Raw genomic sequence first — 115,343 nt, forward strand, 5'->3', positions numbered from 1 at the left:
AAGAACACACCCACACCATCACCCACGACAAACCAACGCCGTGAAGCTCCGGGGAGCATTTCCCTCTGTCTTGTCGGGCGCGCCCAATCTACCACTCGATCGTGGGAGCTCGGTTCGCGACCCCGCCAGGCCCGTTCCGGATCTCTCCGGCCCGTGTCGCGCTGACGGGGAATACTTTACAGACCCCCGAACACCCCATGAACACCACCCCCCCTTGAAGGTCATCGTCGCAGGTCAGCGGTGATCTCCCGGGCTCAGCGCCGTAGCGCGTCCGCGGTGTGCGCGCCAGCCCTGTCCCTGTCCCCGTTCGTGTGGTCCTGCTTCGTCGCCAGGCCCGGTCCCGATCACGCAGGTAGCCTCCCAGGCGACCGTCAGAACGGGGGTACGCAGTGGACTCGACGCCGATCTACACCGAGCTGCGAAAGACTCTGATGGACCCGGAGGACCGCAACTGGGGCCCGAGCGCCCCTCCGGAGTTCGCCGCCGCCCTGACGGACCGCGCCGACCGGAACAAGGCCGAGTCGAAGAAGTCGGCGCGCGCCACCAGCCAGCGCACCCGGTCCCGGCGCCACCGCGCCGAGGACTGACCCCGCGTCACCCCACCAGCCGGCGTGCGCGCTGCCGCTCCGGGTCCGGCACCGGAGCCGCTGCCAGCAACCGCTGCGTGTACGCGTGCTGCGGGTCGCCGAGCACCTGCGCCCGGTCGCCCTGCTCCACGACCTTCCCGCGGTGCATGACGGCCACCCGGCGCGCGAGCAGGTTCACCACGGCCAGGTCGTGGCTGATGAACAAGCAGCTGAAGCGCAACCGGGCCTGCAACGACTGGAACAGCTCCAGCACCGCGTCCTGCACCGAGACGTCCAGCGCGCTGGTCGGTTCGTCGGCGATCAGCAGTTCCGGCTCCAGCGCCAACGCCCGCGCGATGCTCACGCGCTGCCGCTGACCACCGGAGAGTTCGTGCGGGTAGCGCCGGCGCATCGCGGCCCCCAGCTCGACCGCCTCCAGCAGGGCGTCGACGCGGTCGTCGAGTTCCCGTCCCCGGGCGACGCGGTGCAGGCGCAGCGGCTCGGCGATGCTGTCCGCGATGGTCATCCGCGGGTCCAGCGACGAGCCCGGGTCCTGGAAGACGATGCCGATGCCACGCCGCAGCGGGCGCAGCCGACGGGCCGACAGGTGGCTGATGTCCTGGCCGTTCAGCACGATCCGGCCCTCGGTCGGGGTGAGCAGGCGGGCGACGCACTTGCCCACGGTGGACTTGCCCGACCCGGACTCGCCGACCAGCGCCAGGACCTCCCCGCGGCCGATGGTCAGCGACACGCCGTCCACCGCGCGGTGGCTGCCGTAGCTGACCACCAGGTCCTCCACGGCCAGCACCGGTTCGGCGGGTTCGGTCTCCTCGCGCCGCCCGACCTCCAGCTTGGGCACGGCCGCGAGCAGCGCTTCGGTGTACTCGTGCTGCGGGGCGCGGAACAGGTCGCCGACCGCGGCCTGCTCGACCACCTCGCCGCGGTACATCACCACGACCCGGTCGGCGAGGTCGGCGACCACGCCCATGTCGTGGGTGATCAGCAGGATCGTGGTGCCCAACCGCTCCCGCAGGTCGCGCAGCAGCGCGAGGATCTCGGCCTGCACCGTCACGTCCAGCGCGGTGGTGGGCTCGTCGGCGATGAGCACCTTGGGCTCGCAGGCCAGCGCCATCGCGATCACCACGCGCTGCCGCTGCCCGCCGGAGAGCTGGTGCGGGTAGTGCTTGAGCCGCCGCTCCGGGTCCGGGATGCCGACCAGCTCGAGCAGCTCCACCGCGCGCTCCCGGGCCTGCGCGGCGGAGGTGTCCCGGTGCAGGCGGATGGCCTCGACGAGCTGCCAACCGATGGTGAACACCGGGTTCAGCGAGGTCATCGGCTCCTGGAACACCATCGCGACGTCCTTGCCGCGGACCCGGCGCAGGTCCTGCTCGCCCAGCGCGACACCGTCGAGCTCGATGCGTCCGGTGACCTCGGCGGTGGGCGGGAGCAGGCCGAGCGCGGACATCGCGGTGACGCTCTTGCCGGAGCCGGACTCGCCGACCACGGCCAGCACCTCGCCGGGTGCGACGCCGAAGCTGACACCCCGGACGGCCTCGGTGACCCCCTCCTCGGTGTGGAAGCGCACCCGCAGGTCGGTGAAGGACAGCACGTCGGTCATCGGTTCCCCTTCGGGTCCAGGGCGTCCCGCAGGCCGTCGCCGAGCAGGTTGAAGCCGAGGGTGGCGAGCACCACCGCGATGCCCGGGAAGACCACCAGCCACGGGGCCTGCGCGAAGTAGGTCTGCGCGGCGGAGAGCATCACGCCCAGCGACGGGGTGGGCGGTTGCACGCCGAGGCCGAGGAAGGACAGCAGCGCCTCGCCGATGATCGCCTGCGGGACGGCCACCGTGACCTGCACCAGCAGCGCGTTCACCGAGTTCGGCAGGATGTGCCGGAACATCGCCGTGGTGCCGCGCGCCCCGGCTGCGACGCTGGCGGCCACGTAGTCCTCGCCGGCCAGCCGCAGCGCCTCCCCGCGGACGACCCGGACCAGGTTCGGCACCTGGGACAGGCCGATCGCGATGGCGGCGTTCACCATCGACGCGCCGAGCACCGCCGCCAGCCCGACCGCCAGCACCAGGAACGGGAAGGCCAGCAGGGTGTCGGTGATGCGGGAGACGACGGAGTCGACGACACCGCGGTAGTACCCGGCGACCAGGCCCAGCGGCACGGCCACCACCACCGCGAGCAGCACCGACAGCACGCCCACCACGATCGAGGCGCGGATGCCGTGGAAGACGCGGGAGAGCTGGTCCCGGCCCAGCTCGTCGCTGCCCAGCGGGGCGGCCAGCGACGGCTGCTGCAGCACGTCGTCGAAGTTCACCGCGGCCGGGTCGCTCGGCGCGATCAGCGGAGCGGTCAGCGCCACCAGCACGAACAGCACGGAGAGGACGAGACCGGCGACGCCGGTGCGGTGCCGCAGCAGGCGGCGCAGCACGCGGCGGGACCCGCTCGTGCGGGGCAGATCGGCCACCGGCAGGGTCATGCCGCACCTCCACGGACTCGAATGCGCGGGTCCACGACCGAGTAGAGCAGGTCGACGAGCAGGTTGACCACGATGTAGCCGACCGCGCTGACCAGCACCGCGGCCTGGATGACCGGGTAGTCGCGGGTGAACACGGCATCGACCATCAACTTGCCGAAGCCGGGGAGCACGAAGATCTGCTCGGTGACCACCGCACCGGAGACGAGGGTGCCGAGCTGCAGGCCGAGGATGGTGAGCACGGTGATCAGGCTGTTGCGCAGGCCGTGCACGGCGACCACCCGCCACTCCCCCGCGCCCTTGGCGCGCGCGGTGCGCACGTAGTCGGAGCTCAGCGCGTCCAGCATGGACGATCGCACCTGCCGCATCAGCACCGCGGCGAGCCCGCTGCCGAGCACGAACGCCGGCATGACCAGCCGCGCGAGGTTGCCCAGCGGTGATGCGGTGAACGGCACGAAGCCCGAGGCGGGCAGCCAGCCGAGGCCGACGGCGAAGACCAGCACGCACATCAGGCCGAGCCAGAAGTTCGGGATGGACAGCCCGAACAGCGAGATCCCGTTGCCCAGCCAGTCCAGCACCCCGCCGCGGCGGACCGCCGCGAGCACGCCGGTGGTCAGGCCGATCAGCGCGGCGAACAGCAGGCTCAGCACGGCGAGTTCGAGGGTGACCGGCAGCCGGCTGAGGATGATCTCGCCGATCGGCAGCCCGGTCTGCGCCGACTCGCCGAGGTCGCCCTGCAGGGCCCGGCCGACCCAGTTCAGGTACTGCACGTGGACCGGCTGGTCGAGCAGGTAGGCGCGGCGGATCTCCTCGATGGCGGCGTCGTCGGCTTCGGCACCGGCCAGCGCGACGGCCGGGTCACCGGGCAGCGCGCGCAGGCCCGCGAACACGACGAGCGAGACCAGCACCAGCGTCACCAGCGACTGCAGGACGCGGTTGAGCGCGTAGCTGCGCAGCATCTCAACTCCCGGACTCGACGAAACCGGCGGTCTTCAGCCGCATGATCCCGTCGGGGTAGACCTCGACACCGGCCATGTCGGCGGTGTGCGCGGTGTAGTACTGCTGGCGGTACAGGTAGATGACGTTGTTCCGCTGCTGGAGCTGCTGGACCACCTGCTCGTAGAGCCGCCGGCGGCGGTCGGTGTCCTGCTCGGCGGCGGCCTGCGCGAGCAGCGCGTCGACCTCCGGCGTCGCGGCGCCGCTGTAGTTCTGCGCCGCGCCCGAGGCGTGCATGCCGGTGATGTTGCCGTCCGGGTCGGGACGACCGGACCAGCCGATCAGGAAGGTCTGGAAGCGGCCCTTCTTGCCCGCGGAGATCGCGCTGGTGGACTCGCTCGGGCGCAGCACCACGTCGAAGCCGGCCTCGGCGGCCATGGCCTGGATGACCTGGCCGACGCGGCTGGTCGAGGAGTCGTTCTGCAGCAGCAGTTCCACGCGCAGCGGGGTGCGCACGCCGGCCTCGGCGAGCAGCTGCCGGGCGCGGGCGACGTCGTGCGGCGGGCAGGCCTGCGTCACCGGGGTGGCGAACTCGCTGGTCGGCGGGATCGGCCCGCAGGCGGGCTGGTAGAGGCCGTTGAAGGCGATGCGGTTGAGCGTCTCGCGGTCGATGGCCAGCGACAACGCCTCCCGCACCCGCGGGTCGTCGGCCAGCGGACCGTCCACGTGGCCGTGCTCGCCGTCGACGTTGCCGACGTTGACGGTGATGCCCATGTACTGGATGGACGGTTGGTTGAGCAGCACCAGGTCGCGCTCGCGGGAGACCACCGGCACGTCCGGCGGGCCGACCTCCCAGACCACGTCGAACTCGCCGGAGCGCAGGTTGGCGATGCGGATGTTGTCGTCCGGGACCGCCTTGTAGACCAGCCGGTCCAGGCGCACCGCGTCGCGGTCGTAGTAGAACTCGCTGCGCTCCAGCACGATCCGGTCCTGGGCGACGCGTTCGACGAACTTGAAGGGGCCGACGCAGACCGGGTCGTCGGAGAAGTCCTCGCCGAGCTCGTCCAGCTTCGCCGGGGACATGACCATGCCGGCGCGGTCGGCGAGCACGGTGGTCAGCGGGGCGGACGGCTGCGCGAGCCGCAGCCGCACGGTGGTCGGGTCGACGACCTCGACGGACTCGACCGCGGTGAGCTCGGAGCGGCGGCCCGAGGACGGCAGCTCGCGGTGCCGGTCCAGGCTCTTCTTCACCGCGGCGGCGTCGAACGGGGTGCCGTCGTTGAACAGCACGCCGGTGCGCAGCGGGATGGTGAGCTCCCGGCCGTCCGGGGAGGTGCGCGGGAGCTCGGCGGCGAGCTGCGGCACCGGGCGGCCGGCCGGGTCGACGTCGTAGAGCTTCTCGCACATGCTGCTGAAGACCTGCCGCCCGGCCAGCGTGGTGGCCAGGGTCGGGTCCAGCTTGTCCGGCTCCTGGTCCAGCGCGATCACGGCTTCGCCGCCGCGCACGGTGGGGGCCTGCACCGAGGCGCGCAGCTGACCGGCGGTCTGCTCGACGTCGACCAGCGGGCTGCACCCGGTCGCGGCCACTGCCAGGGTCAGCAGTGCTGCTGCCGGTGCGGTACGTCTGACTCGCGTCGCCACCCGGGCCTCCCGCCAGCACGAGGGGTAGGAACGCGAAAACCGTAAGCGTCCGCGATCACGAAGTCCACACTCGTGATCGTTCCGCCACCGGCCCGGGACGCGGGCGTGGAGCGGGTCAGTCGACCGCGGAGGAGAACAGCGGCAGCGAGACCGCCGAGACCTGGGGCGGCTCCTTCTTCTTCGCCGGCTGCTGCGCCGCGGGCGGGTCGAAGCGCGGTTCGGGTTCGGCGACCTCGGGCTTCGGCTCGGGCTGCTCGGCGGCCTTCTTGCTGAGCTTCTCGCGGGTGCGCTGGGCGGCGCCGCGGATCTGCTCGGTGAGCTGCTTGTTGGCGCGCCGGGCCTGCTCCTCCTCGCGCGCGGTGCGGGCAGCGGCCGGCTTCGGCGTGCGGGCGGCCTCGATGTAGCGGCCGAGGGTGGCGCGGAGGTGTCGTTCGTGCTCGTCGTTCAGGTCGATTTCGTACGTCACACCGTCCAACGCGAAGGTGACGGTGTGGTTGGCTGGGGACCCGTCGATGTCGTCGACGAGTTCGACCTGAATCCGCTCGGCCATGATCACCTGTCTCGGGAACGTGCCCCGCCTCGATCTGCGACACCCGCAGGCGAGACTACTGCGAGTCCCGCCCACGTTGTAGCACGTGGCATCTCAGTTGTCTCGCACCCAACCATAGAACAGCGTCCCCACCTGCTGTTGACCGCCAGGCGGGTCAGTGCTGCGGCCGGGCGGGCGACACCCCTGCCGGAAACGCTCAGTAACCGCGACGGACCGATCGGCGGAAAGTAATGCAGGGCACATCCGGAAAGACTCCGACGGCGGGTGGAACATTCTTCGCGCCATCGTTTATCGTTCGCTCGCTCTTCTCCGCACGCGTGGCGCGGAGAAGGAGGGGAATCGAGCCTGAATCGAGGGTTACCGTGGCGCAGAAAGTCACCGTTCAGCTCGTCGACGATGTCGACGGCACACCAGCCGACACCACCGTCGAGTTCGCCTTGGACGGGGTGAGCTACGTAATTGACTTGTCCGCGGAGAATGCCGCGAAACTGCGCGACTCCTTGGCGTCTTTCGTGGCGCACGCTCGGCGTACGGGCGGGCGCAAGCGGACCGGCGGCAAGGCGGGCAAGTCGTCGAGCACTCCCACGGCGGCCGACCGGGAACGCAACCAGGCGATTCGGGAATGGGCCCGGAAACAGGGCATGCAGGTTTCCGACCGGGGGCGCATTCCGGCCGAGATCGTCGAGGCTTACGACAACGCACAGTGAGTGCGGAGCGGACGGCCGGTGAGCTACCGGCGGCGCACCGGCCGCCCGCGGAAGTGGTTCACGACTCCTCGTGGTCGCGCGGTCACCGATCGGCAATTGCCCCGCGCGGCTGTCCGGCCAGGAAGTCGGTGATTTCCTGACGGGTCGGCATCGAACTGCTGGCACCGGTGCGCTGCACGGACACCGCCGAGCCCGCGGAGGCCAGGCGCATCGCCTCGGGCACGTCGGCGCCCTCGCCGAGCGCGGCGCTGAGCACGCCGACGTAGGTGTCCCCGGCGGCCGTGGTGTCGACCGCCTCGACCGGGAAGCTCGGCACCTCCACCCGTGCCCCGTCCCGGTTGCCGTACAGCGAGCCGCGCGCGCCGAGGGTGATCACCACCTCGGGGACCAGCTCGAGCAGCTCGGCCAGCGCCCGGTCCGGGTCCTCCGCACCGGCCAGCACCGCCGCCTCGTGCTCGTTGGGCACCAGCAGGTCCACGTTCGACAGGACCTCGGGCGGCAGCTCGGCGGCGGGGGCCGGGGTGAGCACCACGCGCACCCCGTTGCGACGTCCGGCCGCAGCGGCCGCGGCCACGCCCGGCAACGGGATCTCCAGCTGCAGCAACAGGCTCTGCGACCCGGCGATGAGCTCCTCGTCGCCCTCGACCAGCCCGTCGACGGTGCCGTTGGCGGCCGGGACCACGACGATCGAGTTGCCGCCCTGGTCGTCCACCACGATGTGCGCGGTCCCGCTGCGTCCCGGCACCGTCCGCAGGCCGGAGACGTCCACATCGGACTCCGTCAGCACGCGGCGGATCTCGGCGCCGAACTCGTCCGCACCGACCGCGCCGATCATGCGGACCGCCGCGCCCGCCTTCGCCGCGGCGAGCGCCTGGTTCGCCCCCTTCCCGCCGGGCACGGTGTGGAACTCCCGCCCGAGGACGGTCTCGCCGCGCTTCGGGGCGGTGCCCACGTAGGCGACCAGGTCCATGTTGCAGCTGCCGAACACGGCCACAGATGTCGTCACGGGGTTCATCATGGCTGATGAGCACCCCCGGAACGGTGGACGGGTCCAGGGACGCCCGAGGACGTACCATGCCGACCAACCGGCGAGGAGGGCGAGACGCGGTGGACTATGCGGTGACAGCGGAGCTCGTGCCGCCGAGCAGCGTGGTCGAGCTCGACCTGCTCCAGCAGGAGGGGATCGCGGCCGTGCTGGACCGCCAACTCGCCGTGGTCGAGGGCGTCACCGGGTCGGGGGATACCGACATCGACGTCCTGGACTACCGCATCACCGTGCACCCGGCCGGCGCCAGCGTGGTGCTGGCGCTCGACGCGCCCTCGCTGCTGGCCGCCGAGGACGCCGCCGCGTCGGTGCTGCACGAGCTGATCAGCGAGAGCGACGTGCTGGCCGGCTGGTCGGTCGCGCACTCGGAGGTGCAGATCACCGAGGACGAGTTCAACCGGCTGGCGGCCAGCGACGCCACGGACGCCGTCGACGAGCTGGAGGCGGCCGTCGAGGAGGCGCTGGAGACCTCGTCGGAGCCCTCCATGGACGCCGGGCAGTGGCGGACCCGGTTCCGCGAGCTGGCTCCGCGGCTGCGGGCGTTCGGGCCGGAGGTGTTCGGCGGCCCGGGCGAGCAGGCCACGCTGGCCGCCGGGGCGCTGGTGCACGCGGTTCGGGTGGTCACCGACGAGATCTTCTACGACGAGCTGGCGCTGGCGGTGAACAACGCGACCGTCGCCGACGCGGTCGGCCTGCTGGTGCTGGAGGAGCTGCCGCCCTGCTACGACCACCGCTACGACGCGTTCTTCGCCCGCGCGTTCGCGCTGGCCTCGGCGCCGGTGGCGGAGCGGCTGACCGAGCCGTCGTGGACGCCGCCGCGGTCGGTCGCCGAGGCGCTGGCGCTGAAGCTGTTCGTCAACGAGGCGCGGGTGGCGCTGGAGGCCGCCGAGCTGATGAGCTGGACCGACAGCGAGCTGGTGTTCCAGAGCTTCGCCGGCCGGGCTTTCCGCACGGTCGAGCACGACGAGCTGTACGAGATCGACCTCCCGCTGGCCGGCGACGTCGAGCCGGAGACCGCGGCGCAGGCCGCGAAGGTGGAGGCCGAGCTGCACTCGCGCGGCCTGGCGTTCGACCAGTGGTTCACCCCGCTCGACGGCAACCCGCGGCAGCACCCCTACCTGGACTCGCTGTAGCCCCGGCGCACGGTTCCGCACAGCCCCGCGAGGGGTGTTCCTGTACCGCTCGGTGCTAACGTGCGGTATAGGAATACCGCTACTGCGACTCGCGCGAGGTACCCGTGATCGAGCTCAAGACGCCTGCCGAAGTCGAGCGCATGCACGTCACCGGACGGTTCGTGGCCGAGGTCCTCACCGAGGTCGGACGGGTCGCCGACGTGGGCGTCAACCTGCTCGACGTCGAGCACCACGTGCGCGGCATGATCGCGCAGCGCGGCGCGGAGTCCTGCTACTGGGACTACGCCCCGTCCTTCGGCAAGGGACCGTTCCGCAACGTCATCTGCCTGTCGGTCAACGACGCGGTGCTGCACGGCCTGCCGCACGACCGGGTGCTCCGGGACGGTGACGTGCTCTCCGCGGACATCGCGGTGAGCATCGACGGCTGGGCCGCCGACTCCGCGCGCACGGTGGTCGTCGGCACGGCCGCCGAGGAGGACCTGCGGCTCGTCCGCGCCACCGAGGAGGCGCTGGAGGCGGCGATCGCGGCGGCGCGCCCGGGCAACCGGCTCGGCGACGTCTCGGCGGCGATCGGGGCGGTGGCCCGCGAGCACGGGTACCCGGTGAACACCGAGTTCGGCGGCCACGGCATCGGCCGCACCATGCACGAGGAACCGCACGTGCCGAACCGGGGCCAGCCGGGGCGCGGCATCGTGCTGCGGCCGGGCATGACCCTCGCGCTCGAACCCTGGTTCGCCCGCACCACCGACCGGATCGTCCACGACCCCGACGGCTGGACGATCCGCTCGGCCGACGGCTCGCGCACCGCCCACTCCGAGCACACCGTGGCCATCACCGAGGACGAGCCGCTGGTGCTCACCCGGCGCGCCGCCGAGGCCCCCTGAACGCAGCAGCGCCCCGGCCGGTCGAGCCGGCCGGGGCGCTCGCGCGTCGGGCTCAGCCCTGGTTGCGGACCGAGTACGGGGGCACCGTGGCGCCGATGAGGGTGGCGTCGTCGATCGTCTGCGGGCGGTACGACGACTTGGGCAGCGCCTCGAGCATCACGTTCGTCGGGTCGTCGATCTGCTCCACCCGGCCGAACAGGAACGCCCACTCGTGCTCGTCGGAGCCGAAGTAGGTCACCGTGTCGAACACCGACCGGAAGCGGTTGTAGGCGCGGATCAGCGTCTCGTTGCGCCACAGCGTCGGGCAGCCCGCCTGGTACGCGACCACGCCGCCCGCGGCCAGCACCGACTGGCAGCGCTGGAGGAACTCCAGGCCGTAGAGCCGGTTGTGCTGCCCGTCGGAGTCGTCGGCCCGCTCGTCCGGCAGGTCGACGACCACGATGTCGTAGCCCTCCGGGGGCGCCTGGTCCAGGAAGCTCCAGCCGTCGGCGAAGTGGAGCTTGATCGGGCCGTCGCCCTGCTCAGCGCGGGCGAGGTCCTCGGGGGTGTAGCCGTAGGGCAGCAGCTCGGCGCACTTGCGCACGCACAGCTCGTCGATGTCCACGTGGTCCACCCGGCTCGCCCCGGCGGCCACCGACATCTGGCTGGCCACGCCCTCGCTGGAGCCGATGACCAACACCCGCTCGACCTGCGCGGCCAGCAGGAACGCCGGCACCATCATGGCCTCGTGGTAGACCAGCTGGGAGAACTCCGTGCTCTGCCGGTCGTTGTCGCAGAACAGCGACACGCCCTGGCCGGTGCGGCCGATCACCACGTGCTGGTAGGGGGTGTCACCCTCCCACAGCACCTCGTCGACCCGCCACAGGCGCTGCAGGTCGGCGCCCATGGGCTCCTTGATCCACCGGTGCCCGTCGATCTCGATCAACGGCGCTCCTCCTCTGTGTGGGGTGTTCCAGGCTCGTTCTTCGTAGCGGTGCGAGCGGCGGACGCTCGGCGTCCGCCTGGGCCGCGGGTGCCGTGGCCGCTGCGTGCCAGTGCACAGCGCCAGGGCCGTCTTCGCCAGGCGGACGTGGAGAACCCGCGGCGGTGCGTGCCGCGCGCCGGCCAGGGGCGCACCCTCGCCACCGCCGACGGGTTCGCTGCTCGCTCCGTGGTGGCGCCGTCCAGTCGTCGCGCCCGCGGGTTCGGATCGTTCAGGCCAGGTGGTCGTAGTCCCGACCGCGCCGGATGGTCTGCACGTTCTGCGTGGTGGGGCGCAGCGCGTCCGCGAGCAGGCTGACCGCCAGCTCCGGCTTCGCGGTGTGCCCGCAGGTGAAGACGTCGATGAAGATCGAGCCGTCCTCCGGGTAGGTGTGCAGCGACGCGTGGGACTCCGACAGCAGCGCCAACACGGTGACCCCCTGCGGCTCGAACCGCTTGGCGATCATCTGGCACACCGTCGCGTGGGACCTGCTCAACGCGTCGTGCAGGGTCTCACGCAGGAACTGCTCGTCGTCCAGCAGTTCCGGGTCCACGCCCTCCAGCTCGGCGAGGACGTGCTGGCCGGTGAACAACCCGACCGGCGGCGTCCCGGTGTCAACGGACATCTATCGACCTCCCATCATTTCGCGCACATCCGGGTACTTCGCGGCAGATCCGGGCGGCACCGCCCGGTGCCCGGCGATCACGACTGCTGATCGCCGTCGACGCAGTACGTGGGCAGCGGGGTGAACCCGTTGAAGCCCACGGAGGAATAGCTCGCGGTGTAGGCGCCCGCGCTGAGCAGGTCCACCCAGTCGCCGCCGCGCAGCGTGCGCGGCAGCTCGTAGCGGGTCCGCTGGTAGAGCACGTCGTCGCCGTCGCAGGTCGGGCCGGCCAGCACGACCGGACCGACCTCGTCGCCGTCGCGGGAGGTGCGCAGCCGGTAGGTGATGGCCTCGCCCTCGGTCTCGGCCAGCCCGTTGTAGCGCCCGATGTCGAGGTAGACCCACCGGCGCTCGCCGTCGCAGGAGTCGGTGACCAGCACCACCTCGCTGCGCAGCACCCCCGCGTCACCGACGAGGAAGCGTCCCGGTTCGACGAGCAGTTCCGGGCGCGCGGACGGGAAGCAGCGGTCCAGCGCCTCCTCGATGCGCTGCACGTAGTCGGCCAGCGGCGGCGCGGACTCCGTGTAGGACGCGGGCAGCCCGCCGCCCAGGTTCACCATCCGCAGCGCGAGGCCGCGCTCGGCGCAGCCGGCGAAAACCCGTTGCGCGGCACTGATCCCGTGCTCCCACGCCGAGGGCTCCAGCTGCTGCGATCCACTGTGGAACGACACGCCGACGGGGTCCAGGCCGAGCTCCCGCGCGCGCACCAGCAGCTCGACGGCGGTCTCGGGCAGGCAGCCGAACTTGCGCCCGAACGGGGTCCGGGAGCCGGTGTTGTCCACCAGCACGCGGCAGAAGACCTGCGCCCCCGGCGCGACCTCGGCGATGTTGGCCAGGTCGGCGGCGCTGTCGGTGGCGAACAGCCGGACGCCCTGCTCGTACGCACGCGCGACGTCGCGGCGCTTCTTGATCGTGTTGCCGTAGGAGATCGACTCCGGGGCAGCGCCCTTGGCCAGGCACAGGTCGATCTCACCGGGGCTGGCCACGTCGAACGAGGAACCGAGACCGACCAGTTCGCCGACCACGTCGGGGGTGGGATTGGCCTTGACCGCGTAGCAGATGCGCGCGTCCGGCAGAGCGGTCCGCAACTGCCGGTAGCGGTTGCGCACCTGCGCCAGATCCATCACCAGGCAAGGGGTTTCCGGCCGTTGCTGGTCGAGGAACTGCTGGATCGCATCCGGAGCTGCGCCGGTCTGCTGCGCGGTGCCGCTGGGGCGGTCCGTCACACCGGTGGTGGCGGACAGATCGGTCAATCCCGGTACCTCCGTCTCGGGTGGTGGGGTGGGGTTTTGGTCGGGCAGAACCAGCCGGCGGCGGGCGCCCGTGGAGCTCGACTGCGACCAAGCACGGTACCCCCCTCACGGAGAGATTTCGAACCGCGTCCACCCGATCCCCCGGAAAGTCCAACGCGGTGTGAGCACACCCACGGATCAGCGCCGTCCACGTCGCGGTGCGTGTCCGGTCGCCGACGTCGCGTGATCTGTCCCGAGCGGGTCCGCGACCGTGCCGGAGGGCGCCCGCGCGCGCCCCGCGACCGCGCGGGAGAGCAGGCGGATCCCCTGACCCCACTTGGGAATCCGTCGCACCGCGGACAGCGGTGCCACGCGGATCCCTGACGCCACACCGGGAACGGGCGGCAGCGCCCTCGCCGGGTCGCGGAAAGCCGTTGCCGCGCCGGAGGAACCGGGGTCGCCGCGAGGTCCGGCGAGCGGTCAGCGCTGACCGGAGCCCGGCGCGGGAGCGCCGTGGTCGAGCGACAGCGCGAGGTAGAAGTCCACTCGGGTCGCGAACTCCGAGAGGTCCCGGCCGGTGATCTCCTCCACTCGCCGGATCCGGTAACGCAGCGTGTTCACGTGCACGTGCAGCACCTCGGCGCAGCGCGACCACGAGCCCGAGCAGTCCAGGAAGGTCCGCAGGGTGCGCACCAGCTCCGAGTGGTGCGCCTCGTCGTAGGCGAGGAGGTCGGCCAGCAGGCGCTCGCGGTACGAGCGGCGCAGCTCGTCCGGCGTCGAGGCGAGCAGCACCTCGTGCGTGGCCAGCTCCGCCGCCCCGACCACCTCCGCCCGGCCGCGGCGGCGCTGCGCGAGGCGCCGCGCGTAACCTGCCTCCTCCAGCGCGCCGCGCAGCGCGGTCGCCGGCGTGACGTCGCTGACACCGACCGCCAGACCGCGCCCCTCGAGGCACTGCTGGACGTCGGCCACGATCCGCCCGATCCGGTCGTCCAGCTGCGCCAGGTGCGCCTCGTCGTCGACGAACAGCGCGACGGCGCCGTCGCCCAGCGGTGCGGTGACCGAGGCCATGCCGGTGGCCGCGGCGACCTCGCGCAGCAGCGTCGTGGACTCGGTCACGTCCCCGACGTCCAGCGCCACCGCGCGCAGCGGCTCGTCGGTGGGCAGCCCGGCGGTCTCCAGGCGGGCGGCGACCTCGGCCGGGGTGGACGCGCCGTCCAGCGAGCGGCGCAGCGCCGCCTCCACCGAGCGCCCGGCGATCCGGCGCGCCTCGTCCACCCGCGCGCGCAGCAGCGCCACCACGGTGCCCAGGTCGGTGGCGATGGCCGCCTGCTCGGCGCCCCAGTCCTCGAACGCACCGGCGATGAGCACGAACCAGCGGGCGGCGCGCGGCGCGGTGTCGGACTCCACCGGCCACAGCACGTGCGCGTCGCCGTCGCCGGAGCGGACGGTGCCCGGTGTCCCGCCGCGGGCGAAGTCGCGCAGCGCGGCGCGGTGGGCGTCCCCGGGCAGCTCCGCGGTCCCGCCGACGACCCACCCGGCCGCGGACAGCACCCAGCAGTCCGCGCCCAGCTCGTCGGCCGCCATGCGCAGCGCCTCGTCCAGGTCCGCGCCCGCGGCCACCGCGGCGACCAGCTCCCGGCGCGGCGCCGCCCGGCGCTGCACGCGCTCGGCGAGCGCGTTGAAGCTGACCCGCACCGGGACCTCGACCACGGGCAGGTCGTGCCGGCGGCAGGCCTCGACCAGGTCCGGCGGGGCGTGCCCGAGCCGCGCCGTCCCGGCGGCCAGCGCGGACACCCCCGCGTCGACCAGCGCGGCGACGAACCGCTCGGAGTCCGCCGGCCCGCTGTGCCACATCAGGCCGCTGAGCACGAGCTCGCCGCCGGTGAGGTAGCGGCGCGGGTCGATCAGGTCGGTGATGTAGACGCCCCGGACCGGGCGGTCCGCCTGGTCGGCGCCGTGCAGCGGCACCAGCCCGAGCTCCGGGTCGGAGAGGAGATCGCCCAGCTGCACCCGTCCACCTCCCGCCCCTGCGCGTCACGGCGACGAGATCCGGGGAAACCTCGTTCGTAGGAACATACAACTCCCGTCCGGCGCCGGGAAGGCATTTCCGTGGTTTCCGCCGCTAGCGGGCCCGAGCTCGCGGCTGTGTACTGACTCACACCTACCGGCCGTGACGAGGAGTACTTCGTGGATTTCCTCCGCCCCGCCACGTGGCGGGAGGCGCTCGAGGCCAAGGCCGCGCATCCCGACGCGACACCCATCGCCGGCGGGACCGACGTGATGGTCGAGATCAACTTCGACCGCCGGCGCCCGGACGTGCTGCTGGACCTCACCCGCGTCCCCGAGCTGACCACCTGGTCGGAGACCGACGGCGTGCTGCGCATCGGCGCCGGGGTGCCCTACGCGCGGCTGATCGACGAGCTCGGCGACCGGCTCCCCGGCCTGGCCATCGCCAGCCGGACGGTCGGCTCGCCGCAGATCCGCAACCGCGGCACGCTCGGCGGCAACCTCGGCTCGGCCTCACCCGCCGGGGACGCCCACCCGCCGCTGCTGGCCTCCGACGCGCGGATCGAGGTCGAGTCGGTGCGCGGCACCCGGACGGTCCCGGTGGCGGAGTTCTTCACCGGGGTCAAGCGGAACGCGCTGGCCGAGGACGAGCTCATCGCCGCGGTGCACGTCGCCCCGGCGAGCGGGCCGCAGCAGTTCTCCAAGGTCGGCACCCGCAACGCGATGGTCATCGCGGTGTGCACGTTCGCCATCGCCCTGCACCCCGAGCAGCAGCGGGTCGGCACCGGGCTCGGCTCGGCCGCCCCGACCCCGCGGCGGGCGCGGGACGCCGAGGAGTTCCTGTCCGCGGAGCTCGACTGGGCCGGGCGCCGCCCGCTGGCGGAGTCCGTGGCGCAGCGCTTCGGCGAGCTCGTCGCGCAGGCCTCCTCACCCATCGACGACGTGCGCGGCACCGCCGACTACCGCCGCCACGCGCTGGCCGTGATGGCCCGCCGGACCCTGTCCTGGGTCTGGGAGGAACACCGATCCGGGAGGCAGGAATGCGCCTGAGGTTCACCGTCAACGGGCAGCCGCACGAGGCCGACGACGTGTGGGAGGGCGAGAGCCTGCTGTACGTGCTGCGCGAGCGGCTCGGGCTGCCCGGGTCGAAGAACGCCTGCGAGCAGGGCGAGTGCGGCTCCTGCACCGTCTACCTCGACGGCGTGCCCGTCTGCGCGTGCCTGGTGGCGGCCGGGCAGGCCGAGGGCCGCGAGGTGCGGACCGTGGAGGGCCTGGCCGACGGCGAGCGGCTGGACCCGGTCCAGGAGGCGTTCGTCGAGGCCGGCGCCGTGCAGTGCGGGTTCTGCACGCCGGGGCTGCTGGTGCAGACCCACGACCTGCTCGCTCGCCGGCCGCGACCGAGCGACGCGGAGATCCGCGAGGCGCTGGCCGGGAACCTGTGCCGCTGCACCGGCTACGAGAAGATCATGGACGCGGTCCGGCTCGCCGCGCAGCGCACGGCCGAGGCCCGGACATGACGGGCGCGACCGTCGTCATCGAGGGCGGCGCGGTGGTGACCGTGGACGACGCGGGCACCGAGTTCGCCGAGGGCCACGTCGTGGTGGCGGGCGACCGCGTCGTCGCGGTCGGCCCCGGCTCCGCCCCGCCGCAGGACGGCCCGGTGCGGCGCGTCGACGCCTCCGGCTGCCTGGTGACTCCGGGGCTGGTCAACACCCACCACCACCTCTACCAGTGGGCGACCCGGGGGTACGCGGCGGACGCGACGCTGTTCGAGTGGCTCACCGAGCTGTACCCGGTGTGGGCTGGGATCGACGAGGAGACCACCCACGCCGCGGCGTCGGCGGGCCTGGCCCGGCTGGCGCTGTCCGGGTGCACCACCGCCGCCGACCACCACTACGTCTTCCCCCGCGGCGGTGGGGACGTGTTCGGCGCGGTGGTCTCGGCCGCGGAGCGGGTCGGGGTGCGGTTGCACGCGGTGCGCGGCTCGATGGACCGCGGCCGCTCGCACGGCGGGCTGCCGCCGGACTCCGTGGTCGAGGACCTCGACGAGGCGCTGGCGGGCACCCAGCGCGCCGTCGACCGGTTCCACGACCCCTCGCCCGGGGCCCGGGTGCGGGTCGCGGTCGGCCCCTGCTCGCCGTTCTCGGTGAGCACCGAGCTGATGCGCGAGGCCGCGGACCTGGCTCGCCGCAACGGGGTCCGGCTGCACACCCACCTGGCCGAGACCGTCGACGAGGAGCAGCGGTGCCGGGCCGAGTTCGGCCGGACGCCCGTGGAGCACGCCGAGGACCTGGGCTGGCTCGGCCCGGACGTGTGGCTGGCGCACACCGTGCACCTGTCCGACGCGGGCGTCGCGCGGCTCGGGGGGACCGGCACCGGGGTGGCGCACTGCCCGAGCTCGAACGGCCGGCTCGGCGCCGGGACCGCCCCGGTCCGCCCGCTGCTGGACGCCGGTTCCCCCGTCGGTCTGGGGGTCGACGGTGTGGCGTCCAACGAGGCGGGCGGGCTCGGCGAGGAGATGCGGCAGGCGCTGCTCACGGCGCGCGCCCGCTCCGGCCCGCGGGCGCTGTCGGTCCGGGACGCGCTGTGGCTGGCCACCCGGGGCGGGGCGCGGTGCCTCGGCCGGGACGACGAGCTGGGGTCGCTGGAGCCCGGCAAGCTCGCCGACGTCGCCGTCTGGCGGCTCGACGGACTGGACCACGCGGGGATCGCCGACCCGGTGGCCGCGCTGGTGCTCGGCCGGCTGCCGACGCTGGCGCGGCTGCTGTGCGGGGGCGCGGTGGTCGTCGAGGACGGCCGGCTGGTGTCGGTCCCCGACCTGACCGGCGACCTGGCCCGAGCCAGCGCCCGCCTGCGGGAGGTGCCATGACGACCCCCGCTGTCCGCGTCGGGGCGAGCCCCAGCACCGGGGTCCGCTCCGGCCTCGAGCCCCGACCCGGGATCGGTGACTCCGGCCCCGGTCCCGCGACCCCCACCGACGGTGGAGGTGCGATCCCCGTGGAGACCGGACGTCCGATCCCCCTCGGGAGCGCGAACGACCCCCACAGGCCGGGTGACCTGTCCCCGTCCGCCGGTGCGCCGGGTGCCCGACGCGCCGGGAGGCCGCAGCCGCCATCGAAGCCCCCTGCCGCCGGACCTGCGGCGAGGGGTCGAGGAACACCGGAGGTGTCCGCATGAGCAGCCCTGCTCGCAGCCCGCAGGAGTTGGACGACGCCATCGGCGGCGGCATCGGCGAGTCGCCGCTGCGCCCCGACGGCACCATCAAGGTGCGCGGGGAGTTCGCCTACGCGTCGGACCTGTGGGCCGAGGACATGCTGTGGGGTGCCACCCTGCGCAGCCCGCACCCGCACGCGCGGATCAAGTCGATCGACATCGGCCCGGCGATGGCCATGGCCGGGGTGCACACCGTGCTCACCGCCGAGGACGTGCCCGGCGAGAACCGCTACGGCCTCAAGCACGCCGACCAGCCGGTGCTGGCCTCCGACGTGGTCCGCTACGTCGGCGAGGCGGTCGCGCTGGTGGCCGCCGACCACCCGGAGACGGCACGGCGCGCGCTGGAGCGGATCGTCGTCGACTACGAGGTGCTGGAGCCGGTGCTCGACGCCGAGCGCGTCGCCCACGACGACACGCTGCCGGAGCTGCACGACGGCGGCAACGTGGTGCGGCACCAGCGGATCGTCAAGGGCGACCCGCACGCCGAGGCCGACGTGGTGGTCTCCGGCGTCTACACCGTCGGCATGCAGGACCAGGCGTTCCTCGGCCCGGAGTCCGGCCTGGCCGTCCCCGCCGAGGACGGCGGCGTGGACCTCTACCTGGCCACCCAGGACCTGCACTCCGACCTGCGGCAGACCGCGCGGGCGCTCGGGCTGCCGCCGGAGATGGTTCGGATGACCATGTCCGGCGTCGGCGGTGCGTTCGGCGGCCGCGAGGACCTGTCCGTGCAGGTGCACGTCTGCATGCTGGCGCTGCACGTGGGCAAGCCGGTGAAGATGGTCTACAGCCGCGAGGAGTCGTTCTACGGCCACGTGCACCGGCACCCGGCGAAGATGTACTACGAGCACGGCGCCACCCGCGACGGCGAGCTGGTCTACGTCAAGGCGCGGCAGTACTTCGACGGTGGCGCGTACGCCTCGAAGACGCCGGTCGTGGTCGGCAACGGCACCACGCTCGGCGCCGGGCCGTACAAGGTGCCCAACGTCGACATCGAGGCCTGGGGCGTCTACACCAACAACCCGCCGTGCGGGGCGATGCGCGGGTTGGGTGCGGTGCAACCGACGTTCGCCTACGAGTCCCAGATGGACAAGCTCGCCGCCGCGCTCGGCATGGACCCGGTCGACCTGCGCATCCGCAACGCCATCGAGCAGGGCGACTCGATCACCACCGGGCAGGTGCTGGACTACCCGGCGCCGGTGGCCGAACTGCTGGAGCGGGTGCGGGCGCTGCCCATGCCCGAGGAGCACGACGGGCCGGTGGACATCCGCGACCTGCCGGGCGGCGCGTCGAACACCACGCACGGCGAGGGCGTGGTGCGCGGCGTCGGCTACGGCGTGACGATCAAGAACATCTGCTACGCCGAGGGCGCCGACGACTTCTCCACCGCGCGGGTCCGGCTGCAGGTCATCGGGGGCGAACCGGCCGCGATGGTGCACACCGCGGCGGCCGAGGTCGGCCAGGGCCTGGTGACCGTGCAGCAGCAGATCGCCCGCACCGAGCTCGGCGTCGAGCGCGTCACCATCCACCCGAACGACACCCGCGTCGGGCCGGCCGGGTCCAGCTCCGCCTCCCGGCAGACGCTGGTGACCGGCAGCGCGGTCAAGGCCGCGTGCGAGGCGGTGCGCGACGAGCTGTTCGCCCGCGCCGCGGAGCGCTACGACGTCGACCCGGCGGAGCTGTCGCTGCACGGCGGCAAGATCTCGTCGGACACCCGCGGGGTGCTGGCCGACCTGGTGGAGCTGCTCGGGGACGACGTCATCGAGCAGACCCGCGAGTACCACCACCGCGAGACGTTCCCGATGGACGAGCGGGGCCACAGCGACCGGGTGCACGTCCAGCACGCGTTCTCGGCGCACCGCGCGGTGGTCGACGTCGACCTGGAGCTCGGCCTGGTCAAGGTGGTGCAGCTGGCCTGCGCCCAGGACGTCGGCAAGGCGATCAACCCGGACGCCGTGATCGGGCAGATCCAGGGCGGCTCCGCGCAGGGCATGGGCCTGGCGGTGATGGAGGAGATCAAGGTCGTCGACGGGCACATCCGCAACCCGTCCTTCACCGACTACCTGGTCCCGACCATCCTCGACACCCCGCCGATGGAGATCGACGTCATCGAGCGCGGCGACCCGAACGCGGCCTACGGGGTCCGCGGCGTCGGCGAGCCGCCGACGATCTCCGCCACCCCGGCCGTGGTCGCCGCGATCCGGGCGGCCACCGGCAAGGAGCTCACCCACACGCCGGTGGCGCCCGAGCACATCGTGTGACCCGCTGCGGCGGCGGAGCCGGGCCGCCGCCGCAGCACCCCTTCCACCACGACCGACGACCGAGGAGTACGACGATGTCCGTGGACGCCGCGACGAGCGTCGAGCAGGCCTGGGTGGCGCGGGCCATCGAGCTGGCCACCGAGAACGTGGCCGCAGGTGGCGGGCCGTTCGGCGCGCTGGTGGTGCGGGACGGCGAGGTCATCGCGACCGGCACCAACAGGGTGACCGTCGACCTCGACCCGACCGCGCACGCCGAGGTCACCGCGATCCGCGCGGCCTGCCGCGCCCTGGGCACCTTCAAGCTGGACGGCTGCGTGCTGGTGACCTCGTGCGAACCGTGCCCGATGTGCCTGGCCTCCGCGCTGTGGGCGCGGGTGGACCGGGTGCTGTTCGCCGCCGACCGCGACGACGCCGCCGACGCGGGCTTCGACGACCGGGCGTTCTACGACGTGTTCGAGGACCCGCGGACCGAGTCGCCGACGCCGGTCGAGCGGGTGGCGGTGCCCAACCGCAACCAGGCCTTCGACGCGTGGCGGGCCAAGCCCGACCGGGTCGAGTACTGACCCCCTCGCGCCGCGCGGGTCCGCGAGTCCCCTCGGGACCGCACCCGCGATCCCCACTGGAGTTGCGGGTCCTCAGACCGCAGGGGGACGAGGTCCGCACGGTCCACTGAACTCGTGCACTGGAGTCGCGTCGCTGCGGGCGCCGGAGCGAAGCCGCGCTGGGGACTCGACGTGGGCTCCGGGCGCGGCACCACCAGACCTCCGGAGCCCGCGGGGACGGTCCCGGCGACTCCCCCAGCTCACGAACCCCCAGTCCTGCACCCGGGTTCCGGTCGCGACGACCGGGTCGTGCCGGAGCCCCGCGGGTGGGCCACTGATCGCCTCCGCATCGCGGAACCATGTCCCGCCCGCCTCCCGGGAACCACACCGGGACCGCACACATCGACCAAGTGCCCCACCACGGGTTCGGCGCCCCTCCGCCGGGCCCTCCCCTGCCCGGCAGACCGCCCGCAGGGGGCAGTCCGGGCGGTGCCCGCAGCACCGCCCCGGGGCGCCCACCGGCATGGGAGGACGCATGACCCAGCAGCTGCGACCGGACCGGGCGGGACCCTCCGCGGTGGACCGCTTCTTCCGCATCACCAGCCGCGGCTCCACCGTCGCCCGCGAACTGCGCGGCGGCCTGACCACGTTCGTCGCGATGGCCTACATCGTGATGCTCAACCCGCTCATCCTCGGCTCCTCGCGGGACGCCACCGGCGCGCAGCTCAGCCCCGAGCAGCTGACCACCGCCACCGCGGCCACCGCCGGGGTGATGACCATCGCGATGGGCCTGGTCGGCAACGCGCCGCTGGCGCTGGCCGCCGGGCTCGGCGTCAACGCCGTGGTCGCCTTCACCATCGCCCCGGCGATGACCTGGGCGCAGGCGTTCGGCCTGGTGGTGCTGGAGGGCGTCGTCATCGTCGTGCTGGCCGTCAGCGGGGTGCGGGAGAAGGTCATCAACGCCATCCCGGCGCCGCTGAAGACCGCGCTGACCGTCGGCATCGGCCTCTACATCGCGCTGATCGGCCTGGTCAGCGCCGGGTTCGTGACCCGCAAGCCGGACGCGGCCGGCACCACGGTGCCGGTGCAGATGGGCCAGGGCCCCGAAGGGCACCTGGTCGGCGCGCCGATCGCGGTCTTCTGCCTGAGCCTGCTGCTCGTGCTCGTGCTGCTGGCGCGGAAGGTGCCCGGCGCGATGCTCATCGGCATCGCGGTGAGCACCGTCGTCGCGATCGTGGTCCACTCCGCCTTCGGCGTGCCGCCCGAGCAGTGGGGCACGATCGTGCCGGAACTGCCCGACCGCGTGGTCGGCAGCCCGGACTTCAGCACGTTCGGCCAGGTGGACCTGTTCGGCGGGTTCGCCGCGGCGGGCGGCATCACGGCCACCGTGTTCCTGTTCACCCTGGTGCTGTCCGGGTTCTTCGACGCGATGGGCACCATCACCAGCGTCTCCACGGAGGCCGGGCTGGTGCGCGGCGGCCGGGTCGAGGGCATGGGCCGGATCCTGGCCGTGGACGGGGTCGCCGCCGCGGCGGGCGGGCTGACCGGGGCCTCGCCGAACACCGTGTTCCTGGAGTCGGCCACCGGGGTCGCCGAGGGCGCGCGCACCGGGCTGGCCAGCGTGGTCACCGGGCTGCTGTTCTGCGCGACGCTGCTGTTCACGCCGCTGGCCGCGGTGGTGCCCGCGCAGGCCGCCGCGCCCGCGCTGGTGGTCGTGGGCGCGCTGATGATGGCGCAGGTCCGCCACGTCCCGTGGGACGACCCCGAGCACGTGGTCCCGGCGTTCCTCACCATCGCGGTGATCCCGTTCACCTACATGATCACCAACGGCATCGGGGCCGGGCTGATCGCCTACGCGGTGATCAAGGTGGCGCGCGGCAAGGCCCGCGAGATCGGCTGGCTGGTGGGCGTCCTCGCGGTGGTGTTCGCCGCCTACTTCGGCATCGAGGCCGTGGAAGCCCTGGTCGAGTGAGTTCCCCCCGGGGACCCCGGTCGGCTCGTCCGGGTGGGTAGCGTGGCCGTCGTGGAGGTCGCGGGAGTGGTGCTGGCCGCCGGGGCCGGCCGCCGGTTCGGGATGCCCAAGGCGCTCGTCGAGCACCAGGGGTCCCTGCTGGTGGAACGGGCCGCGCGGGTGCTCGCCGCGGGCGGGTGTGCCCCGGTCGTGGTGGTGCTCGGCGCCGCCGCCGAGGAGGTCCGCGAGCGGGCCGACCTGGCCGGGGCGACGGTGGTGGTCAACCCCGATTGGGAGACCGGGATGGGGTCCTCGCTGCGCACCGCCCTCGACGCGCTGACCAGCACCGACGCCGACGCCGCGGTGGTGCTGCCGGTCGACATGCCCGGCGTCGGGGCCGAGGCCGTGCGCCGCGTCGCCGCGCTGGCCGCCCCGGACGCGCTGGCCGCCGCCGCGCACGACGGCCGGCGCAGCCACCCGGTGCTGCTCGGTCGCGAGCACTGGGCCGGGGCCCGGGCCGCGGCCACCGGGGACGCCGGCGCGCGCGGCTACCTGCGCGACCGCGAGGTGGCGCTGGTGCCCTGCGACGACGTCTCCGCCGGGTTCGACGTCGACCGCCCCGAGGACCTGCCCGCGGACGGCACGTAGGGTCGACGGCCACGCGTGGCCGGTCCGCGCACGCCGTCATCGCTCCCGGACCGCGACACCACACCAGTGCCCGAGCAAGAGAGCGGGAGGCGTCCATGGCACACATCACCGCGAACTACACGCGCGACGGGGACGACTGGCTGGTCACCGTCACCACCGACACCGACGAGCGCAGCGCCCGGGCCCCGGGGTTGATCGCCGCGCGCGACCAGGCCGACCAGCTCATCGAGGAGCTCGCGCCCAGCTCGGTGGGCCGCATCGTGATCCACCTGCTCGACGGGGACGGCTTCGCCTTCACCACGGCCTACCTGCACGCCCGGCACGGGCTGTCGGCCCGGTCGGCGGGGTGACCGCGCGGCGCGCACCGGCAGCGTGGACAGTGGACCGATGACCGGTTCGTGCGGTTCGCCGGCGCCCCGGGACGAGGCCCGGCGCTTAGGATGTCCGTCGTGAACGCGCCGACGAGCAGGGCACGCGAGGAGGAGACCGTGACCAGCGCCGAGCAGACCCGGCCGGTCGGTCGGGGACGGCCGCGGGACGCCTCCCGCGACGCCGCGCTGCGGCAGGCGGCGATGGAGGTGCTGGCCCAGGTCGGCTACCGCGCGCTGACCATGGACGCGGTCGCCGCGCACGCCCGCGCCGGCAAGGCCACCATCTACCGGCGCTGGGACTCCAAGCTGGACCTGGTCATCGACACCTGCAACCAGCTGGTGCAGCGCAGCATCCCGGAGCCGGACCGCGGTTCCATCGAGGCCGACCTCGGCGACTTCCTGCGCAGCTTCGCCTCGTTCCTCACCGGCCCGGTCGGCAAGGCCGCGCAGGCGCTGGTCGGCGAGCTGCCGCACGAGCCCGAGCTGGCCGCCGCGTTCCGCGAGTCCTTCCTGCTGCCGCAGCGCGACGTGCTGCGCAGGCTCATCGAGCGCGGGGTGCAGCGCGGCGAGATCCGCGCGGACGCCCCCGTCGACACCGTCGTCGAGATCACCGGGGCGTGCCTGATCTACCGGCTCATGCTCACCGACGAGCCGCTCGACACCGGTTTCGTGGACCGGCTGGTCCACGAGGCGCTGCTGCCGCTGCTGCACGGCTGATCCCCCGCCGTCGCGCGCTAGGGTGGGGCTCCGACTCGAGGACGGAGGAGCGCGTGGCAGGGGGAACGGTCTCGGAGCTCACCAGGTGGCCGGTGAAGTCGCTGCGCGGCGAGTCCGTCCCGGCGGCCCGGTTCGACCACCGCGGCATGGCGGGCGACCGCGCGTACGCGCTGCGCGACAGGCGCCCGACCCGCGAGGGGAACACGCTGACGGTCCGGCAGAACCCGGCGATGCTGAGCTGGGGCGCCGCCTACGGCCCGGTGGCCGACCCGGCGCGACCGCCGCAGCTGCACGCCCCGGACGGGACCACGTGGGAGTGGGACGACCCGACGCTCGTCGACGCGCTCACCGGGTCGCTGGGGCTGCCGCTGAGCCTGCACGCGGCGGACGGCCAGCAGGACCGCGGGCCGACGGTGCTGGTCACCTTCGAGGCGTCGCGCGTGGCGCTGGGCGAGGAACTGGGCGCGGAGGTCGACCTGCGGCGGTTCCGCACGAACCTGCACCTCGACACCGACCTGCCGGCCTTCGCCGAGGAGCGGTGGGAGCCGGGCGCGACGCTCACCGTGGGCGAGGTGGAGCTGGAGGTCACCGGCGAGAACGCCGGACCGTGCATCCGCTGCGCGGTGCCGAGCTGGGACGCCGAGGGGCGGGAGCGCTGGCCAGCGCTGCAGGCTCACTTGATCGAACGGCACGAGAACAAGTTCGGCGTCATCGTGCGCGTCACCGGACCCGGCGACGTGCGCCGGGGAGACCCGGTCGCGGTGCGGTAGGACCGCGGCGGGAAGCCGCGGGCCCCGGAAGGCCCGCGGGCTTCACCGGAACAGCTTGCGCACCACCACGACCGCGACCAGGGCACCGACCCCGATCAGCACGTAGCGCACGCGCGGATCGTTGAGCTTCTCCTGCACGCTGGCCTTGCCGGCGTCGACGAACTTCTGCGGGTTCGCCTTCTCGCTCAGCTGGTCCAAAGTGGCGGCCAGCGCTTCGCGCGCCTGCTCGATGTCGCGCTCGATGGCGTCCGGATCACGAGCCACGTGTCCTCCTCACCCTTCACCTGGCTGTTGCCCACCGTAGAGCACCCGCGAACCGGCCACGCACCAGCGGTTGGCGTGTCGCGCGCAGCGCCCGGCCGGACACGTTGCGGACCAAGATCGCACCACCCGCTACCCTGGGGCCACCTGGGGGCCGTAGCCCAACCGGCAGAGGCACTAGGTTTAGGTCCTAGCCAGTGAGGGTTCGACTCCCTCCGGCCCCACCGATTCAGTCATTGTGCGAACCACTCCGTTCGGGGCCGTTTTCGCTGGTAGGGCGGGGGCGGCCCCGTCGTTGTTGCGGGGCTGAGGGATGCGGAAGACCGGGATGAGCCGGTCGGGGCCGGTGACGGTGACCTTGGCGACCAAGGCTTCCACGAGGCCCTTGATCTGGTTGTGGCTGCCGCTGGTGATGATCTCGACGATCTGATCGGCCACCGCCGCCAGGGTAGCGGGCTCGGGCACGGTGGGTGCGTCGTCAAGGGCGAGGGTGAGTTCGTCGCGGCGGACGCTGGGTTGGCGTCTCGTACCGCGTCTGGGTCAGCGCAGCCTCGGCGTTCTGAATCCGCTGACCCACACGCCGAAGCCGCTGTTACTAAATCCGCTGGTCAGCGATGGGTTCGGCGGGAACGGCCCCAAAATCCTGGTCCGTTACCCAAACGTGACCAAAAGCCGAACATTGTGACCGTGGAGTGATCTCGCCGTGACTGGCGCGTTGTGATCGGCGATATCGCCGCCTTCGGTGGATGGTGACCATGATCAGCCGTTCCTTCCAGTGCGCCAGGAAACCCCTGCACTACTGAAGGCCGATCTTGGACACCAACACGACCGACTGAGACCAGGCCGTTACCTCAGTCCGCCTGCCGCCGCACGGGCCGTAACGAGCCTCAGGACCGCCGTGCGCCGCCATCGCGCTCACGACGCGCTCGACCCGCCAACAGGGCCGCCGAACTGCGGAAACAGTGAACCATGCGCAGTCGGTGGCCGGGCCAATCACAGGTGACCTGCTCACTGGCCGACCGACTGGCTCGCTACCGGCTCAGACAAGCAGAACCTTGCGATTGCTCCAGGCAAGGTGCAACGCCGCCGCTGCACCGGGAGAGAGGCGCTTGGACTCGTGGAGCCACGTCAGGGTGTTCTCCTCGAACGGAAATGCCCGCGCGGGCATGGAACCCTCCGAGTTGGTCTCAACGGCGTTGGCGAACAGTTCGTCGTAGGTGTCCGGGGCGATGATCGCGACGGTGAGGATGTCGCCGGCGAGCGTGAGTGCGTCGAGAGTGACACCGAGGCAGAACACGCGAATGTGACCGTCGCGCAGTGCCTCGTCCATCGTGGTGAACGGTTCCAGCTTGTCGTACCGGATCGGCTTACCGGAGCCGTCGTACTCGTCATGGCCCAGCAGTTCTTCGGCGTACTCGCGCTGGATGTTGCGCCAGATCGAGAAGTCGGCGGCGACGGCGGCGGGGATGACGGAGGAGGGCTGGAAGATGCCCGCGGGCAGCAGGTGTGCCATCCCGCCGCCGCCTGAGACGCGGGCGGAGTCACGCTGGTGAAGGACGACACTGGGGCTGTCGCCGCCCCTGATGGTCAGGGTGCCGATCGCGCCCATGAGCGGTCGGCGGCCGAGATCGAACGGGTCTGCGATCAGCTTGCGAAATGTCAGCCGCCGCATGGAGGCACGTGGCACGACGGTTTCCCGGTCGCTGTCGATCGAGAGGTGGTGAGCGGCGAATTCGTGGGCGAGCGCCTCATTGGTGTCGACTGCGTCGAAGAAACACATCTGCCCGAAGTGCATGCTCGGCTGGGTCCAGTCGAGTTCGAGCAGACGGAAGCACAGCCGGTTCTCGAACAAGCGGGGCGCGGCCAGGTCGCGGATGGCGTCGTGGTAGCGGCGGTATCGAGCGTCGATGGTGGCCAGCGGGCGAACCAGGGCGCTCTCGGGTTCTGCTCCGGTGATCGTGGGCTCGGCGACCACGGAGTCCAGCGTCAGCGCGATCTCGTCCAGCGGGACGGGCTCGGCAGGAATCCAGTTGGGCGCGCTGATGACGCCTGTGTTCTTCAGCCCCGGCACGCGATGGTCGCGGTACAGCGCCTCGGCGAGCACCGCGAGATCGCGGCGATGCTTGCCCAAGGCCGACCGGACCTGGCGCCACTCCTCCTGGTCGCGCTCGACATGCGGCTCGGCAGTTGTGGGCGCGGTGGCGAACGTGAGCGGCGCGGGAAGAGGCTCGGTCTGGTCTTGCTCGGGTCGGACAGAGCGCGGCCTGCGGAAACCGAGTTCGTCGCCCGCACAACCGAAGAACTCGGCGAGCAGTCGGCGATAGAAGGGCTGTGGCCACACGACTTCGCCCCGTTCCCATCGGCCGATGGTCTTGCGTGTGATTTGCGGGTGCTTGCCGTACCGGGCGGCGAGGTTCGTCAACTCGTCAGCCAGGTCCTGCTGGGACAGCCCGCCCCGCTCGCGCAGGGCGATCAGCACGGTGTTCGGTACGCGAGGCTCATCGGGCGACACAGGATCAACGGTAGGGCGTGCCACACCCGCAGATCAGGAATGTCCCCCCCATGTCCCCGATCTGGCCCAACTGTGGGCACTCGCTGTGGTCGTGTTCGTCCCTGCTGCCTGGTGAACTCGTAGACGCAGTTACACCACGTCAGCCGGAGGCGACTACCAGTGAGTGATCGTGTTGACGCCGCTCGGCGACCGACGAGCGCACCCCTGGTACCGGAAATTCCGGGACTGGCCTGGGCCGACACGCGTGCCGCCGCCGTCGACCTGGCGCAGCACGGCTGGCCCGTGCTGCCGGGAACCTACCAACTTGCCGAACACGGGGCCTGGCTGGGCAGGCGCGGCGCGGCAGGGCTGGAACCGGTCGCTCCGCTCTGGCAACTGGGCACGACGACCAACCCGGACGTGGCGATGGAGTGGTGGACACGGCGGCCGTACTCGGTGCTGCTGGCGTGCGGAGCCGGGGTCGACGGGATTGAAGTACCCGCCGCCCACGGTCAACGCGCGCTGGCGCAGCTCTCGCCGGCCCGGCGTGGTCCGGTCGCCGTCGCGCCCTTCGGTTCGTGGTTGTTCTTCGTGCGCAGCGACGACGAACCGCTGCGGCCCGAGCTGGCCGCGAACGGACATGCGCAGTTGCACGCGAGCGGGGCGCGGTTGCCCATCCCTCCAACGGCGCGTGATGGCCTGCCGTATCGCTGGCAGGTGTCCCCGTCCACCGCCGGCTGGGCGCTACCCGCCTCGGCCGAGGTTCAGCGAGTGCTGGTCGCGTCGCTGAGCCGTCGAACCGGCGGCGCACGACCCAGCCTCGCCTGAGTAAGCCGCGCCTGCGCCGAGGATGCCCCGACCGCCCTCGGCGCAGGCGCCCCATGCCCACATCGATCGAAGGGGAGGTGCCGATCATGGCTGACGACGGTGAACAGGCCACACAGCACGTGATGCGAGTGCGGGAGATCCTGCCCCGATCCGCGTCGATCATCGAGGCGTTCCGCGACACCAGCAGCAGAGACCATCCCGGCCAGCTCGTCCTCGACACGGCGAACGAGCTGGCGGCCCAACACGAGCAGCAGTGGCAGGCCGAGGATGCCAGCCGCGCTTCCGGCGCGTCCGCCGACGCCATCGCCGAAAGCAAGCGGCTTGTCGACGACCTCAACGCCCGACGGGTCGCCCTGGTGGAACGGATCGACGAGTGGGTGTCGACCCAGGTTCACAGCCGCGCGGACGCCTCGCTGCACACCGAGACCCTCGGTTCGGTCGTCGACCGGCTGGCGATCGCGTGGGTCCGCGCGAACAGCCTGATCAACACCAACGACGCCCGCGATCGAGCCCGCTTGGCTCTGCGGCAGCTCGCCGAGCTGGCCGACGCCTACGACGACCTGATTTGTGATGTCGCCACCGGCCACCGACGGCTCCCGGCGTGGCGGCCCCTGAAGACCTACCGGAGCGCATCGTGACCGCAGAGACGCACCAACACCTGTCGGTGTCGCTCAACGGCGTCGACAACGTCGGAAAGACCAAGCAACTCGCCTGGCTCCACCGTGGGATGCCCGACGCCCACCTGGTGGGCACTGTGGATGCCTGGGATTCCCGATGGCGCGAGGTCGCGGCGGGCGACTTCGCCCATTGGTGGTTCGTCGGCTCCACCACGGCCGAGCACGTCGGTCTGATGCTGGGCAGCCACGTCGCCCGCCGCGACGCGAGCGGACCACTGGCCCTGGAAGACCGCGGCTTACCCATGCTCCGGGCGACCTGCGCCGCCACCGCCGCGCTCAAGGATGGCTGACCCCGACAAAGGCACTCCGGCTGGTGGACCGCCTCGCGGCCGATCTCCCGGCCGCCGCATCTCGGCGGGAAGTCCACGTGCTGTTACGCCGGTCCCGCGAGCGCACCACCGAGCCGGTCTCGTCGCCGGTCTCGCCCGTCTCGGTGGTCTCGGTGCCGGTCTCGCCCGCGGTCTCGGCGCGGTGCCGTTTGAGCGCGCGGTTGAGCAACTCGACCGCCAGCAGCAGCGCCAGCGGCGGGTACGCCGCCACCGCCACGGCGAACACGCTCAGCTCTGGAGCCGCCGCCACGTTCGCGCACAGCGAGAGGCAGGTCCCGAATACGAAGGACAACCATGCGGCCCATCGGCCACCGGCACGGTGGCCGTGGCTGGTTTTCCACAGCTCGACCGTGGCCGTGGTCAGGATGCCGTCCACGATCAACGGCCAGATCGCCGCCGTGACCTCGTCGGCACCGAACCGCAACGCGAACTCCCGCCCATGGCGGTAAGAGGCGTACGCCGCGCCCAGCGCGACCAGCGCGGTACAGGCGCACTGCCCCCACAGCGCGCGGTCCCGCCGAGGGGTTGCCGTGGCACTCACCGCAGCACACCTCCCGCTGCGTGGCGCGCGTCGTCCGGGCAGCAGCCGACGCAGGCGAACACCTGCGAGCCAGTCACCGACCTGCCTAACGGCACATGCGGAATCCGGACGCGCAGGTAGTCAGCTCCGCACACCACGCAGGCCAGCCCATCGGCCTGCGGCGCGGTCAGCCCGGTGATGATCGTGTCGCCGCTCATCGGGAACCACCCGCCACCAGACGACGGGTGCCCACCGGGCGGATCGTGATCTCAGGGCCTTCGACCAACACTTCGCGATTCGTATGCTGAAGCGTCAAGGTCCACCCAGCCCCAGCGCGCTCCCCGGTGCCGGACACCGCGGGGCGCCGTCACCGTGTTCGGTAACGTGCGCGGGGTGCGGACCCGGGAACGGCGTGCGGCCGAAGCGATCACCGCCTACCTGGCGCGGGACGGGCGGGATCCCGACCCCCGCGAGCTCGCCCAGGTGGTCGGCACCGCGCTCGGCGCGTCCGGGTGCGCGCTCGTCGTCGGGGACCAGCGGTTCCAGTGGGGCACTGGCGACTCCTGGGCGGAGCAGGACGTCGAGCACGGCGGCGCGGTGTGCGGGGTGCTCGCCCTCGCGCCGGAGTCCCTCGGACCAGCGCCCGCCGTCGCCGCGGTGCTCGGCGCCCCGGTCGCGGTGGTCCGGTTGGCGTTGGAGACCGACCAGCTGCGGCGCGCCGGGGACGCGGCGGCCCGCGCGCTGGTGGACGAGCGGTGGCGGGCGGCCGCCGAGATGGAGGCCGAGCGCCGCGGGCTGGAACGCGACCTGCACGACGGCGCCCAGCACCAGCTGGTGGCGCTGCGGATGTCGCTGGCGCTCGCCGCGCACCGGGTCAGCGCCGGTGGCGGGCGGCAGCACGTCGAGGAGCTGGTGGCGCGGCTGGACGACGCGGAGAAGGTGCTGGTCGAGACCGCCGCCGGGATCCTGCCCGAGGTGCTCGCCACCGCCGGGCTCGCGGCCGCGCTGCGCACCGAGCTGGACCGGCACGACGTCGTCGCGCTCGACCTCGCCGGCCTGCGCCGCCGCTACCCGACCCCGGTCGAGTCGGCCGTCTACTACATCGTGCTCGAAGCGGTGAACAACGCGCGCAAGCACGCGCCGGGCGCGCGGATCACCGTCACCGCGTGGGACAGCTACGAGGGCCTGGCGTTCTCCGTGGCCGACGACGGGCCGGGCTTCGCGGCGGCCGCACCGCACGCGGGCCTGCCCAACCTGACCGCGCGCGCCGCGTCGGTGGGCGGGGTGGTGCAGGTCCGCTCCGCCCCGGGCGAGGGCACCACCGTGAGCGGCGTCGTGCCGTTCTGAGTCAGCCCTGCTCGAGGGTCGGGGCGAGCAGGCCCTCCGCGGTGCGCACGAGCACGTCGCAGGCGGCGCGGTCCCGGCCGCTGGTCGCCGGGTGCCCGGCGTGCGCGCGCCAGCGCGCCACCGCCTCCCGGGCCGCCTCCACCACCTCCGCGTCGGGCGCCGACGGCGGCAGGCCGAGGCGGCTGCGCGGGTCGATGCCGTCCGCACCGAGCAGCCGGGCCGCCTCGGTGGTCGCGCCGCGCAGCACCCGTCCCCGCTCCAGGGCGTCGAGCAGGTCCAGCTCGGCGAACTCGTGCGCGTCGGCGCCCACCCGCTCGACCGCCCAGCGCAGCTCGTGCTCCGGGGGCAGCGCGCGGACCAGGTCGCGCATCGCCACCACCGCCCGGCGCGCCGCGATCACCGGAGCGTGCGCGGCGAGCTTCGCCGCCACCGACTCGACCGACCCGACCTCGGCCAGCACCACCCGGTGGGGCCCGGCCACCAGCGCGTCCCGGAACCCGGGCCCGGGTTCGACCCGGCACAGCACGGCGTCCACGCCGCTGCGCGGGTCGTCGTCGCCGCGCAGCTCCGCCGCCAGCGCCTCGTCCGCGGGGGCGTCCACCACGACGACGGCGACGCGGGTCGCCTCCGCGGCGTCCGGTGCGGGCCCCACCACGGCGAGCCGCGGCGGCATGGCCAGCCGCTCGGCGACCGCGTCCCAGCCCGCGCGGTCCGGCCCGTCGCCGGTGGCGGCCTGCCCGCGGCGCACCAGGTCGCGCACCTTCCGGTAGACGGCGCTGCGCTCCAGCTCAGCCGGGTCGAGGGCGGACGGGACCTGCTCGACGCGCTCCGGGAGCCGCACCGCGACGACCGCCGCGCCGTCGCCGACCGAGCACTCCACCTCGCCGCCGAGCACCGCGAGCCGCTCGATGTCCTGGGCGAGCGCGCGCTCCAGCTCCGCCGGGGCGCCGGGGGCGTGCACCTTGGCGCGCAGCGCGTCGTCGCGGCCGAACGTCACCGTCACCGGCTGCGCGGCGGGCTCGCCCGCGACGAGGTTCAGCGTCGCCGCGACCGCGTGGTAGAAGCCGGACTCCAGCTGCCAGCCGACGCGGCGGCCGAGGTCGCCGGTGAAGGTCACCGGGCGCGGCAGGGTCGCCGCCAGCTCCTCCAGGGCCGCGCGCGGCCCGCGTTCGGGCAGCATCGCCGGGAACACCCCGCGCACCACCGCCCGGAAGTCGTCGATGAGGTCCTCGAGCCGTTGCTCGGCCACGGCGAGCCCGGCGCCCTCCTCGGTGACGGCGCGCAGCGCGGTCCGCACCGCGTCGAGGTCGCGCAGCGTCGTGGCGGTGATCGCCTGGACCAGCCGGTGCCGCTCCAGGTCCCGGACCCGCGCGAGCCGGGCGCGGGCGTCGCCGAGCTCCGCGCCGAGCCGGCGGGCTCGCTGGTCGGCCGCGGCGTGGTCGACGTGCAGCCGGGCCAGGCGGGCCGCCACGCCGAGCCAGGCGGCCGTGTCGCGCAGCAGGTCGCGCGCGCTGTCGTCCCACCGCTTCGGCGCGACGGCGAACAGCGCGCCGCCCGTGGTGCCGACCGGTTCCGAGGCGACCGCGTCGGCGACCCCGGTCAGCCCGGGCGGCCAGGACTCGACGACGACGTGGCTGCGCTCGGTCGGCATCGCGTACGCGGCCTTGCCGCGGACGCCTTCGGCGAGGTTGCGGACCAGGGCGGCGGCCAGCCGCTCGGGCGGTTCGGTGGCGGCGATCTCGTGCGGCTGGCGGCAGGCGGTGGAGCGCCAGCGCCGGACCAGCCCTCCGCTCACCGGACCGACCCGTCGATGCGTTGCGCCTGCAGGTAGGCCAGCACGGCGAGCACGCGGCGGTGGTGGACGGTCGCGTCGCCGGGCAGGCCGAGCTTGGTGAAGATCGACGCGATGTTCTTCTCCACGGCCTTGGGCGAGATGTAGAGCTCCTTGGCGATCGCGTTGTTGGCGCGGCCTTCGGCCATCAGCCGCAGCACGTCGGTCTCGCGCTCGCTGAGCCCGCTGAGCGGGCTGTCGCTCTGGGAACCGCCTTGCACCAGGCGGCGGGCGAGCACCGGTTCGATGACGATCTCCCCGGCGACGATGCGGTCCAGCGTGTCACCGAGGACCTGCACCCCGGCGACGCGTTCCTTGAGCCGGTAGCCGATCCGCTCCGCACCGATCTCGAGAACCCGCATCAGGTAGTGGGTTTCGGCGTAGTGCGACAGCAGCAGCAGCCCGACCCCCGGGCGCAGCGCGCGCACGCGTTCGGCGGCGACGAGTCCGCCGTTCGGACCCGGTGGCATGCGGATGTCCAGGATCGCGACGTCGACCGGGTCGGTGGCCACCGCGGCGACCAGCGACTCGCCGTCCTCGAAGCAGCCCGCGACCTCGTGCCCGGCGGCTTCCAGCAGCAGCACCAGGCCTTCCCGGAACAGAGCGCCGTCCTCGGCGATCGCTACCCGCACCGCAGCACCGCCCGGTGGCTCCGGCGGGGCATCCCGCCCGGCTGTTGGTCGATGATGCTCACCCGCACGATCCGACGTCCCCGCACCCGCACGCGGACCAGACTACCGGGCCGCAGGGTGTGGAAGTGGTCCGCGATGAGCAGCCCGGTGCGCGACCGCGCCGCCTGGCCGAGCTCGACGCGCGGCAGGTCGAGCCGCAGCCGCAGGTCGAGCTTCTCGGCGACCGCGCGCAGACCGGGGCCGAGTCCGGCGCTGGCCAGCACCGGCGGGTAGATGCACGCCCCCACGCAGCGCAGGCCGTCCAGGATGCCGGTGACCCGGTGCTGCACCGCCTCGACCCGCGCGGCCACGCCCTCGTCGGCGGTGCTGTCGGAGATCATGCCGAGTTCGAGGGCCAGCGCGGAGATCTCCGCGACCGCGCCGTCGTGCAGCGTCCGCTCCAGCTGGTAGCGCAGCCGGACGGTGCCGGGATCGGGCGGTCGGATCGGGATCGGCACGGCTGCCGCTGACCGGCGGAGCCAACGAACCAGGCGGTGCATCAGGAACAGCGTTCTCGCCGCGCGCCGCGTGGGCAAGGGTGCCTCCCCTCGGACCGGGTGGGGACAACCCCCTTGCGGGAGTTCCCCGAATCGCTACCGAGTTGCCGCTCGCGACTCGACCCACAGCGGTGCTGGGCAACTACATTGGCACCGATCGTCTCAACTGTGTGGTTGGTTGGGCAGGCACGGGGTTCACAGGAGGTGGCGTGTCGTACGCGATGGGGATCGACCTGGGCACAACGTTCACATCCGCTGCCGTCGGCGACGCCGCTGGGACGCGCATGGTTCCGCTGTCGAAGGACATCGTCGTCCCGTCGCTGGCCTACCACGCACCGGACGGCACGTTGCTGACCGGCACCGCGGCTGCGGAGGCCGACGTCGACCCGGCGCGGCTCGGTCGCGGTTTCAAGCGACGGCTGGGTGATCCGACGCCCCTGGTGCTCGGCGGCGCCACCTACTCGCCGAGCGCCCTGATGGCGGCGCAGCTGCGCGCCGTCGTCGACGAGGTCCGCGCTCAGATGAGCGGTCCGCCCGCGTCGGTGGTCCTGACCTGCCCGGCGATCTGGGGCCCCTACCGGCGGGAGCAGTTCGCCGAGGTGCCGCGGCTCGCCGACCTCGAGGACGTCCAGGTGATCACCGAGCCGGAGGCGGCGGCCACGCACTACAGCCGGGAACGCGCGCTCGGCGAGGGCGAGGTCGTGGCGGTGTTCGACCTGGGCGGCGGCACCTTGGACACCACCGTGCTGCGGATCCGGGGCGAGGGCATGGAGATCCTCGGCACCCCGGAGGGCGTCGAGCACCTCGGCGGCATGGACTTCGACGACGCCCTGGTGGCCCGCCTGGACGAGCGCCTCGACGGCGCGGTCTCCCGCCTCGACCCGACCGATCCCCTCGCGGCGGACGCGCTCTCCCGCATCCGGGAGCTGTGCGTGCGCAGCAAGATCGAGCTGTCCACCGAGCAGGAGTCGCAGCTGCTGGTCCCGTTGCCGTCGGGGCCGCGGGAGCTGACGATCTCGCGCCAGGAGTTCAACGCGGCGATCCGGCCGTCGGTGGAGGTGGCCGTCGACGCGCTGCGGCGCACCGTCGCCTCGGCCGGGCTGCGCGAGGACGACCTGTCGGCCGTGCTGCTGGCGGGCGGTTCGTCGCGGGTCCCGCTGGTCACCGAGATGGTCTTCGAGCAGTTCGGCAAGCCGGTGCGGACGGCCCACCACCCGAAGTTCACCGTGGCGCTCGGCGCGGCCGCGATCGGCACGCGCGCGCTCACCGCGCCGCCGGCGCCGGCACCGGCCCAGGTCCCGGCGCCGGTCGCCGAACCGGCGAGCCCGCGGCGCCGCCGCTGGCTGGTGCCCGCGGTCGCGGCGGGGATCGCGGCGATCGCGGCGCTGGTGACCGGACTGGTGCTGCTCGGCGGCGGCCGGGACGCCGGCACCGCGGCCAGCGCCGAGCACCCCGCGCCGCCCGAGGGCTCCCCAGGTCCGTCCACTTCGGACGACGCGTCCGCGCCGGCCGTGGGCACGCCCGAGCCGCTGCTGACCTTCGACGACGACACCGTCGAACCGTACCGGGCCTACATCGCCTCGCAGGACAAGTGGGACGGCACCGAGGTCCTCGGGCACCGGGCGATGCACAGCGCGATCACCGCGACCACCGGGAACGGCTTGCACGTGGTGTGGAACAGCGTCGCCCCGGCCCAGGTCTACGTGCAGACCGGCAACGACACCCGCGACCTGTCGTCCTACGTGGACCACCAGGGCGCGCTGGTCTTCGACGTGGTGGTGGACCGGCCGCTGGAGGGCTCGGCGGCGATCGCCGTGCACTGCGGCTACCCGTGCGGCGGGGAGCAGGACAGCAGCGGGTTCTTCCGCAGCCTGCCGGTCGGGCAGCCGACGAGGGTCACCATCCCGCTGAGCTGCTTCACCGAGCGGGGCCTGGACCCGACGCGGGTCAACACCCCGTTCCTGGTGTACGCGCAGGGCCCGTTCGAGGCGACGTTCCGCGACATCCGCTGGGTGGCGGGCGCGGCCGCGGGACCCGGTGTCACGCCGTGCACGAACCTGCCGTAGCGGCGGGGGATATCCCTACCCGAGAACGCGGGACAACCCCTCGACGTGGAGGGACAGACCCAGCGACTGCTCGGCTCGCTGCCGCGAGGCTTGCTGGCGTAGGCGACAAGCGACGCGGCGGGAGCAGAGATGCCCAGTGTTCAGCTCGAGGACGTGGTGCGCGCCCACGGTGACGCCCTGCACGCATACGTCACACGTCTCACCGGTGGCGACCGGTTCGCCGCCGAGGACGTCGTGCAGGAGACCTGGGTGCGGGCGTGGCGCAACCTCGACCGGCTCACCGAGGACCTGGGTTCGGTGCGGGGCTGGCTGCTGCGGGTCGCCCACAACCTCGCCGTCGACCTGCACCGGAGCCGTCGCGCCCGCCCGACCGAGGTGGGGCTGCCCGAGCAGGGCCTGGAGAGCGCGGCGATCGCGCCCAACGCCCACGACCAGGTCGAGAACCGGATCGTGGTCCGCGCGCTGCTCGAAGCCCTCTCCCCCGCGCACCGCGCGACCGTGCTGGAGGTCTACTACGCCGACCGCACCGCCGCGTCGGCCGCCCAGGCCCTCGGCGTGCCGCCGGGGACGGTGAAGAGCCGGCTGCACAACGCCATCCGCACGCTCCGGGAAGCGCTCCCGGCGCAGCCGCTCGCCGCCTGACCCGCGGCAGCCCCGGGGGTGGTCACACGACCCCCGGTCGGCCCGGCGGGGGCGGGACGTCCTCCGGCAGCAGCAGGCACAGGTCGTCCATCGTGGGCTCGCTCAGCGAGCGGGTGCGGCGGGCGTGGTTGGCGATCGTCTCGTCCAGGACCTGGCGGGCGTAGCGGCCGTTGCCGAACGACTCCCCGCGGTGCATGGTCGCGAAGTGGGTCCGCAGGGCCGCCACCGTCGGCCCGGTGCACTCGTAGCCGTACTCCGTGGCGTGCTGGTTGACGATCGTGACCAGCTCGTCGGGCGTGTAGTCGGCGAAGCGCACCCGGTGCGAGAAGCGGGACGACAGGCCCGGGTTCGCCGCGAGGAAGCCCTCCATCTCCCGCTCGTAGCCCGCCGCGATGACCACCACCTCGTCACGGTGGTCCTCCATCAGCTTCACCAGCGTGTCGATCGCCTCGCGGCCGAAGTCGGGACCGTTCCCGCCGCTCGACGACAGGGTGTAGGCCTCGTCGATGAACAGCACCCCGCCGCGCGCTCGGTCGAACGCCTCGGTGGTGCGGCGCGCGGTGTGGCCGATGTACTCGCCGACCAGGTCCGCGCGCGCCACCTCGGTGACCTGCCCCTGCGCCAGCACGCCGAGCGCGGCGAGCAGCGAGCCGTACAGGCGAGCCACCGTCGTCTTGCCGGTGCCGGGCGGGCCCGCGAAGATCAGGTGCCTGCTCACCGAGGGCACCGGCAGCCCCGCCGCCTGCCTGCGGCGCGCCGAGGTGAGCAGGTCGACCATGGCCGAGACCTCGGCCTTGACCTCCTCCAGGCCGACCAGGCCGTGCAGGGTGCCGAGCAGCTGCTCGATGCGCTCCTCGTCCACCCGGCCCGCACCGGCGCCCACCGAGGAACCGGGCAGCGGGCCGAGGTCCTGCGGCAGCAGCCGGGTCAGCGCGACGTGCCCGGCGTCCGGGTCGTCGGCCAGCCGGTAGGCCTGGCGGCCGAGCATCTCCTCGAACACCTTCCGCGCCGTGCGGCCGTTGCCGAACGACGCGTCGCGCGGCAGGTTCGTGAAGTAGGTGTGCAGCGCCGCCTTGGTCTCGAACTCCAGCCGGTAGTCGTGGCTGCGGCACAGCCCCTCGACGATGGTGACCAGCTCGGCCGAGGAGTAGTCGGCGAACTCGATGGTGCGGGAGAACCGCGACGCCAGCCCGGGGTTGGCGGCGAGGAACGAGCGCATGTCGTTGGTGTAGCCGGCGACGATCACCACCACCTCGTCGCGGTGGTCCTCCATCAGCTTCACCAGCGTGTCGATCGCCTCCTGCCCGAAGTCCGGGCCGCCACCGCCGCCGTTGCCCGCGGACAGCGTGTAGGCCTCGTCGATGAACAGCACGCCGCCGAGGGCCTTGTTGAACATCTCGGTGGTCTTGATCGCGGTGCCGCCCACCACCGAGGCGACCAGGTCCGGCCGCGCCACCTCGACCAGCTGGCCGGTGCGCAGCACGCCGAGCGCGGCCAGGATCCGGCCGTAGAGCCGGGCCACCGTGGTCTTGCCGGTGCCGGGCGACCCGGTGAACACCAGGTGCCGGGACAGCGGCGGCGACGGCAGGCCCGCGGCCGCGCGCCGCTCGGACATCTGGTGCAGCCGCACCAGCGTCTCCACCTCGCGCTTGACGCCGTCCAGGCCGACGAGCCCGTTCAGCTCCGCGAGCAGGTCCTCCAGCTCCTCGTCGCCGCGGGCCGGGGCCGGGCGAGGTTGGTCCGCAGTGGACGGTTCGCCGCCGAGCTGCCGTGCCTCCCCGCCGGGCAGCCGGACGTCCGTGCCGAGGTTGCGCTCGGCGGTGCAGCCGGTCACCTCCACCGGCTGGTCGGAGGTGACGGTGATGCCGTCGCCGAGGTTGTCCCGCACCGCGCACCCGGTGATGGACCCGTCGGCGTGGTCGCGCCACACCACACCGGTCTGGCACTCCCGCACCTCGCCGCCGTCCACCACCAGCCGGGCCTGCTCGTGCGCGAGCAGCCCGGTCCCGGCGGTGCCCACCACCTGGCTGTCCCGCACCGTCACCACGGCCTGCCGCTCGGCCAGCACGCCGCCGCCGGAGCCGCCGGTGACCTCGCAGGCGACCAGCCGGACCGTGCCGTCGGCGCCGGCCACCACGGCGTCGTGCTCGGTCCCGGTGAGCACGCACTCGGACAGGTCGGCGCTCGAGCCCTCCAGCACCTGCACCGCGTGCCCGCGCGCGTCCTCGACGGTGACCCGGTCCAGCTCGACGCCGGACTCCTGGACCACCACGACGGCCTGCGCGGTGGTCCCGCGCAGGCGGCAGTCGCGCAGCACCGGCCGGGACCCGCTCGCCGACAGCACCCCCACCCCGTCCACATCGGACACCTCGGTGCCGGTGACGGTGAGCTCGCTGCGCTCCTCCGCCACGATCGCGGTGCCGGTGATCCCGCTGATCCGGCACCCGCGCAGCTCGCCGCGGCCCCCGTCGGCGGCGAGCACCGCGCCCGCCGCCCCGGTCAGCGCGCAGTCCACCAGCACCGGGTTCCCACCGGAGCGGGCGACCACCGCGGTGGTGCCCACCGACGTGACGGTGCAGCCGGTCAGCTGCGCCGCTCCCCCGTCGAACACCAGCACCCCGGCGCCGCGGGGGTTGCGCACGGTGGTGCTCTCGGCCCGCAGCTGCGCGTCGCGGCGGGCCACGACCGCCACCTCCGAGTCGGCCGCGACCACGCACTCGTCCAGGTGCAGCGCGCCCGCCTGCAGGTCGACCGCCACCTCGCCGCCGGAGTGCGCGAACTCGATGCCGGACACCTCGGCGTGCTCGGCGGTCACCCGCAGCACCGGCTGGCCCGCCGCCTCGATCCGGACGTCGCCCGGCGAGCCGACCCCGGAGAGCGTGACGTCCCGGTCCAGCACGATCGGCTCCGGGTACACGCCGGGGCGGATCGAGATCACGTCACCGTCCCGCGCCGAGCTGATCGCGTCGCCGACGGTGCGGTAGCAGTCGGGCTCGGTCGGCGACACGCCGAGCACCGAGCGGACTCCGGTCATCCTGGTCGTCACGATGGGCCCTCCTGTGGGATCAGCGCCGCGCGCACCCGGTGGCGGGCGAGCGGGCTCAGGCGGCCGGCCGGCGGGTGGGCCAGCGCGTGCTCGGCCAGCTCCGGGTCGGGCGCCAGCCGGTAGCGGTCGAGGTAGTACTGGGTGGCCTCCGACCACACCCACGTGCCGTCGGAGCGCAGGCTCGCCGGGACCGCCGTGGTGCCGGTGAACACGTCCGGCAGCAGCGCGTCGGCGGTGAGCACGACGTCGCCGGCGGCGAGGAAGTCCAGCAGGCGCCTGCGCTCGGCCGGGTCCACCACCAGCTCGTGGCCGGGGTCGAACCACGGGCCGGACGCGGTGGCGCCGTCGAACGCCCGCGCCACCCGGACCTGCGGCCCCGGCGTCGCCGACCACAGCAGCGTCGCGGCCAGCAGCGCGCGCTCGTGGTAGGCGGGCAGCACCTGGTCGGGGGTGAAGACCTCCACCCGCGGCGAGTCCACCAGGCCCGACAGCGCGCGGTGGGCGGTGGCGGTCACGGCGGGCAGGTCGGCGTCGGCCTGCACCAGGTGGACCCGGTCGGTGCCGCCCCGCGTGGTCGCCCAGCACGCCTGCACCCCGGGCTCGGCCTGGAGCGCGGCGAGCACCGCGCGGTCGGCCTCCTCGTGGCCGTCCCCGTCCGGTGCGAAGTGGTGCGGCCCCGCCTGCGGTGCCGTGCCGTCGAGCGTGGCGATCAGCCCGGCGAGGCGGTCGGTGTCGCCGGCGGCGAGCGCCTCGCGGGCGATCGCCAGCCAGCCGTCCGGCACCCGACCGGCCAGCGCGAGCAGCTCCTGGTGCTTGTCCACCGGTCCTCCTCTCACGCCACGGGCAGCGGGCCGAACCACCGGCCGCCGGTGGGCCGGCGGGCGGGCACGTCGGCGCGCGCGGCGGCCGCGGCCCGCAGCCGGGTCAGCGCGGCCTCGCGAGCGGCACCGTCCTCGGCGAGGAGGACCCGGTGCACCGGCTCGGACTCCACGGCCAGCACCCGCAGCCGGGTGTGCCCGGTGAGCACCACGTCGTCGCGGTGCTCGGACGGCTCGTCGAGCAGCCCGTCCAGGCGGCGGCCGGTGGTCGTCCAGATCAGCGCCTCGGCGGGGCCGACCGGCTCGGTGGTCCCGGCCGGGGCCGCGACCACCGGTGCGCGCAGCCGGAGGACCGTCTCCGGCCGGACCGCGGTGTCCGCCGGGATGCCGCGGACCACGACGGTGCGCACCGTCGGCAGCCGCCGCAGCCCGTCGGCCAGGCAGACGTGGAAGTCGGCGTCGTACTCGCCGGTGGGGTCGTCGGCGAACACCCGCACCACGGCGAGCTCGGCCAGCAGCGCCGCCCGGTCCTCGGCGGCGAACCGCATGCCCGGGCGCTCGGAGAGCAGGCGGGTGACCGCCCGGGTGGCCACGTCGTAGCGGGTGCCGAGCACGGTGCGCATGGCCTGCCGCTGCTCCGGCGTGCTGCGCGCGTCCTCGGGCACCTCGACCACCTCCGCCGCGACCGGCGCGGGGTCGGGCTCCGGCAGGAGCTCGGTGCGCGACCCGACCCGGTCATCCACTGTGGACCGAGCGGCGGGTTCGGCCGGGGTGCCGGCCGCGGTGCTGGAGGCCACGGTGGATGGGAGGCTGCCCGTCGCGGGACGAGCCGGTTCCGCTCCGCGTTCGCTGGTCGGCGTGGTCCGTGCGGTGGTGCCGGACTCCGCGCTCGGGCTCGCCTTCGGTGTGGTGCCGGGTTCCGCCGTGGTGCTGGTCCCCGCGCTGGTGCGGGGGTTCGCGGCGGTGTCGGTGCTCGCCTGCGCGGTGGTGGCCCCCGCGGTGGCTGCCTCACCGCGCACCGGGGGGACCGCGGTCGTCGGGCCGGTCGAGCGGAGAGCTCCCGCCAGCCCGCCGTTCGGCTCCGGTGGCGACGCTGGGGCGGCTGCCCCGACGGTCCGCTCCTCGGCCTGGTGCGCCGGGGTGCTCGGCACCGCGGGCAGGGGCGTGGTCACCTCGACCTCGCGCACCGGCACCGGGGCGGCGGCCACCGCCTGCGCGGCGAGCGCGGACGCCCCGCGCGGCGCGTCCCGCTGGGCGATCCACGGCGGCCGGCCGCCCGGCGGGGCCGAGCGCGGGTGCCCCCACAGCGGCGCGTCGACCGGCGGTGCCGGGAGCGGTGGCGCGGGAGGGGCCGGCTGCGCGTGCGGCGGTGCCGCCGCGGCTGCCGCCTGCACCGGGCTCGGCAGGGACACCGCTGCCGGGGCTTGCGGGGCCGGCGGGGTCTGCCGCACGGGAGCGGGCGCTGGAGCCGACGGCGCGGGGCGCAGCGACGGCGGGAGCGAGGTCTGCGGCGCCGGGGCCGAGGACACCGGCTGAGCCGGTGGGAGCGGTGCGCTCCCGGCTCCGGTGCCGGGCGTGCGCGGCCCCGGTGTCGCGAGGATCGGGGCGGCGGGCAGCACCCGACCGTCGGGCAGCACCACCACCGCGCCGCGGGGCGGGGGCACCGCTTCCCGCGCACCGCTCGGGGGTTCCGCGGGTGCGGGGAGCGGCACGACGCGGTCCGCCGCCTCGATGCCCGCCAGCGCCGACGGGTCGCACTGCGCGAGGATCCGCAGGCCCTCCCGCGCCTCGGCGGGCAGGTCGCGCACGAGCTGGTCGAACGCGGTGACCACCTCCGGCGGCACCGCGCTGTCGGCCGCGAACACGACCTCGGCCGCCGGCCCCGGGTCCGCGGCGGCGACCGCGTCGTCCACCCGCACCGCCTCGGGCCGCACGACGAGCCCGCGCGGCACCACGTCGACGCGCCAGCCCTCGACGAGCTGGTACGAGCCCGGCTCCACCATCGCCAGGGACGCCGGCGCGACCCAGCGGTCCAGCACCGGTGCCCCGTCGCGCCGGTACACCGTCTCCAGCGCGAACGGCCGCCAGCGGGCCTCGCCCGCCTCGTCGACCTGCACGAGCCCGCCGTCACCGGGCACGCCGTGCGCCACCCGCACCGGGGCGCCCAGCTCACCGGACACCGCGCGGACCAGCTCGCCACCGCCGAACCCGTAGCAGGCCAGGACCGCGCGGCCCCGGTTCTCGTCGGGCAGCCCCCGCAGCACCTCGGCCACGGTGGCCGCCGCGGGCGGTTCCTCCCCCGGCGCCCCGAGCACCACGTACATCCGGTCCGGGTCCGGCACCTGCCGCAGCAGCCGGTCGTCGCCCCGGTCCGGACCGCCGGGGCGGCGCACCCACAGCCCCGAGGGCACGTGGACGAGGTGGTCGGACGCGGCGGGCAAGCCGTCCTGCCACCACGGCGCGGGCAGCCGCGCGCCGACGCGGATGCGCCGGCCGTCCGGCCGGTAGGACACCCAGCCCGCGCCGGGCCCGGCGACGAACAGGCTCCCGTCGGCGAGCGCGGTCGGGTCCCCGTCGGGGGCGGTGACCTCGACGCCGAGGCGTTCCGCGAGCAGCTTCGCGGGCGGCAGCGCCCCGTCGCGGCCCATCGAGCCGAACCTCGGTGCCACCACGCAGAGATCGCCGTGCACCGCGTCGGCGAGGTCCGCGGTCACCCACGGGTCGAGCCGCCCCACCGCGTCGAGCGCGGAGCTGCCGACCACCACGTAGGTGCGGTCCCGCTTGGGCGGCAGGTTCGCCGCCAGCAGGACCGCTGCGCCGTCCGCGTCGAGCCGCCCCACGACCAGTGCGTGCCGGACGCGCTCCACGGTGATCGACTCGTCCACTCCGCCTCCTCCGCTCTGCGGGGGACACGGCTCCCGCGCCCGGCGGAGTTCACGGCGAGGCCGCCCGGACCACTCACTCGTCCACCGGTTCCGGGCGCCCGCGCGGTGGGAACCGCAGCTGCTCCAGGCTCGCGGGCGGTTCGCGGTCGCGCTCGTCGTCCTGGGCGTCCGCGCCGACGACGAGGGCGATCACGTCGCGCTGGGACAGTGAGGCCAGGTCGGCCGCGAGCTCCGCGGTCACCGCCGCACCGACCAGCCGCAGTCCGCCGAGGCTCGGCACGAGCCGGCCGGTGGTGCCCGGCACCGGGATCTCCTCGCCCGCGGCCGCGGCCCGCCGCACCTCGTGGGCCCGCTGCGCCCGCTCGTGCTCGGCGCGGGCGTAGGCGTCGGCGGGGTCCGCGGGTGCTCGCGGTGCCGGCGCCGTGTCGTCGACGTAGCGGCCCTCCGCGTCCACCGGGATCGCGTAGACCCGGTCCAGCCAGCCGAACCCGTCGGTGCCGGCCGGTCGGACCGTGCCCGCTTGGGCGTCCACGATGGACACCGTGCCGTGGTGGTTGACCACGTTCCACGCGTGTCCCCCGCCGCCGCGCCGGAACCCGATCACCAGCGCGTCGGCGCCGTGCCCGGCCCTGGTGACCCGGTCGATCACCTCGGCGAGCCCCGCCGGGCCGCGGCTGAACATCTCCGGCGCGTAGCCGAGCCCCTCCGCCGCGGCGGTGCCCGCGCCGCGGGGGACGCCGTCCGGCGCGGAGCCCGCGACGCGCGGCCGCCCGTGGTAGGTCTCGTGGAACGCCAGCGCCGCGTCGACGCAGTTGACGTCGCGCCCCTGCTCGGACCGGGTGCCGTTGACGAGGCCCGCGAAGCTCGCCGGGTCGGCGAACCGGGTCCCCGGCGGCACCGCGGCGAGCAGCGCGTCGGTGTCCCCCGGCGCGGGCGGCACCAGCCGCTCCGGCACCGGCCGCGCGTGCGCGGGCTCGTAGTGGGTGGCGGGGCCCTCGTCGGACTCGAACTCCTCGCGCGAGCGCTTCCGCGGCCCGCGAGGCGGGTCTTCCACAGTGGACGGATCAGCGGTCGGGCCGGCGGGCTCGGCCGTGTCCTGCGGTGCCGCGCCGATGGCGTCGGTGGGCTGGGTGAGCGCGAGGGACGCGGCCAGCGCCTGCGCCGCGGGGTAGCCGTCCTCGGCGGCGTGGTGCGCGAGCACGTCGACCACCTGGTCCCCGAGGTCCTGCGGCAACCCGGCGTGGTAGGTCTCGGCGAGCGTCGTCGCGACCGCCCGGGCCTGCGCGGAGTCGTCCTCGGAGAGCCCGGCCAGCTGGACCCGCGCCGTCGCCACCCGGTTGTTCCACGGCGGCAGCAGGTCGCTGGTGCTGCTCCCCGGGTCGGCGAGCCGACCGGCGAGCGCCGCGCGGTCGGCCGGGCCCATGGTGCGGAACCAGTCGTGGAACTCCCGCAGCGCGGCGCCGCCGAACTGGGCGTCCAGCGCGTTGAACCGCTGCCGGGCGTGCGGCGGCAGCGACTCGTGCCACTCCGTGAACTCGGCGCGGTGGGCCACCTCCACGCTGTGCTGGTACGCGGTGTCCAAGAAGGACTCCACCACCAGGTCCGCTTGCTGGAACGAGCCGGGTGCCGGCACGTCCCACGGCGGCCCGACCACGTGCGCGTCGGTGATCCGGATCCGCACCTCACCCGGGGCGATCGGCCCCTCGCCCTCGTGCCACGGCCGCGGCTCGTACAGGTCGGCCTCCGGGAAGCCCCCGTGGATGCCCGCGGCCCGCACCCACTCACGGACCGGCACGAACCCCCGGAAGAGTCCCGCACCGGGCGCGTCGACGGCGCCGGAGAAGTCGTAGGACATCGCCGGGTCGAACACCATCTCCACCGGCGGGAGCCCGTTGCCCAGGTCCACGCTCAGCACCGGCGCGACGTGGTAGCCCCAGGTGACCAGGCGCGGGTGGTCCGCGGTCGCGCCGTAGGCGTTGTGGGACAGCGTGGACAGCACGTCACCGCCGCGGCTCATGAACACCTTGCGGACGTCGAAGCCCAGTGCGCGCAGCTTCGCCGCCCACAGGTGGGCGCGGATGTAGCAGCCGTCCTCCGGGTGCGCGCTCGGCATGGTCACGGTGCCGTGCTGCGGGTGCTCGAACGTGTCGACGGCCATCAGGTCGTAGAGCAGACGCGCCTGCTCGTAGCTGACGGTGCCCGGCTGGGGCGGCGGGGCGTGCTCGTCGGGGACGAAGCGGCCCTCGGCGTCCAGCGGGATCGCGAAGACCTCGCCCAGACCGTGGAACGACTCGGGACTCGCCGGCACGACCGTGCCGAAGTGGGCGTCCACGAGAGACACCGTGCCGCCGTGGTTGACCACGTTCCACGCGCTCGCCTGGCCGTCCGTGCCGAAGCTGAACACCAGCGCGTCGGCACCGTGCCCGGCCCGCTCGACCCGGCGGACCACCTCGGCCAGCCCGTCCTCGCCGCGGCCGACCGCCACCGGCGCGGCCCCGACCGCCTGGGAGGCGCCCACCATGGTGCTCCGGGCGTCGCCGGCCGTGCCGTGCGCGACCTGCGGACGACCGTGGTAGGTCTCGTGGAAGGCCAGCGCGGCGTGCACCGGCGCGAGGCCCGGCGACCAGCCGTCGTTGATCAGGCCGACGAAGCTCGCCGGGTCGGCGAACCGGGTGCCCGGCGGCACCACCGCGGCCAGGTCGGGCCCACTGACCAGCGACGGCGCCCCGACCGCGTCGGTGTGCGGCACGGACCGCGCCGGTCCGGGCCGCTCCGTGCCGCGTTCGGCCTGCTCCACCGCTGTGTCGCTGGAGCCCTCCGTGGCCGGCCTGGCCTGCTCCTCCGTCGGCGCAGGCGGTTCCGCGGCCGTCGTGCCCGCCGCCTCGGTCTCCACTGTGGACGACCCGCCGGGCGGTGTCGTCGACTCCGTCCCCGGTTCCGGCAGGCCCGCCACCGCGTCCTGGACGTCGGCCGCGGTGAAGCCCTGGCCGGGCGCGACCGTGTAGGCCGACGGCCGCATGTCCGACGGGAGCGTGCCGACGAACGCCGTCACGTCCGACAGCGACACCCCCGGTGCGACGTGCAGGGTCCGGCCGCGCGGGGCGCCGGGCGCGGGCTGCCCGGCGGGCGGGACGGGCCGTCCCGCCGGGTGGATCGTCGCGCCGCGGGGATCGCCGCTCACCGCGTAGGACCGCTGGTCCGCGGGCAGCCGACCGGCGTGCCGCCACACGTCGTGCAGGGTGAGCAGGCCCTTGTCGAGCGCGGTGCTCTCCCAGACGCGGACGTGCACGTCGTCGTGCGAGGTGATCTTCACCGTGCTGTCCTGCGGGTGGCCGTGCTCGCGGAACGCGCTCTTGATCGCGCCGAGCGGCTTGTGCGTCCAGTTCGACCCGTGGACGTGCACCCGGGAGTAGATCTCGGCGCTGTCGGCGCGGAACAGGTAGGACCGGCCCTCGTGCTTGACCCCGGAGGTCTCCCCGGCCTTCGAGCTCTCGGACGTCGTGCGCTCGTCGCTGACCGTGGTGGACGCCGGTGGCGCGACGATCACCGAGGTCGGCGAGGGCCCGGCCGCCTGGTGGGTGTCCGCGCCGTACCCCGACGCGCCGGCCGAGAGGCCCGTGGTGACCGTCGTGGTGGTGCCGGCCGGGGTGGAGCTCTCGACCTCGCGGGTGAGGCTCATCGACGTGCCCTCGGGCAGCGCCGCGACGAACGTCAGGTCCTGCGGGCGGAGGTTCCCGGTGAGCTGCAGGTCGAACAGCGAGTCGTAGAGCGGGTGCTTGGTGCCGAGGACGCTGCCCGCCTGGTAGCCCCCGCCGGTGAACAGGGCGTTCGCCGCGTGGTGCAGCGAGGTGCCCTTGGCCGTGCTGTGCACGACGTGCTCGGAGCTGCTGCCGGGCCTGGTGAACTCCGAGGGGCGCTGCGCCGACGCGGCGACCTCCTCGCCGGTCATGGTCTGGCCGGGAGGCGGCATCCGGGTCGACAGCTGGGCGTACACGGCGTCGCGCACGGCCTTGGCGGTGTCCTGCCCGATGGCCTCGACGCGGACCGCGTCCTCCGGGCTGAACCCGGGCCGCTGGTCCGGTGGTGCGTCGACCAGCTCGAACTCGGGCGGCCGCGGGGGCTTGGCCAGCGGCGGCGAGGCCTTGCTGCTCGGCGACACCAGGTCGACCTCGCCGTCCAGGCGGACCGGTGCCGCGCCCACCCCCTTGTCCAGGTCCAGCAGGTGCTTCGGGACGCCGAGGGCCGTCGTGTCGAGCGCCGGCATGGGCGCCCGGCGGCGGGTGATGTCCAGCTCGTAGCGGACCGGCCGAGTGCCGGAGCCGACCTTGTCGGTGTCGACCCGGGTGGTCGTCTTCGTGCCGCCGCTGCCGTCCAGGACGCGCTCGGTCTTGGAGCTCTTCGCGCCGCCGAACAGCTGCGGGGTGAACCCGCCCCCGGCCGCGCCCGGTTCCGGCGGCGACTGCTGGACCTCGCCGTCCGGCCCCGGCCTCCCCGGCGGGACGGGCGGGGTCTCCGCGTAGCGCACCCCGGCGTTGAGGGAGGCGTTGACCGACCACGCGGTGGTGCTCTTGTGCTGCTCGGACGTGGACACGTAAGCGGACCGGGTCACCTTGTCCGGGTTCACCGCGTCGGTCTGCGTCGTGGCCCGGTCCCCGTCGAAGACCTCCCGGACGCGCACGTCGACGACGTCCTCGAACAGCGGACCGGACAGCGGCACCGAGATGAGCCCCTGCTGACCGGCGAGCACGTCGGGCAGCCACAGGCGCCCGGTCGGGCTGTTCAGCAGGGCGTCGACCTGGTCGGTGACCTGGCGCTGCTGCGCCGCGTCGGTGACGCCGAGCTCGGTGAGCCGCTGCCGGACCGGGGCCATCGGGTCGTCGCCGGCCAGCCGTGCGTCGCGCACCGCGGTGTCGCTGTAGGAGGCGTACTCCCCGGGTCCGGGCGCCAGCGTGTGCGCCGGGTCGTCGACCCCCGGCTTCGGCGTGGGCCGCAGCGCGGAGAGCTCCGGCGGCACGTCCAGGCCGAGCGCGGTGAACATGTCGATGGCCTGCTGGACCGGCACCTCCACCACCGCGCCGCCCGGCTCGTCGACGGTCACCTCGACCGGGTCGAACCGTCCGGTGTGGACGGCGTTGCGCAGCGCCATGTCGGCCCAGTACCGGTAGCGGACGTCCACGCTGACCAGCGCGGTCGGCCCCGTGTACTCGAAGTCCTGGGTGCCGCCGGTGGTCAGCTCGGCCGCGTGGCTGCGGCCGTGCTTGGCCCCGCCGCCGAGGACCCCGCTGACCATCGCGCCGGTGCGCCCGTCCTGCCTCGGTATCGCGTTGGCGTTGACCTCGGCGTCGACCGCGGCGCCCCACGAGCTGGTGGTGCTGGTGGTCTGGTCGCCCGCCTGGTTGCGCTTGAGGGTGCTCTCCGCGCGGACGTCGACCAGCCGCGGCGAGTGGTAGGTGGCCTCGCCGTGGAGCGTGCCGGTGAAGTCGGTGAGCCTGCCCTCGCGCATCATCCCGCCGGTGCTGTTCGACAGGCCGCTGAGGCCCTGGCTGGCCGTGCCGAGGCTGCCGACCCGGCCCTGGAACTCGCGCACCGCCTCGGCCGAGGTGGTGCCCGGCCGGGTCAGCTCGGAGCTCTTGTAGACGTACTCGGTGGTGTGCTCGACACCGTCCGCGTCGACGCGCCGCTCGGTGAAGGTCTTCTGCGCCCACGTCGACCAGAACCCGCTGCCCTTCGGCGGGGTGCGGACCGCACCGCCCCCGACGGGCTCGATGCGCTTGGCCAGCGCGAGGTCGAGGGCCTCGGTGCTGTTCGGGCTGGTCGTGACGTGCTCGACGGTGGCGAACTCGCCGAAGTGCTCCGGTCCGAGCACCGTGGTCGACGGCAGCGGCGGTGGGGCGCCGAGGTAGGTGCCGGGCCGCGTCCCGCTCGGCGGCAGCGGCCTGCTCGCCCAGTCCAGCTTGTCGGCGGGGGTGGCCACCCGGATCGCGTCGTCCACCCGGCCGCGGTGGACGTGCTGGTCGGTCGGTCCGTCGCCGGCCAGCACCCGGTCGAGGTCGGTCCGGGACGGCCCGGTGTAGCGGGCGTCGGCGCTCTGCGACAGCTTGCCGCCGAGGAAGAACCGCTGCGCCCAGTTCGGGTCCTTGGTCGAGCCGTGCACGACGACGAGGTCCAGCGCGCCTCGGTAGTCGCGCATGTCCCCGCTGTACTTGGCGGACCGGCCGTCCTTGCCGCTGTAGCCGGACTTGGTGGAGAGACCCTTGTCGTAGGTCGCGGACAGGGCCACGCGCGGACCGGCGGTGGACTGGGTCGGGCCGCCCTGGTAGGGGTTCGGCAGGCCGTCTTCCGGCGTGGCCTTCGGCGGGTTCGGGTCGGGGCTGTCGGTGCCCTTCGGCAGGAACGCGCCACCCGCGCCGATGCGCGCGGTGCGCGACGAGCCGTACGAGCGCTGGAACTTCTCGGTGTGCTTGACCTCCGTGGTGGTGTCCTGCTGCCCGGACGGCTCGGTCCTGTCCGGGGGCGCCGGGATCGCGTGGACGTCGACGAAGTGGGTCCGGCCTCCCTCGGTCCACACCGCCCGCGCGCCGCCGTGCATCGCGTTGTGGAGGGTGTGCTTGGCGATGTCCGGGGTGCGGAACTGCGCCTCGATCGCGGCCCGCCCGTTCGCGCTCAGGCCACTGTCGGTGTCGCGGACCCGGCTGGTGATGAACTCGGTGACCTTGTCGCGGTCGACGAACTTGATGTCGTCCCGGCCGAACAGGTAGGTCTGGCCGGTCGCCTCGCGCGCGCTCTCCCCCTGCAGGTGCGGGGGCAGCGGCAGGCCCAGCTCGCGGGCCCGCCACACCGGCACCTGCACCAGGGTGCGGACGGTGCTCTGCGGCGCGTCCTCGCCGGGCTCGGTCGTGCCGGTGCCGACCCGCATGTCACGGGAGACCTCGTAGACCAGGTGGTGCTCGCCGCTGGACTGCGTGACGGAGTCGTCCGTGCTCAGCGCGCCGCCGTCGGTGAGGCCGCTGCTGAAGTCCAGGAAGCCCCCGACGTAGTGGGCCTTCCCACCGCCGTAGAGCCCGAGGCCGACGTTGGCGTCGCTGCCCCGGGTGGTGGTCGCGCCGCGGGTGTGGCTCACCGCGCTCGAGCTGTCCACCCGGGTGGTGCCGACGTAGCTGACCTGCGCGTCGGTGAGCGGCAGGAAGGTGACCGGCCCGCCGTCGACGGTGGTGGTGTGCGGGGTCGTGGTCGGGGCGAGCAGGTGGTCGGCGAGGCCGGCCGCGGCCTCGCGGGACGTGCCGAGGACGTCCTCGAACGCCTGCGGCACGGTCGCCGGGAGCGCTTTGACGTCGCGGAAGTCGCCGTCCGGCAGCGTTCCCGCCACCGCCTCGCCCCGGGTGATCTCGGGGAGCCGCAGCCCGGCGTCGAGCGAGGCGGTCGCCCGCGGCCCGCCCGGGACCGACAGCTCCAGGCTCATCGTGGCGGGCACGTGGCTGCGCGAGGTCGAGGTCGAGCCGCTGAAGGTCACCGAGGAGTCGTACCGGTGCGCGGTCTTCACCGTGCCGCCGACGTAGACCATCGGGCGGACCACCGTGCCCACGAGGTCCAGCGGCGAGACGAAGGACAGCGGGATGCGGATCGGGACGCTGGTGGAGGTCGCCTCGGCCAGCGGGACGGTCTGCTCGGTCGCCGCGTCGCTGCTGGTGCTGCTCGGCTGCTGGTGCGGCGGGGCGGTCCGGGTGTCGGCGGGGCGGTGCAGCTCCGGCCGCACGGTGACGTCCACGTCGCCGACCCGGATCCGGCCGTCGCGGATCGCCGCCAGCAGCTCGTCGTCGCCCAGCGCGCTGACCTGCTCCTCGACGCGGGCGCGGTCCATCCCGGTCAGGCCGGTGAGCGCGTCGACCAGCCCGGTGCGCGGCCCGAGCACCTCGAACTCGAGCTGCGAGTCGTGGGTCGGGAAGGACAGCTGGGTGAGCCCGCGCTCGTGCTCGCCCTGCGCGGCGGCCTGCTCGGCCTCCTCCTTGGCGTCGTGGGCCTGTTCGGCCGCGGTGTCGGCGGAGCGCTGGGCGGCGGCGGCCTCGGCTGCGGCGGTGCGCGCCTGGTTCCGGAGGTCGTCGAGCCGGGCGCGGAGCCGTTCGGCCTCGGCGACGGCGTCGCGGTGCCGGCGTTCGGCGTTCTCCGCCTCGGCGCGCAGCTCCTCCGCCTGCGCCCGCGCGTCGGCGTGGGTGCCGGCCCGGGTGGCGGCGCGGTCGGCGTCCGACCGAGCGGCGTCGGCCCGGGTCGCGGCGTCGCGGAGCGCGCCCAGCGTCGCGTCGGACCTGCTCGCCGCGTCGTTGGCGGTGCGCAGCGCGTCCGCGACCGTGCTGCGGCCCTCGGTGGTCGTGGTGAGCGCGCGGATGGCCTGCTGCAGCGCGGAGGTGGCCTTGTCGTGGGCCGCGCGCGCGGCCGTGGCGGACGCCTCGACGGCGCGGGCCTGGTCCAGGTCCCGCTGCGCGGTCTCGGCGTCGGCGACAGCCTGGGCGTGGGCCAGGTCGACCTCGCTGATCCGGCGGTCGAGGGACGCGGTGGTGTCGCGCGCGCTGGACACCGCGTCCTCCGCCCGCCGGACCGCGTCCGGACCCGCCCCGCCCCGCTGCGCGCGGGCGAGCGCGTCGCGCGCGGCCGCCAGCCGCTCGGCGGCCTCGGCGCGCTCCGCCCGGAGCTCGTAGCGCAGGGCCACGAGCCCGTCCCGGGCCTGCACGGCGTCGTCGAGGCGCTGCTGCGCCTGCGCGGTCTGCTGCGCCGGGTCGAGCCCGATGGCGAGCACCGCGCCCTGCGCCGTCCGCGTCGACCGCTCGATCGCCCCGAGGTCGTGCCGCACCTTGATCTCGGCCGCCTTGACCGCACCGAGCGCCGACGCGACCGCGTCCCGCGCCGACGCCGCGTCCTCCGCGGCGCGCTCCGCCTCGGCGACGACCTGCGAAAACGGGTCCGACGGCTGGTGGTTCTGGTCGGTGCCGTCCTCGTGCGAGCCGCTCTGGTCCGCGGTCCGCCCGTCGGCGTCCTGGCGCGCGGTGCCCTGGTCGGACGGGTGCGGGGCCGGGTCGCTGCTCCGCAGCGTCGTCATCTCGTGGTCCTCCGGCGACCGCGACGACACCGCGCGCTCGGTGAGGCCGAGGCTCGCCGCGGCCCCTGCCGCCGTCGGGGTGGTGGTCCGGTCACGCGCCATGCCGGGCGCCGCGGTCGACGGTGACGTCTTCAGCGGTGTGGTCGAGCCGTCCGGCGCGGTCGAGGTCCGGGGCGGCGGAGTGGTGGCCGGCGCGGTCGTGGAGGACGACGGCGCGTGGGAGGAGGACTGCGCAGCGGGCCGGGACCGCGTGGTGGCGGAGGTCGGCGGCAGCTGCACCGGACCACCCGGTCGCTGCGCCGGGTTCGCGCTCTGCGGCGCCGTGTTCGCGCTCTGCTGCACGGGACTCGCCGCCTGCTGTGCGGGACTCGCCGACTGCTGGACGGGACTCGCCGACTGCTGGACGGGACTCGCCGACTGCTGGACGGGACTCGCCGACTGCTGGACGGGACTCGCCGACTGCTGGACGGGACTCGCCGACTGCTGGACGGGACTCGCCGACTGCTGGACGGGACTCGCCGACTGCTGGACGGGACTCGCCGACTGCTGGACGGGACTCGCCGACTGCTGGACGGGACTCGCCGACTGCTGGACGGGATTCGACGTCCGCTGGTCCGAGACCGACGCCTGGTGACCGTGCTCCACCGTCTGCGGCACGGAGCTCGACTCGGACGCAGAGCTCGACGTCTGCGACGCCGAACCCGACGTCGGCGGCGCAGTCGGCTGCGCAGCGGCGCTCGGCTGCTGGGGCGAGTCCTGCTGCCCGACGACAGGCGAATCCTGCGGCGCGGTCGTCGACTGGTAACCCGTCTCGGGCTGGTGCGTGGTGGTCGCCGGTGGTGGCGACACCTGGTCCGGCTGCGGCACGTCCGGCTGGTGCGGCGCTCGCTGGTCGTCCGACCGCGACGGTGGCGCGGTGGTGCTGTCCTGGCCCTGCGGCTGCCGGTTCGACTGCTGCGTCGCCGCGTCGTCGGTGCTGTTCTGGTACGCGTCCTGCTGGAGGTGCGGTGAGCCTGCGGGGTCGCCGTCGTGCGGCCGTCCGCTCAGACCCGGTCCGTCCTCGCGCGACACCGACTGCGGGCCCGGGTCGCTGGTGCCCGCCGTCCCGCCGTGCCCCGTCTGGTCCGGGGACTGCGGTGCGGCCTGGTTCGGCTCGACCGGCTGGTGGCCGGTCGGCGGTGCCGAGGTCTGCTCGGGGCTCTGCCCGGTGCCGTGGGCGGGCGCCGTCGGGTCCGGCGGCTGGCCCTGCACCGCAGGAGGGTTCTGGCCGTCGGTGCGCGACTCGACCACCGGTACGTCGTGCTGCCCGCCCGGTGGGGTCGACGGGGCCTGCTGCCCGGAGGTCTCACCTGGCTGGTCGACTGCCGGGACGTCGTGCCCACCGGCCATCGGCGGACCCTGCTGGGCCACCGGCTCCGGGTTCGCGGTGCCCGTCCCCGCAGTCCCGGAGTCTCCCGCCACCGGGCCGGAGGAGGGCGGCGTGGTGCCGCTCGGCGCAGCGGGCTGCTGCCCGCCCGTCCCCTGCGTCACAGGTCCGTGCTGGGGGCTGACGTCGTCGCGCGACGGCACCGGGGTGTGGGGCTGGGGGCCGGCACCGTCGGGGGGCCGCTGGTCGACGTTCGGCTGGTCCTGCTCGCCACTCGCCTGGCTCTGCGCGGACGACTGCTGCCGGCCACCGGGTCCCTGCGCCGACGTCCCGGACTGACCGGACGAGTCACCGCTCGACGCGGTCGAGGCCGTGCTGCCGGGCGACGCGCTCGGTGCCTCACCGCCCAGCGGCTGCGCGGCCGGCGGCTGGTGCCCGCCCTGCCCCGCGGTGGGGCCCTGCGGTCCGGGCACCGGGGTGCCCGGCCGGGTCGCGGGCACGTCCTGCGGAGTGGTGGTCGACGACTGCTGGCCGATGCCGTCCGTCGTGTCCTGAGTGGACACGCCCGAGTCGCTGAGGCCGCGGTCCGCCGTCGAAGGCTGCGGCCCCGAACTGCCGGTGCCGCCGCCGTGGCCGCCTCCCGAGAGGCCCGCGAGCCGGTGGCCGAGGGCGGCACCGCCCGCGCTGCCGATGCCGGAGGACGCGCCCGCGGTCGCCGCGTACGGGTTCAGCTCGAACTCGCCCTCGGTGGCGTACTTGTACACCGCCTCGGTGAGCATCTCGTGGAACGCCTCGGTGCCGACGTGCTCGAGCACCTCCGTGCCGCGCTTCGCCCAGTCCTTGCCGAACTTCGTCGACAGCACCGAGTTGAGCACGGTGTTGAGCCCCTTGCCGGCCAGCTTGCCGAGACCGCCGAGCGGCAGCGCCAGCGCGGCGCCCATCGCGCCGACGCCCGCGGCGTTCTTGGTGTGGTCGGTGTTCCACTCCTCCCGGGTGCCCATGGCGAACTGCGCGGTCTGCGCGACGACGTCGATGAGCAGCTGGAACGCGATGCTGAACACCGCCGTGGAGAGCACCTTCACCAGCACCCGGCCGAGCAGGTTCTGGATGAGGAACCGCACGACGGCCATCCGGGCGGCCAGCCACGACATCGTCGCGCCCCCGGTGAACGGCGCCATGGCGGTGGCCCACGCGATCTCGGCCAGCAGCGCGACCAGCGAAGCGATGGTGACGATCTTCATGTACTCGACGTCGAGGGCGAGGTCGAGCAGCGTCTGGGCCAGGTCGTTGAACAGCTGGGCGGCGGCGGAGACCAGGTCGTCGCCCTCGACGAACGGCGCCACCCGCTCGGCGAAGGCCTGGGCCGCCTCGCCGGCGAAGTCCGACCTGATGGCCTGCACGGCGCTGCGCAGCCCCGGGCCGAGCTGCGCGAGGGTCTGCGCCGCCGCTGTCCACTCGCCCGCGAGCGCGCGCAGCTCGTCCTCGTTGGCGTCCGGCCACTCCTCGCCGGTGAGCACCTGGAAGAGCTTCGCCACTTCCGGGCTGACCACCATCGCCATGCCGGCCGCCTAGTCCTTCGGGACGGCGCCGTCGGCTTCCTCGGCGGTGTCGCTGAAGTTCCGCGCCGCCCGGAGGGTGCTGTCCGAGCAACCGCCGACGGCCTCCTCGAGCAGGGACAGGAACTCCATGGCCTTCTCCGCGCCCGGCCGGTAGTTCGTGTCGAACTGCTCGCCCATCTCGCCGGTGCCGCCCGCGTGCCGGTAGGCGGCGGTGACCGAACGCATGTGCTCGGCGAGCTGCCGGGCCATCGTCGACCACTGGTCGAGGTTGGTGCCGCCCCGGGCCAGCGCGGCCACGTCCACCTGGAGCCGGTCGGTCACCGCGACCACCGCCCGACCTCACCGATCGCGGAGTCGATCACGGCCGCCACGTCGGGCCCGTTCTCGCGGAGCTCCTGCAGGTCGACGCCCGCCGGGGTGAGCCCGCCCATCACCTCGTCGACCGCCGCGGCCGCCTGCCGCTGGGCGTCGGCGACCACCTCCACGATCTTCGCGCCGAGCTCCTTCGGCGCCATGTCCCGCCAGCGCCGGCCCTGGAAGGCCAGGTCGGTGAGCCGACCGCGACCGTCCACAGTGGCCTTGACCGTGCGGTCGGCGGAGGTGGCGCTCGCGGTGACCTCGTCGAGCTCGCGGAAGGCGGTGGCGAGCTGGTCCTGCTTGGCCCGCAGCTCCTGGAGCGCCTCGGTCATGTCGTTGTGCATCGAGGAGAACATCCCGGCCTCCTATCCGGTCGCGCTCTGCTCGGCCGGTGCCGTCGTGGTCTGCTCCGGCCGGGTCTCGGTCCGGCGCGCGGCGGACGAGCTGACGTGGACGTGGGTGGGGGCGAGCGGCTCGTCGGTCTCCTGGGGCAGGTCGCTCGGGAGCCCGATGACGCCGGTGCCGCCGACGTCGTGGGTGCCCCACACCTTCTCGTCCTCGGACAGCCAGGTCTGCCGCTCGCGCTCCTTCGCGCTGTTCTGCCCACCGGCCATCGGCGGCACCATGGGCGGCATCATCGGCATCCCGCCGCGCTGGTCGGCGACCGGCCTGCTGGGCGACGGCCCGCCTTCCTGGGTCGTCTGGTCCTGCCCGGACCAGTCCGACCACCCCTCGCCGGCGAAGCCACCGGAGCCCCCGCCGGGCAGGCTCGAGAAGTCGCCGCCGACCGACCCCGACCCGCCACCGGGGAGGTTCGCGGTGCCACCGGGCGGGTCGAAGGCCCCACCAGGCAGGTTCGCCGTGCCACCGGGCGGATCGAAGCTCCCACCAGGCAGATTCGCGGTCCCACCCGGCGGGTCGAAAGCCCCGCCCGGCACGTTCCCCGTGCCACCGGGCGGATCGAAGCTCCCACCAGGCAGATTCGCCGTGCCACCCGGCGGGTCGAAAGCCCCGCCCGGCACGTTCCCCGTGCCACCGGGCGGATCGAAGCTCCCACCAGGCAGATTCGCCGTGCCACCCGGCGGGTCGAAAGCCCCACCAGGCACGTCCGCGGTCCCACCCGGCGGATCGAAAGCCCCACCCGGCAGGTTCGCCGGATCCCCAGCACCGGACACGTGCGACGTACCACCGGGCACGTCGAAGCCCGCCCCCGGCAGCTCGGACGAGCCACCGGGCGGGTCGAAGCCCCCCACCGGGAGGTTAGCGGTCCCACCCGGCGGGTCGAAGGCCCCACCAGGCAGGTTCGCAGTCCCACCCGGCGGGTCGAAAGCCCCACCAGGCAGGTTCGCGGAGCCGCCCGGCGGGTCGAAAGCACCGCCCGGCACGTTCGCCGAGCCGCCCGGCGACGCCGGGTCGAACGGGTCGTTGCCGGTCCCGGTCACCTGGCGGGGCAGCCGGGTCCCGCTGGAGCCGCCACCCGGTCCGGAGGTGCCCGGCAGGCCCGCCATCCCGTTCGGCGGGACCACCGGCACCCCACCACCGCTCGGCGGCGACGGGATGTCGATCGGCCCACCGGTCGAGGAACCACCCGGGCCCCCGAGCGCCGGTGTGCCACCGCCCCCGGGCGACTGGCCTCCCCCAGCACCGAGCGAAGGCAGCTCACCGCCGCCAGCGGCGGGCGGGACGTCCAGTCCGCCGCCACCGGCGGACGGCAGGTTCGCACCACCGCCGACGGGCGGCGGCAGGTTCACGCTCCCACCGCCGTTCGCGGGCGGCGAGTCCAGGTTCCCCCCACCACCGGGCAGGTCGACGTTCCCACCGCCGTTCCCCGACGGGAGGTCCACGTTCCCGCCGCCGTTGCCGGGCGGCGGCAGGTTCACGTCCCCGCCCCCGTTCCCGGGTGGCAGGTTCAGGTCGCCACCGCCGTTCCCCGGCGGCGGGACGTTCATGCTCCCGAACGGGGGTGGGGTGGTGGTGCCCCCGCCGGCGCCGCCACCGGGCGTGCTGGTCGGGGTCTCCAGCTCCTCGAGCGAGGACTTCGTCTGCTCGTAGCCCTCCCGCAGCGCGTCGAGCTGCTGGCGCGCGAACTCGTCGAGCGGCTCCATCTGCTTGCGGACGTGGTCGCTGATCTTGGCGTTGAAGTCGTTCCACGTCGACTGGCTGCCCAGCGGACCGGACAGCACCGGGAAGCCCTCGGGGAGCGGGTGGGGCGTGAACGGCACCGCGTTGGGCTCCACGCTCGCGTCGGGCATGTAGAACACCAGGTGTTCCGGCAGCATCCCGACCGCGCCCTCGGGGACAGCGGGCCCGAGGTTGTCGTCGGAGCGGTAGCTGTTGACGACGCTGGTGATGTACTCCTCGGCCTTCTCCCGGCCCCGCATCGCGAGGACGTCGAGTGCGTAGTTCGGCGTGCCGTGGAAGAGGCCCTTGCCCCGCATGTACGTGGCCACGTTGGTGCGCACCGCGTTCACGGTGTCCTGCACCACCGTCTTCAGGTAGTCGCTGAAGTTCGACCACGCGGCCGCCATGCCCTTGCCGAAGTTCGCGGCGGCCTCCGCGGCCTTCTGCAGCCCCGCGGAGGTCTGGCGCTCCTCGGCGATCTGCTCGTGCAGGCTGTCGACGGTGTCCAGCAGGCTGGAGACGTTCTGCTTGAGCGCGTACGCCGCCTTGCCCTTGAACGCCGAGTCGTCACTGGTGAGCTTGGTGACCCACTGCTGGAGCGTGTCGCGCTGGGTGGCCAGCCACTCGACGTAGTGGTCGACGGACTCCTTCGCCTCCCGCAGCCGGTTGACGTTCATCAGGCCGAGGTTGGCGGCCTCCAGCGCATCGGTCAGCTCGTCCATCTCGGAGACGGCCTTGGACCAGTTGCCCAGCGCGGTCTGGTTGATGTCCACCGAGACGTACCACTTGTCCCAGGCGTGGTAGCTGTACCCGGTGCCGCCCGCCTGGCTGTCGTCGGTCATCTCGCTGCCCGGCTTCGCGCTGCCGGACTCGGTGAACCAGCCCTGCTCTGCCCCGCCCCCGGCGTCGAGGACGCCCTGGAGGTCGGTGCCCTCGCCGGTGACGGTGAACAGCACCTGGTCGAACGTCGCGCGGGAGGTGTCGTCGCCCTTGATCGGCTCCGGTTCGCCGATGGGATCCGTCATCGCTGGCTCCAGTCAGACCGTGCCGGGGAAGCCGGACGTGCCGCCGCCGCTGAACCCGGGGTACTCGGAGGTGAACTTCGTGGCGTCGTAGGCCGCGAGGTCGTCGGTCTCCTTGAAGACCTCCTTGGCCTTCTCCAGCGCGTCCTCGAACTGGGACAGCGCCTTCCGCAGGTTCTTGTTCTCGGTCTCGACCGTGCCGCCGAAGGCCGAGCCCCACTTGACCAGCTTCGTCGCGGGCTCCCAGGTCTGGCCGTTCGGCTGCAGCTGCAGCTCGGAGTCCAGGTAGGTGCCGCCGTGCGAGGTCGCCCCGCGGGCACTGCTCCTGATCTCCGCGATCACCGCGATGAGCTGGTTGTACTGGCCCTCGTCGAACTGGATGTTCGGGTCGGGCCCGACGTCCCCGTTCGTGCTCGGCACGCCGGTCGGACCCGACACGCCGGGGAAGGAGTACCCACCGCCGGTCCCCTGCGTCCCCGGCGGGTACTGCGTCCCCGGCGGGTACTGCGTGCCGGGCGGGTACTGGCCGCCCGCGTAGGACTGCGTGATCGGCACCGACGAGGTCTGCTGGTCCTGGGGGGTGGCCAGGCGCTCCTCCGGCGCGTGGCGCGCTCGCTGCTCGGGCGAGAGCACCTGCTCCCCGGACGGCTGCACGACCGGGAGCGCGACCGTCCTCGGGAGACGCTCCTGGGGGACGGAGACCGGGTCCTCCACCACCTCGCCGAACGGTGCCCGGACCGACTGCGCCACGACCGGCTCGGTCCTGGTGCCCTCGGTCGCGGGCACCGACACGTCCTCCGCGTAGCCGGGCTCGACCGGGACGCCCTCGGTCGCCGGCACCGACACGTCCTCCGCGTAGCCCGGCTCGCGCGGGAGCAGCGGGGCCACCAGGGGCGCCCTCGGCGCGTGGACGGTCTCCGCCGGCGTGCCCCGTTCCACGGGCTCCACACCGGGGTCGGTGGTCCGCGACACCGTCTCCTCGCGCCGGACCACCACGCCCGCCGGGCCGGAGACCACGGTGACCGGCTGCTCGGTGGTCGGCTCCGTCGGCGGCAACCCGGAGTCGGTCGGAGCGTGCTCGGTCGTCTCGCCCCGCGGCCCGCCGGGGGAGCCGTGCCCCGGCGCCCCCGGCACCAGCCGTCGTCGTTCCACCGGCAGCGACACCGACACGGCCGTCACCTCGACCACGGTCCCGGTCTCGGGCTGCTCCGTCTCCTTCACCGAGATCTCCTCCACGAATCGCTCGGCCGGTCAGGCCGTCAACAGGGGTGCCGATGCCGCTGCGCGGGTCACTGGGCGAAGATCCGTGCCCCGGTGTTGTCGCCGTTCTGGAAGATCTCGTGGATGTTGATCGACGACACCGAGGTGAGGTTGATCCGCTCGGTCATCGCCTGGTAGGAGCGGTTCCAGTTGTTCTGGTGCTCCAACCAGATGGGCTGCGCCTCGCCCCACGAGGCCTCGGGGATGTTCTTCAGCGACTTGTTGAGGTCGTCGAGGACGGTGCCGAGGGTCTGCACGGCCTGGACGAGCTGCTGGTTGACGTCGCTGTAGCCGGCGTGGTTGACGTTGAACGCGGTCATCCGCTTTCCTTTCGCTCCGGGTTCCTGGAGGGGACTACTGGGCCGCGCCGCCGGTCTCGGTCTCGACGTTGCGGTTGGTCTGCAGCAGGGCCTGGGCCTTGGCGTTGAGGTTCTCCAGCTCCCCGACGATCCGGTTGTAGTCGGTGCTCCACTCACCGAGCAGCTGCGCGAGCTTCATGCCGGACGTGGAGTTGTTGACCGTGGGCAGCTGGCCGCCGATCCCCTGGACCGCGCTGTTGAGGTTGCGCATCTGGCCGAGCGCGGTGTCGGTGGCGCTGATGACCTGCACCAGCATTCCGTCGTCGTACCCGTACTGGCTCATCGGGATCCTTCCTCCGTTGCGTTCTGCGACGTGCCGATCAGGTCGAGCACCGGTCCGGTCGGCAGCAGGGCGAGCAGGTCCGCGGGAACCGGTTCCGCGGTGTCCACCGAGTAGCCGAGGGCCTCGGCTGCTCTCTCGTTGGCGACCGGGTACTTCGCCCCGGCCTCGGTGATCAGGTAGACGCCGGCCCCGGGGACGCCGGGTGCCGGGCGGGTGCGGGCGATGAACCCGGCACCGGGGCGGACGTCGACGAGGTCGGCGACCCGCCCGTCGCGGGTGACGCCCGCCATGCGACTGTCCACTGTGGCCCCGGTGAGGTCCGGTGCGGACACCACCTCCACCTCGTCCGCGGTCCACCGCACGCACGGCACGCGGCGGTCGAGGTCGATCGGGGTCGGCGGCTGGGGCGGGAGCTCGGCCTGCCACACCGGAGCGGGCAGCACGTCCTGCGCGGCCAGCTGCGCCGGGGTGATGGTGAGGGTCGGCGGCAGCGCCAGGCCGGGGTCCGCGCCGATCAGCGCGGCGACGGTGCGCGAGACCGGCACCAGGCCGCCCGGGTCCACCACGAAGGTGGTGTCGCCGACCGCCTCGGGTGCGGTCACGAGCTGGCCGACCACGGTCGGCTGACCGGCGACGGTGGGCCCGGCGCCACCGTGCGGCACCGGCGGTGCGCCGAGGTCGGGCCCGGCGGGCAGCGTGTTCAGCCACGCCGAGTCGACCTCGACGGCGTCGCTCGGGTCCAGCCCGAGCGCCCGGGGCACCCACGGAGCGGTGATCCGCAGCCGGGTGCCCGCCCACACGAGGTGGTGCTGGTCCCCCACGCGGACCAGCACCGCCTCGTCCGCACCCAGCGGGGTCGCCCCGGGCAGCGGTCCGACGGTCGCCGCCACCCGCGGTGCGTCGGGCCGCACCCCCGCGCACACGGTCCACGGCTGGCCGCCCGCGGTCGGCGAGGGCAGCGCGTCCGGGGCGCCCGGGATGCCGATCGGCGCTCCCTTCGGGAAGTCCGCCAGCTCCGCGCCGTCGACCTTCGCGACCGGCGGTTCCCCCTCCGCCAGCAGCCGGGCCGACGCGTAGTTGAGCACCGGGCGCAGCCGCCCGTCGACGAGCATGTACCGGTTGCCGGAACCGGTGTCCACGACGAGGAAACCGGGCTCCTCCCGCCAGGCGCCGCTGCCCATCCCGGTGAGCAGGCTGACGACGAGCACGATGCCCATCACCAGCACGGCGACCCCGACGCCGCCCGCCATCCCGACGGTGGTGCGCCGCAGCGGCCGGTTCGGGTCGTCCGGGTCGGTGCGCAGCACCGCCGCGAGGATCCGGCCGACCAGGAACGAGTGGGCCTCGACCTGCTCACGCCTGCCGTACATGCACGCCCTCCCTTCTGCACCGAACACGGCTCCCGCGACCGGCGGGGTTCACAGCCACGTGGCCACAGCGCCGTAGAAACCGGTCACCGTGAGCACCAGCGCCAGCACGGCCAGCGCGCAGACCCAGTGCACGACGTCGCCGATGCGGCCCCAGCGCGGCACGAGCCGCCTGCCGGGCAGCACCTGGGCCCCGGCCAGCGCGTTCCCGGCCAGGCCGAGCAGTCCGACCAGGACGCACACCTGGCCGAGCAGCGGCAGGTCGACGACCCAGCGCAGCAGCACCGAGACCAGGGCCGCGGCGGCAGGCACCAGCGCGGCCGCCCGGTGCCAGGTGCCGCGCAGCTCGCGCGCCTGCAGCAGCAGCAGCGTCGCCACGACGATCCCGAGCGCGGCGGTGTCCCACGCCAGGTGCGAGGTGAGCACCAGCAGCGCCCCCGAGCTCACCGCGCCGAGCACCACCAGGAACGCGGTGAGGTGCGCGTCCGCCACCGCCGCCCGGTCCAGGACGTCCTTGCTGGGCAGGGGATCCAGTCCCTGCTGGAACTCCTCGGGGGTGGTCGGCACCGGTTCGGCGACGAGCCCGGCGAGCCAGGTGGCCAGCTGCGGCACGGCCCGGGTCACCGCGAGCACCATCGCGACGACGACCGCGGCGGTCTCGTGCGGTCGGAGTCCGAACAGGAGCCCGACGAGGCAGCCGAGCGCGGTGAGCGCGGCCCCGCAGGCGACGGCGAGGAACCCCGCCCGGGCCAGACCGAGCGCGGCCCGCGCGAGCACGGCGGCCGCGGCCACGACCGCGGACGCGGCGAGCGCCCCGGCGACGGTGAACCACGCGGCGGGTGGCGCGGACCCGGCCGGCACCGCCAGACCCGCGACACCGAGGGAGGTCACGCCCACCACGCCGAGCGTGAGCGCACCGCTGCGCTCGTCGAGCAGCCGCACCAGGGCCGCACCGCCCCCGATCAGCACCAGCCCGACCGCCGCGCCGCTGACCGCGGTCACCGTGCCGCTGCCGGCGAACGTGGTGACCAGCACCGCGAGCAACCCGCACAGCGCGGCGAGCCCGAGGCACACCCGGCGGGTCAGCGCCGGGCGCCAGCTGTCGGTGCGGGTGGACAGTCCGGTGTGGATCCCGTCGACCAGGTCGTCGAAGGCGGCCAGCGGCAGCTGGTCGTCGCGCGGCCGCAGGTACAGCACGTCGCCGTCGTACAACCCGGCCGCGGCGGTGCCGTGGTCCTCGTCCAGCGGCGGTTCACCGAGCCGCTGCAGCACCCAGCCGCCGTGCGCCAGCCCGGACGTGGCCAACGCGGGGTCGAGGTGCCCGAGGACGGTCGGCATCAGGTCGGAGATCGGCACGTGCGCGGGCACGGCCAGTTCCACCCGCGAGGTCGGCCCGCAGATGGTCAACCGGCACATCTCCCCGGAACCGCCGGAGGAGTGCGCGGACCGGGCCGACGGGGCCGAGTGCGCGGTGGTCGCGCCGTTCGAGTTCGTCGCCGCCATGCCCCCACCACGGCCGCGCACCGCCCCGCGGTTCAAGCGCCCGCGACTGAACGTCCCGGCGGGGTCGGGACGTGTGGCAGGTGCACCGCGCACCGTCCAGCGAGGAGCCGACCGCGATGACCACGACCCTGTTCCGCCGGCCGAACCGGGAGCAGCCGCCGGAGATGCCGAGCGGGGAGCTGTCCCTGCAGGAACCCCCGGCGCTGCCGGAGACGGTCGGCCGGGACTGGTTGTCCTCGCTGATGGTGCTGCCGATGATGCTCGGCAGCGGCGTGTTCATGCTGATCTACATCGGACCGCGCAACCCCGTGCTGGGCATGGGCATGTTCGGCCTGATGATGGCGATGGCGCTGCTGGTGTTCCTGGTGCAGCTGGCCCGCGGCGGGGCCGAGCGGCGGCAGAAGATGCGCGGCGAGCGGCGCGACTACCTGCGCTACCTCGGGCAGGTGCGCGCCCAGGTGCGGGCGGCGGCGGCCAAGCAGCGCGAGTCGCTGGCCTGGCGGCACCCGGACCCGAACGCGCTGTGGTCGGTGGCGATGACCGGCCGGCTGTGGGAGCGACGGGCCGCGCACGGCGACTTCGCCGAGGTGCGCATCGGCACCGGACCGCAGCGGCTGGCGGTCCGGATGACCCCGTTGCACACCAAGCCGATCTCGGACCTGGAGCCGCTGTCGGCGCGGGCGCTGCGCCGGTTCATCAACGCGCACAGCACGGTCCCGGGCCTGCCGACCTCGGTGTTCCTGCGCGGTTTCGCCAAGGTGCGGTTCAACGGCGACCAGGAGGCGATCCGCGGGGTCACCCGCGCGCTGCTGGCCCAGCTGGTCACCTTCCACTCCCCCGAGGACCTGCGGGTGGTGGTGTGCGCCGCGCCCGACCGGATCCCGCTGTGGGACTGGGTGAAGTGGCTGCCGCACGCGCAGCACCCGGTCGAGCAGGACGGCGCGGGCCAGGTCCGGCTGCTGGCCGACGGGGTGGACGCGCTGACCGAGCTGCTCGACGCCGAGCTCGGCGAGCGCGGCCGGTTCGAGGCGGCGTCCTCGCCCAGCCCCGAGGAGCCCTACGTGGTGGTCGTGCTGGACGGCGTCCACGTGCCGTCGGAGTCGCGGCTGGCCGGCACCGGCTACCACAACTCCGTGGTCCTCGACGTCTCCGACGCGCTCGGCGGCGGAGCCGGGCGCACCACGCTGCGGCTGGACGTCACAGCCGAGCAGGTGGACATGGTGCGCACCGACCGCACCGGCCAGGAGGTGCGCACGACGCTGTGCACCCCGGACCTGCTGTCCACCACGAAGGCCGCGACGCTGGCGCGGACCATCTCGCCGTACCGGCTGGGCGGCACCGCCGACGTGGCCGAGCCGATGGTGGCGAACTTCGAACTGCCGCAGCTGCTGGGCGTCTCGGACCTGGACAGCTGGGACCCGGCGTCGATCACGCGCACCGGGCTGACCCGCGACCGGCTGCGGATCCCCATCGGCATCTCGGAGAGCGGTGCGCCGGTGGAGCTGGACATCAAGGAGTCGGCGCAGGGCGGGATGGGACCGCACGGGTTGCTCATCGGCGCCACCGGTTCCGGCAAGAGCGAGCTGCTGCGCACCCTGGTGCTGGGCATGGCGATGACGCACTCGTCGGAGACGCTGAACTTCGTGCTGGTCGACTTCAAGGGCGGCGCCACGTTCCTCGGCCTGGACCGGCTCCCGCACGTCTCCGCCGTGATCACCAACCTCGCCGACGAGGCGCCGCTGGTGACCCGCATGCAGGACGCGCTGCACGGCGAGATGGTGCGGCGCCAGGAGTTCCTGCGCGCGGCCGGGAACTACTCCTCGCTGCTGGAGTACGAGAAGGCGCGGTTGTCCGGTGCGCCGCTGGACCCGCTGCCGACGCTGTTCGTGATCGTCGACGAGTTCTCCGAGCTGCTGGCGGCCAACCCGGACTTCGGCGAGCTGTTCGTCATGATCGGCCGGCTGGGCCGGTCGCTGGGCGTGCACCTGCTGCTGGCCAGCCAGCGCATCGAGGACGGGCGGATGCACAAGCTGGAGAGCCACCTGTCCTACCGCATCGGCCTGCGCACGTTCTCCGCGATGGAGAGCCGCTCGGTGATCGGCGTGCCCGACGCCTACCAGCTGCCGAGCGCGCCCGGCAACGGCTACCTGCGCAGCGACGTGGCGACGCTGGTGCGGTTCAAGGCCGCCTACGTGTCCGGCCCGCACCGCAGGCGCACCCGCGAGCAGCGGCAGGAGGAGGTGCGGCGACAGGTCGTGCCGTTCGGGGTGGGCAAGCTGCCCGTCCCCGCCGAACCCGAGCCGGCGCCCGAACCCGCGCCGCAGGACACCGAGACCGGCGAGTCGGTGCTGTCCGTGGCGGTGGACAAGCTGGTCGAGCACGGCGGTCCGCCCGCGCACCAGGTGTGGTTGCCGCCGCTGGCCGACCCGCCGTCGCTGGACCAGCTGCTGCCGCCGCTGCTGCCCGACCCGGAGCGCGGGCTGACCGCGTCCGGCTGGCCGGGCTGCGGTCGGCTGGTGGTGCCGGTCGGGGTGGTGGACAAGCCCTTCGAGCAGAGCCGCGACCTGCACGTGGTGGACCTCTCCGGCGCGGGCGGGCACGTCGGCATCGCGGGCGGTCCGCAGTCCGGCAAGAGCAACCTGCTGCGCGCCCTGATCACGTCGATCGCGCTCACCCACACCCCGGCCGAGGCGCAGTTCTACTGCCTGGACTTCGGCGGCGGGACGCTGTCGGCGCTGGACGGCCTGCCGCACGTCGGCGGCGTGGCCGGGCGGCTGCAGACCGAGCGGGTGGCGCGCACCATCGCCGAGGTGCAGACCCTGCTGGCGGAGCGGGAGAAGGTCTTCGCCGAGCACGAGGTGGAGAGCATGGCCGCCTACCGCGAGCGGCGCGCGAAGGGCGAGTTCGCCGACGACCCGCACGGCGACGTGTTCCTGGTCGTGGACGGGTGGGGCGCGCTGCGCTCGGAGTTCGAGCAGCACGACCTGGCGCTGCGCGCGCTCGCCGCCCGCGGCCTCGCCTACGGGGTGCACCTGGTGCTGACCACGAACCGGTGGTCGGACGTCCACAGTGCACTGCGCGACCAGCTCGGCACGCGGCTGGAGCTGCGGCTCGGCGACTCGATCGACTCGATGATCAACATGCGCAAGGCGGCGGAGGTGCCGCAGGTCCCGGGCCGGGGCATGACCGCCGACCACAGGCACTTCCTGGCCGGGGTGCCGCGCATCGACGGGGTGGCCGGCACCGACGGCCTCGCCGAGGCGACCAAGGAGCTGTGCGCGGCGGTCGCCGAGCACTGGCCGGGCCGCCGGGCGCCGGTGGTGCGGATGCTGCCCGCCGTGCTGCCCGCGGCGGACCTGCCCGCCCCGCAGCCGGGCCCGAAGGTGGCGCTGGGCGCGGGCGAGCTCGACCTGCAGCCGGTGTGGCACGACTTCGCCGAACGCCCGCACCTGACGATCGTCGGCGACAGCGGCAGCGGCAAGACGGCGGCGCTGCGCCTCATCGCGCGGGCCATCACCGCCGCGCACTCCCCGGAGGAGGCGCAGGTCCTGGTCGTCGACCCGCGCCGCACCCTGCTGGAGTCGGTGCCCGACGCCTACCGGCGCGCCGCCGCGGTGTCCGCACCGGCGGCCGAGGCCGCGGTCCGGCAGCTGGCCGAGGAGATGAAGCAGCGGGTGCCCGGCACCGACATCACCCCGGCGCAGCTGCGCCGTCGCGACTGGTGGAGCGGGCCGGAGGTGTTCGTGCTGGTCGACGACTACGACCTGCTGCTGGGTCCGATGGGCGGGCCGTTCGACCCGCTCGTGGAGCTGGTGCCGCAGGCCGGGGACATCGGCCTGCACCTGGTGATGGCCCGCGCCGCCGCCGGGTCGAGCCGGACCTCGATGGAGCCGGTGACCCGCCGGTTGCAGGAGTCGAACACCCCGGAGCTGGCGCTGTCGATGCCGGCCAACGAGCTGCCGCTGCTCAACGGGGCCCGGGGCCGGCAGCTGCCGCCGGGCCGCGGCGTGCTGGTGACCCGCCGCGACGGGATCGGGCTGCAGATCGGCTGGACGGAGGAACCGGCATGAGGGCTCGGCTGCGGACCACCGTGCTGGGGGCGGTCCTGGGCGTCCTGGCGACCGCGGTGGGCGCGCCGCACGCGGCCGCGCAGCCCCCGGTCGGGCAGTGCACGCCACCGTCGGAGACCCCGGTGACGACGATGTCGTGGGCGCAGCAGCGGATGGCCGCGGACCGGGCGTGGTCGCTGACGCGCGGTGAGGTGGTCGTCGGCGTGGTCGACACCGGGGTGAGCGCGGCCGCGCCCGCGCTGGCCGGGGCGGTGCTGCCGGGCACCGACCTGCGGGGCGGTCCCGGCGACGACGACTGCTTCGGGCGGGGCACGTTCCTCGCCTCGCTGATCGCGGCCCGGCCGAGCAGCGACCCGCACGTCCCGTTCGCCGGGGTGGCGCCGGGCGCCACGATCTTCCCGGTCCGGGTCAACGACGACCCGCCGAAGGTCCTCGACCACGCGGCACTGGCCCGGGACATCGCGCGCGGCATCCGGGCCGCGGTCGACGGCGGTGCCCGGGTGGTCGCGGTCGGCCTGGTGGCCACGTTGGACGTCCCGGAGCTGCGCGCCGCCGTCGCGCACGCCGCCCAGCGGGACGTGCTGGTGGTGGCGCCCGCCGCGGTGCCGAAGCGGGGCCAGCTCGCGTTCCCGGCGCGGATCCCCGGCGTGCTGGCGGTGGCCCCGGTCGGGCCGGACGGGCCGGTGCGGTCGGCGTCGTACGGCGCGGACCCGGCGATCGCCGCCCCGGCGCAGCAACTGGTGGGCGTCGCCCCGCGCGGGGCCGGGCACCGCGTCTCGTCCGGCAGCGAGCTGGCCGTGGGGTACGTGGCGGGTGCGGCGGCGCTGGTGCGCGCCTACCACCCGGCGCTGTCCGCGCCCGAGGTCGCCGCCCGGCTGATCGGCGCCGCGGACCACCCGTCGACGCCGCTGCCGAACGAGCTGGTCGGCTACGGCGTGGTCGACCCGTTCGCCGCGGTCACCACGATCCCCAACACCGACCCGCCGGCGACGCCCCCGCCGGAGGACCTGGCCGTGCCGAAGCCCGCCGCGGCGGACCCGGCCCCGGCGACCCGAGCGCTCTGGCTCGTCGGCGGCATCGGCGCCGCCGCCCTCCTCCTCGCCGGCCCCACCATCGCCGTCGCAGCCCGCCACCGCCGCCCCCACTGACCCCCAGTCGGTCGTGAGCGCGAAAACCGGCCCCAACCGGCTTGCGCACTCACGACCCCCAACCAGCACCCATGCGGTCGTGAGCGGCAAAACCGCCCCCAACCGGCTCCCGCACTCACGACCCCCAACCAGCATCCATGCGGTCGTGAGCGGCAAAACCGGCCCCAGGCGGCTTGCGCGCTCACGACCGTTAAGCAGCGCCGATACGGTCGTGAGCGGGCAAGACCGCCCCCAGACGGCATGCGCACTCACGACCGTTGGGCAGCGCCGATACCGTCGTGAGCGCGAAAACCGCCCCCAGGCGGCTCCCGCACTCACGACCCCTGACCAGCGCCCATACCGTCGTGAGTGGCAAGACCGCCCCCAGGCGGCATTTGCACTCACGAGCCCTGACCAGCGCCGATACGGTCGTGAGCGGCAAAACCGGCCCCAGGCGGCTTGCGCGCTCACGACCCCCAACCTGCGCCGATGCCGTCGTGAGTGGGGAGACCGGCTCCAGGCGGCTTGCGCGCTCACGACCGTTGGGCTGCGCTTCTGGGGGTGGGGAGTGGACGGGCCGCGAGAGGCGTTCGTAGCGTCGGCGCATGGACAACGCACGGGAACGACACCTGATCCGCTACTCGGGCGGCGGTTCCTTCAGCCCCGACACCATCGCGCGCGCCTCCGGGAGCACGATCGTCACCGAGGACGGCCGCGAGCTGCTCGACTTCACCTCGGGGCAGATGAGCGCGATCCTCGGCCACGCGCACCCGGAGATCGTCGCGACCATCCGGGAGCAGGCCGAGCGCCTCGACCACCTCTACAGCGGGATGCTCAGCCGCCCGGTGCTCGACCTCGCCGAGCGGCTGACCGGGACGCTGCCCGCGCCGCTGGACAAGGCCGTGTTCCTCACCACCGGGGCCGAGGCCAACGAGGCCGCGCTGCGGATGGCCAAGCTGGTCACCGGCGGGTACGAGGTCGTGTCGTTCGCGCGGTCCTGGCACGGCATGACGCAGGCCGCCGCGGGCGCCACCTACAGCGCGGGGCGCACCGGCTACGGCCCCACCGCCCCCGGCAACTTCGCGCTGCCGGTCCCGGACCGCTTCCGCCCCGACATCACCGACGCCGACGGGAACCTGGACTGGCGCCGCCAGCTCGACCTCGGCTTCGACCTCATCGACGCCCAGTCGACCGGCAACCTGGCGGCCTGCCTGGTCGAGCCGGTCCTGAGCAGCGGCGGCGTCATCGACCTGCCGCCGGGCTACCTGGCCGCGCTGCGGGACAAGTGCCACGAGCGGGGCATGCTGCTGGTCCTCGACGAGGCCCAGACCGGGTTGTGCCGCACCGGCACCTGGTACGCCTTCGAGCGCGACGGCGTCGTCCCGGACATCCTCACCCTGTCCAAGACGCTCGGCGCCGGGCTGCCGCTGGCGGCCGTGCTGACCAGCGCCGAGATCGAGCAGGAGGCGCACGACCGCGGGTTCCTGTTCTTCACCACGCACGTCAACGACCCGCTCCCGGCCGCCGTCGGCGGCACCGTGCTGGACGTGCTGGTCCGCGACCGCCTCGACCAGCGCGCCCGCGAGCTGGGCGACCGGCTGCGCGCCGGGCTGGACGAGCTCGCCCGGGAGCACGCGGTGGTCGGCGACGTCCGAGGCCGCGGCCTGCTGCTGGGGCTGGAGCTGGTCGACGAGGAGCGCGGGGCCGACGAGCTGGGTGCCGCCGTCACCCGCCGGTGCGCCGAGCTCGGCCTGCACATGAACATCGTGCAGCTGCCGGGCATGGGCGGCACGTTCCGCATCGCCCCGCCGCTGACCGCCTCGGACGCCGAGATCGACCGCGGCCTGGAGATCCTCGACAAGGCCCTGGCCGACCGCGCCTGACGCGCCGAGGTGCTCGCCGGTGGGGTGGCGGCGAGCACGGCCGGGGCGCCGCACCCGACCGCCGTCGTGGCCCCGGGGCCGAGGCCGACGCCCCGGTCCGCGTGCGCGACCACCCCGTCGGCGTGCGCAGCACGGGGACCGGGCCCGTGGTCAGGTCGACGCCGTCGACCTGACCACTCCCCCGCGCAGCTCGGCGGACTCGCGGACCGGCGTGCCCGGGTCACCCGCACGGTCGGGCGCCGCACCCGCACGGGCCGCGGTCAGCGGCTGTCGAGCCAGGCGAGGGCCGCGGTGGTCATCGCGGTGACCCCGGTGGTGAGGGTCGGTTCGACCACCGGGGCGAAGAACGGCGAGTGGTTGGAGGGGACGTCGCGGCTCAGCGTGCCCGCTTCGCGGGCCGCGAGGTACTTGCCGCGCTCGACGCCGCCGAAGAACCAGTAGCAGGTCGGCACCCCGGCGGCCTCGCCGAACAGGCCGACGTCCTCGCTGCCGGTCACCGGCTCGAGCGCCAGCACCCGGTCGGCGCCGAGCTGCTCGCGCAGCGCCTGCGCCGTCCGCTCGGTCGCCTGCTCGTCGTTGACCAGCAGCGGGAAGCTGTGCAGCGGCTCGAACTCCGGTTCCCGCTCGGCGCCGGAGGCGGCCGCCTCGGCGCGCACGATGCGCTTGACCGCCTCGATCACCCGCTCGCGGACCCGTCCGTCGAAGGTGCGGATGTTGACCCGCAGCTCGGCCTGGTCGGGGATGATGTTGTCCTTCGTGCCCGCCCGGATGGACCCGACCGTGACCACCGCCGTGTCCCGGCCGGAGACCTCGCGGGAGACCACGGTCTGCAGCCGCAGCACGGTCGCCGAGGCCATCACCACCGGGTCGACGGCGTTCTCCGGCTGCGACCCGTGCGCGCCGCGCCCGAACATGGTGACCTTCAGCCCGTCGGCCGCGGCCATGCTGGGCCCGCCGACCAGGCCCACGGTGCCCGCCGGGAACGGGAAGACGTGCTGGCCGAGGCACACGTCCGGGCGCGGGAAGCGGTCCAGGAAGCCGTCGTCGAGCATCGCCCGCGCGCCCGCGCCGATCTCCTCCGCGGGCTGGAACACCGCGACCACCGTGCCGGACCACTGCTCGCGCGCGGTGACCAGCAGGTCGAGCGCGCCGAGCTGGCAGGTGACGTGCATGTCGTGCCCGCAGGCGTGCATCACCGGGACGTCGTTGCCGTCCGGGTCGGTGCCGCGCTGGGTGCTGGCGTAGTCCAGGCCGGTCTGCTCCTGCACCGGCAGCGCGTCGAAGTCCGCGCGCAGCAGCACGGTCGGCCCGTCGCCGTTGCGCAGCACGCCCACGACGCCCGTGCCGCCCACCCCGGTGGTGACCTCCAGGCCGAGCGCGTCGAGCCGCCGCGCGACCTCGGCGGCGGTGCGGTGCTCGGCGAAGGACAGCTCCGGGTGGGCGTGCAGGTCCTGGTAGAGCGCGGTGAGGTCGTCCCGGATGTCGTCGACCCGCCTCAGCACAGCACCCAGATCGCCCACGTGGCCCTCCCGTTCGTCGTCACCGCGATGCTCGCACGCCTCCCCGGCCGGTGCACCGGCCGGGGAGGTGGTCTTCGCGAGCCGTCAGCGGGGCCGGTGCGCGGGGAACTCCACCACCTGCTGGTACGTCGGGCGGTTCTGCCAGCTCACCGTGTCCTGCGCGATGCCGCCGATCTTGCTGTGCACCAGCGCGTCCGCGCACCACTGGTCACCGGCCGCGCAGTCCGCGTCACCCGGGTAGGTCTCCTCCAGCGGGACCTCCGCCGCCTGGCGCAGGGTGTCCAGCAGCACCTGGCGGCACGCGGTCGGGTCCCCGCCGCCGCACAGCGGTGCGCCGAACCCGCCCGGCACCTCCTCGCCGAGCACCGCCCGGACGTCCTTGGACACCTGGCCGAACCAGCCGAACTGGAACGCCGAGCCCTGGTGGCCCTGCCCCACGTGCAGGCCCGGTTCGCCGTTCTGCCAGCCGGAGGGCGACTCGTTGACCTGCATGACGTCGGTCAGCGCCTCGTAGGCGGGCGTGCCGAGCGCGGGCTCGAACTCGCCGCGCACCAGCAGCGGCCACCACGCGTCCATCAGCGCGATCGCCTCGGCGTGCTCGTAGCGGTGGCTGCCCGGTTCGGTCTCGACCCGCCGGCCGCCGTCGGCCAGCCAGGCGCGGAGCCGGGTGAGGAGTTCCTCGGTCCGCGGGTCGGTGACCGGTTCGCGGTCGATCAGCCGCAGCAGGTCCGGCAGCACGCGCTCCGCCCGCAGGTCGGTGACCCCCGCGTCGGCCATCGCCTGCACCAGGCTCGCGCGGTCGAACGTCCCGCCGTGCTCGATGCGCTCGCGGACGCGGGTGTCGAGCAGGTCCCCGCGCTGCACGGCGCCCTTCTCCGCGCGGTCGCCCGCGGTCCCCGGCGCCTGCTTGTTGTTCCAGTTGACGTAGTAGTCCTGGTCGATCGAGTTCGGGTGCTCCTCGAACGGGGCGTAGGCGGCGGTGTTGTCGACCGGGTCCCAGTCCTGCCACTCGTAGGCCGGGTCGGCGGCGATCGGCATGCTCGGGTCGACCACCGGCTTGCGGACCACGTTGGCGCCGGAGTTGAAGTAGGCGGTGTGGTCGGCGTCGACGTAGAACCAGTTGAAGGTGAAGTTGATGTCGTGCGCCGCCCGCTGGAAGGCTTCCGGCGAGGTGATCGCGGCCGGGTCGTTGAACTCCTGGAACCCGATGATCGAGTCGACTTCGTGCAGGAACGTCGAGCGGGCCAGGGCGAACGCGACCGGCTTGCCGTCGACGGTGCCGCGGTGGGTCACTGGGCCGTAGCTGGTGCGGAACACCGCCAGCCGGTAGGAGCCGGCGGGGGTGTCGTCACCGAGGTTGGGCTCCCAGGCGTTCTCCCGCTCCACCACCTGCATCGGCACGCACTCACCGCGGAAGAGGTACGCGTTGGATTCCACAGTGGCCGGACTGCCGTCCGGCTCGCACAGCTCCACGGCGTAGGTGTCGATCATGTCCTGGGACGCGGTGGTGGCGCTCCAGGCGTAGTCCTGACCGCGGCCGAGCAGCGTGTAGAAGCTCAGCCCGGCGAACGAGGCGCCCTTGGACGAGATGCCGGGGCCCTGCAGCTCCTGCAGGGTCAGCAGCTGCGGCGAGAAGTAGCCGGTCTGCGGCCCGAACACGGCCACCGGGTGGCCGCTCTCGGTGTGCGCGCCGGAGACGACGAGCGCGTTGGACATCCCGCGCGGCTCGCCCATCCCCTCCGGGAACAGGCCGTCGTCGAAGAGGCCGCGCAGGCTCTCCACCGGGTCGTCGGTGGCCGGTCGCGGGTTCCGGCTCTCCGGCTGGGCGGACTGGTCCGCGGGTTCCGTGGCCGAGCCGGTGGGGTCGAAGACGAGCTGCTGCTCGACCACCGAGCCGGGGTCCGGCAGCACCACGCCCTCCGGGTGCTCCGGTGCCACGCCGTACGGGAACGACCGCCCGTCGTGGATCGTGCTGATCGCCTCCGGGTCGTCCTCCGCGCGGAAGGCGGCCCAGACCTGCTCGCCGCGCTCCGGGCCGAACCGCTCGTGCAGCGACATCCGGGCGATGGCGTTCTGCACCTCGCCGCCGCCACCGCCGCCGAACTGGGCGCCGACCAGGGAGGCCAGCACGACGAGGTCGGTCAGCTCGAACGGCTCGATGGTGCCCTCGTTGGTGATCGGGTCGACGTGCCCGGTGGCCACGTACTCGCCCGGGAAGTAGCGGCCGCGGTGCGCCTGCTCGATGTAGGCGTTGATGCCGTCCACGTAGGACTGGGCGTCCTCCAGCGCCTGCCGCCCGCGCTCGCCGCGCGAGGCGACGGCGTCGATCTGCTGCTGCAGCTCCTCCTCGGTGTAGGGCGAGGCGGCGAAGAACCGCTGCTCCAGTTCGCGGTTCGCCGGTGCCCCACCGGCGAACGGGGTCACCTCGCCGCGGCCGGCCCGGCGCATCGCGTCCATGAGGAACAGCTTGTCCTCGGCGGTGGCGTAGCCCGCGCCGAAGGTGGTGCCGGACCGGGTGGTCCCGTAGATGTGCGGGATGCCGGCGGTCTTGTCCCGGACGATGGTGACGTCCTCGCGCGGCTGGTAGGTGCGCTCGACGTCGTCGGGCCGCACGCCGAAGGAGTTGTCGAGGAAGAACTCCTCGATGGTGGCGGTGGTCAGCTCCCGGTAGCCGCCGGCGAGCGCGTCGTACCGGCCCAGCTGGTCGTCGGAGTGCGGCGGGCGGGTGCCCAGCAGCATGTGCGCGACGAGCTCGGCGAAGGTGGCACTGCCGTTCTGCCCGGGCGGGAGGACGTGGTGGCACTGCTCGCGGCAGTGGTCCGGTGCCGGCGCGGGGACCGGGTCGGCCGCTGCGGGCGGCACGACCAGCAGGGACGCCGCCGCTGCCACGGCGGCGAGGACGGCGGTGGAACGCGGGCGTCGCGGCATGGCTGGTCCTCCCGGTGGATCTTCGCGACCCGGACGCTAGCCACCCGTCAGCAGAATTGAAAGACTTTCACGTTCAGCTTGCTCCGAACGGCCGAGCGTGGCGCGCTCAGGACGCCGCCGCGGGGCGGTGCTCCCCGCGCTTCCACCGGGCGTTCTCCAGCTCCAACGCCGCCCACAGCAGGTTGAGCGGGTGGTCGGGCGCGTGGTTCTGCCGCTCGCCGCGCCGGGCGAACGCCCCCACCAGCACGTGCATCTCCGGCCCGACGTCGCTGACCAGCTCCACGGTGCGCAGCCCCCGCCCCTCGGGCAACCGCCCGTCGTCGGCCGCCTCGCCCACCCCGCGCGTGACGATCATGCAGCCGTGCAGCAGGTCCGAGCGGAGCAGGTCGAAGCCGTAGCGCACGTCGTCGATCTCCGCGGCGATGTCGAGCTCGTCCCGGTAGTCGGCGCCGAACCAGCCGCGCAGGAACCCGGAGATCAGCCCGCTGGCCGGGATGACGAGCGGGAGCGCGTGCAGCTGGCTGGCGAGCACCGGACGGTCCGGCAGCTGCGCGGCCGGCAGGTTCGTGACGAGGCTCAGCCCGCTGCGCCGCCACTCCAGGACGTCCACATCGGACAGCGGGTTCTCGCCCCGCACGCCGACCAGGACGCTGCCGCAGACCAGGTCGGCCTGCTTCGTCCTCAGTGCACGCCGACCGGGGCACGGCCCGGCACGCCAGGTGCCGGGCCGTGCCGCGTCAGGCCTGCGTGAACCGCTGGCGCTGCCGGCCCAGGCCGTCGATCTCCATCTCCAGCACGTCCCCGGCCTTGAGGTACGGGAAGCGCCCGGACATGGCGACGCCCTCCGGGGTGCCGGTGTTGACCAGGTCGCCCGGTTCCAGCGTCATGTACTGCGACAGGTGGCGGACGATCTCGCCGACGCCGAAGATCATGTCCGCGGTGGTGGAGTCCTGGCGGGGCTCGCCGTTGACCCACGACCGCAGCCGCAGCGCCTGCGGGTCGGCGACCTCGTCCGCCGGCACCAGCCACGGGCCGACCGGGTTGAACGCCTCGGCGCACTTGCCCTTGGACCACTGCCCACCGGAGTGCTCCTTCTGGAAGGCGCGCTCCGAGACGTCGTTGGCCACCACGTAGCCGGCGACGCACTCCAGCGCCTGCTCGACGCTGTCCAGGTAGCGGGCCCGCCGGCCGATCACCACGCCGAGCTCGACCTCCCAGTCGACCTGCTCGGCACCACGCGGGACCGGCACCTCGTCGTAGGGCCCGACGACCGTGTTCGGGTGCTTGAAGAACAGGATCGGCACCTCGGGCGGCGCCGAACCGGACTCGGCGGCGTGCGCGGCGTAGTTCTGGCCGATGCACAGCACGGCCATCGGCCGCGCGATCGGGGCCCCCACCCGCAGGCCGCTGCCGTCCCCGGGGTCGTCGACCGGGGGCAGCTCACCGGCGTCCAGCGCCGCGCGCGCCCGCTGGACACCGCCGCTGGCCAGGAACGCCCCGTCGACGTCCGCGGTGATCGGACGCAGGTCGAACAGCCGGCCCCGGTCGTCCGCCACGTGCGGCTGCTCCGCCCCGACGGGGCCCAACCTCAGAAACCTCATCTCGCTCCTTCGCGTCTCGACACACGCTGCCGCCCCGGCACCGTCGAGGCCGGGTGGAGCCGGCGCGGTCGGCAGCTCCCCGACCCTCCACGGCCGGACACCGCGAAGCAAGCCCCTCCGCGTCAGGCCCCGCGCAGGTGGCGGGTGACCGCGCCGAGCCCGGTCGCGAGGGCGCGCACCTGGTCCCGGTCGAGCAGGTCGATGAGGTTCGCGCGGACCGCCTCGACGTGCCCGGGCGCCGCGGCGCGCAGCTTCTCCCGGCCCTCCTCGGTGAGCAGGGCGTGCACGCCGCGGTCGTCGGACTCGCAGGTGCGGCGACGCACCAGGCCGGCCTTCTCCAGCTGGGTGACCTGGTAGGTCAGGCCGCTCTTCGAGGTCACCACCTGCTGGGCGAGCTCGGTCATCCGCAGCTCGCCGCCGGGCGCGGCGGAGAGCCGGACCAGGATCTCGTACTGCGGGTGGGACAGCCCGACCTGCTCGCGCAGCTGCTGCTCGACCTCGCGGGCGAGGAGGTTGCTCGCTTCCAGGAAGGTGCTCCAGGCCGCCACCTCCTCGTCGTCCAGCCAGCGCGGTCCGCCCATGCCCGGCAGCCCAGCTCGTTCGAATTCGGACGAGGAGGCCCGATGTCCCGGATGCCGACCGCGTACCTCAGCCACGGCTCGCCGCCGCTGGCCGACGACCCGGAGTGGCCGGGCCAGCTCGCCGCCTGGTCGGCCCGGATGCCGGGGCCGACCGCGGTCCTGGTCGTCTCGGCGCACTGGGAGGAAGCGCCGCCGGCCATCGGGGCCACCCGCACCGTCCCCCCTGGTGCACGACTCCTGGGGCTTCCCGGACCGCTACCACATCGTCCAGTACCCCGCGCCCGGTGCCCCGGAGCTCGCCGACCGCGTGCGCGCCCTGCTGCGCGGTCCGGGCACCCCGGTGCGGGACTTCCCGGACCGCGGCCTCGACCACGGCGCCTCCGTGCCGCTGGCGGAGACGTACCCGGACGCCGACGTGCCCGTGCTGCAGGTCTCCATGCCGACGCTCGAGCCGGAGCGGCTGGTGCGCATGGGCCGGGCGCTGGCGCCGCTGCGCGACGAGGGCGTGCTCATCGTGGGCAGCGGCTTCTTCACCTCCAACCTCGCGGCGCTGCGCGAACCGGGCACCCCGAGCTGGTCGGTGGAGTTCGACGACTGGGGTCAGCGGGCGCTCGCGGCGCACGACGTCGACGCCCTGCTGGACTTCGAGCGCAAGGCCCCGGCCGCGCGCCTGGCGCACCCGCGCACCGAGCACTTCGTGGCGCTCGGCGCCGCGGGCGACGACCTGACCGCGCAGCAGGTGGCCGTCGACGGCTTCTGGTGGGGCCTGGCCACGCGCTCGGTCCAGTTCGGCTGACGCGTCAGCGGCGCAGCTGCTGCTCGATGGTGGCGACCGCCTTGGACAGCGGTTCGCGGGTCTCCTCGGTCCAGTTCGGGCCGCAGCGCGGGGTCGGCGCCGACACCGACAGCGCGGCGACCACCGCGCCGGAGTGGTCGTGGATCGGCATCGCCACGCACCGGCAGCCCACGATGTACTCCTCGTCGTCCACCGCGTAGCCGCGGGCGCGGGCCTGCTGGACCTCGGCCAGCAGCTCGGGCAGCTCGCACACGGTGTTCTCGGTGAACCGCTCCAGTTCCACGCCCTGGTAGCGGCGCACCAGTTCCTCCTGCGACAGCCCGGTCAGCAGCGCCTTGCCCAGGCCGTCGGCGTGCGCGGGCAGCCGCATGCCCACCGCGGAGACCAGCTTCATCGGTTGCGGCGACTCGGCGATGGCGATGTAGACGTTCTCGATGCCGTCCAGCCTGGACAGCTGCACCGTCTCCCCGGTCTCCGCGGCCAGCTGCTCCATCAGCGGCAGCGCCAGGCCGACGATGTCGCGGTGGCCGGTGTAGCCCTGGCCGACCGTCCACGCCTTCAGCCCGAGCCCGTAGGTGCGGGTGGTCGGGTCGAACTCGGCGAAACCGCGGTGCACCAGGGTGCCGAGCAGCCCGTGCACGCTGGACAGCGGGAGCCGCAGCGTCTCGGCGATGTCGCTGAGCCGGTGCCTGCCCCGGGAGAGCAGCTCCAGGATGACCAGCGCGCGGTCGGCCGACTTGACCACGTTGGGCGCGCTGCCCGCTGGTTCGGCCGTGACGGGTTCCGTCTTCACCCGACGTTCCTCCTGCTCCGTTCCCTGGCGCATCGACTCCTCCCGGCCTACTGAACAGTACAGCGGGGGTGCGGACCCCGCGCAGCTCCTCCGTCCGCCCGTCCGCGGTGTCAGCCGGGCCGAGCGGTGTGAGCATGTGAAGATGGGTTCGCCTGGATCGCCGTTCCGCCCGCTCGACACCGCGGTCGACCTGCCCGCGGTGGAGCGCGACCTCATCGAGTGGTGGCGCGCCCACGAGGTGTTCGAGCGCAGCCTGGCGCAGACCGCCGACGGCCCGCGCTGGGTGTTCTACGAGGGTCCGCCCACGGCCAACGGCCTGCCCGGCACCCACCACGTGGAGGCCCGGGCGTTCAAGGACGTCGTGCCGCGGTTCAAGACGATGAAGGGCTTCAGCGTGCCGCGGCGCGGCGGGTGGGACTGCCACGGGTTGCCCGTGGAGCTCGCCGTCGAGAAGGAGCTGGGCCTGGCCGGCAAGCCGGACGTCGAGCGGATGGGCATCGCCGAGTTCAACGCGCACTGCCGGGAGTCGGTGCAGCGCTACGTCGGCGAGTTCGAGGCGGTCACCCGGCGGATGGGCTACTGGATCGACCTCTCCCACGCCTACTGGACGATGTCCCCGGAGTACGTGGACAGCGTGTGGTGGGCGCTGCAGCGGATCTTCGAAGCGGGCCTGCTGGTCGAGGACTACCGGGTGGCCCCGTACTGCCCGCGCGACCAGACGACCCTGTCCGACCACGAGGTCGCCCAGGGCTACGCGCCGAAGCAGGACCCGTCGGCCTTCGTGCGCTTCCCGGTGGAGGGGCCGGTCGCCGGGCACCACGACGTCGACCTGCTCATCTGGACGACCACCCCGTGGACGCTGGTGTCCAACACCGCCGTCGCGGTGCACCCGGAGGTGGCCTACCAGCTGGTGCGCACCGTGCGGGGCACCTTCGTGGTGGCCGAACCGCTGGTCGAGGCGGTGCTGGGCGCCGACGGCGAGGTGCTCGCGACGCTGCCGGGCACCGAGCTGGCGGGTCTGCGCTACCGGCCCCCGTTCGACCTGGTCGAGGTCCCGGACGCGCACCGCGTGGTGCTCGCCGAGTACGTCTCCACCGAGGACGGCACGGGCCTGGTGCACCAGGCTCCCGCGTTCGGCGCGGACGACCTCGCGGTCTGCCGCGCGCACGGGCTGCCGGTGGTGAACCCGATCGGCGCGGACGGGCGGTTCGCTCCTGAGGTCGACCTGGTCGGCGGGATGCTGTTCAAGGACGCCGACGTCGTGCTGGTCGACGACCTCCAGCGCCGCGGCCTGCTGCTGCACTACTCGACCTTCGAGCACCAGTACCCGCACTGCTGGCGCTGCCACTCGCCGCTGATGTACTACGCGCAGCTGGCCTGGTACGTGAAGACCACCGCGGTCCGCGACGCGCTGCAGCGCGAGAACGAGCGCACCCGCTGGTACCCCGGGCACGTCAAGCACGGCCGCTACGGCGACTGGCTGGCCGGCAACGTGGACTGGGCGCTGTCCCGCTCGCGCTACTGGGGAACACCGCTGCCGCTGTGGCGGTGCCCGGAGGGGCACGTCACCGCGATCGGGTCCCGCGCCGAGCTGGGCGAGCGGACCGGGCAGGACCTCTCCGACCTCGACCCGCACCGCCCGTACCTGGACGCGATCGAGTTCCCCTGCCCCACCTGCGGCCGCTCCGCCGCCCGGGTGCCCGAGGTGGTCGACGCCTGGTTCGACTCCGGGTCGATGCCGTTCGCCCAGCTCGGCTACCCGCACCGGCCGGGCAGCGTCGAGGAGTTCGAGCGCAGCTACCCGGCGCAGTACATCTGCGAGGCGATCGACCAGACCCGCGGCTGGTTCTACACCCTGATGGCGATCGGCACCCTGCTGTTCGACCGCTCCGCGTACGAGACCGTCGTGTGCCTGGGGCACATCCTCGCCGAGGACGGGCGGAAGATGAGCAAGCACCTGGACAACGTGCTGGAGCCGCTGCCGCTGATGGAGGAGCACGGCGCGGACGCGCTGCGCTGGTTCATGCTCTGCACGGGATCGCCCTGGTCGGCGCGCCGGGTCGGGCACGGCCCGCTGCGCGAGATCGTCCGCAAGGTGCTGCTGACCTACTGGAACACGGCGGCGTTCTTCACCCGCTACGCCGCGCTGGTGGACTGGGTCCCCGCCGACGCCGACCCGCCCGAGCAGCGCCCGGTGCTGGACCGCTGGGTCCTGGCGCAGCTCCACCGGCTGGCCGCGGAGGTGGACGCGCGGCTGGAGGACTACGACACCGCCGGTGCCGGGCGGCTGCTGGCGGAGTTCGTGGACGACCTGTCGAACTGGTACGTCCGCCGCTCGCGACCGCGCTTCTGGGGCGGGGACCGCAACGCCCTGTGCACCTTGCACCACTGCCTGGACGTGCTGACCCGGCTGCTCGCGCCGTTCGTGCCGTTCATCACCGAGCGCGTCTGGCAGGACGCGGTCCGGCCGGGTTCCCCGCAGGCGCCGGAGTCGGTGCACCTGGCGAGCTGGCCGTGCGCCGACCCCGGGCTGGTCGACGAGCAGCTGCTGTCCGATGTGGACGTCGAGCGGCGGTTGGCGGAGGCGGGCCGGGCGGCGCGCCGCAACAGCGGGATCAAGGTGCGGCAACCGCTGGCCCGCGCGCTGGTCAGCGCGGCGCTGCCGCCGGACCTGGCCGCCGACCTGGCCGACGAGCTCAACGTGCGCCGCATCGAACCGCTGGAGGCGGCGGGCGAGGTGCTGGACGTGTCGGTCAAGCCGAACTTCCGCGCGCTGGGCAAGCGGTTCGGCGGGCGCACCCAGGAGGCGGCGGCCGCGGTCACCGCCGCGGACCCGGCCCAGCTGGCCCGCGACCTGCGGTCCGGCACCGCCCGCATCGAGGTCGACGGCCAGGTCGCACCGCTGACCGAGGAGGACGTGTTCGTCAGCGAGGCACCGCGCACCGGGTGGTCGGTGGCCTCGCAGCGGGCGGTGACGATCGCGCTGGACACCGCGATCACGCCGGAACTGGCCCGGGCCGGGCTGGCGCGCGAGGTGGTCCGCTTCGTGCAGGACTGCCGCAAGCAGGACGGTTTCGACATCACCGACCGGATCGTGCTGCGCTGGCACGCGACCGGCGAGGTGCGCCGCGCCCTGCTGGAGCACGCCGAGGAGATCGCCGCCGCGGTCCTGGCCACCGACATCGGCGAGATCCCCGCCCCCACCCCGGGATCCACCGAACACACCGACCCCGACCTCGGCCTCACGGTCTGGCTCCACCGCCGGACCCCGTGACGCCGCGACTCCGGTGGGAACCAGACGTCCCACTCCGGGGAAGGTGCGTCGACCCCGGGTCGGTCCCAGGACGCGAGAAGGGCCGCGGGCTGGTGCCCGCGGCCCTCGGTGGGAGTGAGGTCCGGTCAGCGCGTGCTGGACGAGCCGATCTGGGCCTGGATGTCGTCGTAGTAGGCGCCGACGCGGGCGTAGACGCCGGGCTTGCCCGGACGGGCGCAGCCCTCACCCCACGACGTGACGCCGATCAGCTTGCCGTCGACCACCAGCGGGCCGCCCGAGTCGCCCTGGCAGGCGTCGACGCCGCCCTCCGGCAGGCCGGCGCACACCATCGCGTCGGGGTCGTACTCCCCGTAGGCGCTGGAGCAGGTGTCGTCCGAGGTCACCGGCACGGTCGCCTTCTGCAGGTGGTCGGACTGCTGGCCGCCCTCGGAGGTGAGGCCCCAGCCGAGGACGGTGGCCTCCGAGTCGGGCGCGTAGCCCGGGTCGTCGGCGGTGGCCAGCTCGATCGGGGTCTCCTCGACCGGGGCCTCCAGGGTGAGCACCGAGACGTCGTAGCCCTGGGTGGCGTCCTGGTACTGCGGGTGCACCCAGATGTCGGTGACCGCGGAGGTGGTCCCCTCCGACGAGCTCATCTCGGTGCGGCCGCTGACCACGTTGATGTCGGACGGCTGCGAGCCGTCGGTGCAGTGCGCGGCGGTGAGCACCTTGTCCGGGGCCACCAGCGATCCACCGCAGAACTGCTGGCCGTCGGGGGTGACCAGCGCGACGGTGAACGGGTGGTCGGCGATGTCGGCGTCCTCGCCACCGATGACGTGGGGGTTGACGTCCGCCGGCTGCGCGGGCTGCGCCTGCGCGACGGAGGTCGCGGAAAGGGCTGCGACGGCGATCGCGGTGACCCCGGCGAACCGGGCCAGGCGACGTGGGGCATCGACCATCGTGTTCTCCTCGTGTGCGGGTCGCTGGTCACCGCTCCGGGCGGCCTGCCTCCACCCGGTGGTTACGCACAGCGACTGATTCGGTCGGAACGATAACCACGCCGACACCGGCCGGAAAAGGATCAACATTTGCCGTTTTACCCATTACGACCGGGCGTTTGCGCTGTTCATCGACGTGACGAGGAGGAACGTCGGCGGGACCACCCGCCGCTGCGGCCAGCGGGCGCGGGCCCGCTGCGCCGTCCGGACGCCCCCTGGCCAACCGGGTGAAGCGCGGCGGCTCTGGTCCGCAGCGGGAGAAGTGTCCCCGGCGCACCCCGAACTGCGCCGGGGACACCCCCGATGACGGCCGGACCCCTCCGACCGGTGGCGCCATCGGCCCCGAACCGATGGCCAGCACGTTCCCAGGCCCCGACCACCCTCGTGGAACGTGCTCCCTCTGGTCTATCTGATCTTCGGTGGAATATTCCAGAGCCAATCGGTGGAGCTTGGCCCAGTTGATCGTTCAAGCTCTCGGCCCTGGCGCAGTGGCCGGGTCACTTCGGGACCAGCCCGGCGTCGTAGGCCAGCAACCCGGCCTGCAGCCGGTTGGCGCAGGACAGCTTCACCAGCAGGCGGGACACGTAGCTCTTCACCGTCGCCTCGGACAGGTACAGCCGCTCGGCGATCTGCGCGTTGGACAGCCCCACCCCGAGGCACGTCAGCACCTCGACCTCGCGCTCGGTCAGGTCCCGCACCAGCTCGACGGCCCGGTTCCGGGCGCGCTGCTCCTCGGCCGAGGCCGCCAGCAGCCGCTTCTTCGCCTCCTGGGACAGCACGGTGTGCCCGTCGGCCGCCACCCGCACCAGGCCGATCAGGTCCTCGGGCGGGGTCGACTTGACCAGGAACCCGGCCGCCCCGGCGCGCAGGGCGCGCAGCACGTACTTGTCGGCGTCGAAGGTCGTCAGCGCGACCACCGCGGGCGGGTCGGGCAGCTTGCAGATCCGCTCGATCGCGGTGAGGCCGTCGACCCCGGGCATCCGCAGGTCCATGAGCACCACGCGCGGCCGGTGCCGCACCACCGACTCCACCGCCGCCGCCCCGTCCTGCGCGTCGTCGACGACCTCGATGTCCTCCGCGGACCCGAGGATGGTGCGCAGGTGCGCGCAGACCATCGGCTCGTCGTCGACCACCACGACCCGGATCGGCTCAGCCATCGTCGTTCCCCGCCTGTCCCGTGGGCACGTACGCGGGGAGTATCACATCGACCTCGAACCCGCCGTCGTCCGTGGGCCCGGCCCGGAACGTGCCGCCGACCAGCTCGACCCGCTGCTGCAGGCCGAGCAGCCCGGACCCGGAGCCGCTGTCGGCCAGCTCCGGCGCCACCGGGTCCGGCGGCTCGGTGTTGCGCACCACCAGGCGCAACCGGTCGTCGCTGTGCAGCAGGCGCACGCTCACCCGGGAACCGAACGCGTGCTTGTGCACGTTGGTGAGCGCCTCCTGCACCACGCGGTGCGCGGTGCGCCCGACCGCGGCGGAGACCTCCGCCGGATCACCCTCCACTGTGTACTCCACGGGCACCCCGACCGCTTCGGACTGCCCGATCAGCTCGGTGAAGTCCGGCACGCTCGTCGGCGGGGCGTCGCGCTCGTCCTCCTCGGGCGAGCCGCGACGCAGCACCCCGACCAGCTCGCGCAGCTCCTCCAGCGCCTCACAGCCGTTGCTGCGCAGCTCCTCGGCGGCCTTCCGGGTCTCCGGGTCCTTGGCCATCACGCCCAGCGCGCCGGCCTGCAGCACCATCAGGCTCACCCGGTGCGTGACCACGTCGTGCATCTCGGCGGCCAGGCGGGCCCGCTCGTCGGCCCGCGCCTGCTCGGCGAGCAGCTCCTGCTCCCGCTCCGCCCGCTCCGCGCGCTCCCGCAGCGCCCCGACCAGCCGGCGGCGCGCGCTGATGTACAGCCCGAGGACCGCGGGGAAGAGGGTCCACACCACGCCCGCCACGACCACGTCGCTCGACGGGGCGGCCCAGGGCCGGACGCTGACCAGCGTGACGATGCCGATCAGGTCCCAGGCGTAGAACTTCTGCGCGCGGCCCGCGGTGTAGACGACGGCGGCGTAGACCGCCCACGGCGCCTGCGCGGGCACCCACGGGTCGGACTGCAGGTTGACGTAGAACAGCGCGCCGGGGCCGAACTCGATCATCAGCGGTTGCGCGACCGACAGCACCGCGACGAGAGTCATGAACACCAGCGGGTAGCGCCGCCGCGCCAGCATCGCGACGTCCAGGGCCCACATGACCACGTCGCTGAGCCACAGCCCACCGGCCCAGTCGTAGAGCTCGACCGGCATGTCGGTGGGGTACAGCACGAGCAGCACGCGGCCGAGCAGGACCATGCCGAGCACCAGCGCCACGTCGAACGCGGCCTCGCGCTTGTCGTTCCACAGCAGCCGCCACAACGGACGTCTCACCCCGACCACGGTAGACGGCGGCGGGCGGCGAACCAGCGCGAACACCCACTCCCGTCGACCGGGAGTAGACGAAAGTTGCACCGCCGCCGCGCGATCGCCGACTTCCGGCTCCCCCACGCTCGACCAAGCGCCGTGTCGATCGGGCGCCGCCCGCGGGTGGAATGGGTCCAGACCTTCCGACCGACCTTGGGGGAACCATGGGATCCGCAGTGCTCGCGGCGCCGGCCAGCCCGCCGGCCGAGCTCCGGCTGCGACCGCTGGCCACGTGGCCGGTGCTCACCATCGCCGGCCTGGTCGCCGTCGCGCACCTCGTCACGAGCGCGTTCGGCGACTACTGGATCGACGAGGTCTACATGCTCGCGGCCGGCAAGTACCACCCCGACTGGGGCTACGTGGACCAGCCGCCCGTCGCCCCGCTCATCGCGGCGGCGATGGACTGGATCGCGCCCGGGTCGATGGTCGTGCTGCGCCTGCCCGCGGTGCTCGCCACCGCCGCGGGCGTGGTGGTGTTCGCACTGCTCGCCCGCGAGTTCGGCGGGGACCGCCGGGCGCAGGTGCTCGCCGCCGGGGCGGGCGCGACGGGGCTGTGGATCGCGTTCGTCGGGCACTGGATCACGCCCTACACCTTCGAACCGCTGCAGTGGCTGGTGCTCTCCTGGCTGCTGGTGCGCTGGATCCGGACGCACCGCGCGGGGAACGGGGACGACCGGCTGCTGCTGGTGTTCGGCGTGGTGCTCGGCATCGCCGCGCAGACCAAGGTCCAGGTGGCGCTGCTGTGCGTGGCGCTGCTCATCGGCGTGCTGCTGGTGGGCCCGCGCGACGTGCTGCGCCGGCCGATGTTCTGGGGCGGGGTCGGCACCGCGCTGGTGATCGCCGCGCCCACCGTGCTGTGGCAGGCCTCCCACGGCTGGCCGCAGCTGCAGATGGCGGAGGTCGTCGCGCGGGAGTCGCCGATGCTGTCCGGTGGCCGCAGCGGCACCGCCGTCACGCTGGTGCTCTACGCCGGCGTGGTCGGCACGGCGCTGTTCCTCCTCGGGCTGTGGGCGCTGTTCCGCTCGGCCGAGCTGCGGCCGTACCGGTTCTTCGGAGTCGCCACGGTCCTGCTCTACGTCTTCTTCGTCGCCACCGCCGGGCGGCCGTACTACCTGGTCGGGCTCTACGGCGTGGTGGTCGCGGCCGGGGTGCTGCACCTGCAGCGCCGCCGGGAGGCCACGCCGCCCCGCTGGGGGTGGGCGGCGTGGCTCCCGTACCTCGCCTCCGCGGCGCTGGCCGGCTACATGCTGGTCGCCTCGACCACGCTGTCCAGCCTGTTCGGCGCGCCGGACTCCGAGCAGGTCGCCCGCGACACCTCGGCCGCCTACACCGCGCTGCCGCCGGAGCAGCGGGCGCACACCGCGGTGGTGGGCGACAGCTACATCATCGCCGCGATGGTGGAGGTCGGCCGGGCGGAGCACGAGCTGCCGGAGGTCTTCAGCCCGAACCGGGGCTACGGCTACTTCGGCCCGCCCGGTGAGCACGTCGACTCGGTGCTCGTCGTCGGCGACCCGAAGCTGTTCCAGGAGCACTTCACCGACGTGCAGCTGGTCGCGGACGGCGAGGTCGACGTGTGGTTGGCCACCGGGCGGATCGGCGACTGGGCGCAGATCTGGCCGCAGGTGCGAACGCTGTAGGAGGACGCCGTGGCGCACAGCACGACCGCGAACGACACGACCCGGCTGCGACAATGGCCCGCGCAGCCAGCCGACCACGAGGAGGGGCCGACCGTGGCAGACGCGAGCACCGCCGGGATCCGCCTCCGACCACCGCGGAACCGCGTGGAACGCCGCGCCATCGGCTGGTGGACGACGCAGGCCCTGGTCCTGGTCCTGCCGCCGCTGGTCGCGCTGGCCGTGACCGCGGCGCTCATCCCGCCCGCGCGGCCCTGGCTGCTGCTGGCGCTGGTGGTGGTCGCCGTGCTCGGCGTGCCCTACGTGCTGGTCATGCCGCAGTGGCGGTACCGGGTGCACCGCTGGGAGGTCACCGACGACGCGGTCTACACGGCGGCGGGCTGGTTGCGCCAGGAGTGGCGGGTGGCGCCGATGTCGCGCATCCAGACCGTGGACACCGTGCGCGGGCCGCTGCAGCAGCTGTTCGGCCTCTCCAGCGTCACCGTGACCACGGCGTCCGCGGCCGGGCCGCTGACGATCGACGGCCTGGACCGGGCGACCGCCCGGGAGGTCGTCGAGCAGCTCACCGCCACCACCCAAGCGACCCCGGGAGACGCGACGTGAGCACCGTGATCGACGGGCAGTGGCGCCGCCAGGACCCGAAGACCATCGCCTCCGTCGGCCTGCTCGTGCTGGCACCGGCGGTGCCGACCGTCGGGATCATGGCCATCACCGGGGTCCCGGTCCCCGCCGTGCTCATCACCGCGGCGCTGTGGCTCGCGGGTGCGCTGGCGATCGCCGGGCTGGTGGCCGTGGACTGGTGGTTCGCCTGGTACCGGATCACCCCGGAGCGCTTCGAGCTGCGCAAGGGCGCGATCACCCGGAACCACCGTTCCATCCCGCGCGAACGCATCCGCAGCGTCGACCTCACCGCGGGCCCCAGCCACCGCGTCTTCGGCATCACCACGGTCAAGGTGGGCACCGGCGGGCAGGCGGGCGACAGCAGCGAGCTCAAGCTCGACGCGATCCCGCGCGCGGCCGCCGAATCCCTGCGGCACGAACTGCTCTTCGGCGACGCGTCCACTGTGCACACCGCGGACGCCGAGCCGGGGTCGAGCAGCACCCTCGCCCGGCTGAACCCGGCGTGGCTGGCCTACTCCTCGCTCTCGGTGTCGCTGGCGCTGATCGTCTGGGGCGCGATCGCCTCGGCCGTCGGGTCGTTCCAGCAGCTGCTGGCCAAGGTCGGTGTCTTCGCGGCGATCGGCGAGACCGTGCGGACCACGTCGCTGTGGCTGGTCGTCGCGGCGGCCGCCGTGCTGGCCGTGCTGGTCGGCGTGGTCGGTGCCTTCGCGCTGTCGCTGGAGATGTGGTGGGGCTTCCGGCTCAGCCGCGACCGCGGCGACACCCTGCAGGTCCGGCGCGGGTTGCTCACCACGCGGTCGGTGTCGCTGGAGGAACGGCGGCTGCGCGGCGTCGAGGTCGTGGAGCCGCTGCTGCTGCGCTGGTCCGGCGGTGCCCGGCTGGCGGCCGTGGCCACCGGCCTGAAGCGGGAGAAGGAGCAGAACCAGCCGGACAACAAGACGCTGATGCCCCCGGCCCCCCGGGCAGCGGTGCAGCAGACCGCAGCGGCGGTGCTGCGCGAACCGCAGCCGCCGGCGGACGTCCCGCTGCGACGGCACCCGCGGGCAGCGCTGCGCCGCCGGACCACCTGGGCGCTGCTGGCGGCGGTCCCGTTCGTCGCCGCGGCGGTGGTGCCGGCGGTGCTCGGCTGGATCCCGGTGTGGTCCGCGGTCGCCGTGGGCGTCCTCGCCGTCCTGGTCTCCCTGGGCTTCGCGGTGGACGCCTACCGCAACCTCGGTCACCAGCTGACCGACCGGTACCTGGTCTCCCGCTCGGGCAGCGGGATCCGGCGCACCGTCGTGCTGCAGCGCGACGGCATCATCGGCTGGCGGGTGAGCCGCACGCTGTTCCAGCGGCGGGCGGGCCTGATGACGATCGGCGCCACCACGGCGGCGGGCAGCAGCGTCTACGAGGTGCACGACGTGTCCGAACCGGACGGCCTGGCGCTGGCCGCCGAGGCCCTGCCCGGGCTCCTCGAACCGTTCCTGGAACGGCGCTGACCCACCGGTGGCGGCGCCGTCCGCACCGCCACGCCCACCCGAGGACGTCGAGGGACGCGCGACCGGGCGGCAAGCCCCGGTCGCGCCCCCGGCGCCGGGATCAGACGGTGTCGAAGCAGCCGTGCTTGAGGCTGCTGACGAACTCCCGCCAGCGCTGCGTGGCAACGGTGATCTGTCCGGCGGCCCGGTTCTTGGTGTCCCGGACCCCGACGCAACCGACCCCGAAGCCGACCTCGACGCACTGGCCCTGCCCCTGGGTCCGCGTGCTGGTGCGCCAGTCGGTGATGTTCGCCATCTACAACTCCCCTATGCGTTGTTGCATCAGTTCGACGGAGCCGTCCGGATCGACCGCGTGCGCACGCAGGTGGTCCATCATGGTCATGTAGTTGGCCAGCTCCACCTCGCGTTCGAGGTAGAGGCCGCCCACGTGCGTCTCCAGGTAGACCACGTCCGGGTCGATGCGGTTCGAGTACCGCAGGATCACGAACGGTCCGGCCTGCGCCGGGTGCGCTCCCGCGTCCAGCGGCATCACCTGCAACGTCACGTGCGGCAGCTGCACGAGCTTGAGCAGGTGCTCCAGCTGGCGACGCAGCACACCGGGGCCGCCGACCCGCCTCCGCAGCGCGGCTTCCCCCACGACCGCCCAGAGCTCCAACGGGTTCTCACCGGTCACCCGCTGCTGGCGCTGGATGCGCAGGTCGACCCGCCGGCTGATCTCCGAGTCGCTCGCCTTGATCAGGGTGGCCTTGGTGATCGCGTACGCGTACTCGCGCGTCTGGAGCAGCCCGGGAATGGCCTCGGACTCGTAGGTGTGGATCGACGACGCTTCCGCCTCCAAACCCACGTAGGTCTCGTACCACTCGGGCAGGACATCGCTGTACGAGTGCCACCAACCGCGTTTCCGGGCATCGCGCGCGAGGTTGATCAGCTGGTCCCGCTCGCACCCCTCGACCCCGTAGAAGTCCAGCAGGGCCGAGACGTCGCCGACCGACGGTGAACGCTTCGCGGTCTCGAACCGCCCGATCTTGGCCTGCGTGCACCCGAGGTGGGCAGCGGCCTGCTGCTGGGTGACCTCCGCTTGCGCCCGCAGTCGCCGCAGCTCGGCAGCGAGGCGGCGGCGACGCACCGTGGGACTGACTGTCATGATCCCATCCTGCCCGGATGTCCACACTGCGTCACCACCCCATCACCTGTACGACATCCGGTCGAGTCGCCCGTTCCGGGCCGACCCGGTAGGCACCGCTACACATCGGATATTGGCGGATGGGTATTACGCATCTCCCCCCAATCGAGGCACCTTCGCCGGGATGGAGTACACCCAGCTCGGGTAGACGTGTTCGTCCGGAAAAACCAACCGATAGGGGGAAGACAGCGCACACCGCGACACTCGTCCCAGCCCGTGGGACCGCGGCAGGCCGCCGCGGCCCGCGTCGCGCGCACGACGGAGCCGGGCGAGGTCACCGGAGGGCCGCGCTCACGGCGGGCGGCGCCGCACCGGCCCCGTGGGGACGGGTCGGCCACCGCTCGCGGTTCACCCCGACGAGCCTCGCCCTCCCGCGCGTGCGCGGGGCTCGCGCCGGTCAGACGGCACCGCACGCCGGGGCACCGACGGCCCCGGTCGCGAGACACCGGGCGGGCGCCCGGCACCCCGCGCTCACGGGCGCGGCACGTTGCGCAGGTTGCTGCGGGCGAGCTGGATCATCTTGCCGACACCGCCGGACAGCACCGTCCGGCTCACCGCCAGCGCGAAGCCCTTCACCTGGTCACCGGTGATCCGCGGCGGGATGGACAGCGCGTTCGGGTCGGTCACCACGTCCACCAGCGCGGGCCCCGGGCGCCGCAGCGCGTCGGCCAGCGCCTCACGCACCTCGGCCGGCTTCTCCACGCGCACCGAGTGGATGCCCGCCGCCGCGGCGATCGCGGCGAAGTCGACGTGCTCGTGGTCGGTGCCGAAGTCCGGCAGCCCGTCGACGAGCATCTCCAGCTTCACCATGCCCAGCGAGGAGTTGTTGAACACCACGACCTTCACCGGCAGCCGGTGGGTGCGCAGGCTCAGCAGGTCGCCCAGGAGCATGGCCAGCCCGCCGTCGCCGGACATCGAGATGACCTGGCGCTCCGGTTCGGCGATCTGCGCGCCGATGGCCTGCGGCAGCGCGTTGGCCATCGACCCGTGCACGAACGACCCCAGCACCCGGCGCCACCCGTTCGGCGTGATGTAGCGGGCCGCCCACACGTTGCACATCCCGGTGTCCACTGTGAACACCGCGTCGTCCGCGGCGAGGTCGTCGAGCACGTCGGCGACGTACTCCGGGTGGATCGGCACCTGCGTCTCGACGTTGCGGGTGTAGGCCTCGACGACGCGCTCCAGCTGACCGGCGTGCTCGCGCAGCATCCGGTCCAGGAAGCTGCGGTCCTGCTTCTGCTCGACGTGCGGCAGCACCGCGCGGATGGTCTCGGCGACGTCGCCGTGCACGGCCAGGTCGAGCACCGTCCGCCGCCCCAGGTGCGTCGGTTCGATGTCCACCTGCACCGTGTTGGCCTGCGGCAGGAAGTTGTCGTACGGGAAGTCCGTGCCCAGCAGCACGACGAGGTCGGCGCGGTGCATCGCGTCGTGGCAGGCGCCGTAGCCGAGCAGGCCGCTCATGCCCACGTCGAAGGGGTTGTCGTACTGGATCCACTCCTTGCCGCGCAGCGCGTGCCCGACGGGCGCGTTGACCCGCGCGGCCAGCTCCATGACCTCGTCGTGCGCCCCGCGCGTGCCCGCCCCGCAGAACAGCATCGGCCGCTCGGCCCGGTTCAGCTTCTCCGCCAGCGCCAGCACCTGCTCCTGCGAGGGCACGAGCGTGGGCGGCTCGGACTCGATGGTCCCGAGGCCGCCGGAGGAGGGCGCCGGCTTCTCGGCGACGTCGCCGGGCAGCACCAGCACGGACGCGCCGCGGCGGCCGGTCGCGGTCTGGATGGCGGTGCGCAGCAGCCGCGGCATCTGCTCCGGCTGGGAGAGCAGCTCGCAGAAGTGGCTGCACTCGTTGAACAGCTCCTCGGGGTGGGTCTCCTGGAAGAACCCGGTGCCGATCTGCGCGGACGGGATGTGCGAGGCCAGCGCCAGCACGGGCGCCCCGCTGCGGTGCGCGTCGAACAGGCCGTTGATCAGGTGCAGGTTGCCCGGTCCGCAGCTGCCCGCGCAGACCGCGAGCCGTCCGGTCATCTGCGCTTCGGCGCCCGCCGCGAAGGCCGCGGCCTCCTCGTGGCGCATGTGCACCCACTCGATGCCGTCGGTGCGCCGCACGGCGTCCACCACCGGGTTGAGGCTGTCGCCGACGATGCCGTAGACGCGCCGGACGCCGGCCTGCACGAGCACTTCGATGATCTGGTCGGCGACAGTGGGCATGGGGAGTCCTCCGAACGGTCGTCGGCATCGGCCACCACCCGTCTACGCGCAGCGGACCGACCCCGCAACTCGAAGTCCCGGAGGACGGGCGTAACGCTCCGGCCGCCGCCTTCGATCACCTCGGTGTCCGAGTCCGAAAACCGTTGCGAGAGAAGGGAAAACACGGTGTCCGTCCGCCTCTACACCGCGTGCGCGCTGGCGCTGACCGCCTCGGCGGTCGCCGGGCTGCTGGTCGGCGGGTTCATCGTGGCGCACGATCGGCCGGAGCCGCCGACACCCCAGGTGGCACAGGTCGCCCCCGGGCGGCCGTGACGTCGCTCCACCTCTCGGGACCGCGCCGGGTGCATCGGCTAGCGTCGGGTGCATGAGCGAACAGAACCGACTCGCCGTCGGCGACGCGGCGCCGGAGTTCTCCTTGCCGGACGCCGACGGCAAGACCGTCTCGTTGAGCGACTACCGCGGCCGTTCCGTCGTGGTCTACTTCTACCCGGCGGCCAGCACCCCGGGCTGCACGAAGGAGGCCTGCGACTTCCGGGACAGCCTCGCGGCGCTCAACGACGCCGGTTTCGACGTCGTGGGCATCTCCCCGGACAAGCCGGCCAAGCTCGCCACCTTCCGGGACGCCCAGGGCTTGACCTTCCCGCTGCTGGCCGACGAGGACAAGTCGGTCATGACGGCGTGGGGCGCGTTCGGGGAGAAGAAGAACTACGGCAGGGTCGTGCAGGGCGTGATCCGGTCGACCTTCGTGGTGGACCCGGAGGGCAAGATCGCCAAGGCGCTGTACAACGTCAAGGCCACCGGCCACGTCGAGCGGCTCCGCAAGGACCTGGGCGTCTGACGGCAGTGGGCACCGACCCGGCCGGTGCCCCCCCTCGTGGTCAGTCCAGCACCATGTAGACCGCGACACCTGCGGCGATGACCACCACCAGGTACCGCAGCAGGTTCGCCGGCAGCTTCTGGGCGACCTTGCCGCCCACGAACCCGCCGAGCAGCGTGGTGGGCACCAGCATCAGCACCGCGAGCCAGTCGACCGGCGCGATGAGCGCGTAGACGACGAGGGTCACCGCGCTGCCGATCATGCCGAGCCAGCTCTTGAGCGCGTTCAACCGCCGCATGGAGTCGGTGGCGGCGAGCACCAGGATCGCGATGAGGATGACGCTGCGCGCTCCGCCGAAGTAGCCGCCGTAGATCGAGGCGAGGAAGATCCCGACGGTGAGCACGACCGTGCGGTCCGGGGCGCCTTCGGCGGGCGAGCCGAGCCAGGTGCGGATGGTGTTCTGGAAGGCCATGAGCACCGCGGACAGCCCGACCAGCGCGGGCACCACGGCGTCGAAGACCTTGCCCGGCAGGACCATGAGCAGCACGCAGCCCAGCGCCGAGCCGAGCACCGCCGCGGCCGAGGTCAGCCACAGCCGCCGCGGGGCGCCCTTGAGGTCGTCGCGCTGGCCGACGGCGGCGCCGACGAAGCCGGGCCCCTGGGCCACCGAGTTGGTCACGTTGGCGACGAGCGGGGACATCCCGGTGGCCAGCAGCGCCGGGAAGACCAGCAGGGAGCCGCCGCCGGCCACCGCGTTGACCGCGCCGGAGAGGAACCCGACCACGACCAGCAGGGCCAGCTCGAACCATTCGGTGAACACGACCACCGAAGTTAGCTGCTGCAACGACCCCTGGTGCCTCCGGGGCGAGCGGTATCACATCGTCCCGCGCCGTTGCGGCACACCGGGTAACGCCGTTATGGTTCTATAACGCCGTTACAACGGGAGGGGGCTCGCCATGAGCAACCCGTTCACGCAAGGCAACTACGCGCCGGTCCGGCAGGAGGTCACCTGCACCGACCTCCCGGTGGTCGGCCGGATCCCCGAGCACCTCGACGGCCGGTACCTGCGCAACGGCCCGAACCCGAGCGCCGAGATCGACCCCGAGGCCTACCACTGGTTCATGGGCGACGGGATGGTGCACGGCATCCGGCTCCGCGACGGGCGGGCGGAGTGGTACCGCAACCGCTGGGTCCGCTCACCGCAGGTGAGCCGGAACCTCGGCGAACCGCTGCGGCCCCGCAACCCGCGCGCCGGGCTGGACCTGCTCGGCGCGAACACCAACGTCATCGGGCACGCCGGCCGCACGCTCGCCCTGGTCGAGGGCGGCGGGGCGAACTACGAGCTGACCGAGGAGCTCGACACCGTGGGGCCGTGCGACTTCGACGGCACGCTGCCCGGAGGCTACACCGCGCACCCGAAGCGGGACCCGGACACCGGGGAGCTGCACGCCGTGTCGTACTTCTTCGGCCGGGGGAACGCGGTGCAGTACTCGGTGATCGGCGTGGACGGCCGGGCCCGGCGCACCGTGGACGTCGAGGTCGGCGGCAGCCCGATGATGCACGACTTCTCGCTCACCGAGCGGTACGTGGTGCTCTACGACCTGCCGGTCACCTTCGACGCGCAGCTGGCCACCGCGACGGTCACCCCGCGCTGGCTGCGCCGCCCGGCCCAGCTGGTGCTGTCCGCGCTCATCGGCCGCGTCCGGGTCCCGGACCCGGTCGCCGCCCGGATGGCCCGCACCACCCCGGCGAACTCCGGGTTCCCGTACCGCTGGAACCCGCGCTACCCGGCGCGGATCGGCGTGCTGCCGCGCGACGGCGGTCCGCGGGACGTGCGCTGGTTCGACGTCGGGCCCTGCTACGTCTTCCACCCGCTCAACGCCTACGACACCGAGGACGGCGTGGTCCTGGACGTGGTGCGGCACGCGAAGGTCTTCGACACCGAGCTGCACGGACCGTCGGAGGGTGCGCCGACGCTGGACCGCTGGACGGTGGACTTCCGGCGCGGCGAGGTCCGCGAGGCACGGCTGGACGACCGCGACCAGGAGTTCCCGCGCGTGGACGAGCGCCGGCTCGGCAAGCGGCACCGCTACGGCTACTCGGTCGGCGGCGACACCCTGTTCAAGCACGACCTGGTGACCGGCGGGACCGCGACCCGGCGGTTCGGCGCGGGCCACCAGGTCGGCGAGTTCGTCTTCGAGCCGAACAGCCCGGACTCGGCCGAGGACGACGGGATCCTCATGGGCCTGCGCTACTCGGCGGCCGAGCACCGCAGCGACCTGGTGCTGCTGGACGCCGAGACCCTGGAGACGGTGGCGGAGGTCCAGCTGCCGGACCGGGTGCCCAACGGCTTCCACGGCAACTGGGTGCCGACCGGCTCCTGACCGCGTTCAGGCCTCGCGGCCCGTGGCGGAGGCGAAGCCGAGCCAGGTGTGGCGGTTGCCCCACCAGCACCAGCCGACCTTCGGCGCGTTCCGCCGTTCCGCGCCGTCCCGCCCGGTGCCGTTGCTGATCCACAGCGCCGGGGTGCGGGAGTCGAAGGCGCCGTTGTCCTTGCGCAGCCGGGATCCGATGGTCATGAAGCAGTGGTTGCGTTCCAGCGCGGACGGCTGCTGCAGCACCCAGTGGACGCCTTCGGTGATGAGCAGCGGTGTGCGTCCCGCCGCGGTCAGCTCTGGCAGGGCTTCCTCCGGGCTCCAGTTGGCCAGGTGGTCGCCGCGGTCGAGCCCGGTGACGAGGTACAGCGGCGCGTCGGGCACGTCGACGCCGGTCGGCGCGAACCGGTCGACGTCCGGCATGTCGGTGACCACGAACCCGGGCTTGTCGCCGCGGCGGAGCAGGGGCGCGAGCACGGACGCGGGCGCCCGGTCGGGGTGGAGGGCGAGCAGGGCGCCGTCGCTGCCGCGTCCGGCGAAGGCGCGCAGGTCGTCGGCGGCGAGCCCGGCGATCTCGGGCACGCCGAGGTCGATGAGGCGTTCCGCTTGGTCGGCGAGCGGCGGGAGGACGGCAGCGGAGGTCACGGGGCTCCCCAGGTCGCGGGTCGGGGTGGTGGCGGTCATGGCACGGCCCCCTCGGCGAGGAACTTACGACGGACGTAACATTATCACCGGAGTACGAATCCTCTTCACGTGCGCGGACGGGAGCGGGTGTGGTGACGACGGCCGAGCTGGGTCTGCGGGAGGCCAAGAAGCAGGAGACGCGGCAACTGATCTCCGACCGCGCGACGCAGCTGTTCCTGGAGAAGGGCTTCGAGGGGACGACGATCGCGGAGATCGCGGCGGCGGCCCGCGTGGCGAAGAAGACGGTGACGAACTACTTCGCCCGCAAGGAAGACCTGGTCTTCGACCGGCAGGAGGAGTTCGTCTCCTCGCTGGCCCGCGCCGTGGCGCACCGCCGCCCCGGTGAGTCCGCGCTGGCCGCGCTGCGCCGCGACTTCGACACCGCGGTCGCGACGCAGGACCCGGTGGCGGGCTTCGCGGGTCACGACTTCAGCCGCATGGTCGCCGACAGCCCCACCCTGTCGATCTGCTTGCGCGGCCTGCACGACCGCCGCGAGCAGGCGCTGGTCGAGGCCCTCGCCGACGCGGTCGGCGAGCAGCCGACGGACATCACCGTCCGCACCGCCGCCGGCCTGCTCAGCGCCGTGCACCGCACGCTGTTCCAGCGCATCCAGGAACTCACCCTGGCCGGCCGCCCCAACGACGAGATCGCCGCGGTGCTCGCCCCCGAAGCCGCCCGCGCCTTCGACCTCCTCGAACCCTCCCTCGGCTCCTACGCCGTGGCCTGACCCGCGCGACGACCTCGCCCACGAGCAGCGGGCTTCGCGGTTCCGGTCCAGGATCTTCCAGCACCAGACGGGGATCGTGCCGGGCCTGCTCCAGACCGAGCAGTGCATCCGCGCCCTGCTCACCACAGCCGAGCTCCAGCTCAGCGACCAGTCCACTGAGGATGCGATCGGAGCGCGACGGGAACGGCAGGCCGTCCTGACCAAGCCGCAGGCACCGCAGGTCAGCTTCGTCCTGTCCGAGTCATCGCTGCGCCGCGTCGTCGGCGACCGGTCGCTCGTGGATGACCAGCTCCGTCACATCGCCGACATCGCCCGGCGCACGACCGTCCAGATCCACGTGCTTCCCTTCGACGCCGCAACAGCACCGCGCGCAACGCACGACTTCAACCCGTTCCGCGTGCCGTCGCCCGGCAACGCCGGGCCGCTCGAGTTCGGCTACGTCGGGGACTTCACGGACGGCCGCTACTCGGACGGGCACGAGGACGTGCACGCGTGCACTCTGCGGTGGCAACGGCTCGTTGCGGCTGCGCTAGACCCGGTCGAGTCCGAGGAGTTCACCATGCGCGTCGCGGACGAGTTCGCTCGGTGACGTCTCGGAGGCCAGCGATGGTGAACTGGCGGAAGTCCCGCCACTCGGCCAGTGGCGGCGGCTGCGTCGAGGTCGGGCTCGGCTTCGACGCTGTCGGCATCCGTGACACCAAGGACCGCGACGGTGGGACCTTGAGCGTCTCGCCCGCCCAGTGGTCGGCGTTCCTGGGGGCGGTCAAAGCCGGCGCGCTCGACAGGTGAGTCACCGGATCCAGTTGGGGAGTGGAAGGCCACCCCCGCCGATCCAGTTGACGGGAGGTGCCCTTCACCTCGACACGACCGGGTTTCAGTCCGCGAGCTTGCGGAGTTCGGGGAGGAGGAGGCGGAGGGCTCGGCCTCGGTGGGAGTCCGCGTCCTTCTCCTCCGGGGTCAGCTCGGCGCTGGTGCGGGTCTCGCCCTCGGGGACGAAGATCGGGTCGTAGCCGAAACCGTTGGTGCCGCGGGCTTCGCGGACCACGGTGCCGCGCCACTCCCCGCGCACCACCGCCTCCCGGCCGTCCGGGTGGACCAGGGCCGCCGCCGAGACGAAGGCCGCGCCGCGGCGCTCGTCGGGGACGTCGGCCAGCTGGCCGAGCAGCAGCTCCAGGTTCGCCTGGTCGTCACCGTGCTTGCCCGCCCACCGGGCCGACAGCACACCCGGCATGCCGTTGAGCGCGTCCACCGCGATGCCCGAGTCGTCGGCGATCGCCGGCAGGCCGGTGGCGCGGGCCGCGTCCGCGGCCTTCGCGAGGGCGTTCTCCTCGAACGTCGCACCGGTCTCCGGGGCTTCCGGGAACTCCGGGACGTCCGCCAGGCCCACCACCTCGACGCCGGTCACACCCTCGGCCTCGAGGATGCGGCGCAGCTCCACCAGCTTCTTCTGGTTGCGGGTGGCCAGCAGGACGCGGCTCACGCCTGCACCCCCGGCAGCTCGCCCGGGTACGGCGCCGCGAGCGCCTCCGCCTGGATGCGGGACAGCTGGGCGCAGCCCTCCAGCGCGAAGTCGATCATCTTGTCCATCGTGGACCGGGTGAAGGTGGCGCCCTCGCCGGTGCCCTGCACCTCCACGAGCGTGCCGTGGTCGGTGGCCACCACGTTCATGTCCACCTCGGCGCGCGAGTCCTCCTCGTAGGGCAGGTCGAGGCGCACCCGGCCGTCCACCACGCCCACGCTCACCGCGGCGATCGAGCAGGACAGCGGCTTGGGGTCGGACAGCTTGCCGGCCGCGCCCAGCCACGTCACCGCGTCCGCCAGCGCCACGTAGGCACCGGTGATCGCGGCGGTGCGGGTGCCGCCGTCCGCCTGGATCACGTCGCAGTCCAGCGCGATGGTGTTCTCGCCCAGCGCGGACATGTCGATGCAGGCGCGCAGCGAGCGGCCGATCAGCCGGCTGATCTCGTGGGTGCGACCGCCGATGCGGCCCTTCACCGACTCGCGGGGCGTGCGCGTGTTCGTCGACGACGGCAGCATCGCGTACTCCGCCGTGACCCAGCCCAAGCCGGACCCGGTCCGCCAGCGCGGGACGCCTTCCTGCACGCTCGCCGCGCACAACACCCGCGTCCGGCCGAACTCCACCAGCACCGAGCCGGCCGGCCAGTCCTGGTACCCGCGTGTGATCCGCACCTCTCGGAGCTGGTCGTCGCTCCGCCCATCCGCTCGTGCCACGCCCCCAACCCTATGCCCGGCGCGCTCCGGTCCTCGTCAAGGGTCACCCCCGACGCGGCCGCCACACGGAGCGGACGCCGGGCTCCCGAGCGCGACGACACCCAGCCGCGCCACCCCGGCCGCACGACGTCCCGCACCCCGCCCCGGCCGGTCGCCCCTGGGCGGGCCTGACGCCCCCAACCCGCCCGCCTGGGGTGCCGGTTCCCGGCGGAGCCGGCACGCCGGGGCGCGGGGTGGCCACCGGGTCAGACGTCGTAGGTGCGGTCGGCCACGACCCGCTCCACCGGGCCGTCGAAGACCGCCTGCGCCTCGGCGAGGATCGCGTCACCGTCGGTCCACGGCACGAGGTGGGTGAGCAGCAGGCGCCGGGCCGCGGCGGTCTTGGCCACCTCCGCGGCCTGACGGCCCGACAGGTGCACGCCCTCCGGCGCGTCCGGGAAGTCGGTCCAGGACGCCTCGGACAGCAGCACGTCGGCGTCCGCGGCGAGGTCGGCCAGCTGCGGGCACGGGCCGGTGTCGCCGGTGTAGGCCAGGACCTTGCCCTCCGCCGCCACGCGGAAGCCCCAGGACTCGCACAGGTGCGCCACGGGCACCGCCTGCACCTCGAACGGGCCGATGCGCACCGGCTCGGCGGGCACCGGCACGAACTCGAAGACGTCGGAGAGGTCCGCCTCGGCCCGCTCCTGCTCGTTCGGCGCGTAGAGCGCGGCGAAGCGCTGCGGGGCGTCCGCCGGGGCGATCACCGGCAGCCGGCGCTCGGTCGCGTCGTACGGCGGGTTCGGGTGGTAGCGCCGCAGCACCGCCAGCGCCCCGAAGTCCGCGCAGTGGTCCGGGTGCAGGTGGCTGAAGAACAGCGCGTCCAGCGAGAACGGGTCGATGAACCGCTGCATCGCCCCGAGCGTCCCGTTGCCCAGGTCCAGCGCGATGCGGGTGTCACCGGACTCCAGCAGGTACCCGGATGAAGGCGAATCCGGGCCGGGGATGCTCCCGGAGCAACCGAGGATCGTCAGCTTCATGCGGTCGAGCTTGGCACGACGAGCGGCCGAACGGCATCGGTCGCGACGGCTGGCCCCAGGAAGCGCGACGCCAACCGGGCGAACCGGTCGGGTGCGCCGGTGGCGCGGAACTCGTGCTCGGGCACCCCGTCCGGCGCTGCGAGCAGGTCGTTCTCGGTCAGCACCCGCACGAGGTCCTTGGCGGTCTCCTCGGCGCTGGAGACGAGCGTCACCCCGTCGCCCATCGCGATCTGCAGCACACCGGTGAGCATCGGGTAGTGCGTGCAGCCGAGCACCAGCGTGTCGACGTCGGCCTGCTGGAGCGGGTCGAGGTAGCTCTGCGCCAGCCCCAGGATCTGCCGGCCGGTGGTGATGCCGCGCTCGACGAACTCCACGAACCGCGGGCAGGCCACCGTGGTCAGCTCGATGTCCGGCGCGGCGGTGAACGCGTCGTCGTAGGCGCGCGAGCGGATGGTGGCGCTGGTGCCGATCACCCCGACGCGGCGGTTGCGGGTGGTCGCCACCGCGCGCCGCGTCGCGGGCATGATGACCTCGACCACCGGGATCGAGTACCGCTCGCGGGCGTCCCGGAGGCAGGCGGCGGAGGCGGTGTTGCAGGCCAGCACGAGCGCCTTCACACCTTCCTCGACCAGCGAGTCGGTGATCGCCAGGGTGCGGGCGCGGATCTCCGCCAGCGGCATCGGGCCGTAGGGCGCGTTGGCGGTGTCGCCGACGTAGCGGACGGACTCGCCGGGCAGCTGGTCCATGATCGCGCGGGTCACGGTCAACCCACCCACGCCGGAGTCGAAGATCCCGATCGGGGCGTCAGTCACCCGGCCAGTGTGCCAGGATCACCGCTGCTCACGTGCCGCCGAGTGCTGCGCGCCACCAGCCACGCGGCCAGCAGCCCACCGAGCGCGCCGAACAGGTGGCCCTCCCAGGAGATCCCGGGCTGGCCGGGCAGCACGCCCCACAACATGCCGCCCCAGTAGAAGAACAGCACCACCGCGACCAGGACCTGCGCGACGCTGCGCTGGAAGAAGCCGCGCACCAGCAGGAACACCATCCAGCCGAAGATCACCCCGGACATGCCGATGTGGAAGCCGGGCGCGCCCACCAGCCAGGTGCCGAGGCCCCCGACGACCCACACCGTCGCGGTCACCGCGAGGAACTGGGCCAGGCCCCCGGCGAGGACCAGCCAGCCGAGCACCAGGAACGGCAGCGTGTTGGCCCACAGGTGCGACCAGTCCCCGTGCAGCAGCGGCGCCCACAGGATCCCGTCGAGGCCGTCGACCTCCCGTGGCAGGATGCCGTTGCGGTCCAGGTCGGCGGTCGGGTCGACCTGGTCGTAGAACTCGATGCCGTAGAGCGCGGCGGTGGCCAGGAGCATGCCCACCGCGGCGCGCAGCGGGTTCGCGGGCAGCACGCGCGGACGAGGACGGTCAGGCAGCCGGTTCACACTCCCGAGGCTACGCGGCGGACCGCTCCGCGGTATCGGGGTTGCCCCGGATGTTCCGGACGTCCTCACCCGGAACCAAGATCGAGACCCGGGGGCGCCCGGTAAGGTCCTGGGGTCGTTGCGATCCGGACGAGAGGTGGCAGGTGCAGGTCGACTCAGCAGTGCTCGCGGCGGCGCGGTCCGGTCGAGCTCCGACGTGGGACGTCGGCACCGACTCGCTGCTGTGGGTGGACCAACCGGCGCGCAGCGCGCACCGCTTCGTCCCCGGCCGCGCCGATCACGCCATGGAGCTGCCGCAGGAGGTCAGCGCGGCGAAACCGCGCAGCCACGGCGGCCTGGTGCTGCACATGACCGGGGGCATCGCGGTGTTCGACTCCACCGGCACGCACCGGAACTGGCTGGTCTACTGGGCGCGCGACGGCGTCCAGGCCGGTGCGACCGGGGTCGACGCCAAGGGGCGGCTGTGGGCGACGACGCTCGGGGAGGGCGGCTGGCTGGCCCGCGTCACCGGGGACGGCTCGGCACGCGTCGCGATCGCCGACCTGCCCGCGGCGCACGGCCTCGCGTGGAGCCCGGACCACACCCGGCTGTACCTGGTCGACGGCGCGGAGCGGCGCGTCGACGTGCTGGACTTCGACCTCGACGCCGGCTCGGTCGGCGAGCGCCGCGCGCTGTGCGAGGTCGACGGTGAACCCGGCGGTCTGGCCGTGGACAGCGACGGCCGCCTCTGGCTGGCGGTCCGCGACCGCGGCGAGGTCCGCTGCTACACCGCCGACGGCACCCTGGACCGGACGATCGCGCTGCCGGTCCAGCGCCCGACGGACTGCTGCTTCGGCGGCCCGGAGCTGACCGACCTCTACATCACCTCGGCGACCGACGGCGTCGCCGACCCCACCGAGACCGACGGCGCGGTCCTGGTCGTCCCGGGGCTGGCGACGGGCCAGCGCCCCTGCTCGTTCTCCGGCTGACGCGCAGAGAGGGCGGGAACCGGCCGCAGCCGGTTCCCGCCCTCACCACCCCCGGTTCAGGCCCAGAGCTGACCTTCGAGCCGCTGGGCCGCTTCGTCGAGAGTGCCGCTGTAGGCGCCTGTGGACAGGTACTTCCAGCCCGCGTCCGCCACCACGAACGCGATGTCCGCCGACTGGCCGTCGGCGGCCGCCTTCTCCGCGATCGTCAGCGCCGCGTGCAGCACACCGCCCGTGGAGATGCCGGCGAAGATCCCCTCCGACTCCAGCAGCTGCCGCGTGCGGCGCAGCGCGTCGTAGGAGCCCACCGAGAAGCGGCGGGTCAGCACGTCCGGGTCGTACAGCTCCGGCACGAATCCCTCGTCGAGGTTCCGCAGGCCGTACACCAGCTCGCCGTAGCGCGGCTCGGCCGCGACGACCTGCACGTCCGGCTTGTGCTGGCGCAGGTAGCGGCCGACGCCGACCAGCGTCCCGGTGGTGCCCAGACCGGCCACGAAGTGCGTGACCGTCGGCAGGTCGCGCAGGATCTCCGGGCCGGTGGTGGTGTAGTGCGCCTCGGCGTTGGCCGGGTTGCCGTACTGGTAGAGCATCACCCAGTCCGGGTTCTGCTCGGCCAGCTCCTTGGCCATCGCCACCGCCTGGTTCGACCCACCGGCCGCCGGCGAGGAGACGATCCGCGCCCCGTAGGCCTGCAGCAGCTGGCGGCGCTCCTCGGAGGTGTTCTCCGGCATCACGCACACCAGGCCGTAGCCCTTGAGCTTGGCCGCCATGGCCAGCGAGATCCCGGTGTTGCCCGAGGTGGGCTCCAAGATCGTGCAGCCGTGGTAGAGGCGGCCCTCCTTCTCGGCGGCCTCGATCATGGACAGTGCCGCGCGGTCCTTGATCGAACCGGTCGGGTTCCGGTCCTCCAGCTTCGCCCACAACCGGACGTCCGGTGCCGGCGACAGGTGCGGCAACCCCACCAGCGGCGTGTCACCGAGCGCGTCCAGCAACGAGTCGTAACGAGCCACGGTCGTGCCTCTCCTCCTGACCTCTCACCGCGAGGTCGAACTACGTGCGGGTGCTCACCGGTGGTGGGGCGGCACTCCAGGCTCCGCTACCGGCACCGCTGCGCAGGTCGAGTCCAGCGAACTTCCGGTCTCACGCGCCGCCGGCGACGGCGGGGAGGATGGTGACGGAGTCACCGTCGGAGACCTTGGCCTCCAGGCCCCCGGCGAAGCGCACGTCCTCGTCGTTGACGTAGACGTTGACGAAGCGGTGCAGGCTGCCGTCCTTGACGAGGCGCCCCTTCAGCCCGCTGTAGTTGCTGTCGAGGTCGTCGATGACCTCGGCGATGGTGTTGCCCTCGGCCTGCACCGACTTCTCGCCACCGGTGTGGCTGCGCAGGATCGTGGGGATCGAGACCTTGACTGCCATGGGAAACCTCCTGTCCACAGAGGACGTACGTGGGGGAACGGGAACACGGGCACCGGCGAGCGGTCAGTCGCGGTCCGGGACCTCGTCGGTGCCGGTGTGGGCGAACATGTACGACTCGACGACCTCCACCGGCTCCTCGGTGACCTCGCCGTCGAGGATCCGGTAGGAACGCAGCTCATGGGTCTTCGGGTCCCTGGTGGACACGAGCACGTAGTGCGCGTTGGGTTCCGAGGCGTAGGAGACGTCGGTGCGCGACGGGTAGGCCTCGGTCGAGGTGTGCGAGTGGTAGATGACCACCGGCTCCTCGTCGTTGGCGTCCATCTCGCGCCACACCTTCAGCTGTTCGGCGGAGTCGAACCGGTAGAAGGTGGGCGAGCGCTCGGCGTTGATCATCTCGATCAAGCGTTCCGGGCGGTCCGACCCTTCCGGACCGGCAATCACACCGCACGCCTCGTCCGGGTGGTCCCGTCGGGCATGCGCGACCATCGCGTCCACGAGGTCGCGTCGGATCACCAGCACAGCAACCATCCTAATCGGTGGAGCACCGGTCTCCCACGATGTGGAAATCCTGGTCGCCGGTGCGGCTTTCGTCGGGCGAAACGTACGACAACGATGATTCATTCCCTCGCCGAGGGATAGAGCCGCGTGTAGCACGTCACCCCGTCGACCGGCTCCGCGGCGAGCACGCCGCGCACGATCGCGCGCGCCACCACGTCGGCCGCGGCCGCGCTGACCTCGTCCAGCCGCGCCGCCCAGCCGGGCTCCCCCGGCGCGGGCAGCGCCGCCCCGGTCCCGGTGGCCAGTGCGAACATCGTGTCCCCGTCGACCAGCAGGTGCGCGGGCCGCACCGCGCGGGCCAGCGCGTCCTGCGCGGCGACGGCGAGCCGCCGGCACTCGGCCCCGGACAGCCGCAGGTCGGTGGCGACCACGCCGATGGTGGTGTTCAGCGGCCGGTCGACGGGCCCGTGCCTGCCGGGGCGGGTGCCGAACAGCGGCTTGGCCGCGTCGATCTCCGCCTGGTCGGGGCGCCGCAGCCCGGGCGTGGGGACCCACGGCAGTCCGGTGCCGGGGTCGATGGCCGAGCCGGCGGCGTTGACCGCCACCAGCGCACCGATCGTGGTGCCGTCGGCCAGCACGGCGCTGGCCGTGCCGATGCCGCCCTTGACGCAGCCGACGACCGCGCCGGTGCCCGCGCCGACGTTGCCCTCGCGGGCCTCCTCGCGGCTGGCGTGCTGGCACGCGCGGTAGCCGAACCCGGCGTCGGGCCGGTTGCCCCAGTCGTTCATCGGCAGGTCGAAGATCACCGCGCCGGGCACCACCGGCACCACGTGCGCCGGGTCGGTGCCGACGGGCACGCCGTGGCCGCGCTCGCCGAGCCAGCGCACCACGCCGTCGGCGGCGGCCAGCCCGTAGGCGCTGCCGCCGGTCAGCACGACGCCGTGCACCTGCTGCACCAGGTGGTCGGGTCGGAGCACGTCCGTCTCGCGCGTGCCCGGTCCGCCGCCGCGGACGTCGACCGCCGCGCTCGCGCCGTCCGGCACCAGCACCGCGGTCACCCCGGTCGCCCAGTGCGGGTCGAGGCGCTGCTCGTGCCCGACCAGCACGCCGTCGACGTCGACGAGCGCGTCCCGCTTCCCCGGTCCCACACCGCCTCCCTCCACGTCTGGGGCTCACGGTAGCGGCTGGGGCGGGTGTGGTCAGCGGTTCACGCCGTGAGCGCGGTGACCAGGCTGTCCTGGACCCAGGTGAGCCACTGGTAGACGCCCAGGTGTTCCCGGCGCAGGTCGTCCTCGGGCAGCTCGTCGGGCATGTCCTCGTCGACGTCCAGCGCGGTGCCCAGCGCCAGCCGGACGTCGTTGAGCGCCGACAGCCAGCCGTCGGCCTGCTCCCAGGTCAGCTTCACCCGGCCGCCCAGCGGCGGGCAGGTCTCCAGCACCAGCTGCGCGGCCCCGGTCTTGGCCTCCAGCAGGGCCGGCTCGTGCAGCGACCGCATCGCCCCGGCGGCGTCGGCCCGTTCCTCGTCGGTCTCCCCGGTGATCGGGTCGCGGCGGTAGAAGTCCGGCAGCAGCCGCGCCAGCACCGGGTCCTCGGGCGCCGTCGTCGGACCGGTGCGGATCCCCGTCAGCTCGGCGAGCTCGTCGGTGGGCGCCTCCTCGGCGCGGGCGGTGAGCATGTCCTTGATCTGCCCCACCAGCCCTCGGATGACGGCCGCCTCCTGCTGCGAGAGGTCCGTCTGCACATGCCCGTTCTTGCGGGTCCAGCCTTCCACTCAGGAGTCCTTCTGCATCGTCGCCCACAGTCCGGCGGCGTGCAGCTTCGCCACGTCGCCTTCGACCTTCTCCTTGGAACCCGAAGACACCACCGCCTTGCCCTTGTGGTGCACGTCCAGCATCAGCTTCGTCGCGTGGTCCCGGCTGTAACCGAAGATCTTCTGCAGCACGTAGGTGACGTAGGACATCAGGTTGACCGGGTCGTTCCAGACCACGGTCACCCACGGCCTGTCCTCGGTGCCGAGCACATCCGGTTCGAGTTGCGCGCGCTCGATCTCAGCGGGCGAGGTCATACCCCCATCGTTGCACGCGAGCGTCACAGCGGTGTCGACCCGTGGACCGTGGTCCTGGTGGCCGATCCGGGCGTTGCTGCGTGCAGCGGAACCCCCACCGCCGCCTGGAGTCCGGGCGCTGTGCGCGGTCGGCGGGCGAACCGCGTCGACTGATCCGCGACCACGTAGTCTCTGGTCCATGAGCACCAGCACCGCGCTGCTGACCGACCACTACGAGCTCACGATGCTCGACAGCGCACTCCGCGACGGCACCGCGCACCGATCGTGCACCTTCGAGGTGTTCACGCGGCGGCTGCCGAACGGCCGGCGCTACGGGGTCTTCGGCGGCGTCGGCCGGGTGCTCGACGCGATCGAGGACTTCACCTTCGGCGAGGAGGAGCTGGCGCAGCTCGCCGAGCACCGGGTGGTCAGCGAGTCGACCCTGGAGTGGCTGCGCGGCTACCGGTTCCAGGGGCAGATCGACGGCTACCCGGAGGGCGAGCTGTTCTTCCCCGGTTCCCCGCTGCTGACCGTGCGCGGCACCTTCGCCGAGGCCGTGGTGCTCGAGACGCTGGTGCTGTCGATCCTCAACCACGACAGCGCGATCGCCGCGGCCGCGGCGCGGATGGTCTCGGCCGCCAACGGCCGGCGGATCATCGAGATGGGGTCGCGGCGCACCCACGAGGAGTCCGCCGTCGCCGCCGCCCGCGCCGCCTACCTCGCCGGGTTCACCGCCACCTCGAACCTGGAGGCCGGGCGCCGCTACGGCATCCCCACCACCGGCACCGCGGCGCACGCGTTCACGCTGCTGCACGACTCCGAGCGCGCGGCCTTCGAGTCGCAGGTCGCCGCGCTGGGCACCGGCACCACGCTGCTGGTCGACACCTACGACATCACCCGCGGCATCGAGCTCGCGGTCGAGGTCGCGGGCCCGGAGCTGGGCGCGGTGCGCATCGACTCCGGTGACGTCGGGGTGCTCGCCCGGCAGGCCCGGGAGCAGCTGGACGCGCTGGGCGCCACGAACACCCGGATCGTCGTCTCCGGCGACCTCGACGAGTACGCGATCGCCGCGCTGCGCGCCGAGCCGGTCGACGGCTACGGCGTGGGGACCTCGCTGGTCACCGGGTCCGGGGCGCCGACGGCGGAGATGGTCTACAAGCTCGTGGAGGTCGAGGGGCGCCCGGTCGCCAAGCGCAGCTCGCACAAGGAGTCCCGCGGTGGCCGCAAGGCAGCGGTGCGGCGGTACAAGGAGACCGGCACCGCGGTGGAGGAGGTCGTCTTCCAGCTGGCTCCGGGCGCGTCCGAGCCGGTGCTCGGCCCGCACGACCGGTCCCTGCAGGTGCCGCTGATGCGCGACGGCAAGCGCGTCGACGACCTGCCCGGGCTGGAGGAGAACCGCCAGCGGCTGCGCCACGCGCTGGTCACGTTGCCGTGGGAGGGCCTCAAGCTCTCCCAGGGCGAGCCGGCGATCCCGACGGTCTTCCACACCTCCTGAGCCGCGGCCACAATGACGGACGCGGGCACCGTCGTCCGCGGTGGACGGGCGCTACTGGAGGAGCCGTCGATGGCCAAGGCACTGATCATCGTGGACGTGCAGAACGACTTCTGCGAGGGCGGTGCGCTCGCGGTCGCGGGCGGGTCCGAGGTGGCGACGGCGATCTCGCGGTACCTCGCCGGGTTCGACCACGACCACGTGGTGGCGACCCGCGACTACCACATCGACCCGGGGCCGCACTTCAGCGACGAACCGGACTTCGTGCGCTCCTGGCCGCGGCACTGCGTCGCGGGCACGCCCGGCGCGGCGTTCCACCCGGAGCTGGACGTGGGGCCGGTGGAGGCGGTGTTCTCCAAGGGCCACTACAGCCACGGCTACTCGGGCTTCGAGGGCGTCGACCCGCGCGACCGCCCGCTGCTCGACTGGCTGACCGAGCACGGGGTGCGCCGGGTCGACGTGGTCGGCATCGCCACCGACCACTGCGTCCGCGCCACGGCCCTGGACGCGGTGCGCGCCGGCCTGGACACGACGGTCCTGCTGGAGCTCACCGCCGGGGTGTCCCGGGACACGGTCGACGCCGCCCTGGCCGAGCTCGACGCCGCGGGCGTCGGCCTCGTCGGCGAACCCATCGTCCGCTGACGCCCGGTCGTCGAGCCCCGGCAGCGCACCGGGCTCGCCGTCGGCGGGTGGGACCGGGGTCTCGTCGGCGTCGGGGTGTCGGGGGTCGTCGACAGGGGTGGGCGGTAGCTTCTCCCCGTGCCCACCTCTGTCCCGCGATGGTCCGACCCGGTCGCGTTCGAGCCCGACGAGGACGACGTGCTCCCGCCGGAGATCGCCGCTGACCTCGCGCGGGCGGACCGGCCTGCGGCCGGGGAACCGTCGCCGCCCCGCTCCGCGAAGGCCGAGCGCGAGGTCCCCGACCTGCCGACGCTGCTGGACATCGCGATCGAGGCCGTCGGCGGCGTCCCGCGGGAGGGCCAGGCGCGGATGGCGCGCGCCGTCGAGCACGCCATCACCACCGGCGAGCACCTGGCGGTGCAGGCCGGGACGGGGACCGGGAAGTCGCTGGCCTACCTGGTCCCGGCCATCCGGCACGCGGTCACCGCGCACACCACGGTGGTCGTGTCCACCTCGACCATCGCGCTGCAGCGGCAGCTGGTCGACCGCGACCTGCCGCGCCTGGCCACCGCGCTCGCCGACGCGCTGGGCCGCCGGCCGACGTTCGCGATCCTCAAGGGCCGCCGCAACTACCTGTGCCTGAACCGGGTGCACGGCGACGCCCCGGCCGAGCCCGACGAGGGCGCGCTGTTCGACGCCTTCGCCGCCTCCGCGCTGGAGCGCCAGGTCGGGCGCGTCCGGGAGTGGGCCGCCGAGACCGAGACCGGGGACCGCGACGAGCTGGTGCCCGGCGTCCCCGACCAGGCGTGGCGGCAGCTGTCGGTCACCGCCAAGGAGTGCCTCGGGGTGCACCGCTGCCCGGTCGGCGTCGACTGCTTCGCCGAGCGGGCCCGCGCCGAGGCGGGCCGCGCGGACGTCGTGGTGACCAACCACGCGCTGCTGGCCATCGACGCGCTGGACGACCGGCCGGTGCTGCCCGAGCACGACGTCGTGGTGGTCGACGAGGCGCACGACCTGGTGGACCGGGTGACCTCGGCGGCGACCGGCGAGCTGACCGCGTCGTCGGTGCGGCTCGCGGCGCGGCGCTGCGGGCGGGTCATCGACGAGGAGACCGCTGACCGGCTCGTGGAGGCCTCGGAAGGCCTGGACCTGGTGCTCCAAGCCGCGCGACCGGGACGGCTGGAGGACCTGCCGCAGGACCTCGGCGGCGCGCTGGCGGCGCTGCGGGACGCGGCCTGGGCGTGCCTGAACGCGCTCGGCCCGGAACGCAAGGAGGACGCCGAGGGCAGCACCGCGCGCAAGCTCGCGCACGCCACCACCGAGGAGGTCCACGACACCGCGGTCCGGCTGCTCGAGGCGTTCGACGACGACGCGCGGCGCGACGTGGTGTGGATCGCGGCGGACCCGAACCGCTCGCCGAGCGTCCGCATCGCGCCGATCGGCGTCGGCGGGCTGCTGCGCGAGCGGCTGTTCGGGCAGCGCACCACCGTCCTGACCTCGGCGACGCTGGCGCTCGGCGGCTCCTTCGACACGCTGGCGCGGCAGTGGGGCCTCCCGCCGCAGCAGCGGGCGCAGCCGGCCGCCGGCATGGCCACCGGCAAGGAGGCCCCGTCGGACGACGGCGGGCTCAAGTGGACCGGGCTGGACGTGGGCTCGCCGTTCGAGCACCAGCGCAGCGGCATCCTCTACATCGCCCGGCACCTGCCGCCGCCGGGCCGCGACGGGCTCCCGCCGCAGTACCTGGACGAGCTCACCGAGCTGGTGCGGGCGGCGGGCGGCCGCACGCTCGGCCTGTTCTCGTCGATGCGCGCCGCCAAGCAGGCCGCCGAGGAGCTGCGGCAGCGCCTGTCCACCCCGGTGCTGTGCCAGGGCGACGACACCACCGCGCTGCTGGTCCGCCAGTTCGCCGACGCCCCGGCGACCTCGCTGTTCGGCACCCTGTCGCTGTGGCAGGGCGTGGACGTGCCGGGCGACTCGCTGCAGCTGGTGGTGATGGACCGCATCCCGTTCCCGCGGCCGGACGACCCGCTGGCCTCGGCCCGGCAGAAGGCGGCGTCCGAGCACGGCGGCAACGGCTTCCTCACCGTCGCGGGCACCCACGCCGCGCTGCTGCTCGCCCAGGGCGCGGGGCGGCTGCTGCGCGCCCCGGACGACCGCGGCGTGGTCGCGGTGCTCGACCCGCGCCTGGCCACCGCCCGCTACGGCGGTTTCCTGCGCGCCTCCCTCCCACCGTTCTGGACCACCCACGACCCGCAGGTCGTCCGGGGTGCCCTGCAGCGGCTCACCGGCAGCGCGGGCTGACTGTGACGGACGACTCAGCGGCGAGCCGCGGGATTTGTGGCTGATCGACAACCCGGCGTCGGGCTTTCTGTTCCGGCCGGGTCGGCGGGTACGTTGGGGCAGCCGCGCCGACCGGGCCGCAGCGCCGCCGCCCGGGGCGACGGTCGTACCTGGTCACAGCGCCGCACGCGGGCGCGTCCCGGACCGGCTCCGGCGCCCGCGATCGATCACCACGCTAGGGAGACGACGTGTCCGCACCACGCCGAACCGCGCCCGCCGCGAACCTGGCCCGGACGGTGGTCTTCGCCGCCTTCATCGCCGTCCTCGGCATCGTCCCGGGCTTCTACCTCGGTGGCGCGGCAGTGCCGATCGTGCTGCAGAACACGGGGCCGCTGCTGGCGGGCAGCATCCTCGGCGCGCGCCGCGGCGGCGCGTCGGTGCTGCTGTTCGTGGTGCTGGTCGCGATCGGGCTGCCGCTGCTGTCGGGCGGCCGCGGCGGCATCGCCCCGTTCGTCGGCCCGAGCGGCGGGTTCGTGCTCGGCTGGGTGCTGTCGGCCGTGGTGGCCGGCCTGGTGGTGGAGCGCGCCCGCAAGCCCGGCCTGCCGGTGCTGCTGCTGGCCGGCGCCGCGGGTGTCGCCGCGGACTACCTCATCGGCATCCCGTACTGGGGTGTGATGATCGGCGACCTCGGCGCGGCCGCGGTGCAGTCGCTGGTGTTCGTCCCCGGTGACGTGGTGAAGCTGGTCGCCGTCTCGCTGGTGGCGGCCGCGGTGCACCGCGCGGTCCCGTCGGCGCTGCCGGTGCGCCGCGCTCCCGCCGAGGGCTGACCGTGCTCCCGGTCCTCGACCGCTCCCCCGCGTCGCGGGTCGTGCACGGCGGCACCGCGCTGGGTCCCGAGGAGCTGCTCGCCCGCGCTCGCAGCGCCGCGCGGCGGGTGCCCCCGGGCTCGCGCGTCGCGTTGGACGGCGGGGACGCGCTGGCGCGCCTGACCCACTTCCTCGGCGCGGACCTCGCGGGCTGCGCCACGCTCCTCACCGAGCCCACCTGGTCGGAGCGTGAGCGCGCCGCCGTGCTCGCCGACGCCGCCCCGCACGTGCTGCTCGACCTGGACGACCCGGGCGCGCTGCCGGGGCACCACCACCCCGCCCCGGTGGGCGACCCCGACACGCCGTTCTACCTGGCCACCACCTCGGGCAGCAGCGGGCGCCCGAAGGTGCTGGTGCGCTCGCGGAGGTCGTGGCTGCGCAGCTTCGAGCTGCTGGACCTGGGGCTCGGGCCGCGGGACCGGGTGCTGGTCCCCGGCCCGCTGAGCTCGTCGCTGTTCCTGTTCGGCGCGCTGCACGCGCTGCACGCGGGCGCCGACGTGCACCTGCTCGACCGGTGGTCGGCCCAGGACGCCGCGGCAGCGGCTCGGCGCGCCACCGCCGTCCACCTGGTGCCCGCCATGCTGTCCGCCCTGCTCTCCGCGCTGGAACGCGACGCGGGTCGGCGGGCCGAGTGCCGGCTGCGGGTGGTGGTCTGCGGTGGCGCCCGGGTGGACCGGGAGCTGGCGGAGCGGCTGGCGGCGGTGCTGCCGGGCTGCCGGCTGGTCGAGTACTACGGCTCGGCGGAGCACTCGCTCATCGCGGTGCGGCGGGGCGGCCGGTTGCGTCCCGTCGTCGACGTCGAGGTGCGCGACGGCGAGCTGTGGGTGCGCTCCGAGCTCTCCTGCGACGGCCACCTGGACCACGGCACGGTCGTGCCGACCAGCACCGACCGGGGCTGGTCGCGGGTCGGTGACCGCGCGGTCCGGCACGCGGACGGCTCGCTGGAGGTCCTCGGCCGCACCAGCGCGGTCATCAACACCGGCGCGCGGCTGGTCGGCGCCGAGGAGGTCGAGTCGGTGCTGCGCGGCGCCGGGGGCGTGCGGGACGTGCTGGTCACCGGCACCCCGCACCCCCGCTTCGGCGAGCTGGTGACGGCGGTGGTGGAGATCGACCCGGCCGCTCCCCCGTCGCGCAGCGGTCTGCGCGCCCGGGCGCGGCGGGCGCTGGACCCCGCGCAGCGTCCCCGGCGCTGGCTGGCGGTCCGCGAGCTGCCGCGCACCCCGTCCGGCAAACCGGCGCGCGCGCTGGTCGCCGAGCAGCTGCGCGCCGGGTCCCTGCGAGCGGAGGCGTGGTGACCAGGACACCGGTGGTGATCGCGGCGCGGCGGACGCCGATCGGCGAGGCGGGTGGTGCCCTGCGCCACCTGGAGGTCGACCGGCTCGCCGCCCCGGTGCTGCGCGCTGTGCTGGACGACGCCGGCGTGACCGCGGTGGACGACGTCGTGCTCGGCAACGTGCTCGGGCCGGGCGGGAACCCGGCGCGGGTGGCGGCGCTGCGGGCCGGTCTCGGCGAGCGCACCCCCGGCATGACCGTCGACCGGCAGTGCGCGAGCGGCCTCACCGCGATCACCACCGCAGCCGCGCTGGTCAGCGCAGGCGCCGGTGACTGGTTCCTCGCCGGTGGCGCGGAGAGCCCGTCGACCGCGCCCTGGCGCGCGTGGCGCCCGCGCTCGGCGACCGAACCGCCGCGGTTCTACCAGCGTGCCCCGTTCGCCCCGGCCGAGGTCGGCGACCCGGACATGGGCCCGGCGGCGGACCTGGTGGCGGCCGAGGCCGGGATCTCCCGGGAACGCCAGGACGCCTTCGCCGCGCGCAGCCACGCGCGCGCCGTCGCCGCCCAGCAGGCGGGCCGGTTCGACGCCGAACTGGTGCCGGTCGGCGGGGTCACCGCCGACGAGCGGCCGCGCGCGGGCTTCACCGCGGAGCGGCTCGCCCGGTTCCGGCCCGCGTTCACCGCGGACGGCACCGCGACCGCGGCGAACTCCTGCGGCATCAACGACGGCGCGGCCGCCGTGCTGGTCACCACCGAGGAGCAGCGGCGCCGGCTCGGCGTGCCCGGGCTTCGGCTGGTGGACTGGCGGACGTCCGGGGTCGACCCGAACCGCCTGGGCCTGGGCGCGGTGCCCGCGATGCGGGAGCTGCTGGCGCGGCACACCCCGGAGGTGGTCGAGTTCACCGAGGCCTTCGCCGGGCAGGCGCTGGCCTGCCTGGACGCGGCCGGGATCGACGAAGGGCTGGTCAGCCCGGACGGCGGTGCCATCGCGCTCGGCCACCCGTGGGGTGCGTCGGGC

92 protein-coding genes, 1 tRNA gene and 4 pseudogenes (1 of these 97 running past the window's edge) are annotated in these 115,343 nt (G+C 73.8%); 43 read left to right on the top strand and 54 right to left on the bottom strand.

Annotation, left to right across the window (positions count from 1 at the left end; all coding sequences use genetic code 11):
* Nucleotides 1–389: 389 nt before the first annotated feature.
* Nucleotides 390–587, top strand: coding sequence for a hypothetical protein (locus HNR68_RS24165; protein WP_179724022.1), 198 nt, complete (start codon nt 390–392; stop codon nt 585–587).
* 7 nt (nt 588–594) lie between these two features.
* On the opposite strand, the gene HNR68_RS24170 is transcribed toward HNR68_RS24165, so the two are convergent.
* The 5 genes from HNR68_RS24170 to HNR68_RS24190 form a co-directional block, all read right to left on the bottom strand.
* Nucleotides 595–2,184 (bottom strand): ABC transporter ATP-binding protein, encoded by a 1,590-nt coding sequence (locus HNR68_RS24170; RefSeq protein ID WP_179724023.1) that lies wholly within the window; start codon nt 2,182–2,184, stop codon nt 595–597.
* Nucleotides 2,181–3,050, bottom strand: coding sequence for an ABC transporter permease (locus HNR68_RS24175; RefSeq protein WP_179724024.1), 870 nt, complete (start codon nt 3,048–3,050; stop codon nt 2,181–2,183). Before HNR68_RS24175 ends, HNR68_RS24170 begins: the two co-directional genes overlap by 4 nt.
* Nucleotides 3,047–4,006 carry an ABC transporter permease gene (locus HNR68_RS24180; protein ID WP_179724025.1) on the bottom strand — a complete coding sequence of 320 codons (960 nt, stop codon included), beginning with the start codon at nt 4,004–4,006 and terminating at the stop codon, nt 3,047–3,049. The genes HNR68_RS24175 and HNR68_RS24180 overlap by 4 nt, the downstream gene beginning before the upstream one ends.
* 1 nt (nt 4,007) lies before the next feature.
* Nucleotides 4,008–5,624 carry an ABC transporter substrate-binding protein gene (locus HNR68_RS24185; RefSeq protein ID WP_179724026.1) on the bottom strand — a complete coding sequence of 539 codons (1,617 nt, stop codon included), beginning with the start codon at nt 5,622–5,624 and terminating at the stop codon, nt 4,008–4,010.
* Nucleotides 5,625–5,739: 115 nt separating this feature from the next.
* The gene (locus HNR68_RS24190; RefSeq protein ID WP_179724027.1) at nt 5,740–6,174 is read right to left on the bottom strand and encodes a histone-like nucleoid-structuring protein Lsr2; all 435 of its coding nucleotides are present in this window, start codon (nt 6,172–6,174) and stop codon (nt 5,740–5,742) included.
* Between the two features lie 362 nt (nt 6,175–6,536).
* Between HNR68_RS24190 and HNR68_RS24195 the strand changes: the two genes are divergently transcribed.
* Nucleotides 6,537–6,881, top strand: coding sequence for an Lsr2 dimerization domain-containing protein (locus tag HNR68_RS24195; RefSeq protein ID WP_179724028.1), 345 nt, complete (start codon nt 6,537–6,539; stop codon nt 6,879–6,881).
* Nucleotides 6,882–6,963: 82 nt separating this feature from the next.
* Here HNR68_RS24195 and rbsK read toward each other — a convergent pair whose 3' ends face one another.
* Complete coding sequence (gene rbsK, locus HNR68_RS24200) at nt 6,964–7,887, bottom strand: ribokinase (RefSeq protein WP_343050375.1); 924 nt, start codon at nt 7,885–7,887, stop codon at nt 6,964–6,966.
* 113 nt (nt 7,888–8,000) lie between these two features.
* On the opposite strand from rbsK, the gene HNR68_RS24205 reads away from it, so the two are divergent.
* Both HNR68_RS24205 and map read left to right on the top strand, forming a co-directional pair.
* Nucleotides 8,001–9,059 (top strand): hypothetical protein, encoded by a 1,059-nt coding sequence (locus HNR68_RS24205; protein ID WP_343050376.1) that lies wholly within the window; start codon nt 8,001–8,003, stop codon nt 9,057–9,059.
* Between the two features lie 104 nt (nt 9,060–9,163).
* Nucleotides 9,164–9,943, top strand: a complete 780-nt coding sequence (map, locus tag HNR68_RS24210; protein WP_179724031.1) for a type I methionyl aminopeptidase — start codon at nt 9,164–9,166, stop codon at nt 9,941–9,943.
* A gap of 52 nt (nt 9,944–9,995) precedes the next feature.
* Here map and HNR68_RS24215 read toward each other — a convergent pair whose 3' ends face one another.
* The 4 genes from HNR68_RS24215 to HNR68_RS24230 form a co-directional block, all read right to left on the bottom strand.
* Nucleotides 9,996–10,868, bottom strand: a complete 873-nt coding sequence (locus HNR68_RS24215; RefSeq protein WP_179724032.1) for a spermidine synthase — start codon at nt 10,866–10,868, stop codon at nt 9,996–9,998.
* A 268-nt stretch (nt 10,869–11,136) separates the two neighbouring features.
* Nucleotides 11,137–11,529, bottom strand: a complete 393-nt coding sequence (speD, locus tag HNR68_RS24220) for an adenosylmethionine decarboxylase (protein WP_179724033.1) — start codon at nt 11,527–11,529, stop codon at nt 11,137–11,139.
* A gap of 77 nt (nt 11,530–11,606) precedes the next feature.
* The gene (locus HNR68_RS24225) at nt 11,607–12,821 is read right to left on the bottom strand and encodes a type III PLP-dependent enzyme (protein ID WP_179724034.1); all 1,215 of its coding nucleotides are present in this window, start codon (nt 12,819–12,821) and stop codon (nt 11,607–11,609) included.
* Nucleotides 12,822–13,280: 459 nt separating this feature from the next.
* Nucleotides 13,281–14,810, bottom strand: coding sequence for a PucR family transcriptional regulator ligand-binding domain-containing protein (locus HNR68_RS24230; RefSeq protein WP_179724035.1), 1,530 nt, complete (start codon nt 14,808–14,810; stop codon nt 13,281–13,283).
* Nucleotides 14,811–14,987: 177 nt separating this feature from the next.
* Here HNR68_RS24230 and HNR68_RS24235 point away from each other — a divergent pair, with 177 nt between their 5' ends.
* The 10 genes from HNR68_RS24235 to HNR68_RS24280 all read left to right on the top strand — a co-directional run bounded on the left by HNR68_RS24235 (nt 14,988) and on the right by HNR68_RS24280 (nt 25,277).
* A complete protein-coding gene (locus tag HNR68_RS24235; RefSeq protein WP_179724036.1) occupies nt 14,988–15,857 on the top strand; it encodes an FAD binding domain-containing protein in 870 nt (289 codons plus the stop codon).
* Nucleotides 15,848–16,324: a (2Fe-2S)-binding protein gene (locus HNR68_RS24240; RefSeq protein WP_179724037.1), complete on the top strand. Its 477-nt coding sequence runs from the start codon at nt 15,848–15,850 to the stop codon at nt 16,322–16,324. The genes HNR68_RS24235 and HNR68_RS24240 overlap by 10 nt, the downstream gene beginning before the upstream one ends.
* Nucleotides 16,321–17,676, top strand: coding sequence for an 8-oxoguanine deaminase (locus tag HNR68_RS24245; protein ID WP_179724038.1), 1,356 nt, complete (start codon nt 16,321–16,323; stop codon nt 17,674–17,676). Before HNR68_RS24240 ends, HNR68_RS24245 begins: the two co-directional genes overlap by 4 nt.
* Before the next feature lie 304 nt (nt 17,677–17,980).
* Nucleotides 17,981–20,278 carry a xanthine dehydrogenase subunit D gene (gene pucD / locus HNR68_RS24250; protein WP_179724039.1) on the top strand — a complete coding sequence of 766 codons (2,298 nt, stop codon included), beginning with the start codon at nt 17,981–17,983 and terminating at the stop codon, nt 20,276–20,278.
* 74 nt (nt 20,279–20,352) lie between these two features.
* Entirely contained in the window at nt 20,353–20,841 is a 489-nt protein-coding gene (locus HNR68_RS24255) for a nucleoside deaminase (RefSeq protein WP_179724040.1), read from the top strand.
* A gap of 514 nt (nt 20,842–21,355) precedes the next feature.
* Complete coding sequence (locus HNR68_RS24260; protein WP_179724041.1) at nt 21,356–22,792, top strand: NCS2 family permease; 1,437 nt, start codon at nt 21,356–21,358, stop codon at nt 22,790–22,792.
* A 51-nt stretch (nt 22,793–22,843) separates the two neighbouring features.
* Complete coding sequence (locus tag HNR68_RS24265; RefSeq protein ID WP_343050377.1) at nt 22,844–23,419, top strand: nucleotidyltransferase family protein; 576 nt, start codon at nt 22,844–22,846, stop codon at nt 23,417–23,419.
* Nucleotides 23,420–23,514: 95 nt separating this feature from the next.
* Entirely contained in the window at nt 23,515–23,769 is a 255-nt protein-coding gene (locus tag HNR68_RS24270; RefSeq protein WP_179724042.1) for a hypothetical protein, read from the top strand.
* A 90-nt stretch (nt 23,770–23,859) separates the two neighbouring features.
* Complete coding sequence (locus HNR68_RS24275; RefSeq protein WP_179724043.1) at nt 23,860–24,507, top strand: TetR/AcrR family transcriptional regulator; 648 nt, start codon at nt 23,860–23,862, stop codon at nt 24,505–24,507.
* A gap of 53 nt (nt 24,508–24,560) precedes the next feature.
* A complete protein-coding gene (locus HNR68_RS24280) occupies nt 24,561–25,277 on the top strand; it encodes an MOSC domain-containing protein (RefSeq protein ID WP_179724044.1) in 717 nt (238 codons plus the stop codon).
* A 42-nt stretch (nt 25,278–25,319) separates the two neighbouring features.
* Here HNR68_RS24280 and HNR68_RS24285 read toward each other — a convergent pair whose 3' ends face one another.
* On the bottom strand, nt 25,320–25,541 hold the full coding sequence (locus tag HNR68_RS24285) for a DUF3618 domain-containing protein (RefSeq protein ID WP_179724045.1): 222 nt from the start codon (nt 25,539–25,541) through the stop codon (nt 25,320–25,322).
* Between the two features lie 147 nt (nt 25,542–25,688).
* Here HNR68_RS24285 and HNR68_RS24290 point away from each other — a divergent pair.
* Nucleotides 25,689–25,762 (top strand) — tRNA-Leu (locus tag HNR68_RS24290).
* Nucleotides 25,763–26,577: 815 nt separating this feature from the next.
* On the opposite strand, the gene HNR68_RS24295 is transcribed toward HNR68_RS24290, so the two are convergent.
* Nucleotides 26,578–28,050, bottom strand: coding sequence for a helix-turn-helix transcriptional regulator (locus HNR68_RS24295; RefSeq protein WP_343050378.1), 1,473 nt, complete (start codon nt 28,048–28,050; stop codon nt 26,578–26,580).
* 159 nt (nt 28,051–28,209) lie between these two features.
* Here HNR68_RS24295 and HNR68_RS24300 point away from each other — a divergent pair, with 159 nt between their 5' ends.
* From HNR68_RS24300 to HNR68_RS24310, 3 genes are all read left to right on the top strand, one after another.
* The gene (locus tag HNR68_RS24300) at nt 28,210–28,857 is read left to right on the top strand and encodes a bifunctional DNA primase/polymerase (RefSeq protein ID WP_343050379.1); all 648 of its coding nucleotides are present in this window, start codon (nt 28,210–28,212) and stop codon (nt 28,855–28,857) included.
* An 86-nt stretch (nt 28,858–28,943) separates the two neighbouring features.
* Nucleotides 28,944–29,495, top strand: a complete 552-nt coding sequence (locus HNR68_RS24305; RefSeq protein ID WP_179724046.1) for a DUF4254 domain-containing protein — start codon at nt 28,944–28,946, stop codon at nt 29,493–29,495.
* Nucleotides 29,492–29,824 carry a hypothetical protein gene (locus tag HNR68_RS24310; RefSeq protein ID WP_179724047.1) on the top strand — a complete coding sequence of 111 codons (333 nt, stop codon included), beginning with the start codon at nt 29,492–29,494 and terminating at the stop codon, nt 29,822–29,824. The genes HNR68_RS24305 and HNR68_RS24310 overlap by 4 nt, the downstream gene beginning before the upstream one ends.
* On the opposite strand, the gene HNR68_RS27015 is transcribed toward HNR68_RS24310, so the two are convergent.
* Complete coding sequence (locus tag HNR68_RS27015; RefSeq protein WP_179724048.1) at nt 29,811–30,404, bottom strand: DUF2637 domain-containing protein; 594 nt, start codon at nt 30,402–30,404, stop codon at nt 29,811–29,813. The genes HNR68_RS24310 and HNR68_RS27015 overlap by 14 nt on opposite strands.
* Nucleotides 30,401–30,601, bottom strand: coding sequence for a hypothetical protein (locus HNR68_RS24320; RefSeq protein ID WP_179724049.1), 201 nt, complete (start codon nt 30,599–30,601; stop codon nt 30,401–30,403). Before HNR68_RS24320 ends, HNR68_RS27015 begins: the two co-directional genes overlap by 4 nt.
* Before the next feature lie 175 nt (nt 30,602–30,776).
* Between HNR68_RS24320 and HNR68_RS27510 the strand changes: the two genes are divergently transcribed.
* Complete coding sequence (locus HNR68_RS27510; protein ID WP_179724050.1) at nt 30,777–31,730, top strand: ATP-binding protein; 954 nt, start codon at nt 30,777–30,779, stop codon at nt 31,728–31,730.
* A gap of 1 nt (nt 31,731) precedes the next feature.
* On the opposite strand, the gene HNR68_RS24330 is transcribed toward HNR68_RS27510, so the two are convergent.
* The 3 genes from HNR68_RS24330 to HNR68_RS24340 are packed head-to-tail and all read right to left on the bottom strand — an operon-like array spanning nt 31,732 to nt 34,690.
* On the bottom strand, nt 31,732–33,525 hold the full coding sequence (locus HNR68_RS24330; RefSeq protein WP_179724051.1) for a hypothetical protein: 1,794 nt from the start codon (nt 33,523–33,525) through the stop codon (nt 31,732–31,734).
* Complete coding sequence (locus HNR68_RS24335) at nt 33,522–34,193, bottom strand: LuxR C-terminal-related transcriptional regulator (protein ID WP_179724052.1); 672 nt, start codon at nt 34,191–34,193, stop codon at nt 33,522–33,524. Before HNR68_RS24335 ends, HNR68_RS24330 begins: the two co-directional genes overlap by 4 nt.
* Nucleotides 34,184–34,690: a hypothetical protein gene (locus HNR68_RS24340; RefSeq protein ID WP_179724053.1), complete on the bottom strand. Its 507-nt coding sequence runs from the start codon at nt 34,688–34,690 to the stop codon at nt 34,184–34,186. Before HNR68_RS24340 ends, HNR68_RS24335 begins: the two co-directional genes overlap by 10 nt.
* A 323-nt stretch (nt 34,691–35,013) precedes the next feature.
* Here HNR68_RS24340 and HNR68_RS24345 point away from each other — a divergent pair, with 323 nt between their 5' ends.
* On the top strand, nt 35,014–36,795 hold the full coding sequence (locus tag HNR68_RS24345; RefSeq protein WP_218888414.1) for an Hsp70 family protein: 1,782 nt from the start codon (nt 35,014–35,016) through the stop codon (nt 36,793–36,795).
* Between the two features lie 129 nt (nt 36,796–36,924).
* Entirely contained in the window at nt 36,925–37,437 is a 513-nt protein-coding gene (locus HNR68_RS24350; protein WP_179724055.1) for a sigma-70 family RNA polymerase sigma factor, read from the top strand.
* Nucleotides 37,438–37,459: 22 nt separating this feature from the next.
* Here HNR68_RS24350 and HNR68_RS24355 read toward each other — a convergent pair whose 3' ends face one another.
* The 12 genes from HNR68_RS24355 to eccD form a co-directional block, all read right to left on the bottom strand.
* On the bottom strand, nt 37,460–40,483 hold the full coding sequence (locus tag HNR68_RS24355) for an AAA family ATPase (RefSeq protein WP_343050381.1): 3,024 nt from the start codon (nt 40,481–40,483) through the stop codon (nt 37,460–37,462).
* Nucleotides 40,480–41,304 carry a hypothetical protein gene (locus HNR68_RS24360; RefSeq protein ID WP_179724056.1) on the bottom strand — a complete coding sequence of 275 codons (825 nt, stop codon included), beginning with the start codon at nt 41,302–41,304 and terminating at the stop codon, nt 40,480–40,482. Before HNR68_RS24360 ends, HNR68_RS24355 begins: the two co-directional genes overlap by 4 nt.
* Nucleotides 41,305–41,315: 11 nt before the next feature.
* Nucleotides 41,316–44,186, bottom strand: coding sequence for a hypothetical protein (locus HNR68_RS24365; RefSeq protein ID WP_179724057.1), 2,871 nt, complete (start codon nt 44,184–44,186; stop codon nt 41,316–41,318).
* A 73-nt stretch (nt 44,187–44,259) separates the two neighbouring features.
* Nucleotides 44,260–56,199, bottom strand: coding sequence for a WXG100-like domain-containing protein (locus tag HNR68_RS24370; protein WP_179724058.1), 11,940 nt, complete (start codon nt 56,197–56,199; stop codon nt 44,260–44,262).
* 9 nt (nt 56,200–56,208) lie between these two features.
* The gene (locus HNR68_RS24375; protein ID WP_179724059.1) at nt 56,209–56,520 is read right to left on the bottom strand and encodes a hypothetical protein; all 312 of its coding nucleotides are present in this window, start codon (nt 56,518–56,520) and stop codon (nt 56,209–56,211) included.
* Complete coding sequence (locus tag HNR68_RS24380) at nt 56,517–56,912, bottom strand: YbaB/EbfC family nucleoid-associated protein (protein ID WP_179724060.1); 396 nt, start codon at nt 56,910–56,912, stop codon at nt 56,517–56,519. Before HNR68_RS24380 ends, HNR68_RS24375 begins: the two co-directional genes overlap by 4 nt.
* 9 nt (nt 56,913–56,921) lie before the next feature.
* The gene (locus tag HNR68_RS27305) at nt 56,922–59,702 is read right to left on the bottom strand and encodes a hypothetical protein (protein ID WP_179724061.1); all 2,781 of its coding nucleotides are present in this window, start codon (nt 59,700–59,702) and stop codon (nt 56,922–56,924) included.
* Nucleotides 59,703–59,714: 12 nt separating this feature from the next.
* Nucleotides 59,715–60,920, bottom strand: a complete 1,206-nt coding sequence (locus HNR68_RS24390) for a hypothetical protein (protein WP_179724062.1) — start codon at nt 60,918–60,920, stop codon at nt 59,715–59,717.
* Between the two features lie 68 nt (nt 60,921–60,988).
* Nucleotides 60,989–61,279, bottom strand: a complete 291-nt coding sequence (locus HNR68_RS24395) for a WXG100 family type VII secretion target (protein ID WP_179724063.1) — start codon at nt 61,277–61,279, stop codon at nt 60,989–60,991.
* Nucleotides 61,280–61,313: 34 nt separating this feature from the next.
* Nucleotides 61,314–61,601, bottom strand: a complete 288-nt coding sequence (locus HNR68_RS24400) for a hypothetical protein (protein ID WP_179724064.1) — start codon at nt 61,599–61,601, stop codon at nt 61,314–61,316.
* Nucleotides 61,598–62,971, bottom strand: a complete 1,374-nt coding sequence (gene eccB / locus HNR68_RS24405) for a type VII secretion protein EccB (RefSeq protein ID WP_179724065.1) — start codon at nt 62,969–62,971, stop codon at nt 61,598–61,600. Before eccB ends, HNR68_RS24400 begins: the two co-directional genes overlap by 4 nt.
* Nucleotides 62,972–63,019: 48 nt before the next feature.
* Complete coding sequence (eccD, locus tag HNR68_RS24410) at nt 63,020–64,471, bottom strand: type VII secretion integral membrane protein EccD (protein ID WP_179724066.1); 1,452 nt, start codon at nt 64,469–64,471, stop codon at nt 63,020–63,022.
* 116 nt (nt 64,472–64,587) lie between these two features.
* Between eccD and eccCa the strand changes: the two genes are divergently transcribed.
* The 3 genes from eccCa to HNR68_RS24425 all read left to right on the top strand — a co-directional run bounded on the left by eccCa (nt 64,588) and on the right by HNR68_RS24425 (nt 71,551).
* Complete coding sequence (gene eccCa, locus HNR68_RS24415; RefSeq protein ID WP_218888415.1) at nt 64,588–68,541, top strand: type VII secretion protein EccCa; 3,954 nt, start codon at nt 64,588–64,590, stop codon at nt 68,539–68,541.
* Nucleotides 68,538–69,689: a S8 family serine peptidase gene (locus HNR68_RS24420; RefSeq protein WP_179724067.1), complete on the top strand. Its 1,152-nt coding sequence runs from the start codon at nt 68,538–68,540 to the stop codon at nt 69,687–69,689. Before eccCa ends, HNR68_RS24420 begins: the two co-directional genes overlap by 4 nt.
* Before the next feature lie 584 nt (nt 69,690–70,273).
* Complete coding sequence (locus HNR68_RS24425; protein ID WP_179724068.1) at nt 70,274–71,551, top strand: aspartate aminotransferase family protein; 1,278 nt, start codon at nt 70,274–70,276, stop codon at nt 71,549–71,551.
* 260 nt (nt 71,552–71,811) lie between these two features.
* On the opposite strand, the gene HNR68_RS24430 is transcribed toward HNR68_RS24425, so the two are convergent.
* The 5 genes from HNR68_RS24430 to HNR68_RS24450 form a co-directional block, all read right to left on the bottom strand.
* Complete coding sequence (locus tag HNR68_RS24430; protein WP_179724069.1) at nt 71,812–73,071, bottom strand: amidohydrolase; 1,260 nt, start codon at nt 73,069–73,071, stop codon at nt 71,812–71,814.
* An 84-nt stretch (nt 73,072–73,155) separates the two neighbouring features.
* Nucleotides 73,156–75,999: a penicillin acylase family protein gene (locus HNR68_RS24435; protein ID WP_179724070.1), complete on the bottom strand. Its 2,844-nt coding sequence runs from the start codon at nt 75,997–75,999 to the stop codon at nt 73,156–73,158.
* Nucleotides 76,000–76,105: 106 nt separating this feature from the next.
* On the bottom strand, nt 76,106–76,636 hold the full coding sequence (locus tag HNR68_RS24440) for a hypothetical protein (protein ID WP_246330525.1): 531 nt from the start codon (nt 76,634–76,636) through the stop codon (nt 76,106–76,108).
* A gap of 100 nt (nt 76,637–76,736) precedes the next feature.
* Entirely contained in the window at nt 76,737–77,600 is an 864-nt protein-coding gene (locus HNR68_RS24445; RefSeq protein WP_179724071.1) for a fumarylacetoacetate hydrolase family protein, read from the bottom strand.
* 122 nt (nt 77,601–77,722) lie between these two features.
* Nucleotides 77,723–78,181: a MarR family winged helix-turn-helix transcriptional regulator gene (locus tag HNR68_RS24450; protein ID WP_179724072.1), complete on the bottom strand. Its 459-nt coding sequence runs from the start codon at nt 78,179–78,181 to the stop codon at nt 77,723–77,725.
* A 42-nt stretch (nt 78,182–78,223) separates the two neighbouring features.
* On the opposite strand from HNR68_RS24450, the pseudogene HNR68_RS24455 reads away from it, so the two are divergent.
* Nucleotides 78,224–78,977, top strand: a pseudogene (locus HNR68_RS24455) (dioxygenase family protein).
* A gap of 4 nt (nt 78,978–78,981) precedes the next feature.
* Here the strand turns inward: HNR68_RS24455 and HNR68_RS24460 are convergent.
* Nucleotides 78,982–79,803 (bottom strand): IclR family transcriptional regulator, encoded by an 822-nt coding sequence (locus HNR68_RS24460; protein WP_179724073.1) that lies wholly within the window; start codon nt 79,801–79,803, stop codon nt 78,982–78,984.
* 109 nt (nt 79,804–79,912) lie between these two features.
* Here HNR68_RS24460 and ileS point away from each other — a divergent pair, with 109 nt between their 5' ends.
* The gene (gene ileS / locus HNR68_RS24465; protein ID WP_179724074.1) at nt 79,913–83,044 is read left to right on the top strand and encodes an isoleucine--tRNA ligase; all 3,132 of its coding nucleotides are present in this window, start codon (nt 79,913–79,915) and stop codon (nt 83,042–83,044) included.
* A 125-nt stretch (nt 83,045–83,169) separates the two neighbouring features.
* Here ileS and HNR68_RS24470 read toward each other — a convergent pair whose 3' ends face one another.
* From HNR68_RS24470 to HNR68_RS24480, 3 genes are all read right to left on the bottom strand, one after another.
* Nucleotides 83,170–83,979 (bottom strand): S1 family peptidase, encoded by an 810-nt coding sequence (locus HNR68_RS24470; RefSeq protein WP_179724075.1) that lies wholly within the window; start codon nt 83,977–83,979, stop codon nt 83,170–83,172.
* Nucleotides 83,980–84,515: 536 nt separating this feature from the next.
* The gene (locus tag HNR68_RS24475; RefSeq protein WP_179724076.1) at nt 84,516–85,175 is read right to left on the bottom strand and encodes a response regulator; all 660 of its coding nucleotides are present in this window, start codon (nt 85,173–85,175) and stop codon (nt 84,516–84,518) included.
* On the bottom strand, nt 85,168–86,427 hold the full coding sequence (locus tag HNR68_RS24480) for a sensor histidine kinase (RefSeq protein WP_343050383.1): 1,260 nt from the start codon (nt 86,425–86,427) through the stop codon (nt 85,168–85,170). The genes HNR68_RS24475 and HNR68_RS24480 overlap by 8 nt, the downstream gene beginning before the upstream one ends.
* Nucleotides 86,428–86,624: 197 nt before the next feature.
* On the opposite strand from HNR68_RS24480, the gene HNR68_RS24485 reads away from it, so the two are divergent.
* From HNR68_RS24485 to HNR68_RS24495, 3 genes are all read left to right on the top strand, one after another.
* A complete protein-coding gene (locus HNR68_RS24485) occupies nt 86,625–88,097 on the top strand; it encodes an ArnT family glycosyltransferase (protein WP_179724077.1) in 1,473 nt (490 codons plus the stop codon).
* A 93-nt stretch (nt 88,098–88,190) separates the two neighbouring features.
* Nucleotides 88,191–88,697, top strand: a complete 507-nt coding sequence (locus HNR68_RS24490) for a PH domain-containing protein (RefSeq protein WP_179724078.1) — start codon at nt 88,191–88,193, stop codon at nt 88,695–88,697.
* Entirely contained in the window at nt 88,694–90,193 is a 1,500-nt protein-coding gene (locus tag HNR68_RS24495; protein ID WP_179724079.1) for a PH domain-containing protein, read from the top strand. The genes HNR68_RS24490 and HNR68_RS24495 overlap by 4 nt, the downstream gene beginning before the upstream one ends.
* Nucleotides 90,194–90,293: 100 nt before the next feature.
* On the opposite strand, the gene HNR68_RS24500 is transcribed toward HNR68_RS24495, so the two are convergent.
* The 3 genes from HNR68_RS24500 to HNR68_RS24510 all read right to left on the bottom strand — a co-directional run bounded on the left by HNR68_RS24500 (nt 90,294) and on the right by HNR68_RS24510 (nt 93,581).
* Entirely contained in the window at nt 90,294–90,488 is a 195-nt protein-coding gene (locus HNR68_RS24500; RefSeq protein ID WP_179724080.1) for a DUF397 domain-containing protein, read from the bottom strand.
* Nucleotides 90,489–91,337, bottom strand: coding sequence for a helix-turn-helix domain-containing protein (locus tag HNR68_RS24505; RefSeq protein ID WP_179724081.1), 849 nt, complete (start codon nt 91,335–91,337; stop codon nt 90,489–90,491).
* A gap of 510 nt (nt 91,338–91,847) precedes the next feature.
* The gene (locus HNR68_RS24510) at nt 91,848–93,581 is read right to left on the bottom strand and encodes a pyruvate dehydrogenase (protein ID WP_179724082.1); all 1,734 of its coding nucleotides are present in this window, start codon (nt 93,579–93,581) and stop codon (nt 91,848–91,850) included.
* Nucleotides 93,582–93,746: 165 nt separating this feature from the next.
* Here HNR68_RS24510 and HNR68_RS24515 point away from each other — a divergent pair, with 165 nt between their 5' ends.
* Both HNR68_RS24515 and bcp read left to right on the top strand, forming a co-directional pair.
* Complete coding sequence (locus HNR68_RS24515) at nt 93,747–93,893, top strand: hypothetical protein (RefSeq protein ID WP_179716383.1); 147 nt, start codon at nt 93,747–93,749, stop codon at nt 93,891–93,893.
* 52 nt (nt 93,894–93,945) lie between these two features.
* Complete coding sequence (gene bcp / locus HNR68_RS24520) at nt 93,946–94,419, top strand: thioredoxin-dependent thiol peroxidase (RefSeq protein WP_179724083.1); 474 nt, start codon at nt 93,946–93,948, stop codon at nt 94,417–94,419.
* 40 nt (nt 94,420–94,459) lie between these two features.
* Here bcp and HNR68_RS24525 read toward each other — a convergent pair whose 3' ends face one another.
* Nucleotides 94,460–95,218 (bottom strand): TSUP family transporter, encoded by a 759-nt coding sequence (locus tag HNR68_RS24525; RefSeq protein ID WP_179724084.1) that lies wholly within the window; start codon nt 95,216–95,218, stop codon nt 94,460–94,462.
* 136 nt (nt 95,219–95,354) lie between these two features.
* Between HNR68_RS24525 and HNR68_RS24530 the strand changes: the two genes are divergently transcribed.
* Nucleotides 95,355–96,782 carry a carotenoid oxygenase family protein gene (locus HNR68_RS24530; protein WP_179724085.1) on the top strand — a complete coding sequence of 476 codons (1,428 nt, stop codon included), beginning with the start codon at nt 95,355–95,357 and terminating at the stop codon, nt 96,780–96,782.
* A 6-nt stretch (nt 96,783–96,788) separates the two neighbouring features.
* On the opposite strand, the gene HNR68_RS24535 is transcribed toward HNR68_RS24530, so the two are convergent.
* Nucleotides 96,789–97,457, bottom strand: a complete 669-nt coding sequence (locus tag HNR68_RS24535) for a DUF5701 family protein (RefSeq protein WP_179724086.1) — start codon at nt 97,455–97,457, stop codon at nt 96,789–96,791.
* A 92-nt stretch (nt 97,458–97,549) separates the two neighbouring features.
* Here HNR68_RS24535 and HNR68_RS24540 point away from each other — a divergent pair, with 92 nt between their 5' ends.
* The 3 genes and pseudogenes from HNR68_RS24540 to HNR68_RS24550 all read left to right on the top strand — a co-directional run bounded on the left by HNR68_RS24540 (nt 97,550) and on the right by HNR68_RS24550 (nt 98,974).
* Nucleotides 97,550–98,185: a TetR/AcrR family transcriptional regulator gene (locus HNR68_RS24540; RefSeq protein ID WP_343050384.1), complete on the top strand. Its 636-nt coding sequence runs from the start codon at nt 97,550–97,552 to the stop codon at nt 98,183–98,185.
* 28 nt (nt 98,186–98,213) lie between these two features.
* A pseudogene (locus HNR68_RS24545) lies at nt 98,214–98,774 on the top strand (DUF5753 domain-containing protein); the annotation flags it as partial.
* 17 nt (nt 98,775–98,791) lie between these two features.
* Nucleotides 98,792–98,974 carry a DUF397 domain-containing protein gene (locus tag HNR68_RS24550; RefSeq protein ID WP_179724089.1) on the top strand — a complete coding sequence of 61 codons (183 nt, stop codon included), beginning with the start codon at nt 98,792–98,794 and terminating at the stop codon, nt 98,972–98,974.
* 85 nt (nt 98,975–99,059) lie between these two features.
* Here HNR68_RS24550 and rdgB read toward each other — a convergent pair whose 3' ends face one another.
* The 5 genes from rdgB to HNR68_RS24575 form a co-directional block, all read right to left on the bottom strand.
* Nucleotides 99,060–99,665 (bottom strand): RdgB/HAM1 family non-canonical purine NTP pyrophosphatase, encoded by a 606-nt coding sequence (gene rdgB, locus HNR68_RS24555; protein ID WP_179724090.1) that lies wholly within the window; start codon nt 99,663–99,665, stop codon nt 99,060–99,062.
* Nucleotides 99,662–100,417: a ribonuclease PH gene (rph, locus tag HNR68_RS24560; protein WP_179724091.1), complete on the bottom strand. Its 756-nt coding sequence runs from the start codon at nt 100,415–100,417 to the stop codon at nt 99,662–99,664. The genes rdgB and rph overlap by 4 nt, the downstream gene beginning before the upstream one ends.
* Nucleotides 100,418–100,662: 245 nt before the next feature.
* Nucleotides 100,663–101,433, bottom strand: a complete 771-nt coding sequence (locus HNR68_RS24565; RefSeq protein ID WP_179724092.1) for an MBL fold metallo-hydrolase — start codon at nt 101,431–101,433, stop codon at nt 100,663–100,665.
* Nucleotides 101,430–102,245 carry a glutamate racemase gene (gene murI, locus HNR68_RS24570; RefSeq protein ID WP_179724093.1) on the bottom strand — a complete coding sequence of 272 codons (816 nt, stop codon included), beginning with the start codon at nt 102,243–102,245 and terminating at the stop codon, nt 101,430–101,432. Before murI ends, HNR68_RS24565 begins: the two co-directional genes overlap by 4 nt.
* The gene (locus HNR68_RS24575; protein ID WP_380573626.1) at nt 102,242–102,838 is read right to left on the bottom strand and encodes a rhomboid family intramembrane serine protease; all 597 of its coding nucleotides are present in this window, start codon (nt 102,836–102,838) and stop codon (nt 102,242–102,244) included. The genes murI and HNR68_RS24575 overlap by 4 nt, the downstream gene beginning before the upstream one ends.
* Nucleotides 102,839–103,014: 176 nt before the next feature.
* On the opposite strand from HNR68_RS24575, the gene HNR68_RS24580 reads away from it, so the two are divergent.
* Nucleotides 103,015–103,839, top strand: a complete 825-nt coding sequence (locus HNR68_RS24580) for an SMP-30/gluconolactonase/LRE family protein (RefSeq protein WP_343050387.1) — start codon at nt 103,015–103,017, stop codon at nt 103,837–103,839.
* Between the two features lie 56 nt (nt 103,840–103,895).
* Here HNR68_RS24580 and HNR68_RS24585 read toward each other — a convergent pair whose 3' ends face one another.
* The 6 genes from HNR68_RS24585 to clpS form a co-directional block, all read right to left on the bottom strand.
* On the bottom strand, nt 103,896–104,846 hold the full coding sequence (locus HNR68_RS24585) for a cysteine synthase (protein WP_179724095.1): 951 nt from the start codon (nt 104,844–104,846) through the stop codon (nt 103,896–103,898).
* A gap of 130 nt (nt 104,847–104,976) precedes the next feature.
* Nucleotides 104,977–105,252 carry a MoaD/ThiS family protein gene (locus tag HNR68_RS24590; RefSeq protein WP_179724096.1) on the bottom strand — a complete coding sequence of 92 codons (276 nt, stop codon included), beginning with the start codon at nt 105,250–105,252 and terminating at the stop codon, nt 104,977–104,979.
* Between the two features lie 63 nt (nt 105,253–105,315).
* Entirely contained in the window at nt 105,316–105,771 is a 456-nt protein-coding gene (locus HNR68_RS24595; RefSeq protein WP_343050388.1) for a M67 family metallopeptidase, read from the bottom strand.
* A gap of 98 nt (nt 105,772–105,869) precedes the next feature.
* Complete coding sequence (locus tag HNR68_RS24600; protein ID WP_179724098.1) at nt 105,870–106,898, bottom strand: P1 family peptidase; 1,029 nt, start codon at nt 106,896–106,898, stop codon at nt 105,870–105,872.
* A gap of 59 nt (nt 106,899–106,957) precedes the next feature.
* Nucleotides 106,958–107,521 carry a DUF2017 family protein gene (locus HNR68_RS24605; RefSeq protein ID WP_179724099.1) on the bottom strand — a complete coding sequence of 188 codons (564 nt, stop codon included), beginning with the start codon at nt 107,519–107,521 and terminating at the stop codon, nt 106,958–106,960.
* A complete protein-coding gene (clpS, locus tag HNR68_RS24610) occupies nt 107,522–107,815 on the bottom strand; it encodes an ATP-dependent Clp protease adapter ClpS (protein ID WP_179724100.1) in 294 nt (97 codons plus the stop codon).
* A gap of 178 nt (nt 107,816–107,993) precedes the next feature.
* On the opposite strand from clpS, the gene HNR68_RS24615 reads away from it, so the two are divergent.
* From HNR68_RS24615 to HNR68_RS24640, 7 genes and pseudogenes are all read left to right on the top strand, one after another.
* Nucleotides 107,994–109,289 carry a nicotinate phosphoribosyltransferase gene (locus HNR68_RS24615; protein WP_179724101.1) on the top strand — a complete coding sequence of 432 codons (1,296 nt, stop codon included), beginning with the start codon at nt 107,994–107,996 and terminating at the stop codon, nt 109,287–109,289.
* Nucleotides 109,290–109,358: 69 nt separating this feature from the next.
* Nucleotides 109,359–109,928 (top strand): isochorismatase family protein, encoded by a 570-nt coding sequence (locus HNR68_RS24620; RefSeq protein WP_179724102.1) that lies wholly within the window; start codon nt 109,359–109,361, stop codon nt 109,926–109,928.
* A 348-nt stretch (nt 109,929–110,276) separates the two neighbouring features.
* Nucleotides 110,277–110,444, top strand: a pseudogene (locus HNR68_RS27710) (DEAD/DEAH box helicase); the annotation flags it as partial.
* 1,209 nt (nt 110,445–111,653) lie between these two features.
* A pseudogene (locus HNR68_RS27715) lies at nt 111,654–112,208 on the top strand (ATP-dependent DNA helicase); the annotation flags it as partial.
* A gap of 227 nt (nt 112,209–112,435) precedes the next feature.
* A complete protein-coding gene (locus HNR68_RS24630) occupies nt 112,436–113,014 on the top strand; it encodes a biotin transporter BioY (RefSeq protein ID WP_343050389.1) in 579 nt (192 codons plus the stop codon).
* A gap of 2 nt (nt 113,015–113,016) precedes the next feature.
* Nucleotides 113,017–114,348, top strand: a complete 1,332-nt coding sequence (locus HNR68_RS24635; protein WP_343050390.1) for a class I adenylate-forming enzyme family protein — start codon at nt 113,017–113,019, stop codon at nt 114,346–114,348.
* Nucleotides 114,345–115,343, top strand: the 5' portion of a protein-coding gene (locus tag HNR68_RS24640) for an acetyl-CoA C-acyltransferase (protein WP_179724104.1). Its footprint extends 123 nt past the window's final position; the window shows 999 of its 1,122 coding nt (coding positions 1–999); its start codon is at nt 114,345–114,347; its stop codon lies off the right edge, out of view. The genes HNR68_RS24635 and HNR68_RS24640 overlap by 4 nt, the downstream gene beginning before the upstream one ends.

It is taken from the genome of Saccharopolyspora hordei (genome assembly GCF_013410345.1).
Classification (GTDB): Bacteria; Actinomycetota; Actinomycetes; order Mycobacteriales; family Pseudonocardiaceae; genus Saccharopolyspora; species Saccharopolyspora hordei.

Excerpts from the sequence above, each read along its gene's own strand:
- HNR68_RS24550 (WP_179724089.1), top strand. The coding sequence starts at position 98,792 with ATGGTGAACTGGCGGAAGTCCCGCCACTCGGCCAGTGGCGGCGGCTGC.
- HNR68_RS24620 (WP_179724102.1), top strand. The coding sequence starts at position 109,359 with ATGGCCAAGGCACTGATCATCGTGGACGTGCAGAACGACTTCTGCGAG.
- HNR68_RS24505 (WP_179724081.1), bottom strand. The coding sequence starts at position 91,337 with ATGACAGTCAGTCCCACGGTGCGTCGCCGCCGCCTCGCTGCCGAGCTG.
- HNR68_RS24530 (WP_179724085.1), top strand. The coding sequence starts at position 95,355 with ATGAGCAACCCGTTCACGCAAGGCAACTACGCGCCGGTCCGGCAGGAG.
- eccB (WP_179724065.1), bottom strand. The coding sequence starts at position 62,971 with ATGTACGGCAGGCGTGAGCAGGTCGAGGCCCACTCGTTCCTGGTCGGC.
- HNR68_RS24590 (WP_179724096.1), bottom strand. The coding sequence starts at position 105,252 with ATGGCAGTCAAGGTCTCGATCCCCACGATCCTGCGCAGCCACACCGGT.
- HNR68_RS27305 (WP_179724061.1), bottom strand. The coding sequence starts at position 59,702 with ATGACGGATCCCATCGGCGAACCGGAGCCGATCAAGGGCGACGACACC.
- HNR68_RS24275 (WP_179724043.1), top strand. The coding sequence starts at position 23,860 with ATGTCCGTCGTGAACGCGCCGACGAGCAGGGCACGCGAGGAGGAGACC.
- pucD (WP_179724039.1), top strand. The coding sequence starts at position 17,981 with ATGAGCAGCCCTGCTCGCAGCCCGCAGGAGTTGGACGACGCCATCGGC.
- HNR68_RS24475 (WP_179724076.1), bottom strand. The coding sequence starts at position 85,175 with ATGGCTGAGCCGATCCGGGTCGTGGTGGTCGACGACGAGCCGATGGTC.
- bcp (WP_179724083.1), top strand. The coding sequence starts at position 93,946 with ATGAGCGAACAGAACCGACTCGCCGTCGGCGACGCGGCGCCGGAGTTC.
- HNR68_RS24460 (WP_179724073.1), bottom strand. The coding sequence starts at position 79,803 with ATGCGCCAGGGAACGGAGCAGGAGGAACGTCGGGTGAAGACGGAACCC.
- HNR68_RS24445 (WP_179724071.1), bottom strand. The coding sequence starts at position 77,600 with ATGAGGTTTCTGAGGTTGGGCCCCGTCGGGGCGGAGCAGCCGCACGTG.
- HNR68_RS24435 (WP_179724070.1), bottom strand. The coding sequence starts at position 75,999 with ATGCCGCGACGCCCGCGTTCCACCGCCGTCCTCGCCGCCGTGGCAGCG.
- HNR68_RS24500 (WP_179724080.1), bottom strand. The coding sequence starts at position 90,488 with ATGGCGAACATCACCGACTGGCGCACCAGCACGCGGACCCAGGGGCAG.
- HNR68_RS24345 (WP_218888414.1), top strand. The coding sequence starts at position 35,014 with ATGGTTCCGCTGTCGAAGGACATCGTCGTCCCGTCGCTGGCCTACCAC.
- HNR68_RS24395 (WP_179724063.1), bottom strand. The coding sequence starts at position 61,279 with ATGACCGCGTTCAACGTCAACCACGCCGGCTACAGCGACGTCAACCAG.
- eccCa (WP_218888415.1), top strand. The coding sequence starts at position 64,588 with ATGACCACGACCCTGTTCCGCCGGCCGAACCGGGAGCAGCCGCCGGAG.
- HNR68_RS24240 (WP_179724037.1), top strand. The coding sequence starts at position 15,848 with ATGCGCCTGAGGTTCACCGTCAACGGGCAGCCGCACGAGGCCGACGAC.
- HNR68_RS24175 (WP_179724024.1), bottom strand. The coding sequence starts at position 3,050 with ATGACCCTGCCGGTGGCCGATCTGCCCCGCACGAGCGGGTCCCGCCGC.
- HNR68_RS24510 (WP_179724082.1), bottom strand. The coding sequence starts at position 93,581 with ATGCCCACTGTCGCCGACCAGATCATCGAAGTGCTCGTGCAGGCCGGC.
- HNR68_RS24270 (WP_179724042.1), top strand. The coding sequence starts at position 23,515 with ATGGCACACATCACCGCGAACTACACGCGCGACGGGGACGACTGGCTG.
- HNR68_RS24350 (WP_179724055.1), top strand. The coding sequence starts at position 36,925 with ATGCCCAGTGTTCAGCTCGAGGACGTGGTGCGCGCCCACGGTGACGCC.
- HNR68_RS24180 (WP_179724025.1), bottom strand. The coding sequence starts at position 4,006 with ATGCTGCGCAGCTACGCGCTCAACCGCGTCCTGCAGTCGCTGGTGACG.
- HNR68_RS24305 (WP_179724046.1), top strand. The coding sequence starts at position 28,944 with ATGGCTGACGACGGTGAACAGGCCACACAGCACGTGATGCGAGTGCGG.
- speD (WP_179724033.1), bottom strand. The coding sequence starts at position 11,529 with ATGTCCGTTGACACCGGGACGCCGCCGGTCGGGTTGTTCACCGGCCAG.
- HNR68_RS24450 (WP_179724072.1), bottom strand. The coding sequence starts at position 78,181 with ATGGGCGGACCGCGCTGGCTGGACGACGAGGAGGTGGCGGCCTGGAGC.
- HNR68_RS24260 (WP_179724041.1), top strand. The coding sequence starts at position 21,356 with ATGACCCAGCAGCTGCGACCGGACCGGGCGGGACCCTCCGCGGTGGAC.
- HNR68_RS24485 (WP_179724077.1), top strand. The coding sequence starts at position 86,625 with ATGGGATCCGCAGTGCTCGCGGCGCCGGCCAGCCCGCCGGCCGAGCTC.
- clpS (WP_179724100.1), bottom strand. The coding sequence starts at position 107,815 with ATGACCTCGCCCGCTGAGATCGAGCGCGCGCAACTCGAACCGGATGTG.
- HNR68_RS24170 (WP_179724023.1), bottom strand. The coding sequence starts at position 2,184 with ATGACCGACGTGCTGTCCTTCACCGACCTGCGGGTGCGCTTCCACACC.
- HNR68_RS24370 (WP_179724058.1), bottom strand. The coding sequence starts at position 56,199 with ATGGCGATGGTGGTCAGCCCGGAAGTGGCGAAGCTCTTCCAGGTGCTC.
- HNR68_RS24470 (WP_179724075.1), bottom strand. The coding sequence starts at position 83,979 with ATGGTCGATGCCCCACGTCGCCTGGCCCGGTTCGCCGGGGTCACCGCG.
- HNR68_RS24380 (WP_179724060.1), bottom strand. The coding sequence starts at position 56,912 with ATGTTCTCCTCGATGCACAACGACATGACCGAGGCGCTCCAGGAGCTG.
- HNR68_RS24400 (WP_179724064.1), bottom strand. The coding sequence starts at position 61,601 with ATGAGCCAGTACGGGTACGACGACGGAATGCTGGTGCAGGTCATCAGC.
- HNR68_RS24615 (WP_179724101.1), top strand. The coding sequence starts at position 107,994 with ATGAGCACCAGCACCGCGCTGCTGACCGACCACTACGAGCTCACGATG.
- ileS (WP_179724074.1), top strand. The coding sequence starts at position 79,913 with ATGGGTTCGCCTGGATCGCCGTTCCGCCCGCTCGACACCGCGGTCGAC.
- HNR68_RS24190 (WP_179724027.1), bottom strand. The coding sequence starts at position 6,174 with ATGGCCGAGCGGATTCAGGTCGAACTCGTCGACGACATCGACGGGTCC.
- HNR68_RS24565 (WP_179724092.1), bottom strand. The coding sequence starts at position 101,433 with ATGAAGCTGACGATCCTCGGTTGCTCCGGGAGCATCCCCGGCCCGGAT.
- HNR68_RS24535 (WP_179724086.1), bottom strand. The coding sequence starts at position 97,457 with ATGACCGCCACCACCCCGACCCGCGACCTGGGGAGCCCCGTGACCTCC.
- HNR68_RS24255 (WP_179724040.1), top strand. The coding sequence starts at position 20,353 with ATGTCCGTGGACGCCGCGACGAGCGTCGAGCAGGCCTGGGTGGCGCGG.
- HNR68_RS24245 (WP_179724038.1), top strand. The coding sequence starts at position 16,321 with ATGACGGGCGCGACCGTCGTCATCGAGGGCGGCGCGGTGGTGACCGTG.
- HNR68_RS24320 (WP_179724049.1), bottom strand. The coding sequence starts at position 30,601 with ATGAGCGGCGACACGATCATCACCGGGCTGACCGCGCCGCAGGCCGAT.
- HNR68_RS24420 (WP_179724067.1), top strand. The coding sequence starts at position 68,538 with ATGAGGGCTCGGCTGCGGACCACCGTGCTGGGGGCGGTCCTGGGCGTC.
- eccD (WP_179724066.1), bottom strand. The coding sequence starts at position 64,471 with ATGGCGGCGACGAACTCGAACGGCGCGACCACCGCGCACTCGGCCCCG.
- HNR68_RS24425 (WP_179724068.1), top strand. The coding sequence starts at position 70,274 with ATGGACAACGCACGGGAACGACACCTGATCCGCTACTCGGGCGGCGGT.